This window comes from Stutzerimonas stutzeri (genome assembly GCF_002909485.1).
Classification (GTDB): Bacteria; Pseudomonadota; Gammaproteobacteria; order Pseudomonadales; family Pseudomonadaceae; genus Stutzerimonas; species Stutzerimonas stutzeri_AH.
Genome location: NZ_PPXG01000002.1, coordinates 675,745 through 762,318, shown reverse-complemented (window position 1 = coordinate 762,318; position 86,574 = coordinate 675,745). Strand labels below are relative to the sequence as shown.

93 protein-coding genes and 2 tRNA genes (1 of these 95 only partly in view) are annotated in these 86,574 nt (G+C 60.1%); 47 read left to right on the top strand and 48 right to left on the bottom strand.

Translation table 11 applies throughout. From position 1 onward, the window contains the following. The first annotated feature begins 833 nt into the window (after positions 1–833). The gene (locus tag CXK91_RS07415) at positions 834–1,454 is read left to right on the top strand and encodes a LysE family translocator (protein WP_103455520.1); all 621 of its coding nucleotides are present in this window, start codon (positions 834–836) and stop codon (positions 1,452–1,454) included. A gap of 82 nt (positions 1,455–1,536) precedes the next feature. Next, positions 1,537–1,845, top strand: coding sequence for a hypothetical protein (locus CXK91_RS07410; protein WP_103455519.1), 309 nt, complete (start codon positions 1,537–1,539; stop codon positions 1,843–1,845). Between the two features lie 285 nt (positions 1,846–2,130). Here CXK91_RS07410 and CXK91_RS07405 read toward each other — a convergent pair whose 3' ends face one another. Further along, positions 2,131–3,174, bottom strand: coding sequence for an IS110 family transposase (locus CXK91_RS07405; RefSeq protein WP_103455518.1), 1,044 nt, complete (start codon positions 3,172–3,174; stop codon positions 2,131–2,133). A gap of 173 nt (positions 3,175–3,347) precedes the next feature. On the opposite strand from CXK91_RS07405, the gene CXK91_RS22570 reads away from it, so the two are divergent. Further along, on the top strand, positions 3,348–4,004 hold the full coding sequence (locus tag CXK91_RS22570; RefSeq protein WP_146048121.1) for a hypothetical protein: 657 nt from the start codon (positions 3,348–3,350) through the stop codon (positions 4,002–4,004). Positions 4,005–4,264: 260 nt separating this feature from the next. On the opposite strand, the gene CXK91_RS07400 is transcribed toward CXK91_RS22570, so the two are convergent. Further along, positions 4,265–5,308: an IS110 family transposase gene (locus tag CXK91_RS07400; RefSeq protein ID WP_103455517.1), complete on the bottom strand. Its 1,044-nt coding sequence runs from the start codon at positions 5,306–5,308 to the stop codon at positions 4,265–4,267. A gap of 153 nt (positions 5,309–5,461) precedes the next feature. Between CXK91_RS07400 and CXK91_RS22565 the strand changes: the two genes are divergently transcribed. Together CXK91_RS22565 and CXK91_RS07390 are read left to right on the top strand one after the other, a co-directional pair. Next, a complete protein-coding gene (locus CXK91_RS22565) occupies positions 5,462–6,046 on the top strand; it encodes a hypothetical protein (protein ID WP_146048120.1) in 585 nt (194 codons plus the stop codon). A 391-nt stretch (positions 6,047–6,437) separates the two neighbouring features. Next, positions 6,438–6,830, top strand: coding sequence for a VOC family protein (locus CXK91_RS07390; protein WP_103455515.1), 393 nt, complete (start codon positions 6,438–6,440; stop codon positions 6,828–6,830). Positions 6,831–7,191: 361 nt separating this feature from the next. Here CXK91_RS07390 and CXK91_RS07380 read toward each other — a convergent pair. The 4 genes from CXK91_RS07380 to dapA all read right to left on the bottom strand — a co-directional run bounded on the left by CXK91_RS07380 (position 7,192) and on the right by dapA (position 10,365). Next, positions 7,192–7,281 (bottom strand) — tRNA-Ser (locus CXK91_RS07380). A gap of 124 nt (positions 7,282–7,405) precedes the next feature. Further along, the gene (locus tag CXK91_RS07375) at positions 7,406–8,275 is read right to left on the bottom strand and encodes a phosphoribosylaminoimidazolesuccinocarboxamide synthase (protein ID WP_103455514.1); all 870 of its coding nucleotides are present in this window, start codon (positions 8,273–8,275) and stop codon (positions 7,406–7,408) included. Positions 8,276–8,369: 94 nt separating this feature from the next. Next, positions 8,370–9,470 (bottom strand): outer membrane protein assembly factor BamC, encoded by a 1,101-nt coding sequence (gene bamC / locus CXK91_RS07370; protein ID WP_103455513.1) that lies wholly within the window; start codon positions 9,468–9,470, stop codon positions 8,370–8,372. A 16-nt stretch (positions 9,471–9,486) separates the two neighbouring features. Beyond that, complete coding sequence (gene dapA, locus CXK91_RS07365) at positions 9,487–10,365, bottom strand: 4-hydroxy-tetrahydrodipicolinate synthase (protein ID WP_103455512.1); 879 nt, start codon at positions 10,363–10,365, stop codon at positions 9,487–9,489. A 227-nt stretch (positions 10,366–10,592) separates the two neighbouring features. On the opposite strand from dapA, the gene CXK91_RS07360 reads away from it, so the two are divergent. Both CXK91_RS07360 and CXK91_RS07355 read left to right on the top strand, forming a co-directional pair. After that, a complete protein-coding gene (locus CXK91_RS07360; protein WP_103455511.1) occupies positions 10,593–11,153 on the top strand; it encodes a glycine cleavage system protein R in 561 nt (186 codons plus the stop codon). A gap of 20 nt (positions 11,154–11,173) precedes the next feature. Continuing rightward, positions 11,174–11,647 carry a peroxiredoxin gene (locus CXK91_RS07355; protein ID WP_103455510.1) on the top strand — a complete coding sequence of 158 codons (474 nt, stop codon included), beginning with the start codon at positions 11,174–11,176 and terminating at the stop codon, positions 11,645–11,647. Between the two features lie 33 nt (positions 11,648–11,680). On the opposite strand, the gene CXK91_RS07350 is transcribed toward CXK91_RS07355, so the two are convergent. Together CXK91_RS07350 and CXK91_RS07345 are read right to left on the bottom strand one after the other, a co-directional pair. Further along, positions 11,681–12,757 (bottom strand): AI-2E family transporter, encoded by a 1,077-nt coding sequence (locus tag CXK91_RS07350; protein WP_003280327.1) that lies wholly within the window; start codon positions 12,755–12,757, stop codon positions 11,681–11,683. A gap of 21 nt (positions 12,758–12,778) precedes the next feature. Continuing rightward, positions 12,779–13,030, bottom strand: a complete 252-nt coding sequence (locus CXK91_RS07345; RefSeq protein ID WP_103455509.1) for a sulfurtransferase TusA family protein — start codon at positions 13,028–13,030, stop codon at positions 12,779–12,781. Positions 13,031–13,140: 110 nt separating this feature from the next. Here CXK91_RS07345 and CXK91_RS07340 point away from each other — a divergent pair, with 110 nt between their 5' ends. Next, positions 13,141–14,574, top strand: coding sequence for a M48 family metalloprotease (locus CXK91_RS07340; protein ID WP_103455508.1), 1,434 nt, complete (start codon positions 13,141–13,143; stop codon positions 14,572–14,574). Positions 14,575–14,615: 41 nt separating this feature from the next. On the opposite strand, the gene nadA is transcribed toward CXK91_RS07340, so the two are convergent. From nadA to aspS, 17 genes are all read right to left on the bottom strand, one after another. Continuing rightward, positions 14,616–15,674, bottom strand: a complete 1,059-nt coding sequence (nadA, locus tag CXK91_RS07335; RefSeq protein WP_103455507.1) for a quinolinate synthase NadA — start codon at positions 15,672–15,674, stop codon at positions 14,616–14,618. A 242-nt stretch (positions 15,675–15,916) separates the two neighbouring features. Next, entirely contained in the window at positions 15,917–17,413 is a 1,497-nt protein-coding gene (locus CXK91_RS07330) for an acetyl-CoA hydrolase/transferase family protein (protein WP_103455506.1), read from the bottom strand. Between the two features lie 204 nt (positions 17,414–17,617). Further along, positions 17,618–17,693 (bottom strand) — tRNA-Lys (locus CXK91_RS07325). 107 nt (positions 17,694–17,800) lie between these two features. Further along, entirely contained in the window at positions 17,801–18,475 is a 675-nt protein-coding gene (queC, locus tag CXK91_RS07320; RefSeq protein ID WP_103455505.1) for a 7-cyano-7-deazaguanine synthase QueC, read from the bottom strand. Between the two features lie 63 nt (positions 18,476–18,538). Then, positions 18,539–19,180, bottom strand: coding sequence for a 7-carboxy-7-deazaguanine synthase QueE (queE, locus tag CXK91_RS07315; protein WP_181003928.1), 642 nt, complete (start codon positions 19,178–19,180; stop codon positions 18,539–18,541). A gap of 120 nt (positions 19,181–19,300) precedes the next feature. Next, positions 19,301–20,116, bottom strand: coding sequence for a tol-pal system protein YbgF (ybgF, locus tag CXK91_RS07310; protein ID WP_103455503.1), 816 nt, complete (start codon positions 20,114–20,116; stop codon positions 19,301–19,303). A gap of 6 nt (positions 20,117–20,122) precedes the next feature. Then, positions 20,123–20,626: a peptidoglycan-associated lipoprotein Pal gene (gene pal / locus CXK91_RS07305; protein ID WP_003280313.1), complete on the bottom strand. Its 504-nt coding sequence runs from the start codon at positions 20,624–20,626 to the stop codon at positions 20,123–20,125. A 48-nt stretch (positions 20,627–20,674) separates the two neighbouring features. Further along, positions 20,675–21,976, bottom strand: coding sequence for a Tol-Pal system beta propeller repeat protein TolB (gene tolB, locus CXK91_RS07300; RefSeq protein WP_103455502.1), 1,302 nt, complete (start codon positions 21,974–21,976; stop codon positions 20,675–20,677). Beyond that, positions 21,973–22,971, bottom strand: coding sequence for a cell envelope integrity protein TolA (gene tolA, locus CXK91_RS07295; RefSeq protein ID WP_103455501.1), 999 nt, complete (start codon positions 22,969–22,971; stop codon positions 21,973–21,975). The genes tolB and tolA overlap by 4 nt, the downstream gene beginning before the upstream one ends. Then, positions 22,971–23,411 carry a protein TolR gene (tolR, locus tag CXK91_RS07290; RefSeq protein WP_103455500.1) on the bottom strand — a complete coding sequence of 147 codons (441 nt, stop codon included), beginning with the start codon at positions 23,409–23,411 and terminating at the stop codon, positions 22,971–22,973. Before tolR ends, tolA begins: the two co-directional genes overlap by 1 nt. 11 nt (positions 23,412–23,422) lie before the next feature. Beyond that, a complete protein-coding gene (gene tolQ, locus CXK91_RS07285) occupies positions 23,423–24,115 on the bottom strand; it encodes a protein TolQ (protein WP_103455499.1) in 693 nt (230 codons plus the stop codon). Positions 24,116–24,117: 2 nt separating this feature from the next. Then, positions 24,118–24,561, bottom strand: a complete 444-nt coding sequence (ybgC, locus tag CXK91_RS07280) for a tol-pal system-associated acyl-CoA thioesterase (RefSeq protein ID WP_103455498.1) — start codon at positions 24,559–24,561, stop codon at positions 24,118–24,120. A gap of 51 nt (positions 24,562–24,612) precedes the next feature. After that, a complete protein-coding gene (gene ruvB / locus CXK91_RS07275; protein ID WP_103455497.1) occupies positions 24,613–25,665 on the bottom strand; it encodes a Holliday junction branch migration DNA helicase RuvB in 1,053 nt (350 codons plus the stop codon). A 3-nt stretch (positions 25,666–25,668) separates the two neighbouring features. After that, positions 25,669–26,274: a Holliday junction branch migration protein RuvA gene (gene ruvA, locus CXK91_RS07270; protein WP_103455496.1), complete on the bottom strand. Its 606-nt coding sequence runs from the start codon at positions 26,272–26,274 to the stop codon at positions 25,669–25,671. 77 nt (positions 26,275–26,351) lie between these two features. Beyond that, positions 26,352–26,876: a crossover junction endodeoxyribonuclease RuvC gene (ruvC, locus tag CXK91_RS07265; protein WP_103455495.1), complete on the bottom strand. Its 525-nt coding sequence runs from the start codon at positions 26,874–26,876 to the stop codon at positions 26,352–26,354. 149 nt (positions 26,877–27,025) lie between these two features. Further along, entirely contained in the window at positions 27,026–27,775 is a 750-nt protein-coding gene (locus CXK91_RS07260; protein ID WP_103455494.1) for a YebC/PmpR family DNA-binding transcriptional regulator, read from the bottom strand. Positions 27,776–27,928: 153 nt separating this feature from the next. After that, a complete protein-coding gene (gene aspS, locus CXK91_RS07255; protein WP_103455493.1) occupies positions 27,929–29,704 on the bottom strand; it encodes an aspartate--tRNA ligase in 1,776 nt (591 codons plus the stop codon). A 348-nt stretch (positions 29,705–30,052) separates the two neighbouring features. Between aspS and CXK91_RS07250 the strand changes: the two genes are divergently transcribed. Together CXK91_RS07250 and CXK91_RS22980 are read left to right on the top strand one after the other, a co-directional pair. Further along, the gene (locus CXK91_RS07250; protein WP_103455492.1) at positions 30,053–30,523 is read left to right on the top strand and encodes a Dps family protein; all 471 of its coding nucleotides are present in this window, start codon (positions 30,053–30,055) and stop codon (positions 30,521–30,523) included. A 272-nt stretch (positions 30,524–30,795) separates the two neighbouring features. After that, complete coding sequence (locus CXK91_RS22980; RefSeq protein ID WP_103455491.1) at positions 30,796–31,407, top strand: cold-shock protein; 612 nt, start codon at positions 30,796–30,798, stop codon at positions 31,405–31,407. 49 nt (positions 31,408–31,456) lie between these two features. Here the strand turns inward: CXK91_RS22980 and CXK91_RS07240 are convergent, their stop codons facing one another. Both CXK91_RS07240 and CXK91_RS07235 read right to left on the bottom strand, forming a co-directional pair. Then, entirely contained in the window at positions 31,457–31,663 is a 207-nt protein-coding gene (locus tag CXK91_RS07240) for a SlyX family protein (protein ID WP_103455490.1), read from the bottom strand. Positions 31,664–31,665: 2 nt separating this feature from the next. Continuing rightward, positions 31,666–32,088 carry an HIT family protein gene (locus CXK91_RS07235; protein WP_103455489.1) on the bottom strand — a complete coding sequence of 141 codons (423 nt, stop codon included), beginning with the start codon at positions 32,086–32,088 and terminating at the stop codon, positions 31,666–31,668. 423 nt (positions 32,089–32,511) lie between these two features. On the opposite strand from CXK91_RS07235, the gene CXK91_RS07230 reads away from it, so the two are divergent. The 4 genes from CXK91_RS07230 to CXK91_RS07215 all read left to right on the top strand — a co-directional run bounded on the left by CXK91_RS07230 (position 32,512) and on the right by CXK91_RS07215 (position 37,147). After that, complete coding sequence (locus tag CXK91_RS07230; RefSeq protein WP_103455488.1) at positions 32,512–33,753, top strand: OprD family porin; 1,242 nt, start codon at positions 32,512–32,514, stop codon at positions 33,751–33,753. A gap of 160 nt (positions 33,754–33,913) precedes the next feature. After that, positions 33,914–35,629, top strand: coding sequence for a proline--tRNA ligase (locus CXK91_RS07225; protein WP_103455487.1), 1,716 nt, complete (start codon positions 33,914–33,916; stop codon positions 35,627–35,629). Between the two features lie 9 nt (positions 35,630–35,638). Beyond that, on the top strand, positions 35,639–36,568 hold the full coding sequence (locus CXK91_RS07220; protein WP_103455486.1) for a hypothetical protein: 930 nt from the start codon (positions 35,639–35,641) through the stop codon (positions 36,566–36,568). Positions 36,569–36,574: 6 nt separating this feature from the next. Beyond that, a complete protein-coding gene (locus CXK91_RS07215; protein ID WP_103455485.1) occupies positions 36,575–37,147 on the top strand; it encodes a lytic transglycosylase domain-containing protein in 573 nt (190 codons plus the stop codon). 14 nt (positions 37,148–37,161) lie between these two features. Here the strand turns inward: CXK91_RS07215 and CXK91_RS07210 are convergent, their stop codons facing one another. After that, a complete protein-coding gene (locus tag CXK91_RS07210; protein ID WP_103455484.1) occupies positions 37,162–37,620 on the bottom strand; it encodes a TlpA family protein disulfide reductase in 459 nt (152 codons plus the stop codon). Positions 37,621–37,846: 226 nt separating this feature from the next. Between CXK91_RS07210 and CXK91_RS07205 the strand changes: the two genes are divergently transcribed. Further along, complete coding sequence (locus CXK91_RS07205; RefSeq protein ID WP_103455483.1) at positions 37,847–38,239, top strand: hypothetical protein; 393 nt, start codon at positions 37,847–37,849, stop codon at positions 38,237–38,239. 1 nt (position 38,240) lies between these two features. On the opposite strand, the gene CXK91_RS23045 is transcribed toward CXK91_RS07205, so the two are convergent. Both CXK91_RS23045 and CXK91_RS07195 read right to left on the bottom strand, forming a co-directional pair. After that, on the bottom strand, positions 38,241–38,438 hold the full coding sequence (locus CXK91_RS23045; protein WP_103455545.1) for a hypothetical protein: 198 nt from the start codon (positions 38,436–38,438) through the stop codon (positions 38,241–38,243). A gap of 149 nt (positions 38,439–38,587) precedes the next feature. After that, positions 38,588–39,820 (bottom strand): virulence factor BrkB family protein, encoded by a 1,233-nt coding sequence (locus CXK91_RS07195; RefSeq protein ID WP_103455482.1) that lies wholly within the window; start codon positions 39,818–39,820, stop codon positions 38,588–38,590. Positions 39,821–39,985: 165 nt separating this feature from the next. On the opposite strand from CXK91_RS07195, the gene arsC reads away from it, so the two are divergent. From arsC to CXK91_RS07180, 3 genes are read left to right on the top strand one after another with little or no spacing between them, the layout of a single operon-like run. Next, entirely contained in the window at positions 39,986–40,339 is a 354-nt protein-coding gene (gene arsC / locus CXK91_RS07190) for an arsenate reductase (glutaredoxin) (RefSeq protein ID WP_103455481.1), read from the top strand. Beyond that, positions 40,336–40,941, top strand: a complete 606-nt coding sequence (gene wrbA, locus CXK91_RS07185; protein WP_103455480.1) for an NAD(P)H:quinone oxidoreductase — start codon at positions 40,336–40,338, stop codon at positions 40,939–40,941. Before arsC ends, wrbA begins: the two co-directional genes overlap by 4 nt. Then, positions 40,934–41,344: a DUF2069 domain-containing protein gene (locus CXK91_RS07180; protein ID WP_103455479.1), complete on the top strand. Its 411-nt coding sequence runs from the start codon at positions 40,934–40,936 to the stop codon at positions 41,342–41,344. Before wrbA ends, CXK91_RS07180 begins: the two co-directional genes overlap by 8 nt. A 31-nt stretch (positions 41,345–41,375) precedes the next feature. Here the strand turns inward: CXK91_RS07180 and hda are convergent, their stop codons facing one another. From hda to CXK91_RS07165, 3 genes are read right to left on the bottom strand one after another with little or no spacing between them, the layout of a single operon-like run. Then, a complete protein-coding gene (gene hda, locus CXK91_RS07175; protein ID WP_103455478.1) occupies positions 41,376–42,080 on the bottom strand; it encodes a DnaA regulatory inactivator Hda in 705 nt (234 codons plus the stop codon). Further along, positions 42,077–43,174 carry an AI-2E family transporter gene (locus CXK91_RS07170; RefSeq protein WP_181003924.1) on the bottom strand — a complete coding sequence of 366 codons (1,098 nt, stop codon included), beginning with the start codon at positions 43,172–43,174 and terminating at the stop codon, positions 42,077–42,079. The genes hda and CXK91_RS07170 overlap by 4 nt, the downstream gene beginning before the upstream one ends. A 58-nt stretch (positions 43,175–43,232) precedes the next feature. Then, complete coding sequence (locus tag CXK91_RS07165; protein WP_103455543.1) at positions 43,233–44,291, bottom strand: DUF2066 domain-containing protein; 1,059 nt, start codon at positions 44,289–44,291, stop codon at positions 43,233–43,235. Between the two features lie 385 nt (positions 44,292–44,676). Here CXK91_RS07165 and purM point away from each other — a divergent pair, with 385 nt between their 5' ends. The 5 genes from purM to dapC are packed head-to-tail and all read left to right on the top strand — an operon-like array spanning position 44,677 to position 49,069. Next, a complete protein-coding gene (purM, locus tag CXK91_RS07160; protein ID WP_103455477.1) occupies positions 44,677–45,735 on the top strand; it encodes a phosphoribosylformylglycinamidine cyclo-ligase in 1,059 nt (352 codons plus the stop codon). Then, the gene (gene purN, locus CXK91_RS07155) at positions 45,735–46,382 is read left to right on the top strand and encodes a phosphoribosylglycinamide formyltransferase (RefSeq protein ID WP_103455476.1); all 648 of its coding nucleotides are present in this window, start codon (positions 45,735–45,737) and stop codon (positions 46,380–46,382) included. Before purM ends, purN begins: the two co-directional genes overlap by 1 nt. A gap of 8 nt (positions 46,383–46,390) precedes the next feature. Next, complete coding sequence (locus tag CXK91_RS07150) at positions 46,391–47,101, top strand: DUF3108 domain-containing protein (protein ID WP_103455475.1); 711 nt, start codon at positions 46,391–46,393, stop codon at positions 47,099–47,101. A gap of 55 nt (positions 47,102–47,156) precedes the next feature. Beyond that, entirely contained in the window at positions 47,157–47,822 is a 666-nt protein-coding gene (locus CXK91_RS07145) for a COG3650 family protein (protein ID WP_103455474.1), read from the top strand. Positions 47,823–47,872: 50 nt separating this feature from the next. Then, positions 47,873–49,069 carry a succinyldiaminopimelate transaminase gene (gene dapC, locus CXK91_RS07140; RefSeq protein WP_103455473.1) on the top strand — a complete coding sequence of 399 codons (1,197 nt, stop codon included), beginning with the start codon at positions 47,873–47,875 and terminating at the stop codon, positions 49,067–49,069. Positions 49,070–49,108: 39 nt separating this feature from the next. Here the strand turns inward: dapC and CXK91_RS22690 are convergent, their stop codons facing one another. Together CXK91_RS22690 and CXK91_RS07135 are read right to left on the bottom strand one after the other, a co-directional pair. After that, positions 49,109–49,270: a hypothetical protein gene (locus CXK91_RS22690; protein WP_181003923.1), complete on the bottom strand. Its 162-nt coding sequence runs from the start codon at positions 49,268–49,270 to the stop codon at positions 49,109–49,111. Between the two features lie 12 nt (positions 49,271–49,282). Next, entirely contained in the window at positions 49,283–49,528 is a 246-nt protein-coding gene (locus tag CXK91_RS07135) for a hypothetical protein (RefSeq protein ID WP_103455472.1), read from the bottom strand. Positions 49,529–49,655: 127 nt separating this feature from the next. Between CXK91_RS07135 and CXK91_RS07130 the strand changes: the two genes are divergently transcribed. The 5 genes from CXK91_RS07130 to CXK91_RS07110 all read left to right on the top strand — a co-directional run bounded on the left by CXK91_RS07130 (position 49,656) and on the right by CXK91_RS07110 (position 53,245). Next, positions 49,656–49,991: a thioredoxin family protein gene (locus CXK91_RS07130; protein WP_103455471.1), complete on the top strand. Its 336-nt coding sequence runs from the start codon at positions 49,656–49,658 to the stop codon at positions 49,989–49,991. A gap of 121 nt (positions 49,992–50,112) precedes the next feature. Continuing rightward, positions 50,113–50,484 (top strand): ArsC family reductase, encoded by a 372-nt coding sequence (locus tag CXK91_RS07125; RefSeq protein ID WP_103455470.1) that lies wholly within the window; start codon positions 50,113–50,115, stop codon positions 50,482–50,484. A 42-nt stretch (positions 50,485–50,526) separates the two neighbouring features. Beyond that, positions 50,527–51,561 (top strand): 2,3,4,5-tetrahydropyridine-2,6-dicarboxylate N-succinyltransferase, encoded by a 1,035-nt coding sequence (gene dapD / locus CXK91_RS07120; protein ID WP_103455469.1) that lies wholly within the window; start codon positions 50,527–50,529, stop codon positions 51,559–51,561. A 74-nt stretch (positions 51,562–51,635) separates the two neighbouring features. Further along, positions 51,636–52,841, top strand: coding sequence for an aminotransferase class V-fold PLP-dependent enzyme (locus CXK91_RS07115; protein ID WP_103455468.1), 1,206 nt, complete (start codon positions 51,636–51,638; stop codon positions 52,839–52,841). Continuing rightward, positions 52,838–53,245, top strand: a complete 408-nt coding sequence (locus CXK91_RS07110) for a SufE family protein (RefSeq protein WP_103455467.1) — start codon at positions 52,838–52,840, stop codon at positions 53,243–53,245. The genes CXK91_RS07115 and CXK91_RS07110 overlap by 4 nt, the downstream gene beginning before the upstream one ends. Before the next feature lie 79 nt (positions 53,246–53,324). Here CXK91_RS07110 and CXK91_RS07105 read toward each other — a convergent pair whose 3' ends face one another. The 3 genes from CXK91_RS07105 to CXK91_RS07095 all read right to left on the bottom strand — a co-directional run bounded on the left by CXK91_RS07105 (position 53,325) and on the right by CXK91_RS07095 (position 56,272). Next, positions 53,325–54,446, bottom strand: a complete 1,122-nt coding sequence (locus tag CXK91_RS07105; RefSeq protein WP_103455466.1) for a beta-ketoacyl-ACP synthase III — start codon at positions 54,444–54,446, stop codon at positions 53,325–53,327. Positions 54,447–54,701: 255 nt separating this feature from the next. Next, positions 54,702–55,625 carry a c-type cytochrome gene (locus CXK91_RS07100; protein ID WP_103455465.1) on the bottom strand — a complete coding sequence of 308 codons (924 nt, stop codon included), beginning with the start codon at positions 55,623–55,625 and terminating at the stop codon, positions 54,702–54,704. Then, positions 55,622–56,272 carry a c-type cytochrome gene (locus tag CXK91_RS07095; RefSeq protein WP_103455464.1) on the bottom strand — a complete coding sequence of 217 codons (651 nt, stop codon included), beginning with the start codon at positions 56,270–56,272 and terminating at the stop codon, positions 55,622–55,624. Before CXK91_RS07095 ends, CXK91_RS07100 begins: the two co-directional genes overlap by 4 nt. Before the next feature lie 261 nt (positions 56,273–56,533). On the opposite strand from CXK91_RS07095, the gene CXK91_RS07090 reads away from it, so the two are divergent. Next, on the top strand, positions 56,534–57,067 hold the full coding sequence (locus tag CXK91_RS07090) for a hypothetical protein (protein ID WP_103455463.1): 534 nt from the start codon (positions 56,534–56,536) through the stop codon (positions 57,065–57,067). 19 nt (positions 57,068–57,086) lie between these two features. Here the strand turns inward: CXK91_RS07090 and CXK91_RS07085 are convergent, their stop codons facing one another. After that, a complete protein-coding gene (locus tag CXK91_RS07085) occupies positions 57,087–57,314 on the bottom strand; it encodes a DUF3820 family protein (RefSeq protein WP_003280237.1) in 228 nt (75 codons plus the stop codon). Positions 57,315–57,577: 263 nt separating this feature from the next. Here CXK91_RS07085 and CXK91_RS07080 point away from each other — a divergent pair, with 263 nt between their 5' ends. Next, complete coding sequence (locus tag CXK91_RS07080; RefSeq protein ID WP_103455462.1) at positions 57,578–58,138, top strand: ankyrin repeat domain-containing protein; 561 nt, start codon at positions 57,578–57,580, stop codon at positions 58,136–58,138. 75 nt (positions 58,139–58,213) lie between these two features. Here the strand turns inward: CXK91_RS07080 and CXK91_RS07075 are convergent, their stop codons facing one another. Both CXK91_RS07075 and ybaK read right to left on the bottom strand, forming a co-directional pair. Next, on the bottom strand, positions 58,214–59,275 hold the full coding sequence (locus tag CXK91_RS07075; protein ID WP_103455461.1) for a diguanylate cyclase: 1,062 nt from the start codon (positions 59,273–59,275) through the stop codon (positions 58,214–58,216). Positions 59,276–59,400: 125 nt separating this feature from the next. Next, the gene (ybaK, locus tag CXK91_RS07070) at positions 59,401–59,871 is read right to left on the bottom strand and encodes a Cys-tRNA(Pro) deacylase (RefSeq protein WP_103455460.1); all 471 of its coding nucleotides are present in this window, start codon (positions 59,869–59,871) and stop codon (positions 59,401–59,403) included. A gap of 72 nt (positions 59,872–59,943) precedes the next feature. Between ybaK and glpD the strand changes: the two genes are divergently transcribed. After that, the gene (gene glpD / locus CXK91_RS07065; protein WP_103455459.1) at positions 59,944–61,488 is read left to right on the top strand and encodes a glycerol-3-phosphate dehydrogenase; all 1,545 of its coding nucleotides are present in this window, start codon (positions 59,944–59,946) and stop codon (positions 61,486–61,488) included. Positions 61,489–61,537: 49 nt separating this feature from the next. On the opposite strand, the gene metE is transcribed toward glpD, so the two are convergent. Then, a complete protein-coding gene (gene metE, locus CXK91_RS07060) occupies positions 61,538–63,847 on the bottom strand; it encodes a 5-methyltetrahydropteroyltriglutamate--homocysteine S-methyltransferase (RefSeq protein ID WP_103455458.1) in 2,310 nt (769 codons plus the stop codon). A 162-nt stretch (positions 63,848–64,009) separates the two neighbouring features. On the opposite strand from metE, the gene CXK91_RS07055 reads away from it, so the two are divergent. Beyond that, positions 64,010–64,600, top strand: a complete 591-nt coding sequence (locus CXK91_RS07055) for an exopolysaccharide biosynthesis protein (protein WP_103455457.1) — start codon at positions 64,010–64,012, stop codon at positions 64,598–64,600. Positions 64,601–64,753: 153 nt separating this feature from the next. Then, the gene (metR, locus tag CXK91_RS07050; protein ID WP_003299093.1) at positions 64,754–65,680 is read left to right on the top strand and encodes a transcriptional regulator MetR; all 927 of its coding nucleotides are present in this window, start codon (positions 64,754–64,756) and stop codon (positions 65,678–65,680) included. 7 nt (positions 65,681–65,687) lie between these two features. Here the strand turns inward: metR and CXK91_RS07045 are convergent, their stop codons facing one another. The 3 genes from CXK91_RS07045 to CXK91_RS07035 all read right to left on the bottom strand — a co-directional run bounded on the left by CXK91_RS07045 (position 65,688) and on the right by CXK91_RS07035 (position 67,931). Further along, positions 65,688–66,662: an SDR family oxidoreductase gene (locus CXK91_RS07045; protein ID WP_103455456.1), complete on the bottom strand. Its 975-nt coding sequence runs from the start codon at positions 66,660–66,662 to the stop codon at positions 65,688–65,690. A gap of 102 nt (positions 66,663–66,764) precedes the next feature. Further along, positions 66,765–67,220 carry a VOC family protein gene (locus CXK91_RS07040; protein ID WP_103455455.1) on the bottom strand — a complete coding sequence of 152 codons (456 nt, stop codon included), beginning with the start codon at positions 67,218–67,220 and terminating at the stop codon, positions 66,765–66,767. 75 nt (positions 67,221–67,295) lie between these two features. Further along, complete coding sequence (locus tag CXK91_RS07035) at positions 67,296–67,931, bottom strand: LysE family translocator (protein WP_103455542.1); 636 nt, start codon at positions 67,929–67,931, stop codon at positions 67,296–67,298. 247 nt (positions 67,932–68,178) lie between these two features. On the opposite strand from CXK91_RS07035, the gene CXK91_RS07030 reads away from it, so the two are divergent. The 11 genes from CXK91_RS07030 to CXK91_RS06980 all read left to right on the top strand — a co-directional run bounded on the left by CXK91_RS07030 (position 68,179) and on the right by CXK91_RS06980 (position 78,705). Beyond that, complete coding sequence (locus CXK91_RS07030; RefSeq protein WP_103455454.1) at positions 68,179–68,829, top strand: helix-turn-helix transcriptional regulator; 651 nt, start codon at positions 68,179–68,181, stop codon at positions 68,827–68,829. Continuing rightward, a complete protein-coding gene (gene csgE, locus CXK91_RS07025) occupies positions 68,826–69,209 on the top strand; it encodes a curli production assembly/transport protein CsgE (protein ID WP_103455453.1) in 384 nt (127 codons plus the stop codon). Before CXK91_RS07030 ends, csgE begins: the two co-directional genes overlap by 4 nt. Next, positions 69,206–69,622: a curli assembly protein CsgF gene (locus tag CXK91_RS07020; RefSeq protein WP_103455452.1), complete on the top strand. Its 417-nt coding sequence runs from the start codon at positions 69,206–69,208 to the stop codon at positions 69,620–69,622. Before csgE ends, CXK91_RS07020 begins: the two co-directional genes overlap by 4 nt. 20 nt (positions 69,623–69,642) lie before the next feature. Then, on the top strand, positions 69,643–70,473 hold the full coding sequence (locus CXK91_RS07015) for a CsgG/HfaB family protein (RefSeq protein WP_036990855.1): 831 nt from the start codon (positions 69,643–69,645) through the stop codon (positions 70,471–70,473). Positions 70,474–70,738: 265 nt separating this feature from the next. Beyond that, positions 70,739–71,230, top strand: coding sequence for a curli production assembly protein CsgB (locus CXK91_RS07010; protein ID WP_103455451.1), 492 nt, complete (start codon positions 70,739–70,741; stop codon positions 71,228–71,230). A gap of 47 nt (positions 71,231–71,277) precedes the next feature. After that, a complete protein-coding gene (locus CXK91_RS07005) occupies positions 71,278–72,564 on the top strand; it encodes a hypothetical protein (protein WP_103455450.1) in 1,287 nt (428 codons plus the stop codon). Positions 72,565–72,945: 381 nt separating this feature from the next. Further along, positions 72,946–73,761: an outer membrane protein OmpK gene (locus CXK91_RS07000; RefSeq protein ID WP_103455449.1), complete on the top strand. Its 816-nt coding sequence runs from the start codon at positions 72,946–72,948 to the stop codon at positions 73,759–73,761. 253 nt (positions 73,762–74,014) lie between these two features. Continuing rightward, the gene (locus tag CXK91_RS06995; protein ID WP_103455448.1) at positions 74,015–74,689 is read left to right on the top strand and encodes a TetR/AcrR family transcriptional regulator; all 675 of its coding nucleotides are present in this window, start codon (positions 74,015–74,017) and stop codon (positions 74,687–74,689) included. Positions 74,690–74,695: 6 nt separating this feature from the next. Then, a complete protein-coding gene (locus CXK91_RS06990) occupies positions 74,696–75,652 on the top strand; it encodes a LysR family transcriptional regulator (RefSeq protein ID WP_103455447.1) in 957 nt (318 codons plus the stop codon). 56 nt (positions 75,653–75,708) lie between these two features. Then, positions 75,709–76,212, top strand: a complete 504-nt coding sequence (locus CXK91_RS06985; RefSeq protein WP_103455446.1) for an ATP-dependent zinc protease — start codon at positions 75,709–75,711, stop codon at positions 76,210–76,212. Between the two features lie 504 nt (positions 76,213–76,716). After that, complete coding sequence (locus CXK91_RS06980; protein WP_103455445.1) at positions 76,717–78,705, top strand: TonB-dependent receptor domain-containing protein; 1,989 nt, start codon at positions 76,717–76,719, stop codon at positions 78,703–78,705. A 60-nt stretch (positions 78,706–78,765) separates the two neighbouring features. Here the strand turns inward: CXK91_RS06980 and CXK91_RS06975 are convergent, their stop codons facing one another. After that, complete coding sequence (locus tag CXK91_RS06975) at positions 78,766–79,707, bottom strand: class I SAM-dependent methyltransferase (protein ID WP_103455444.1); 942 nt, start codon at positions 79,705–79,707, stop codon at positions 78,766–78,768. Positions 79,708–79,769: 62 nt separating this feature from the next. Next, a complete protein-coding gene (locus CXK91_RS06970) occupies positions 79,770–80,780 on the bottom strand; it encodes a zinc-dependent alcohol dehydrogenase family protein (protein WP_103455443.1) in 1,011 nt (336 codons plus the stop codon). 253 nt (positions 80,781–81,033) lie between these two features. On the opposite strand from CXK91_RS06970, the gene CXK91_RS06965 reads away from it, so the two are divergent. Beyond that, positions 81,034–82,569, top strand: a complete 1,536-nt coding sequence (locus tag CXK91_RS06965; RefSeq protein ID WP_103455442.1) for a phosphate ABC transporter substrate-binding protein — start codon at positions 81,034–81,036, stop codon at positions 82,567–82,569. Between the two features lie 14 nt (positions 82,570–82,583). Here CXK91_RS06965 and CXK91_RS06960 read toward each other — a convergent pair whose 3' ends face one another. Continuing rightward, positions 82,584–84,515, bottom strand: a complete 1,932-nt coding sequence (locus tag CXK91_RS06960) for a sigma-54-dependent Fis family transcriptional regulator (RefSeq protein WP_103455441.1) — start codon at positions 84,513–84,515, stop codon at positions 82,584–82,586. Positions 84,516–84,910: 395 nt separating this feature from the next. Between CXK91_RS06960 and CXK91_RS06955 the strand changes: the two genes are divergently transcribed. Then, positions 84,911–85,414, top strand: coding sequence for a gluconate 2-dehydrogenase subunit 3 family protein (locus tag CXK91_RS06955; protein ID WP_103455440.1), 504 nt, complete (start codon positions 84,911–84,913; stop codon positions 85,412–85,414). A 48-nt stretch (positions 85,415–85,462) separates the two neighbouring features. Then, positions 85,463–86,574, top strand: the 5' portion of a protein-coding gene (locus CXK91_RS06950) for a GMC family oxidoreductase (protein WP_103455439.1). 466 nt of this gene lie beyond the right edge of the window; 1,112 of the gene's 1,578 nt are visible here — the first part of the coding sequence; the start codon lies at positions 85,463–85,465; the stop codon falls past the right edge of the window.

Genomic DNA, 86,574 nt, shown 5'->3' with positions numbered 1-86,574 from the left:
GAGGTGCTCGCGGCGGCTAAAAACACAGAAATAAGCGGGTGATCTGAGCGTTTTTGATCGATTTGCCGCTTTTAAAATCGGCAGGGGCTGAAGTCAGCCAGAAATACACAACTACTTCAGACCATCCTTAGAGGCCCGCTACATGGAAGTAACTGTCGAGATTCTAAAGAACAGGATGGTTCTGACTGTAAACGGAAAAACCATTACCGTTGAGCCGACTACACCGTTTACTACCACCCGACTCCTGGTTGGCACATTCATGCCAGCGGTTGAATGTTTGAAAGAAGGCCTGTCAAAGGTGGGCGCCACTGGCATCTTCAAAGGGAAACCTAAGCTCCTTATCCTTCCAATGGCTATGGCTGAAAATGGGTTATCTGAAGTAGAGGAACGGTGCCTGCTTGAAGTTGGCCACTCTGCAGGAGCAGGCAAAGTCGAAGTACGTTGCTCTTAGATTGCGCGAAAAGTAGCGAAATTGAGGAGACGCAGTGAGAGTCGAACTCGTTTTTCAGGCTCGCAGTGACTGACTGTCTTCGGCTTTGCAAGGCCTGCGGCATGTGCGTGCCAGCTTTGTTCCGCTCTGGACCGCATTGATTTCGACACTTTATCGACACGACAAGGGTAGGAAGGTGCTCAAGGTCGCACGCGGTGCAACCTATGCATTGGGTACGGTTTAAGGCCTCTCGAAGTTGGTGTATAAACATCCTGCCTCCCTGAGAAGGCCGGAACTAGGGCCTCGGAAGAGAATCGAACGGAATTTTATACACCAAGCCCGTTCGGCGTCTTATACACCAATTGGTGTCTAATTATAGTTAGTTCTTAAAGGAGAAGCAGACGTGACATTAATGACCATCATGTTATTCGTACCAGCATGCTTTGCTTTGAACATGGCACCTGGTCCCAATAACCTTCTTTCGATGGCGAACGCAAAGCGTTACGGCATCAGGGCTGCCTGCTATGCAGGTATTGGTCGACTGATAGCATTTGTAGGTATGATCACTCTTGCTGCTACAGGGCTGGCAACAGTACTGTATACGTCCGAAAAGTTATTTCTCGCAATAAAGGTCGTCGGAGGACTCTATCTACTTTGGCTGGCCTTCCAGTTATGGATTGCAGATCCAACTGACGGAGGCGACGAAGCGCTGGGTGGAAAAAGCCTATTTCAATTGGCGAGACAAGAGTTTTTCCTGGCGGCAGGAAACCCTAAGGCTATTTTGATTTTTACAGCCTTCTTGCCTCAGTTTGTTGATCCAACAGGTTCTGTTGGATACCAGTTCGTGATTTTAGGTGGGCTATTTATAATGCTTGAGTGGGTCGCAATAGCCGGGTATGCATTTTTTGGTAAAGCATTGCGCCATTGGTTCTCCCGTCCATCTAAACGTCGCCTGTTCAATAGGGTTTGCGCTGGACTACTTGGTAGTGCTGGGGTTGGGCTTCTAATGGCTCGTCGCGAATGAACTAACAAAACGATTTAATTCGCTCCCTGCGGTCGCCGGACGCTCGTTCCTCGCGCCGTTTATCGTGAGCGTTAGGCACTTCATGAAAAACATCCAAGTCTTCGATGGGGCCAGGAACGCTGTATATGACATTTCCTCGGCCACAGACGATGAATTCGATTTGATATTCCCAGCGGGCGAAGATGTAGCATTTATCGATGAGGTTTATGAGCGTCAGAATGCCAGTGAGTTGAATTCGGCTTTTGAGCGCATATGGGCTCGCCGCATCCCCAAGAAAGAAGCGCTGGATATTCATGGCTTGTTGTTTTACGAGCTAGAAGAAAAGAAGCAGTTTTATCCCACACGTCGCGACGAGGAGGCACAGAACCCAGATGGCACACATCTACGCTAAGAATCGTGCCGTGAAGCGCCTAACAAGGCGTATATGGACTCTCCCCACAAGCAGTGAGGAATAGCTTTTTCGATCCTGTCGTCAGCGCGGTTGCATTCGTATATCCGGCCTGTTCTGGGCATTGCCCTGGCCAGCCTGTAGTTCGCGCAGCGGGGGCCAAGCGTTCAAGCGATCGCGAAGATCATGATTGTTATCGGCCTTGTTCCGCTGCAGGACTCGCCTGTTCCGACAGTCTCGCTTCTCACCACAACCACTAGAAACACCCTTTCTGATTTACCCCCGCCATCAGGCGGGTTTTGTGCTGCGCCAGTTACCGCTGAACCGTCGTTCATGGCACCAAACCGCCCAGCAGATCCTCACCAGTTTGTTTGCCAGCGCTACCGCGGCCTTGTTGTGGCCGATGCGTTCGGCGGTTTGCAGCGCCCAACTTTGCAACTGGGTCAGGCGCTCCGGTGTTCGCGCCTTGCAGCGCTTGGCTGCCAGTAGCGCCGCTCGTGCACCATGAATCAGCAAGGTGCGCACGTAGACGTTGCCCTTACAGCTGATTCGTCCTAGGCGTCGCCGCTCGCCACTGCTGTATTCGCTGGGCGTCATGCCCAGCCAGACGCTTAGGTGTCGGCCACTGGCGAAGCGCTCGGGCTTGCCGACTGCAGTTTTAAAGGCACTTGCGGTTAGCAGGCCGATGCCACTGACTTCGTCGAGCTTACGGACTATCTCATCATCGGCATGCCAGCGTGCCAGTTGTTCTTCGCACTCGCGCATCGACTGTTCATAGAGGTTGATCTCGGCCAGCACCACCTGCAGCGCTCCGCGCAGTGCACGCACTTCAGGCCGCTCGATCAGTTCGCACGCTTGGCGCAGAAATGGCTTGATGCCGTTCGGTGTTTCAACCCCAGCCTCACGCAGGATGCCGCGCAACAGGTTGATGCGTTGCACGCGGGACTTCTTCCAACCCTCGCGCAACTTATGCAGCTGTTGGACTTGCTGCTGTTGCACACTTTTGACTGGCACCGGGCGAATATCCTGGCAGCGTGCCGCTTCCAGAATGGCGTCGCAGTCGTTGCGATCGGTCTTGTTGCGCCGCCGATACGGGCGCACGTATCGAGGGTGTAAGAGCACGACGCGATGGCCTTTTTCCTGCATAACACGGCCCCAATGGTGAGCCGTGCCACAGGCTTCCATCACCCACTCGACAGGTTCGATCTGCTCCTGTACATATCGCGCAAATGCCCCGGAATCGAGCCGCTTGCGCCGATCCACTCGGCCGACCTGGACACTCTCGGCAACCTGGTAAACGGACTTGGCCAAATCAACCGCTATGCGTTTCATCGCGTCTCTCCCAGCGAACAGTCACCACGGTGTTATAGAAGAAACGTGGTGCGGGGAGAGTCAGAAGAAACGTGGTGCGGGGAGAGTCCATTACAGCCCTCAAATCGTTCGCTTCGCTCACTGGGACCGGCTAAAGCCGGCCCTTTAGCTTGATCGTTATGCCTAGGTGCAACATGGAAGAAAAGCTGAGCACGCTAGAAGAAATTAGCAAAGAATTTGAAACTATTGGGCAAGAGCTCTTTGAGGCATGCAAAGGCCAGCTTTTCCCTGCTGACGCTATTCTTCTTGCAAGCTGCAATAGAGCGCTGCAAGTGCTGCACGGTTTTACACTAATCGTAAATAATGGTGGCTATTCTTGCGGCGTAGCTTTACTTCGCCTACAACTTGACTCTGTTCTTCGCCTATACGGAATCACAATAACTAAAGACCCTCATGACACTGCAAACAAAATAATATCCGGTGAAAAACTATCAAAAATAAAAGACAAAACTGGAGAGAAACTTTCTGATGGCTATCTTGTCAGCCTTCTGGCAAAGCAAAATCCCTGGTTAAAACACGTTTACTCGCTTTGCTCTGGGTATATCCATCTATCGGATGCTAGCTTTCATCATTTATTAAAAAAATCCGAACCAGTTCCAGAGTCAAACGAAAGAGGTTTTTACATAGGCTCTGATGAATCTGAAATTGAGATGAAACAAAGAATAGAACTAATACAGGCATTCATTGTTGCCACAAAGGGTATTCAAGAAATCACCACCCAATGGACAGCAAGCAGAGATCAGTTTGGTTTAGCTAAGAATCTTAAAAAGAAGTACACACAAATAGCATAACAGCCTATATGGACTCTCCCCACAAGCAGTGAGGAATAGCTTTTTTCGATCCTGTCGTCAGCGCGGTTGCATTCGTATATCCGGCCTGTTCTGGGCATTGCCCTGGCCATCCTGTAGTTCGCGCAGCGGGGGCCAAGCGTTCAAGCGATCGCGAAGATCATCATTGTTATCGGCCTTGTTCCGCTGCAGGACTCGCCTGTTCCGACAGTCTCGCTTCTCACCACAACCACTAGAAACACCTTTCTGATTTACCCCCGCCATCAGGCGGGCTTTGTGCTGCGCCAGTTACCGCTGAACCGTCGTTCATGGCACCAAACCGCCCAGCAGATCCTCACCAGTTTGTTTGCCAGCGCCACCGCGGCCTTGTTGTGGCCGATGCGTTCGGCGGTTTGCAGCGCCCAACTTTGCAACTGGGTCAGGCGCTCCGGTGTTCGCGCCTTGCAGCGCTTGGCTGCCAGTAGCGCCGCTCGTGCACCATGAATCAGCAAGGTGCGCACGTAGACGTTGCCCTTACAGCTGATTCGTCCTAGGCGTCGCCGCTCGCCACTGCTGTATTCGCTGGGCGTCATGCCCAGCCAGGCGCTTAGGTGTCGGCCACTGGCGAAGCGCTCGGGCTTGCCGACTGCAGTTTTCAAGGCACTGGCAGTCAGCAGGCCGATGCCGCTGACTTCGTCGAGCTTGTGCACGATCTCATCGTCAGCATGCCAGCGTGCGAGTTGTTCTTCGCACTCGCGCATCGACTGTTCATAGAGGTTGATCTCGGCCAGCACCACCTGCAGCGCTCCGCGCAGTGCACGCACTTCAGGCCGTTCGATCAGTTCGCACGCTTGGCGCAGAAACGGCTTGATGCCGTTCGGTGCTTCAACCCCAGCCTCACGCAGGATGCCGCGCAACAGGTTGATGCGTTGCACGCGGGTCTTCTTCCAGCCCTCACGCAGCTTGTGGAGTTGTTGCACTTGCTGCTGTTGCACACTTTTGACCGGCACCGGGCGAATATCCTGGCAGCGCGCTGTTTCCAGAATGGCGTCGCAGTCGTTGCGATCGGTCTTGTTGCGCCGCCGATACGGGCGCACGTATCGAGGGTGTAAGAGCACGACGCGATGGCCTTTTTCCTGCATAACACGGCCCCAATGGTGAGCCGTGCCACAGGCTTCCATCACCCACTCGACAGGTTCGATCTGCTCCTGTACATATCGCGCAAATGCCCCGGAATCGAGCCGCTTGCGCCGATCCACTCGGCCGACCTGGACACTCTCGGCAACCTGGTAAACGGACTTGGCCAAATCAACCGCTATGCGTTTCATCGCGTCTCTCCCAGCGAACAGTCACCACGGTGTTATAGAAGAAACGTGGTGCGGGGAGAGTCCATTACAGCCTTCAAACCGTTCGCTGCGCTCACTGGGACGGGCTAAAGCCCGCCCCTTAACCAAACGTTAGAGAATCCTCAGAGGGACCACATGAATACAGCTAAATCGATATTTGTCCTATCAATAGCAATCTTACTTAACGGATGCAGTAGCAACGTCTCAAAAACGGACGCAAGCCCATCAATATCAATTCAAACACCAATAGCCGGTTCAGAAAAATTAACTTTCATAAAATCAAGCACTTCTGAAAAATGCGATTTCAGAAGCGCTGACATTAAAATAGATTGCTATAGCAGCGGAAACATTAACGTCGTTGACGTGCGTTATTTAAACCTCGGCGGCCCTAGCAATCCAGCCGAAGACATTACAGCCGCCCTTCGTCACAAGCTGCACAATGAAAACACACCAGACCTGATAAATAAAATAATTACTGAAAAAGAGCTTCTGCCACAGAAAAATGGATTTTACTTCAACTTTGAAAATGGTGGGCAAACCTGCCATATCCAGTCATTTTCCGCATGGGATCAAGAACTTAAACTTAGATTGCTGGGCGTAGTACTAGTATATGAATGTCCTGAAAAAGATCAGAGCATGCTTAACCTTTATATAATAAAACAGCTAGCTGCTCTTGAGCTATACAATAAAAACATAGACAAAGAAACAGTAAAAAAATAATGGCCTCTTGCATGTCTAGAATTGAATTTCTCTAACAAATGCATATGGACTCTCCCCACAAGCAGTGAGGAATAGCTTTTTCGATCCTGTCGTCAGCGCGGTTGCATTCGTATATCCGGCCTGTTCTGGGCACTGCCCGGGCCATTCTGTAGTTCGCGCAGCGGGGGCCAAGCAATCACGAAGATCATGATCACCACAACCACTAGAACCATCACTTAATTTTTCCACCCCGCCGTTAGGCGGGATTCTTGCGCTTTGCCAGTCGCCACTGAGCCGTCGCTCGTAGCACCACACCGCCCAGCAGATCCTTAGCAGCTTGTTCGCCAGCGTCATAGCGTTGCCGCGCGGCTAAACTCACGCATTGATAGCAAAACTGATATCGAGGTGTCTGATGGCCACAGCCACACCCTTTCTTATGTTCCAAGGTGATGCGCAAGCCGCGCTGGATCTGTATTTAGCAACGTTTCCGGACGCTAGTGCTCTGCGAGCTGAGCGGTACGTCGAAGGAGAGCTAGGGCCGGAGGGCGGCATCAAAATCGCGGTGTTCATCCTTTGCGGACAAGAGTTCATGTGCTCCGACAGCCCAGTCAAACATGACTTCTCATTCACACCGGCAAGCTCCACCTTCGTGCAGCTCGATACCGTCGAGGATTTGGAGCAGGTATTTGCTGCTCTTTCCGAGGGCGGCCAGGTGCTTATGCCATTGGACAACTATGGCTTTAGTCAGCGGTTCGGTTGGCTAAACGACCGTTTTGGCGTGTCCTGGCAGCTGAACGTTGCCTAGCAAGCGCGTCAACGACATTGGTTATCCACTGTCGCTCCGATGCCGCGGCTTGCTATCAACCTGACTGAGACATCACGACACGGCCATGACGGTATCGGCATCACCCTGCGCGCAGGGCAATCGCGCATTTACCGCGGCATATCCTCGCCAGTCGCTTCGTGGTGAACGGCGGCGCCCTGTAGAGTAGCCATGCGCCTAGTGATGACGATGCGGCTATGCCCATCTTGCACCGGACCATCTGCGAGACGCAGTAGCCTTCGGGCCTGTACGCGACCTTCGACAATTCTTCGACAGTTGCCCAGCCTAGAAAAACAAAAGCCCCCGAAACTCTAGGAATTCCAGGGGCTTAGGCTATATGTAATGGCGGAGAGATAGGGATTTGAACCCTAGGTACCCGCGAGGGTACAACGGATTTCGAATCCGTCCCGTTCGGCCACTCCGGCATCTCTCCAGCGGCGCGCATCATAGCAGCTGGAGCAGGTTTGTCGAACCCCAACTGCGCAGATTTTTACCGTTTTTCAGCCTCTTGGCGTCTTCCACGAGCGGACTCCGGCGAATCCGCTTGCATGCGCTGATCAGGCGGTCAGGCGGGTAAGCGCCTCGCGGTACTTATCGGCGGTTTTCTGCGCGACATCTGCCGGAACGGCAGGCGCTGGAGGCTGCTTGTTCCAGCCGGTGGATTCCAGCCAATCGCGGACGAACTGCTTGTCGAAGCTTGGCGGGTTCTTGCCCTCTTCGTAGCTGTCGGCCGGCCAGAAACGGCTGGAGTCGGGCGTCAGCACTTCGTCCATCAGCGTCAGCGTGCCATCTTCATCGAGCCCGAACTCGAACTTGGTATCGGCGATGATGATCCCGCGGGTGGCCGCGTACTCGACCGCAGCGCTGTAGAGCGCAATGGAAACGTCACGCACCTGGGCGGCCAGCTCGCTACCGATGATGGCTTCGCACTGCTCGAACGAGATGTTCTCGTCGTGGTCGCCCACGGCAGCCTTGGTCGAAGGTGTGAAGATCGGCTGCGGCAGCTTGGCAGCTTCTTTCAAACCGGCCGGAAGCTGGATGCCGCAAACCGTGCCGCTTTTTTGGTATTCCTTCCAGCCGGAGCCGACGATGTAGCCACGTACAATCGCCTCCACTGCTACCGGCTTTAGACGCTTGGCGACCACGGCACGGCCTTCTACCAGCGGCAACTCGGCTGCTGGCACAACGTCTTCGACCTTGTCACCGGTGAAGTGGTTGGGGATCAGGCCGTTGAGCTTGTCGAACCAGAAGTTGGAGATGGCGGTGAGGATCTTGCCCTTCTCCGGAATTGGTTCGGCAAGAATCACATCGAAAGCTGAAAGGCGATCGGTGGCGACCATGAGCATGCGCTTGTCGTCGATCTCGTAGAGATCACGAACCTTGCCCGAATAGATTTTCTTCAGGCTGAGGGAGGTAGGAGTGGTCATACGAAAACTTCCGCGGTTGGCAGGTCAGCAGAAACGAAACAGGCGAAACCATGAGGTTTCGCCTATCCGTGTCGTGTTACAGGGCTGCTTTCGCTTAACCCAGGTTATCTTTGATCTGACTAAGCACTCTGCGTGCAACGTCCGCTGGTGCGACACTGTCGATGCTCTTGTCGAGCGTCACCTGAACGCCGTTGCCTACACGTGTCAGGCGTAGCTGGTAACGCTCGGCCCGCGCCTCGATCTCGTCCTTGTCAGGCGAACCACCGAACAGGCGGCTGAAGAAGCCTGGCTTGTCATCCGGGTCGTTGGCGCGCTCGCTGAGGTTCACGTAGTAAACACCGAGGCTGCGATCAAGATCGTCGACTCGCAGGTCTGCCGCCTGAAGCGCACGGCCAATGCTGGACCAGGCGCGGTCGAAGTCGCTGTCCAGCTGCAGCAGCGGGTTGCCGCTACCGTCTTCGGTCAGGTTTACACGGCTCGGGGCATCGAAGTCCCGCTCGGCCAGCAGCGATACGGAGCCGCCTTGACGGGCGCTACGGTTCAGGCTGACCTGCAGCTCGTCGAGCAGTACCCGGTCGAGCTCCTTGTTGGCTGGGGTTTCCGGCCAGGCAACGTCGGTGCTGCTACCGGCTGGGCGCTTGACGCTAACGACGAAGATCTCACTGGTGTTGCGCTGCACGCCGGGCTCGACACGAACACGTACACGCGTTTCGCCGTCCTGAATGCCCAGGTTGCGCACCAGCGCTTCGTCCAACTGAGAAGCGGTCTGCCAGGCAGTGGCGAACTCGCCAGTCTGGCGGCGTTCGTCAGCGATGCTGAAGCCCTTGTCGGTGAAGAACTGGCGCGCGGCGATCCATACCTGCGATGGCGCGTACTGCGCTACCAGCCAGCGGGAATCCCCTGACGACTGCACGCTGAAATTGCTGACGTCCGCTGCCACCTGCAGGCGCTGGGGACGTGGCACTTCGTATTTGCCGGTGCTGGTGCTGTCGGCAACCTGGCGCGGTACCGGCAGCAGTGGGTCGAGCGGGCGGGTCTCGCCATCGACTGCCACCTGCATCGGCGCGGTCTGCCGCGCCGAAAGGTAGTCGCTACCGCGGTCGCGGAAGTATCCATCGTCGCCCCACAGCCAGCCGCAGCCACTAGTTGCAGAGATCATCAGGGCAAGGGTCGAGAGTCCGGCCAGTCGCTTCATGCGTATTCCTTTGTTATTAAGCCAGTACGCCGGTTTGGCGCATTGCCTGGCGTAGCGGTTCCTGGAAGCTCTGACTCAGCCAGGTCAATGGCAGACGGATGCCATTACCCATCAGGCCCATCTCGTGCAATGCCCATTTGACCGGGATCGGATTGGCCTCCAGGAACAGAGCGCGATGCAATGGCATCAACCGCTCGTTGATAGCCCGGGCGGTGACGGCATCACCCGTCATTGCCGCGGCGCAGAGGTCGCTCATGGCGCGAGGCGCCACATTCGCCGTAACGGAAATGTTGCCCTTACCGCCCATCAGCATCAGCTCGACGGCTGTTGGGTCGTCGCCCGAATAAACGAGAAAATCCTTGCTGACACGATCCAGGACTTCCTGCCCGCGCTTGAGATCGCCCGTGGCCTCCTTGATACCGATGATGTTCGATATTTTGGAAAGTCGCTCAACGGTGTCCGGAAGCATGTCGCACACAGTTCGGCCTGGCACGTTGTAAAGGATCTGCGGGATCGCCACGGCCTCGGCGATGTGCTTGAAGTGCAGGTACAGCCCTTCCTGAGTCGGCTTGTTGTAGTACGGGGTTACCAGCAAGCAGGCATCTGCGCCAGCAGTCTTGGCATTCTCGGTCAGCTCGACGGCTTCACTGGTGGAGTTGGCGCCCGTGCCGGCGATCACCGGAATGCGGCCATTAACCTGATCGACAACACGCCGGATCACTTCGATGTGCTCGGCAACACTCAGCGTGGCCGACTCACCCGTAGTTCCGACAGCAACGATTGCATTGGTGCCTTCCTGCAAATGGAAGTCCACCAGTTTGCTCAGGCTGTCCCAGTCCAGACCGCCTTGCGCATCCATGGGCGTGACCAGCGCCACCATACTGCCCGCAATCATGCAACCACTCCTGCCGGAATAAATAAAAAGAGGCGTAATGGTACAAGGCTCCCCTGCGCTTTGCGAGTAGCGTGAAGCATGCCGCACGAAGCACCCAGCGCCTTGCTGGGAACACGAGACAAAGACCTCCATTGGGCAGCGCGCATTCCCTCTGACCTCGCTTTTCGCTACCCTTAGCCGTTTTCGGCTTGGCTGGCCGACCGATTCACCACCGCCAGGAATGCTGCATGTCCACCCCCCCTTTACCCCGCGAACAATTTCTCGTCATCAGCGCTCTGGGCTCCAACCCGATGGAGCTAACTAACGTGCTCTGCCGGGCCGCCAACGAGAATCGCTGCGCAGTGGTCAGCACGCGGCTGACGCGTCACGGCGAATGCAGTGCGCTGGTTCTGGAAGTCACTGGTAGCTGGGATGCTTTGGCCCGGATGGAAACCACCCTTCCGGGGCTATCGAAGAAGCACGCCTTCACCGCCAACGTAGTGCGCAGCGAAGCGTTGGAGACCCGCCCACAAGCGCTGCCCTACGTAGCCTATGTGAGTGCGGCTTTTCGCCCAGACATCCTCAATGAGCTGTGTCAATTCTTCATCGACCACCGCGTCGAGCTGGAGAGCCTTACCTGCGACACCTATCAGGCACCGCAAACCGGCGGGACCATGCTCAACGCCACATTGACCGTCACGCTTCCCGCCGGCACCCAGATCAGTTGGCTGCGCGACCAGTTCCTTGATTTTGCCGATGCGCTCAATCTCGATGCGCTGATCGAGCCATGGCGCCCGCAGAACCCTTAAGCCTAGCAACAGGAGTCAACATGGCCGTTGAAATCGACCGCCCCGTTCCGCCCTTCCAGGCCCAGGCCACGAGCGGCCAGCTGATCGATCTCGAATCGCTGGCTGGCAAGCAGGTGGTGCTGTACTTCTACCCGAAGGACAACACGCCCGGCTGCACGACCCAGGGGCAAGGGTTTCGCGATCATCACCCGGCGTTTCTGGCGGCGAACACACTGGTGTTCGGCATTTCCCGTGACAGCCTGAAGACCCACGAAAACTTCCGCACCAAACAGAGCTTTCCGTTCGAGCTGATAAGCGACAAGGACGAGCGACTCTGCCAACTGTTCGGCGTAATCAAGCTGAAGAAGCTCTACGGCAAGGAGTATCTCGGCGTGGAACGCAGCACTTTCCTCATCGACCGCAACGGCGTACTGCGGCAGGAGTGGCGCTCTGTAAAAGTGCCTGGCCATGTAGAAGCAGTGCTCCAAGCTGCCCAGGCGTTGAACGAAGCGTAAAAAAGGGCTGGCGCTCTGCCAGCCCTTCGCACCTCACTCGCTGGGGGGCACCACCACCGCAGCCGGCCCGCGCGGCCAAGCGTAGAGAACGGCCTTGAACAGCGTGGCCAGGGGGATTGCGAAGAAAACACCCCAGAAGCCCCAGAGACCGCCGAACAGCAGCACTGCGCAGATGATCGCAACCGGATGCAGATTCACCGCCTCGGAGAATAGCAACGGCACCAGCACGTTGCCGTCCAACGTCTGAATGATCGCGTAAGCCACCATCAGGTAGAAGAACTGATCGCCCAGCCCCCACTGGAATATCCCGATCAGCGCGATAGGTATGGTGACGACAGTGGCGCCGATATAGGGAACGACCACCGACACCCCCACCAGCATTGCCATCAGAGCCGCATAGTTGAGCCCCAGGGCGGCGAAGACCACATAGGACACCACCGCACAGATCAGGATCTCGATCACCTTGCCACGGATGTAATTGGCGATCTGCAGGTTCATTTCCTGCGATACCTGTGTGATCAAGCCCCGCTCACGCGGCAGGTAGCCCTTGATCCAGTCACTGATCTGCTGCCGATCCTTGAGGAAGAAGAACACCAGAATGGGCACCAGGACCAGGTAGATCATCAGCCCGATCAGTAACGGAAGACTGGATAACGACGAAGTTAGCACCAGCTGACCATACCGCCCGATTTCACCGCGCATGAAGTCGATGCCGCGTAGCACCTGCTCGTCGGTTACCAGCTGCGGATAGCGCTCTGGCAACAACAACAGCAGCGATTGCCACTCGACGAGCATGCGCGGCAACTCGTTGAACAGCGTCAGCACCTGCTGCCAAAGCAGCGGCACAATGAACAGCAGGCAAATCACAAGCACGCCGATGAACATCAGAAACACCAACCAGACCGCCAGCGAATGTGGCACTCGCAAGCGCTCCAGGGCAGCGACGAGCCCCTGCATCAGGAATGCCAGCACCAGACCGGCCAAGACCGGTGCGAGCATCTTGCCAAGGGTCAGCACAGCTGCAAATGCAAGAAACAGCAGAACCGCGAGAACTACCGCCTCCTCATCAGAGAAGTAACGCTGCATCCAACCGCGTAATACCTTGATCATGTAATTCCTCGAAGCAAATCGTCAGGCCTTGCGCAGCCAATAGCGATAGAGGCCGTTGTCGACCTCCTCATGCAACAGCGCATGGCCGGCCAGCTTGGCGAAACTGCGGAAATCCCTTTGCGAACCTGGATCGCTGGCAACGACCTTCAGTACCGCACCGCTGGCCAACCGATTGAGTTCCAGTTTGGCCTTGAGCAATGGCATCGGACAATCGAGCCCAACAGCATCCAGCTCGGCATCGCACTCAAGCGACTGCGGTCGTGCTTCAGTCATGGTTCGCCTCCACAGAAAAGCCTCGCAGCATACCTAGCACAGCGGGGCTCTGGCCAGCTGGCCAAGGTCAAGGCTACAGTAGCCGTTCTCACTTCAATGAGCCTGTCTGGATGAAACTGCTGCGCCCTGCCCTCCTCACGCTCACCTGCCTGCTCGTCCAACCAGTAGTGTTGGCGAACGATCTGCCTTCACTCGGCGATGCCAGTTCCGGCATAGTCTCGCCGGAACAGGAACATCAACTGGGTCGCGCATGGCTCAGCCTGCTGCGTGGACAGGTCAGACAGCTCTCCGACCCGCAACTAAAAGACTATGTTGAGAGCAGCGTCTACCGCCTTGCCGAGACAAGCCAGCTGCAGGATCGCCGCTTAGAATTCGTTCTGCTGGACAGCCCGCAACTGAACGCCTTTGCCGCCCCCGGGGGGATAATCGGCGTCAATGGCGGCCTGTTCATTCATGCGCAAACCGAAGCCGAATACGCCTCGGTGATGGCGCACGAACTGGCGCACCTGTCGCAGCGCCACTTCGCCCGCGGCCTTGAAGCGCAGCAGCGCATGCAGCTGCCGATGATGGCCGCCATGCTGGCAGGCGTTGTGGCCGCAGCGGCCGGCGCAGGGGACGCGGGCATCGCCGCCATCGTTTCTACTCAAGCGGCGGCGATTCAGGCCCAGCGCCGATTTTCCCGACAGAACGAACAGGAAGCTGACCGTATCGGCATCGTAAACCTGGAACGGGCCGGGTTCGATCCTCGCGCAATGCCGTCAATGTTTGGTCGCCTGATGCGGCAGTATCGTTATGACCAGAAGCCGCCCGAGTTTCTCCTGACTCACCCGGTCAGCGAATCGCGCATCGCCGACACCACGAACCGAGCAGAGCAGTACCCGAAGGGTGGTGCGCAGGACAGCCTGCGTTACCAGTTGATGCGTGCTCGCACGCAGCTGAAGTTTGAAAGCACTCCAGGAGTTGGAGCCAAGCGTTTTCGAGCGATGCTCAGCGACAACCCTGAGATGGATGCGGCCCGCTATGGCCTGGCGCTCGCACAGATCAAGGCTGGGCAACTCGAAGACGCGCGCAGCACGCTCACCCCCCTACTGGCCAAGGCGCCGGACGACCTCACCTATAACCTTGCGCAGATCGAGCTGGACATCACCTCCAACCGCCTGCAACAGGCACAGACACGCGTGCAGCGGCTGCTGCAGTTGTACCCGGGCAACTACCCAGTGCGCCAGATGCACATCGACCTGCTGATGGAGCAGGGAGAAACGCAGCAGGCCGAGCGCGAACTCGACAGGCTCGTCGACCAGCGCCGGCGGGATCCCGATATCTGGTATCAGGTAGCAGAGGTCCGCGGACTGAGCGGCAATATTGTCGGGCTGCATCAGGCGCGGGCGGAATACTTCGCGCTAGTGGGCGATTACGACCAGGGTATTGAGCAGCTGAACCTGGCCAAACGCCGCGCCAGCAACTTCCAGATATCCGCACGGATCGACGCACGCCAAAAACAACTGATCGATGAGAAGCGCATGGTCGACGAAATGCTGCGATGAATCAGCAATGGCGCTGAAGGCTCAGCGCCCTTGCAGCAACCTCAGGCGTTGCCTGCCTGTTTCAGCCGTGCGGCCTGAGTGAAATCGAGCATCCGCTTGAGTGGCTTGACCGCCCGCGGAATGATCGCTGGATCGACGAAGATCTCGTTGCTTCCCGCGCGCAGGCACTCCAGCGTCCTCTCCAGGGTGTTCATCGCCATCCAGGGGCAATGCGCACAGCTGCGACAGCTCGCGCCCTGGCCGGCGGTTGGCGCTTCGATGAAGGTTTTATCCGGACAAAGCTGCTGCATCTTGTAGAAGATGCCGCGATCGGTCGCGACGATGAAGGTCTGTTGCGGCAACGTCTGCGCGGCTTTGATGAGCTGGCTGGTGGACCCTACAGCATCGGCGAGCTCGACCACAGCCTGCGGGGACTCCGGATGCACAAGAATGGCTGCATCGGGATATAAGGCCTTCATGTCCGCCAGCTGCTTGGACTTGAACTCTTCATGAACGATACAGGCGCCATCCCAAAGCAGAATGTCTGCGCCGGTTTCCCGCTGCACGTAGTCGCCAAGATGCTTGTCCGGCGCCCAGATGATCTTCTCGCCGTTATCCATCAGGCTTTCGACGATCTCAAGCGCACAACTGGATGTCACCACCCAATCAGCCCGCGCCTTCACCGCAGCCGAGGTATTGGCATAGACCACCACGGTGCGCTCCGGATGCTGATCGCAGAAAGCCGAGAACTCTTCGACCGGGCAGCCCAGATCGAGTGAGCAGGTGGCCTCGAGCGTCGGCATCAGCACACGCTTTTCGGGGTTGAGAATTTTCGCTGTTTCTCCCATGAACTTGACGCCCGCGACCAGCACGGTCTGCGCCGGATGCTCATTGCCGAAGCGCGCCATCTCCAGGGAGTCGGAAACACAGCCACCGGTTTCTTCCGCCAACGCCTGAATTACCGGATCAGTGTAGTAATGCGCCACCAGCACCGCATTCTGGCGCTTCAACTCGGCGGCTATCTCACCGCGCAACTGCACTTCCTGCTCAGGCGTGAGCGGCTTGGGCTGCTTGGCCGCCAGGTGAGCCTGCACAAGAATGCGTTCGGGTATCTGCGTCATGGACGGGTCCTGCCAGCACGGGATTGCACGAAGCGCCGAGTATAACGGCATGAACCGAAAATTCGGGCTCGTCGATAGATACGGAGGGCGCAGGATTCAGACTTGCGTCCTGCCATTCAAGGGGCAGGAATACTAGCCGAAGCGTCTGTAAAAGGGAAAGCAGACGGAATTGCTCGGGTAGCGCAGAGCATTGCACCCTACGAAATGAAAACCGCCGGCATCAGCCGGCGGTTTCTTCTGGATTACTCGCCCTTGAGCATGTGCCCACGTTCTTCCAGATTGATGTGCCACTGCATGGCTTCGCCCAGCAGGTGTGGCGTCTGACCGCCCTTCTTGCAGGCGTCATCGAAATACTTGTTCAGCACGTCACGATAGGACGGGTGCACGCAGTTGTCGATGATGACACGCGCACGCTCCCGCGGCGCCAGACCACGCAGGTCAGCCAGACCTTGTTCGGTCACCAGAATTTCGACGTCATGCTCGGTGTGGTCAACGTGCGCAACCATTGGGACGACGCTGGAGATGTTGCCACCCTTGGCGATCGACTTGGTCACGAAGATGGCCATGTGGGCGTTACGTGCGAAGTCGCCCGAACCGCCAATGCCGTTCATCATCTTGGTGCCACCCACGTGAGTGGAGTTGACGTTGCCATAGATGTCGAACTCGAGCGCGGTGTTGATGCCGATGATGCCCAGACGACGCACCAGCTCTGGATGGTTGGAAATTTCCTGAGGACGCAGGATCAGCTTGTCCTTGTACTTTTCCAGATTGCCGAACACGCGGTCATTGCAACGCTCGGACAGCGTGATGGAGCAACCGGAAGCAAAGGTCATCTTGCCAGCGTCGATCAGCTCAAAGGTGCAGTCCTGCAGTACTTCGGAGTACATGACCAGGTCTTCGAACGGCGAGTCGATCAGACCACACATCACGGCGTTGGCGATGTTGCCGATCCCAACCTGCATCGGGCCGAGATTCTTCGCCATACGACCAGCATCGACTTCGCTCTTGAAGAACTCAACCAGATGGTTGGCGATGGCCTGGGTATCTGCGTCCGGCGGGGTAACCGTGGAGTAGGAATCCGGCTGATCGGTGATGACGATAGCAGCGATCTTGGCGGGATCGACCGGGATCGAGGTAGCACCGAGACGGTCATCGACCTTGGTCAGCGGAATCGGACCGCGGTTCGGACGCTCGCCTGGGAAGTAGATGTCGTGCAGACCTTCCAGGTTCAGGTTGTGCGCCAGATTCAGCTCGATGATCACCTGGTCGGCAAACATCACCAAGTTGGCAGAGTTGCCCACGGATGTGGTCGGAACAATGTGGCCCTGCTCGGTGATGCACAGCGCCTCAATGATGGTGACGTCAGGGCGCTTGATCTGATGGTTGCGCATCTGCTCGACGGTGTGCGACAGGTGCTGGTCGATGAACATGACCTCACCTGCGTTAATCGCCTTGCGCAGTACCGGATCGGCCTGGAACGGCATGCGACGGGCCAGCAGCCCCGCTGAAGCCATCTTGCCATCGAGATCGTTACCCAGGCTGGCACCAGTAACCAGACTGATCTGCAGCTTCTCGTCCTTGGCGCGGTCGATCAGCGCGAGGGGCACGGCCTTGGCTTCGCCCGCACGGGTGAAACCGCTCATGCCAACGGTCATGCCGTCGCGGATAAGGGAAGCGGCCTCTTGGGCGCTCATTACCTTGCTCTGCAGAGAGGACAAGCGGATGCGATCAGAATACATTTGAGCCTCGAACCAACGGACAATCAGGAAGTCCGCAGTCTATTACGTTTAAAAACCCTTGAGCCACCTACTAAGGTCGTAGAGAAAAACGCCGCTTATGGCCGAACGTAGCACCCAGGCGAGCGCCGTTGCCAATATGCAGGCATAAAAAAAGCCGGAGACCTTCAAGGTCGTCCGACTTCTCGTACTCCCGAAGGAGAAAAATGGTGGGTCGTGTAGGATTCGAACCTACGACCAATTGGTTAAAAGCCAACTGCTCTACCAACTGAGCTAACGACCCAATGCGGGGCGCATGATACTGATTTGATTGATGAAAACAAACTTTTTTTTAAAAAAGATTCAATCAATACAGTGTGGCGTCAGCCCGAGATCAAGCGCGACGGCAATCTAGAAATAGCGCGTCGGGTCAGCCAAGCCAGCTTCGGCAAAACCGGCAGCGCGCAGTCGGCAACTGTCGCATTTACCACATGCCCGACCATCCGCATCAGCCTGATAGCAGGAAACTGTCATCGCATAGTCCACTCCCAAACGAACCCCCTCCTGGACGATCTGCGCCTTGCTCAGCTCTTGCAGCGGAGCCCGAATACGGAACCCCAGCCCTTCCACACCAGCCTTGGTAGCCAGATTGGCCATGCGCTCGAACGCCGCAACGAACTCCGGCCGACAATCTGGATAGCCGGAATAGTCGACCGCATTGACACCGATGAAGATGTCGCGCGCGCCGAGCACTTCCGCCCAGCCAAGCGCCAGCGAGAGAAAGACTGTGTTGCGTGCAGGAACGTAGGTGACAGGAATGCCCTCACTTGGCACCTCAGGCACATCGATGCTTTCATCGGTCAGCGCCGAGCCGCCGATGCCGTTTAGGTTGAGCCCAATCACCTTGTGCTCGACCACACCCAACTGTTTCGCTACCCGTTCGGCGGCCTGCAGCTCGGCCCGATGACGCTGCCCATAGTCGAAACTCATCGTGTAGCAGGCGTAACCCTGATCACGGGCCATGGCCACGACGGTAGCCGAATCGAGTCCGCCGGACAGCAGGATGACTGCCTTCTTATCGTTCATTTCGCGATACCTTCAAAGCGGGTTGTCCCAGCCAGCATGAAGCTGGCCACCGGAGCTACGATCTCAATGGCCGGGGGCGTCGTTCCAGATGATCTTGTGCAGCTGCAACTGCAACCGCACAGGCAGATTGTCAGCAACGATCCAATCCGAAAGCGCACGAACATCAACCTGGCCGTGACTGGGCGAGAAGAGCACTTCACCGGCGCGCCTATCCAGCCCATATTCGATCAGCTTAGTGACGGCCCAGTCGTAGTCCTGGCGGGAACAGATGACGAACTTCACCTGATCGTTAGGCGTGAGATAGGCGATGTTCTCGTAGCGATTGCGTGCAACCTCGGCAGAGCCCGGCGTTTTCAGGTCTACCACTCGACTGACGCGCTCATCCACCGCAGAAATATCGAGCGCACCACTGGTCTCCAGTGAAACCTCGTACCCTGCATCACAAAGGCGCTCCAGCAATGGCACGCAGTTAGGCTGCGCCAAAGGCTCTCCACCGGTTACGCAGACGTAGCGGGGATTGTAGGACGCGACACGCGCAACGATCGCATCGAGAGTCATCAGCTCTCCACCGCTGAACGCATAGGCGGTATCACAATATTGACAGCGCAGGGGACAGCCGGTCAGGCGAACGAACACAGTGGGCAGCCCACTGGTTCGCGTTTCCCCCTGCAGCGAGTAAAAAATCTCGGTAATTCGCAGAGTCATATCAGCCACGGGCGTGACGGCTAAACAGGCCATCCGCCTCCGTTGCGGGAAATAGGGGCGGCGATTCTAACGAAAAAACCCGCACAACGGGCGGGTTTCGTTCGTATCGCCAGCGTGATATCAGCGATTGAGTTGCCGCTGAGCCAACTGTGCAGCCGATGTATTCGGGTACTGGGCAATGACCTGACGCAAAATGCCCTGAGCCTTGTCCCGGTTACCCAGACGAATTTCGACATCAGCCAGCTTGTAGAGCGAATCCGGCACCTTATTGTGCTGCGGATAAGCCTGGCTGACCCGAGCGAAGGCCTGGCCGGCGCCTTGCAAATCGCCCTTGGCCAGATTGACCTCGCCCAGCCAGTACTGCGCATTGCCCGCGTACTGACTGTCAGGGTATTTGCGCAGAAAGGCCGCAAAAGCCTGGCTGGCCTTATCGAAGTCTTTCGCCTTGATCAGGTCAAAAGCAGCATCGTAGTAGAGCTTTTCCTGCTCAGGATCGCTCGACCCACTTTGCGACTGGCCTTGGCTGGCGCTAGCAGTGCCCGAACTTCCAGCCGTGGAGGCCGTATTACCCGAGGGCAAGGACTGATTGGCGGTAGAGGTGGACCCACTCGACAGGCGCCGATCAATATCCTTGTAACGTTCCAGCCCCTCTTGTTGCAGGCGCTGGATCTGATTCTGTTGTTCCTCAAGCATGCCGCGCAATTGCGCGATCTCTTCCTGCATCTGCTGTAGCTGCATGAAGAGCATGCCCTGCGCCGAAGATGGAGCAGTAGCTCCACCTCCAGCATAGGCACCGTCACCGCTCGGCGCGGCCGTGGAGTAGCCAGAGTTGCCGCTAGCGGCGCCCTGTTCGTAATCCACAACCGGCACTTGAGCCACCGCCATAAGCGGCAGACCGAGCACTGTAAAAGTCAGAGCGTGGCGGTACTTGCGCATATCGAATTACTTACGCAGTTCGACGCGACGGTTCTGAGCCCAGGACTGCTCGTCGTTACCCATGGCAACCGGACGCTCTTCGCCGTAGGAAACCAGCTCCAGCTGGGCCGGGGAAACGCCCTGCAGTACGAGGTAACGCTGAACGGCCTTGGAACGGCGCTCGCCCAGAGCCATGTTGTACTCGCGGGTACCACGCTCGTCGGTGTGGCCTTCCAGAACGACGCGAGCGCCGTTGCCTTTCAGGTCCTTGGCGTGAACGTCCAGAGCGCGCATGGCTTCCGGCTTCAGGTCGGAGCTGTCGTACTCGAAGTAGAAGGTAGTGATGGCGCGCAGAGCAGCTTCTTCGCTCATGCTGCTATCGACGGAACCGGAATCAGCACCGTAACCAGCGTTCGGATCGATCGCGCCCGAACCTTCACCCGAATCGTCGCCGCCCTTGGAGGAACAACCGACAGCAACAGCCATGGCCAGAGCCAGAGCGGTGAACTTACCGAATTTCAGCATTTCCATGTGTAACAACCCCAGGTGTGTTTTTGGTTAAAAAGCGTTGATACCGCATCAGTTCAGGTAAGGGGACCAGGACGGCTCTCGGACTTCTCCTTGAGCTGTTGGAAGCGGGAGCCTAACGCGTCCATTGATGGACACGAGCATCAAGACTCCCCGGCCCTGCTGGCGGGTGGCGTAGATTAGCATGGTGCCATTAGGCGCAACAGTGGGTGACTCATCCAGACTGGTATCCGAAAGTATCCGCAGGTTGCCCCGCTGCAGGTCCTGGGCAGCAACCTTGAAGTTGGTGTAGCCGTCCTGGCGGTGGATCATGACAAGAGTCTTCTCATCAGCCGACAGTTTAGGGTTCGCATTGTAGTTTCCGACGAACGTTACGCGCTCGGCCGAATTGCTGCCTATCCGCTGCTTGTAAACCTGCGGTTTGCCGGCACGGTCGGAGGTGAAGTAGATGGTCTGGCCGTCAGCACCCCAGAAGGGTTCGGTGTCGATCGCATAGTGGTTGGTCAGACGCTGCAACTGCCGCGAGCCTAGATCCATCACGTAGATCTCCGGGTTGCCGTCCTTCGAAAGCACGAACGCCAGCCGATTGCCGTCCGGCGAAAATGCCGGCGCACCGTTCAGGCCTTCGAAATTGGTGATCTGCTCGCGTCGACCGGTATCGACATGCTGCATGAAAATACGCGGACGCTTCTGCTCGAACGACACGTAGGCGATTCGGCGGCCATCAGGCGAGTAGCGCGGAGAAAGAATAGGCTCACGCGACTGCAGCAACGTCACCGCACGCGCACCATCGTAGTCGGAGCGTTGCAGCGTGTAGCGGGTGTTCGCGCCACCCAACCGCTCGACGGTCACATACAGCAGACGGGTGGAAAATGCGCCCTTGATGCCAGTGAGCTTTTCAAACGACTGGTCAGCGGCGTGGTGAGCCATGTCACGCAGCTGGTCCGGTGCACCGCCAACCGTTCCAGTCATGACCTGCTGCTCGGTGGCTACATTGAACACCTCGTAGCGTACCTGCAGCCGACCACCAGCCGGCTCGATATTCCCTACCATCACATACTGGGTACCCAGAGCTTTCCAGTCACGGTAGATGATCTCACTACCACGGGTAGGCATGCTGATCATGTTCTGCCGAGGTATGGGCTGGAACGTGCCCGAGTTACGCAGGTCGTTTCCAATGATCTCAGCCATGTCCTCCGGCAGCACGGTGCCGCCCTGCCAGCCGAACGGGACGACGGCGATCGGAATCGCGCGATCGGCACCACTGGTGACGACAATATTTTTCTCCTGCGCTACTGCGATTCCCGCAAGACAGCAGAGCAGGACAAGTAGACCTCGAAGGGAGTTGATCACAACGCAAGATCCTCAGGCGTGAATGTCATTTTGAATGATCGGTAAGGTTGAAAATCCTGCGGGCTCAGGCCCTGCATTTCAGTCAACCGACCGATGTTCTTTACTGCGGCGACCGCAGAATTATCGAATGGCGCATCACCGCTCGACCTGTACACGCTGACATTGGCGATTGTGCCATCCGGAAGCATGTTTACCTGAAGCTGAACAGTCATGTTATTACGCGCCGATGGTGGTCGACTCCAGCCTTCCGCCGCACGCAGCCGAATCAGATCGTCGAAGTCGCCAGCGACCTGATCGCCATGGCTATCGGCCAATGCCTGCTGACGCTCGGTGGTATCGGACAGTAGCTCGGCCAGCGCCTGCGCCTTCTTGTCCTCTGCCGCTTTGCGCGCTGCATCTGCTGCCGCTTTCTTCTTCGCCTCTTCAGCCGCCTTCTTCTTGGCTGCCTCGGCTGCAGCCTTCTTCTTGGCCTCTTCAGCTGCCTTGCGCTTTGCCTCTTCGGCGGCCTTTTTCTTAGCTTCCTCCGCAGCCTTTTTCTTGGTCAGCTCCTCAGCCGACTTCTTTTTCGCGATTTCGGCCTGCTTCTGCTGCTCGAGCTTCTTGGCCTCCTCGGCCTTTTTTGCCGCTGCAGCTTTGTCGGCTGCTGCTTTCGCCGCATCGGCCTTTCGAGCCTCTTCAGCCTTCTTTTGTTCCGCAGCCACAGCCGCAGCCTGTTTTTGCTGCTCGACCTTACGCTGCTCCATCTGCTCGGTTTCGAACTGTTTGGCAGCTGTCTTCTTCGCCTCACCGGCAATCTTCTGATTGGTCTGAGTGGTGGCCTGGCTCTGAGACTTCAGCTGGTACAGAGTAGCCTGCACGATCGGCTTGGACGGCGGCAGCTCGGGCGTCTTGGAAAAGCTGACGAAAAGCATGCCGAAGACCAGAACATGCAAGCCGACGGCGAGCACGGTCGGCCAGAAGTAGCTCTGCGAAGGTGACGGGTCACGCTGCTGCATCAAGGAGCCTCGGTGATCAGGCCAACGTTACCTACGCCCGCTTCCTGCAAGCCACCCATGGCCGCCATGACCGAGCCGTAATCCACAGCGCGGTCGCCGCGGATGAATACCTGGGTATCCGGACGCTGACGCATGATGGCGACCACAGCCTGAGTCATGTCCTCCAGCGCGACGGCCTCGTTGCCCTTGCTTTCAGTGTCGACCTCGCTACCCACATTCCAGTAATACGTCTTGTCGGCCTTGATGGAGATGGTCAACACCTGCTTGTCGTTATCTTGCGGCAAGGCCTCACTGCTGACCTTCGGCAGATCGACCTTGACCCCCTGATTGAGCATCGGCGCCGTAACCATGAAGATGACCAGCAATACCAGCATCACGTCGATGTATGGCACCACGTTCATCTCGGCGACGGGCTTGCGTCTTTTGCGGATTCTGGCCATGGCCGTGGGCCTCAGTCTTCGGTGGTGTGGACTTTGCGATGCAGGATTGCCTGGAACTCATCGGCAAAGGTGTAGTAACGCCCGATAAGCATCTCGCCACGAGCAGCGAAGCGGTTGTAGGCGATCACCGCAGGAATCGCAGCGAATAGGCCAATCGCCGTGGCAATCAACGCCTCGGCGATACCAGGCGCCACGGTCGCCAACGTCGCCTGCTGCACCTGAGCCAGGCCACGGAACGAATTCATGATCCCCCAGACCGTACCGAACAGACCGATATAGGGGCTGGTGGAGCCGACGGTGGCGAGGAATGGCAAGCTCTGCTCCAGCTTTTCCTCTTCACGGGAAATCGCCACGCGCATTGCACGGTTGACGCCATCCATTACCGCATCCGGATCGACGCCCTGCTGCTGACGCAGACGGGAGAACTCCTTGAAGCCGGCACGGAAGATCTGCTCTACACCAGAATCTGGGTCAGGGTTGCTACCTGCCTGGCGATAGAGCTTGGACAGATCTACGCCTGACCAGAAGCGCTCCTCGAAGGTATCGAGCGATCGCTTTGCGGCACGCAGCATGTTGCCGCGCTGAAAAATCAGAATCCATGAGGCTACCGAGGCGCCGACAAGGATCAGCATGACCAGCTGAACCACGAAGCTGGCATTGCTGATCAGGCTCCACATGGACATATGATCGACGTTGGCTTCCACGCTTACTCTCCTGCAGGGGATAGACCCAAGCCCGCGAATGCGCTGCGCAGCGCCTCGGGAATGGCTCGGGGTTTCAAACTTTCGGCACGTACGCAGGCCACCAGCACCTGCCCCTCACAAAGCAAAACATCATCTACCGCACGGCGAACCTGTTGACGGAAACGCAGGCTGGCACGATTGAGCTCGATCACCTCGGCACTCACCAACAACTCATCATCCAAACGTGCTGGGGCGCGGTAGCGCGCCTCAACCGAATGCACGACGAACAGCAAGTCCTCACCGGCCAATTGCGACTGAGCGAATCCCAGGCTCCGCAACCGCTCGGTACGAGCTCGCTCCATGAATTTGAGGTAATTGACGTAGTAGACAATGCCGCCCGCATCGGTGTCCTCGTAATAGACTCGACAGCGGTGGGTGAAGATTTCAGCTCCGGCTTGCGCGCGCATACTAGTGCTCAGCCCTGTAAATGCCAATCGGGTTAGAGAACATTATTTTCTTCAAACTGTGTCGCCATCGAACAAGTCAGGGGTCGGTGCATCGCTCATTCGTTTGGGCAGGTTGAGGCCGAAGTGCAGATAGGCATGGCGCGTCACTACCCGACCGCGCGGCGTGCGCATTATGTAGCCCTGTTGGATCAGGTACGGCTCGAGCACGTCCTCGATGGTATGACGCTCTTCGCTGATCGCAGCGGCAAGGCTGTCGATGCCAACCGGCCCACCGTCGAATTTCTCGATCAGCGTGAGCAGCAAGCGCCGATCCTGATGGTCGAAACCACGCTCATCGACATCGAGCATGTTCAGCGCGAGGTCGGCAATCTGCCGCGTAATCTCGCCGCGACCACGCACTTCGGCGAAGTCACGCACGCGGCGCAGCAGGCGATTGGCTATTCGTGGCGTTCCTCGTGCCCTTCGAGCAATCTCGAAAGCCCCCTCGGGCTCGGTCGGAAGCCCCAGGATGCTCGCTGAACGGCGGACGATAGTGGCCAGATCTTCAGTGGAGTAAAACTCCAGTCGCTGGACGATGCCGAATCGATCGCGCAGCGGATTGGTCAGCATGCCGGCACGAGTAGTGGCACCCACAAGGGTGAACGGTGGCAGGTCCAACTTGATCGAGCGAGCCGCAGGCCCCTCCCCGATCATGATATCCAGCTGGAAATCTTCCATTGCCGGATATAGCACTTCCTCGACAATAGGCGAAAGACGATGAATCTCGTCGACGAACAGCACGTCGCCGGACTCCAGATTGGTCAACAAGGCAGCAAGATCGCCAGGCCGTTCAAGAACAGGCCCCGATGTGCTCTTGATCGACACGCCCATTTCTTCGGCGATGATGTTCGCCAGCGTGGTCTTGCCCAGACCGGGCGGGCCGAAAATAAGCGTATGGTCCAGCGCTTCCTGGCGCCCCTTGGCAGCGCGAATGAAAAGATCCATCTGCTCGCGTACGACCGGCTGACCGATGTAATCAGCCAGCGTTAAGGGACGAATGGCACGGTCCAGTTGCTCGTCACGATCACGAGTGCCCGCGGTGACGATACGATCCGCTTCGATCATGGCTTACACCATGCCCTTGAGGGCGCGACGGATCATTTCTTCACTGCTCAAATCATCTTCCTGTATGGCGGACACCGCACGGCTGGCTTCCTGCGGCTTGAAGCCCAAGGAGATCAACGCGCTGACCGCATCATTCTCGGCGCTTGTGACTGCCATTTTGCTCCCGGGTTCAACCACGAAGGTCGCGATTGCAGGCATGCTTTCCCAAGCTTTGAAGCGATCTTTCAACTCCACTAGAAGCCGCTCGGCGGTCTTCTTGCCAACCCCCGGTATACGCACCAGCACCGATGTGTCCTGCGCCTGCACGCAACGCACCAGCTCATCGACTTCCAACCCGGACATCAATGCAAGCGCCAGCTTGGGACCAACACCGTTCAGGCGAATGAGCTCGCGAAACAGCTCGCGCTCGCGCTTCTCGGCAAAGCCATAAAGAAGCTGCGCGTCTTCGCGCACGACCAGATGAGTGTGCAGTGTGACCGGCTCGCCAAGGGCAGGCAGGCGATAGAGTGTCGTCATCGGCACCTCGACCTCATAGCCGATGCCGTTAACGTCGAGAATCAGATGTGGCGGTTGTTTCTCCGCCAGCGTGCCACGCAAACGTCCGATCAATCCTGTTTCCTCCGACTCCACAGCCAAGGCTGCGGCCAATCGCATTAACATGCCACTTAAAAGAATGCTGGCAATTTCTACAGCCGTAACCGCCCGCCTCGCCGCTTGGCACCGGCCAAGCCGTGAGGGATCAGGCTTTGCCGATGGTGCGCATGACATAGTGCAATGGCCAGCGCGTCTGAAGCATCGATCTGCGGTTTTTCCAGGAGTTTGAGCAGATGCATGACCATCATCTGCACCTGCTGCTTGTCCGCCCCACCTGTCCCGGCGATGGCCTGCTTGACCTGCGTTGCGGTGTACTCGGCGATCTGCAGGCCCGCCTCGGCTCCAGCAACGATGGCTGCGCCCCGGGCCTGACCTAGCTTGAGCGCAGAGTCGGCGTTACGCGCCATGAACACCTGCTCGATGCCCATGGTCACCGGACCATAGGTCTGGATGACCTCGCTCACGCCACTGAACACCGCACGCAGGCGGTCAGGCAGGTCCCCGGTACCTGTACGGATACAACCGGACGCCACATATTCACAACCGCGGCCGGTATCGCGAACGACACCGTAACCGGTAATTCGAGAGCCGGGATCGATACCCAAAATGAGCGTCATGCGTACCGTCGTGCTGGCTATTTATCCAGTGGCGAGTATACGGAGACGCTGCCTGGTGCGCCACCAACAGGATCACGCCAACCCACACCCATAAAAAAGCCGAGAGCCCATCAAAGCGGCTCCCGGCTGCACATGCCGCAATGCTTGGCTTAATTCAGCTGCTGCATGATCTCGTCAGAAATCTCCGCGTTGTGGTAGACGTTCTGCACATCGTCCAGATCTTCCAGCGCATCGATCAAGCGCAGGACCTTCTGCGCCGTCTCGACATCGGCGATAGGCGCCATGATCGAGGGAATCATTGCCACTTCCGCTTCATCACCCTTGAAGCCAGCCTGCGTCAACGCTTCATTGACCGAGAGGAAATCCGCGAAGCTGGTGTAAACCTCCACCGAACCATCTTCCTGGCTGGCCACATCGTCCGCGCCAGCTTCAAGCGCCGCTTCCATCAGCGCGTCCTCATCGACCCCAGGCGCATAGCTGATCTGCCCCTTACGATCGAACATATAGGCAACCGAGCCGTCAGTACCGAGGTTACCGCCGTTCTTGCTGAACGCGTGGCGCACTTCGGCTGCGGTGCGATTACGATTATCAGTCATGGCCTCGATGATGATTGCCACGCCGCTCGGTGCGTAGCCCTCATAGCTGAGCTCGGTCATGTTATCGGCTTCACTGGAGCCTGCGCCCCGCGCGATAGCACGATCGATCACGTCGCGCGACATATTGGCCGTCAATGCCTTGTCCACTGCCAGGCGCAGACGCGGGTTATCTGCGGGCACGCCACCGCCATGCTTGGCCGCCACGGTCAGCTCACGGATCAATTTGGTGAAGATCTTGCCCCGCTTGGCGTCCTGACGCTCCTTGCGATGCTTGATGTTGGCCCATTTGGAATGACCAGCCATAACTCACTCCATTCTTCGACTGAATCAGAAATCTCGATAACCGCCCCCACCTGCAACTACACATCAGGACGGGAGACAACTATCGCCATAACGCCTGCACGGCTCCGCACCGCAAGACGAAGAAGCCTGGCAGAACCAGGCTTCGGATAGCACTTACTCCGCCTTGGGTTGCTCACGCAGGCGGATATGCAGGTCACGCAGTGCCTTGCTGTCCACCGCACCCGGTGCCTGGGTCATCACGTCCGCAGCGCTCTGGGTTTTCGGGAAGGCGATCACTTCGCGAATCGACTGCGCACCGGTCATCAGCATCACCAGGCGATCGAGGCCAAAGGCCAGACCGCCGTGCGGCGGAGCACCGAATTTAAGCGCATCGAGAAGGAAGCCGAACTTCTCTTCCTGCTCGGCCTCATCGATTCCGAGAATGCGGAACACGGTCTGCTGCATTTCCTTACGGTGGATACGGATCGAGCCACCACCGAGTTCGGTGCCGTTGAGCACCATGTCGTAAGCGCGGGACAGAGCCCCAGCCGGATTGGCCTCCAACTCCTGCGGTGAACATTTTGGCGCAGTGAACGGATGGTGCAATGCGCTCAGAGAGCCGTCGTCGTTCTCTTCGAACATCGGGAAATCAACCACCCACAGCGGCGCCCAGTCACAAGTCAGCAGCTTGAGGTCGTGACCGATCTTGATGCGCAGCGCGCCCAACGCCTCGGAAACGATCTTCGACTTGTCGGCACCAAAGAAGACAATGTCGCCATCGACTGCACCGACGCGATCAAGGATCACGTTGAGATTATCTTCCGGGATGAACTTGACGATCGGCGACTGCAAGCCCTCGACGCCCTTGGCGCGCTCGTTGACCTTGATATAGGCCAGACCCTTCGCGCCGTAGATACCAACGAACTTGGTGTAGTCGTCGATCTGGCTGCGCGGCATGCTCGCGGCACCCGGAACACGCAGCGCGGCGACGCGCCCCTTAGGGTCGTTGGCCGGGCCCGAGAACACCTTGAATTCGACGGCGTCGAGCTGATCAGCCACGTCCACCAGCTCAAGCGGGATGCGCAGGTCAGGCTTGTCAGAGCCATAACGGCGCATCGCTTCGTCGAACGGCATGTGCGGGAAGTCACCGAATTCCAGATCCAGCACTTCCTTGAACAGCTTGCGGATCATGCCTTCGGTGATACCGATGATGTCTGCTTCGTCGAGGAAGCTGGTTTCGATATCGATCTGAGTGAACTCAGGCTGGCGATCAGCGCGCAGGTCTTCGTCGCGGAAGCACTTGGCGATCTGGTAGTAGCGGTCGAAGCCGGCAACCATCAGCAGCTGTTTGAACAGCTGCGGCGATTGCGGCAGCGCAAAGAAGTTGCCGGCGTGGGTACGGCTGGGCACCAGATAGTCACGCGCACCTTCAGGCGTAGGGCGACCCAGAATCGGGGTTTCCACATCCAGAAAGCCGTTTTCATCCAGGTAGCGGCGAATGCTGGCGGTGATGCGCGAGCGCAGCTTGAGCTTTTCTGCCATTTCCGGACGGCGCAGATCAATGAAGCGGTAGCGCAGTCGCGTCTCTTCGCCTACATCGCTGTACTCATTGAGCGGGAACGGCGGCGTCTCCGCTTCGTTCAATACTTCCAGTTCGTAGCCCAGTACTTCGATGGCGCCGGAAGCAATGTTCGGGTTGACCGCACCGGCTGGGCGCAGGCGCACCTTTCCGGTGATCTTCACTACATATTCACTGCGCACCTTGTCGGCTGTCGCGAAGGTTTCTGCGCGATCCGGATCGAAGACCACCTGAGCCAGGCCCTCACGATCACGCACGTCGAGGAAGATCACCCCGCCATGGTCACGACGGCGATGTACCCAGCCGCAAAGAGTGATTTCCTGGCCGTCCAGGCTTTCGTTCAGTTGGCCGCAATAGTGGCTGCGCATCATGGTGGAGTTCGCTTCTCGTATCTTGAATTCGATGGGGCGCTAGAGCCAGGACAGGCTGACAGCACCGTAGCTGCTCTGCGCAAGCGGCATGTACCGCACGCGATACCGCATATGACGCCAGGCGCTGCAGCACGCGCAGGGGTCGCCGGGCATAAGCGCGGGATTATATCTCCATAATCACCGCGGCGCAGCCGTTGCCCTGAGCGATTCGAAATCCAGTAAGGCAATGGAACCCCGACCCGACAGCGCCTTCCAACCGGTGAGGATCCAGTCAGAAACGCATCGATTCACAACACCGCGCATTTTTCTGGCATAACTAACGACTGAATCATCCACCAGGAGAAAAACATGGAAATCAACATTGGTATCGCTGAACAGGACCGGGCAGCCATCGCCGAGGGTCTGTCTCGCCTGCTTGCCGACACCTACACCCTGTACCTGAAAACCCACAATTTCCACTGGAACGTCACCGGCCCGATGTTCAACACGCTGCACACCATGTTCGAAACCCAGTACACCGAACTGGCCATCGCTGTAGATGACATCGCCGAGCGCATCCGCACCTTGGGCTTCCCGGCGCCGGGCACCTACGCCGCCTACGCCCGCCTGAGTTCGATCAAGGAAGAAGAAGGTGTTCCTTCGGCCGAAGAAATGATCAAGCTACTGGTGGAAGGTCAGGAAGCCGTCGTTCGTACCGCTCGCGGTATTTTCCCGCTGCTGGATAAGGTCAGTGACGAGCCGACCGCTGACCTGCTGACCCAGCGCATGCAGATCCACGAAAAGACTGCCTGGATGCTGCGCAGCCTGCTTTCGGCTTGAGGCTTTTCTGAACAGGGCGCCCTTGCGCGCCCTGCTCAACATCGACAATCCGCGCAGCAGAGCCGGCCTCCACTGTTTCCTTTACCGCTGCCAAGCCGGTGGAACGGAACGCTCATTTGAGCGCCCCACTCCTTTCCTGTTAAATACGCCGCGCTGCAGCCCAGACCCACGCGGTTCATCGAACAGTGTTCAGCCCTGACCGACGAACGTTTTCCACGGGCACCCTGGCCTGCGCTTCTTCTGTCGTGTTATCAACCGTGAGTCATACAACAATGCTTAAGATTGTCCATGTATTGGCGGGCATCGTTGCCCTGCTGCTGTCATTCGTTCCCAGCCTTCAAGGCGCTATGCCTTTACTCCTGCAGCCCGAAGCGTTGTGCCTGCTAATGCTCGGCTTGCTTAACGTTCAATTCGCCCCCTCAGCCCAACTGAGCGACAGCCGAACTCGCCCAGTAATCGCAGGGGCATCTGCACTGCTCCTGATTTCTATCGCACTGCAGGCTGTCGTCCTGCTTGCAGCGGTCCCGCAGATTGCAGGCCAGCCTGCTACGCTGGCCAGTCTGCTGCTTGCCCTCGTTGCCGTCCTGCTCCACCTGGCGACGCCTCGGAGCCGCAGCAAACAGCCAAAAGCTGCGCGCACGAGCACCACTACCACCCCACCCGCAGCAGGCCGCGAGGCAGGCACGGTGAAGTGGTTCAACACATCCAAGGGATTCGGCTTCATCTCAAGGGACAGCGGGGATGATGTGTTCGTACACTTTCGCGCGATCCGGGGCGAGGGCCATCGCATTCTGGTCGAAGGCCAGCGCGTGGAGTTCACCATCATGATGCGCGACAAGGGCCTGCAGGCTGAAGACGTAGTACCGACCGATTCAGGTCGATAAGCCTGTCGAAGCGGGCCACGACCGAAAGTCATGGCCCGTGTCGAACACATCAATAATGCGGCGGCGGAGCCTCTTCCTCGCCAGCATCAAAGGTGACTTGCATTTCCTCCTGTCGCCTAGCCAGAGCCGCCACCTGAAGCTGCAACCGATCCATGATCCGCTGTTGCTCGACGAGCACGTCGTTCAAGGCCTGAATCGTGTCATCCTGAAATGCCAGGCGCGCCTCCAGATCTGTCACCCGTGACTCCAGATCCATAGTCATTCTCCGAAACGAAAGTGATCGGCCAGCACCAGCCTGAGCTTATCCTTTAAGGCCGTTACCTGCTCTTCGCTATAGGGCTTCGCCGGGTGCTTACCCCATACCGGAGCCGGCCATGCAGCATCATCGCGACGCCTTGCAATTACATGCATATGCAACTGCCCGACCATGTTGCCGAGCGTCGCGACGTTCATCTTGTCCGCGCCAAACGTGTCCTTCACTGTCTCAGCCAACGAGGTGGTTTCCCGCCATAGGGCCTGTTGGTCGGCGGCATCGAGCTGGAACAGCTCGCTCACCTCGTCGCGGCGCGGCACCAATATGAACCACGGGTACTGCGCGTCATTCATCAACAGCAGCCGACAGAGAGGGAAGTCGCCAAGCAGCAACGTATCCTGCTCCAGGCGCGAATCGAGAACGAACATAGAACTTCTCCCTAAAACAGCTCAGCTGATTGTGCAAAGAAAAAATAATACCCCATGCAGCGGCAGCAACAAGCCGCTATAAGGTGCACGAAGATCGAGCCAGTATGCGATGCAGACGCCTCGTTTCAGTGCACGGATCCATGCATAGAGTGCCCTTTAAGCCTGTAAAAGCCGCTAAGGCATTTTGAGTACGATTCTTGCTAATCCGGAGAATGGAACGTCGTCGCGGCTTCAAAACGCCGCAATCGGTGTCACGCTGCTTGCTCTAGCGCCGTACTAGAGCTAAACAGTAAATTCTCTGGATGGCTTTTTGCGAGAGCAGCCATAATTGGCTAAAGCCTGATGCAGGACTAAGAAGTTGCACCCTTTCCGCCCAACAGCGGATAGGTAAGCACCGTTTTTAAACCAAAGGAGCAATCACAAATGAAAGTGATGAAGTGGAGCGTAATCGCCCTAGCCGTATCGGCGGGCACCTCCCAGATGGCGCTGGCCAGCCAGCAATCGGAGTCCAAGGGCTTCGTCGAGGACGCGAGCCTTGATCTGTTGCTGCGCAACACTTACTACAACCGTGATTACAAGGATGGCGCCGACGACGTACGGAGCTGGGGCCAAGGCTTCATCACTACCTTCGAGTCCGGCTTCACCCAGGGCACCATCGGAGTAGGCGTCGACGCCTATGGCCTGCTGGGTGTCCGTCTCGATGGAGGTCAGGGCTATAGCTACACCGCCATGTTCGAGCGTGACTCCAACAACGAGCCGGAGCGCGACCTTTCCCAGGCCGGCGCAGCAATCAAAGCCCGGTTCTCCAACACCGTGATCAAGTACGGCAACCAGATGCCGATGATGCCGGTACTCGCATATGACGATTCTCGCCTGCTGCCAGAGTCATTTACCGGCACCTTGATCACCAGCAATGAGATCGAAGGCCTTGAGCTGAATGCTGGCCGCTTCACCGCAGATAGCTCCATGCCATCCTCCAGCCGCGATGACGTAGGCTTGAAGAGCATTGATGTTGTCGGCGGCACCTATGCATTCAACGAGAACCTGAGCACGTCGCTCTACTACGCTGACAACGAAGACGTGGCCAAGAAGAAGTACGCCAACGTTAACTACGTCATGCCATTCGGCGGCGACCAGTCGCTCGCGTTCGACTTCAACATCTACGACAACAAGTACGATAAAGAAACGTTCGGCGAAACCGAAGACACTACCATCTGGAGTCTCGCGGCCAAGTACTCGACTGGCGCGCATGCCTTTATCCTCGCCCATCAGCGCGTCACCGGTGACGGTGACTATCGCTACGATATCGGAGACGGCGGCAGCTCCATCTGGGTAGCTAACTCCTATTATTCCGACTTTAACTCCAAGGACGAACGCTCCTGGCAGGCCAGCTATGAGCTCGACTTCGGCGGATACGGCGTTCCAGGCCTGTTCTGGAAAACCGCCTATGTCTACGGCGACAACGTAGATACCCCTACCGGCGAAGGCAAGGAGCGCGAGTTCTTCAACCAGGTCCAGTACGTCGTACAGAGCGGCCCGGCGAAAGATCTGTCGCTGAAGCTGCGTAACTCGATCTACCGCTCCAACAGCGACATGCGTGAATACTACAGCCCGGACCTGAACGAGATCCGCGCATTCATCGAATACCCGCTGAGCATCCTGTAACCCAGGCACTCGGAACATTCGATGCAAAAAGGAGCCCGGCGAAAGCCGGGCTCTTCGTTTCTGCTCCCAGCCAAGCGGTGCTGTCGATCCTGTACGCCGCACCACGCGCGCCGTACAATGCCGAGCCAAATTCCAGCCTCTGCAAGGACATAACGGCCACATGCGCACCAGTCAGTTCCTGCTCTCGACCCTCAAAGAAACCCCATCCGATGCAGTTGTCATCAGCCACCAGTTGATGCTGCGTGCCGGGATGATCCGCAAGCTGGCGTCCGGTCTTTATACCTGGCTCCCGATGGGGCTACGTGCGCTGCGTAAAGCCGAAGCCATCGTTCGCGAGGAGATGAACAAGGCAGGTGCCCTGGAAGTACTGATGCCCGCCATCCAGCCGGCAGAGTTGTGGCAGGAATCCGGCCGCTGGGAACAGTATGGCCCCGAGCTACTGCGCCTGAAGGATCGCCACAACCGTGAATTCTGCGTTGGGCCGACCCACGAGGAAGTCATCACCGATCTGGCGCGTAACGAGCTTCACAGCTACAAACAGTTGCCGATCAACTTCTACCAGATCCAAACCAAATTCCGTGATGAGATCCGTCCGCGCTTTGGCCTCATGCGTGGCCGCGAATTCCTGATGAAGGATGCCTATTCCTTTCACCTGTCTCAGGAATCGCTGCAGGAAACCTACGACCGCATGCACCTGGCGTATTGCAACATCTTTACCCGCCTGGGCCTGAACTTCCGTCCCGTGCAAGCCGATACCGGCTCTATTGGCGGCACCGGTTCCCACGAGTTTCACGTGCTGGCCGAGTCCGGCGAAGACGATATCGCCTTCAGCGACACATCCGATTACGCCGCCAATATCGAAAAGGCAGAGGCGATTCCGCGCGAAACCGAACGAGCGGCGGCCAGCCTGGAGCTGCGCCTGGTTGACACACCGGACGCCAAGACGATCATCGAGCTCGTTGAACAGTTCGGTCTGGCCATCGAAAAAACCGTGAAAACGTTGGTGGTTCATGGCGTTGAAAAGGGCCAACTGATAGCCCTGATCGTGCGCGGCGACCACGAGCTCAACGAAATCAAAGCGGCCAATCTTGAGCAGGTTGCCAGTCCGCTGGTGTTTGCCTCGGAAGCGGAAATTCGAGCTGCAATCGGTGCCGGCCCCGGCTCGCTGGGCCCGCTGAACCTGCCAATCCCTTGCGTGATCGATCGCTCGGTGGCGGTGATGAGTGATTTCGGCGCCGGGGCCAATATCGATCACAAACATTACTTTGGCTTGAACTGGGAGCGTGATCTACCCATGCCGCAGGTTGCCGACCTGCGCAACGTGATGGCCGGCGATCCGAGCCCGGACGGCCAGGGCAGCCTGGTCATCAAGCGGGGCATCGAGGTCGGACACATTTTCCAGCTGGGCACCAAATACAGCGAGGCCATGAACTGCCAGGTGATGGGCGAGAACGGCAAACCTGCCACCCTTATCATGGGCTGCTATGGCATCGGCGTATCCCGCGTGGTTGCCGCGGCGATCGAGCAGAACTATGACGACCGCGGCATTCTGTGGCCAGACGCATTGGCACCCTTCCAGATCGCGCTGGTACCGATGAAGTATGAAGCCGAAGCGGTTCGCGAAGCGACCGACCGGCTGTATGAAGAGCTCACCGCGGCCGGCTACGAAGTGCTGCTCGACGATCGTGACAAAAAGACTAGTCCGGGCGTCAAATTCGCCGATATGGAGTTGGTCGGCATTCCGCACAGAATCGTTATCAGCGATCGTGGATTGGCCGATGGCACCCTGGAATACAAGCACCGCCGCGACGCCCAGCCTCAGCCGGTCGCGGCTGCTGAGATACTGTCTTTCATCAACTCGCGTGCTAATCGCTGACCGGAAACCATGCTCAACCGACATATTGTCGTTTCAACCAGTGCCGCACTTTGTGCGGCGCTGCTCCTCGGCGGCTGCGCCAACCACTTGCCGCAACGCAGCGAGCATGAGGCGCGCACCGAACGCAAACTGCTTGACCATAGCCTGCGCATCGAACTTGGCGAGCCTCAGGTGCTTGAACTGCCACAGCGCCGCATCCGCGTACAGGAACAGAAGAGCTTCGAGGTTACCGACTTCGAAGTCACACGTCGTTACGACCGCTACACCCCCTACCAACCCTGGCGCGAGCTGTACGAGATTCCCATGGGCGTCGTCGCAGTGGTCGCTGGTGTCGGCGCCAACGTGCTCAACGTGGTGATGCTCGGCAATATTCCCGAGAGTGCAACGCGGGGCTGGATCAGCTACGGATTCGCGGGCATCAATCCGTTCATGAACGTCGAATCCAACGGGCGATCGCAACAGAACCTGGCCAGCCTCAACGAGCAGCGCCGTGATGCGCGACTTGAGTACAGCAGCCTACCCTGGGCTGAACGCCCAGTGATGGTCATTGCCGGCCCGCACACCCATGAGCTTTCCACAGACCGTCATGGGGTGCTCCGGCTGAATCTGCTGGACGGCCCCTTCGCCGACCAGGACATTGCCCAAGTCGGCAAGCTGCAGTTGTCGGTCGAAGATCCTCAGGACGGCACTCGGGCCGACGCTACGCTGCTGGTCAGCCACAAGCTGCGCGGCAAGTTACAGGAGGCCCATGACCTGATCTTCGACGACCTCGAGGGTGACGATGTAGCGCAATGGGTGCATCGTGTCCGTCGCCTGTCCGAACTGGGCCTGGAAGAAGAAGCCAGCGAGCTCGAGCAGAGCCTGATCGAACTAACGCGTAACGATCCTGAGCTTCAGCAGGAGTTTTTGCAAAGCCTGATCGACAGCGGCGGCAACTGACGTCCGATGAAGGCGCGTGATCTTCTTCTAGCAATGCTGCTGGTCAGCACGATTCCAGCAGCAGCGAACATCCGCCAGGCTCCCGAACCTGAACTCCGGGACCTGATGCAGCGCACCGTTGCCGAAGCGGACAGTTTTCAAGACCGCTTCGATGCCGAGGTGTGGCTGGTAGACATGTCCGCACGACTCAAGCGCTACATTCCCGACGCAGGAGAAAGGCTATCGCTGCTCAGGTTAGTACATGGTGAGGCCAGCAAGGCAGGCCTGAAGCCGGAACTGGTATTGGCGCTTATCCATGCCGAAAGCCATTTCGACCGCTTCGCCATTTCCACTGTTGGCGCTCAAGGCATGATGCAGGTCATGCCGTTCTGGAAGGCCGAACTAGGCCGACCGCAGGACAACCTCACCGACAATGCCACCAATCTTCGCTATGGCTGCACGATTCTCAGCTACTACCTGAAGAAGGAAAATGGCGACATCAACAGAGCGTTGGCGCGTTACAACGGTAGCCTCGGCAAGAACCGCTACCCGGCCAAAGTAATCGGTTTCTGGCAGGATTTTTGGTACGTCAAACCGTAAACCTGCGCCCTGCGTTACTCGCCCCTTAGCCGGGAGAGATGAGCAAGTATTCCCTCGGCTGTTTGCTCGCCTACCAATCGCTCCCGCACAGCGCCCTTCTCGTCCACTAGGTAGGAAACCGGAAGCACCTCGCTACGCGGAAGCTGCAGGCGCTCGGCAGGATCATCGCTGAGCACGCGGAAGCGAATCCCCAGCGCTTCGGACGCCTGAATGAGTTCTTCGCCGCGCAATTCGTCGAAGTTCACACCGAACACTTCCAAATCCTGCCGCGATTCCGCCAGGGCATTTAGCTCAGGTATCTCGGTGCGACAGGGGCCGCACCATTCGGCCCAATAATTGATCAATAACCACCTGCCCTGCAGATGGGACGACGTGATTTCGCGTCCATGCTGATCTACGCCCCAGCCCTTTTCACAGGCAGAAAGAAAAAGACAGGCGAAAACAATTAGTGATGATGCAAGCCATTTGGTCATGATCGTTAATCTCCCACACGTGCGGCAGCAGCATACCGCTTCCCTTTCGCAAGGGCACGAACGGCAACGGCCGTATCCTGACGAAGTTGCCGACGGCGCCAAGTAACCGTCGCGTTTTTACCGTTCTGCGAGTCCGGTCACGTGCTGCGGCGTTCAAGTGCACAGTTTTGCCGTAGCGGCACTGCCTATAATTCCGCACCAACCAACGCAAGCCAGTAGCGAAGCCATGTCTCAACTCCACGACAAATTGATCGGTACCGTACCTGCGCGCATCGTCGAGCAAGCCGCCATCGCACTCACGACCTACGACGGTCGCGTCGCTGAATTCAATGTTGCAAGTTGGCTGCAGCTGCAGGGGCGCGCGGGACTGTCAGTGTCGCTTGTCGCCAAGTACCGCGATGGGCAACAACAGCGGGAAGCGGCTATCGATCACGGACGAACCGACGGTGCCGGCAAGATTCTGCTGTCTGGGGTCGCTCGACTGCCAGTCCGCCACAAGATCGAAGATCTCCAGGTGCACCTGCGCGCCGCCGCACCAGTGACAGCGATTACAGTCGAAGAACTATTCGTACATCCGGTCGAGCCTGTTGCCACAGAGCAGCAAACAGCCCAGGCCTGAGTCAGCCACTAACCGTCTTCGGCTTTGCCGGCACAGCCTGCAGAACGGCTCGAGGGGCATCCTCCCGCACGCCTGATCGATCCACCAGCGATTCTGGCCACTGCACAAATTGCAGGCCTGTCAGGCGATTCAATGCCTCAAGCGCAGCATCCGGCGCTCGCTGGTGCAAATATAGAATGGTGCTGCGCTTGCCGTTCATCACGCCGTCCTTCTCAACCACCCAAGCCATAGCCAGAAGCGTGCCATTAAAGAATTCCGCCTAGCACACCCGCATACGTTCGCGTTTCAGCCACTCGCGCCACTGAAACAGCTCTTAAAACCATGGTCCGCAGCAGCGCAATCACTCCGTTACTGACGTTTTTTGTCATCGCTCGCTTGCAGCCAGTCCGCCAGGCTTCCACCGAACAGATTGGCTTGCTCCTGCTGCAATAACTCAAGGGAACGTCGCAGCGTCGGATACCAAGGCTCATCGAGCTGCTCCGGCAGCGCCACCCGCGCTGAAAGCGGCCAGGGATTGCAGCGCAGCAGCTGATCCAGGCTGTAGTGGTTTAGATCACGACAAAGCACCCAGCCACCGCCGCCAGTTCGGCAGACAAGTTGCTCCTGTTCGAAAAAGCCGAGGATGTCGTCCCACTCATCTTCTGGCAATCGCAGGCCTACCTTGTGTAGATCACGCAAATGGAGCTCTCGCCCCCCCTGCTGGCGTTGGTGCAAGTTGCGCAACAGCATCAGCATGACCAACAGGCGCGGTAGCGGGCGGCGGCGCCACTGCTGCGACGACGACAGGCCGCAGACCAGCTCGGCACCGAACAGCACGATCATCCACGACAGATAGACCCACAACAGAAACAGCGGAACAGCAGCGAAAGCGCCGTAAATCAGCTGGTAGCTGGGGAAATAACTGACATAAAGACCAAACAGCTGCTTCGCTGTCTCGAACAGCACAGCGGTAAACACTCCCCCGACCAAGGCATGCCGCAGCGGAACCCGCGTGTTGGGCACCGCTGCATATATGAGCGTGAAAGCCGCCACACTCAGCAGCAGCGGCATGAGTTTTATCAGCGTGCCGACACCAATGAGCGCATACGGCCCTGAAATCAGCGAAAGCGACGCAATGTAGGTGCTAGTGGCAAAGCCTGCCCCGAGCAGCAGCGGGCCCAAACTGAGAATCGCCCAATACAGCAGAAAGCTGGACACGCCTCTTCGCGGCTGTCGTACACGCCAAATGGTATTGAACGCTTTCTCAATGGTCAGCAGCATCATCAATGCGGTGGCCATGAGAAAACCTACGCCAAACCAGGTGAGCTGCCGGGCCTGTGTAGTGAATGCGAGCAAGTACTCCTGGATGGTCGCTCCGGTGGAGGGGATGAAGTTGTTAAAGATGTAGAACTGAATCTGCTCGCCAACGCCCTTGAAGGCGGGTATCGCCGAAAGCATGGCGAAGGTGACGGTCATCATCGGCACCACGGCGAACAGCGTGGTATAGGTCAAAGCCGCCGCGCTATGTGGCCCCCGATCAGTCAGGAAACGCCTGACCAGAAATCGGCCGAACTCCAGCATGTTGTCGATGCGCTGTTGCATCCCTTCTCCTTAAAGGGCCGTCGTAAAAGCTTGACGCGACAGCCTTTGCGATCATAAGACCCGAACAGGCGGGTACGCCTGCGCCAAGTCATCCAAGCAGCGCATTCGGCAGGCGACTCGTTGAAGGTTAGAATGGCTACCTCAACCGGCGAGACGCAACTACAAATGACCGAACTCACGCTGTACCACAACCCACGTTGCTCCAAATCGCGCGGTGCGCTGGAGCTGCTGGAAGCTCGAGGTCTTGCACCTGAAATCGTGCACTATCTGGAAACCCCATCTACCGCAGCCGAGCTCTGCGCCTTGCTGGACAAACTGCAACTCAGCGCTCGACAACTGCTGCGCACCGGTGAGGATGAATACAAAACCCTCAATCTGGCCAATCCGGAGCTGAGCGAAGCTGAGCTTATCGACGCGATGGTCGAACACCCTCGGCTCATCGAGCGCCCGATCCTAGTCTCAGGTAACAAAGCAGTCGTAGGTCGCCCGCCCGAGAAGGTGCTGGAGATACTGCCGTGACCGAGCCCTATATCCTCGTGCTGTATTACAGCCGCCACGGCGCCACCGCAGAGATGGCTAAACAAATCGCCCGCGGTGTGGAAATGACCGGCATGGAAGCGCGCCTTCGCACCGTACCCGCCGTTTCCACAGAATGCGAAGCGGTCGCTCCGTCCATTCCCGACGCCGGTGCCTTATATGCGACCCTCGAAGACCTGAAGAATTGCACCGGTCTAGCCCTTGGCAGCCCGACTCGCTTCGGCAACATGGCGGCGCCACTGAAGTACTTCCTTGACGGCACCAGCAGCCTTTGGCTCACCGGCGAACTGGTCGGCAAGCCCGCAGGCGTGTTCACCTCGACCTCCAGCCTGCATGGCGGCCAGGAAAGCACGCTGCTATCGATGCTTTTACCGCTGCTGCATCACGGAATGCTGGTACTCGGCCTGCCCTACAGCGAGAACGCCTTGCTGGAAACCCGTGGCGGCGGCACGCCATACGGCCCCAGCCATCATGCAGGCGCGGACGGCAAGCGCTCGCTGGACGAGCACGAAATCGCCCTGTGCCGCGCCTTTGGGCAACGCCTGGCCAGTACGGCGCAGCAACTGGAGGCGCCTCGTGGCTAAAAAGCGCAAGCCGCTGCCATCCCTCGAATGGCTAAAACCCCGAGTCAAGCTCAGCCGTGCGATCAGCCTCGCCAGCTTCTTCGGCCTGGCCGTGCTATTGGCCGTCTGGAATCTGGTATTTGCCGATTTGCACGGTGCACGCATCTGGGTCGTGCTCAGCATCCAGCTTGTTCCGCTGCTGTTGGTCGCACCGGGCATTGTCACTGGCAGCCCGCGGGCGCACGCCTGGACATGCTTCATCGTTAACCTTTACTTCATTCAAGGGGTGCTTGCAGCCATCGACCCCGCTCGGATGATCTATGGACTGATGGAGGCGGCGATCAGTCTGACGCTATTCATTGCAGCACTGCTCTACACTCGCTGGTGCTATCAGTATGAGCGCAAGGCGGCAGGTGAAAGCTGACGGAACACTCTAGGGCTGGTTGCAACCTACGCTACCAGCCAAGTGTTTCCTTGAGGAAAGGAATGGTCAGCTTGCGCTGCGCCTGCAGCGAAGCCTGATCCAACTGGTCGAGCAGCTCGAAGAGCGCATTCATACTGCGCGAGCCGCGTGTCAGGATGAAGCGACCCACATCGTCCGGCAGATTCAGCCCACGGCGCGAGGCACGCAGCTGGAGGGCGCGTAGCTTGTCCTCATCGGACAGCTGCTGCAGCTGAAATACCAGCGCCAGGCTTAACCGCGACTTGAGATCGGGAAGCTCTATTGCCAACTCCCGCGGTGATGCGTCCGCTGCCAGCAGCAACCGCCGCCCGGCATCGCGCAGGCGATTGAACAGATGGAACAGTGCTTCTTCCCAAACAGCATCGCCGGCTATTGCTTCAAGGTCGTCTACGCACACGAGTTCGCTTTGCTCGAGGTTATCCAGCAAAGCCGGGCCGTACTCGGCAACCTCGGCAAGCGGCAGATAGACCGCCAGCTCCCCACGCTCTTCTACTCGCAGGCAAGCAGCCTGCAACAGGTGGCTACGACCGACGCCTGCCTGCCCCCATAGATAGATAAGCTCATCGGACCAGCCTGCAGCAGGCGAGCACAGCCGTTCGACATAGCCGAGCGCCGCGGCGTTTGCGCCCGGGTAGAAGTTGGCGAAGGTGGCATCGTCGCGCAGACGGACGCCAAGGGGAAGCTGGATGGGTTTCATGGCTGACTGGGTGGTTCGGCCGGTGCACCGGCGGGCTCGGCGTAAAGGTCCGAGAGTTTATAGAGATCGTGCGCGTGACGCAGCAGAACCATGATCACTGCCGCCACCGGCAGTGCCAGCAGTACGCCAGTGAAGCCAAACAGCTGACCGCCAGCAAGCACAGCGAAAATCACCGCTACCGGATGCAGTCCAATGCGATCCCCAACCAGCAGCGGCGTCAGCAGCATGCCCTCGAGCATCTGCCCTACCGTGAAGACGGCTGCCACACCCAGCAGCGGATAAGGCGCCAGCCCGAACTGGAACAGCGCAGCTATCACTGCAGCGCCGATGCCGACCACGAACCCCATGTAAGGCACGATGCTGGCGAGGCCGGCCAGCACGCCGATCAACAGCCCCAACTCGAGCCCCAGCAAGGACAGCCCGGAAGCATAAATAATAGCCAGCGCCAGCATGACCAGTAACTGGCCACGCAGGAAAGCGCCGATCACCTCATGGCATTCGTTTATCAGGCGCACCACCATGCCTTCACGTCGGCGTGGCAACAGGCTACGCAACTTGAGCATGATCAAATCCCAGTCGCGCATCAGATAGAAGCTCACCACAGGTATCAGTAGCAAATTGCCGACCCAGACCAGCAATGCAAGACCGGAAGCCGTGGCGCGGCTCAGCAGCATTCCAAGAACGTCGGTAGTGCTACCCAAGTGTGCCGCGAACGCACCCTTCAGCTGATCGAGACGCCAGAAGTTCTCCTGCAGTCCGAACTGAGCCTGCACCCATGGCAGAGCCTGATGCTGCAGCCAATCCAGGGCCAGAGGCGCGAGCTGGTAAAGCCGCACCAGCTGCTTGCCCAGCATCGGCACCAAGACCACAAACATCACCAACAACAGCAGACTGAACAGAGTGAATACCGCGACGACACCCCAGGTACGCGAGAGCCCCCAGCGCTCCAGCCGATCGACAAGCGGATCGCCCAAGTACGCCAGCAGAATTCCGATCAGAAAAGGCGTGAGTATCGGCGTCAGCAGGTACACCAGCCAGGCACACAACAGCAGCCCTGCTAGCCAGAGCCAGCGGTTCGAATTATTCATGGTCATATCGATGCTTTCCTTGCAGGGCAGTCGCCGGAGGAACTAGATAAGAAACTGCACGCCATCACCAGCTGTAACGCAGCACCGTGCCGGTACCGGGCGTTGCGGGAGCATCGGCAGGCTCTTCCGCCGTCCCGTCTTCGGACAAAGGCTGCCGGGCATCCAGCGGCGGCTCATCCTCGCTGACTTCCTGCAAACGCGCCAGCGACAGCTGCGCCCGAAGCTGCTCGGGACTGGCGTTGACCCGGTAGACAAGACGATCGCTTTCAACCCGGAGCAAACTGCCACCAAATGGTTCGAGCAATCGATCCAGCTCAGCAAAGCGCGCAACATCGGCGCCGATGATTTCCAGAGTAATGTCCGAAGCGGCACCCGGCGCAACCACATAGCGAGGCGCCAGGTACTGACTGACCGCCAGCATCACTGCATCGGCCAGTGCTTCTGAATCCTTGGCCTTGACCTTGCCATCGTGCTGCTCGCCCTCAATCCAGACTTTCCATTGTGCCTGCCAACCGGAATCGGCTTCGCTCGCGTGTACCGCCAACAGTACGTCGGCGTCGTAGCGTTCGGAGGCATCGCTCAGTGTTCGGCGATCGCTCGCGCTAAACGCTTCCGGCGTCGCCGACAGTTGCTCGGAGAGATCTGCCAGCGGCAGGCGTAGCGGAAGTCCACGGTGCTGAGCAGCGGCACGTAATGGCGCCGCACTGTCCTGCCCATCGCCGACCAATTGCGTCCCCTCGACCCGCTCGTTCAACCACCACCCAAGCACCGTGGGTCTGTTCGCACCCCACAGAGAAACGCCGGCGCGACGCAGGCTGCGCTCTGTCGTGCCCGGATCGAATTCGACCACGATGTGCTCGCCTTCATAGCCATACTTGCTTATCAGTTGCTGCGGATCTTCGCGCAGCGCCGCAACAGCTTTGCTTTTGCCAACTTCAGCATCGCCGGTCAGACGCAGGAGCAGCGTGTCGAACGCTCGCTGCAACGCGGCAGCACGCTCTTCAGCCTGCTGACTGGAAACAGGCTCGTGCACCTGATACAGGCCTTTGAGAAGCTCCGCCTGGCTGGGCGATGCTGCACCCAGTGCGAGGCACAGAACGAGTAAGCGGTAGATAGAGCGCATGATCGATTCTCGCAGGCCACCGGATACCGGAGGCATGTGTGAGGGGGATTTGGTCGCTACACCTTAAACAGCCGGCCTGGACGCAGCAACTGCCTGTCTCACACTTGGCAAGGCAGAAGCTGATCCTCGCCGCCGCCCATCACTGCGGTCGGGATGGCCGCTATGCGGCAAGCCTGATAAAATCGCGCGCTTTCCGCAGACCGGTTCCGGCGCTTGTCCGAGCCCGGCATTCAGAACCTATGCAAAAGCGACGCAGGGCGATGCAACTCCGGCGATTCGCGAGCGATGCCGGTGGCACTACTACCCGATGGCAGTCGTTTTCACAGGCCCTGGATGCAGCACCCGACCGGTCGACAACCGCACTCCTTTCACAGGTCCGGATTCTATGAGCAAGCAACCCTCCCTCAGCTACAAGGACGCAGGCGTCGATATCGATGCAGGCGAAGCGCTGGTCGAACGCATCAAAAGCGTGGCCAAGCGCACCGCCCGACCTGAGGTAATGGGCGGCCTGGGCGGCTTCGGCGCCCTGTGCGAAATTCCGGCTGGCTACAAGCAGCCGGTACTGGTTTCCGGCACTGACGGCGTCGGCACCAAGCTGCGCCTGGCGCTGAACCTGAACAAGCACGACAGCATCGGCCAGGATCTGGTCGCTATGTGCGTCAACGACCTGGTGGTCTGTGGCGCCGAGCCGTTGTTCTTCCTCGACTACTACGCTACCGGCAAGCTCAACGTCGACGTTGCCGCTACCGTGGTTACCGGAATTGGCGCTGGTTGCGAACTGGCCGGCTGCTCCCTGGTCGGCGGCGAAACCGCCGAGATGCCGGGCATGTACGAAGGTGAAGATTACGACCTCGCCGGCTTCTGCGTCGGTGTAGTGGAAAAGGCTGAGATCATCGACGGCTCCAAGGTCGCCGCTGGTGACGCGCTGATCGCGCTGCCCTCATCCGGTCCGCACTCCAATGGCTACTCGCTGATCCGCAAGATCATCGAAGTCGCCGGTGCAGATATCGAAACTATCCAGGTCGACGGCAAACCGCTCACCGAGCTGCTGATGGCACCGACACGCATCTACGTCAAACCGCTGCTCAAGCTGATCAAGGACACCGGCGCGGTCAAGGCCATGGCCCACATCACCGGCGGCGGTCTGCTCGACAACATCCCACGTGTACTGCCGCAAGATGCCCAGGCGATCATTGATGTAGCCAGCTGGAATCGCCCAGCGGTGTTCGACTGGCTTCAGGAGCAGGGCAACGTTGACGAGCATGAGATGCACCGCGTACTCAACTGCGGCGTCGGCATGGTCATCTGTATCGCACAAGATCAAGTGGAATTGGTCCTCTCCAATCTACGTGCGTCCGGCGAGGAGCCCTGGGTGATCGGCGAGATTTCCAGCGCAGCGGAAGGTGCCGAACGCGTCGTGCTGAACAACCTGAAACAGCACTGATGACCGCGACCTGCGATGTGGTGGTATTGATTTCGGGGTCCGGCAGCAACCTGCAGGCCCTGATCGACAGCCAGGCCGAAGGCAATCCAGCATGCATTCGTGCCGTAATTGCCAACCGCGCCGATGCGTTCGGGCTGACCCGGGCGCAGAGCGCAGGCATTCCCACTGCCGTGCTCAACCACAAGGCATTCGATGGGCGCGAGTCCTTCGATGCAGCACTGATGGAAGTGATCGATGGATATGCGCCGGACCTGGTGATTCTGGCCGGTTTCATGCGCATCCTCACACCGGCTTTCGTCCGCCACTATCACGGTCGTTTGCTGAACATCCATCCATCGCTACTACCCAAATACAAGGGACTCGATACCCATCGGCGCGCCCTCGAAGCCGGCGACAGCGAGCACGGTTGCAGTGTGCATTTCGTGACCGAGGAACTGGACGGCGGCCCGGTGGCAATCCAGGCCGCACTGATGGTTGCTCCTGGCGAGAACGTCGAATCACTGACAGCTCGGGTCCATGCCGCAGAACACCAGATTTATCCACTGGCCATGCGCTGGTTTGCTGAAGGGCGCTTGCACCTCACCGAACAAGGCGCGATGCTGGATGGCGCCACCCTGCCGGTCTCCGGCTATCAGATTAGAATCTAGGAGATAACATGCGTCGCGCCTTGCTGCTCGCTCTAGCCGTGCTGGCCCTGCCGGTCCATGCACTGGAGCTCAAGCCTTTCTCCGCACGCTACACCGCCGACTGGAAACAGGTGCCTGTCAGCGGCACAGCCCAGCGCAGCCTGGAACAGCTGGACGACACCAACTGGCGCTTGGATTTCGAAGCATCCATGCTGGTCGCCAGCCTTAACGAACGCAGCACGTTCCGCACCGAAGGCGACACCTTCCTGCCGCTGAGCTATCGCCTCAAACGTAGCGGCCTGGGCAAGGGCAAGCGTGTCGAACATCGCTTTGACTGGGACAGCAAGCAGGTCGAAGGCTCTGACCGTGGCGATCCGGTGAAATTGCCGCTGCATCGTGGTTTGCTGGACAAGTCGACCTATCAGCTGGCTCTCCAGCATGAAGTAGCAGCCGGCAAGAAGAGCATGAGCTATCAGGTAGTCGATGGTGACGAGATCGAAACCTACGATTTCCGCGTACTGGGTGAAGAGACGGTTAGTACCAAGGCCGGCCGAGTCGACGCGATCAAGGTGGAGCGCGTGCGTGATCCGACTCAGAGCAAGCGCGAGACCATCCTCTGGTTCGCCAAGGATTGGGACTACCTGCTGGTCCGTCTGCACCAGATAGAAACGGACGGCAAGGAGTACCAGATCATGCTTGAAGAGGGCAGCGTCGGTGGCAAGGCCGTCAAAGGCAACTGAGTCATAACGGCAGCCCTTGGGGCTGCCGTCTTTCCTCCATCCTCCGAGTTCACCGATGGCTCCTTCACGTCCTATCCTGATCGCGCTGCTCCTGTCCCTTACGGGTTGCCAGACATTCTTCGCCGATCGCACCCCACCACAAGCGGCAACCGAACGCCTACAAGGAGAGATTCAGCGGGTCGACGGAAAGCTGCAGTTCCAGAGCTGCCAAGGCCAGCGGACGCTAAACTTGCTAGACAAGAACACCGGCCTGGAGGATGACGCGCGGGCGCTGATGGCTGGCGACCAGGACCGGCTATTCGCCGATCTGCGTGGCACGCTCAGCCAGACGAGGCCCGACGGCACCGGCCAGCTCGCACTGAGCCGGCTCTATCGCCTGCAACGCGAGGGCCACGGCTGTGACGAGGAGAACTTCAAGCAGCTGATTCTTCGTGCCAGCGGTCATGAGCCAGGCTGGATGTTGACCGTGACCACGCGTGGCATGCTGCTCGTGCGTCAGGGGGAGTCACCAATCGCCCTGCCCTATCTGGAAGAGCAGCTGCCTGGCGGCCAGCTCAGCTTCACCAGCGAAGCCAATGAACAGCGTCTTGATCTCTGGGTCGCGCCGCAGCGATGCGTCGACAGCGCCAGCGGCACGGTCAGCCACCTGACCGCCGAACTCCGTCTCGACGACCAGACCTTACGTGGCTGCGCCTACTACGGTGGCGCACGCAACGACTGATCTCACGAATGCGGGGCGTTCGCCGCGCTCATCCTGAAAGAACTGCACCCATGAACAACGCCCTGAACCTGCTGCACCCTTACCCCTTCGAAAAATTGCGTGGTCTGCTCGCCGGCGCCCAGCCGCCCAGCGATAAGCGGGCCATCGCCCTGTCGATCGGCGAGCCAAAGCACCGCTCGCCGGACTTCGTCGCCCAGACGCTGGCCGACAACCTCGATCAGCTGGCGGTCTATCCCACCACCCTTGGTATTCCTGCCCTGCGCGAAGCCGTTGCGCGCTGGTGCGCGCGGCGTTTCGGCCTTGCTGCCGAAGCGCTGGACCCGGCGCGACATGTGCTGCCGGTGAACGGCACGCGCGAAGCCCTGTTCGCCTTCACCCAGGCGATGGTGGATCGCGAAGCGGACGGCCTGGTGGTCAGCCCTAATCCGTTCTATCAGATTTACGAAGGTGCAGCGCTGCTCGCCGGCGCTACGCCACACTACTTGCCATGCCTGGAGCAGAACGGCTTCAACCCCGATTTCGATGCGGTGCCCGCGGATGTCTGGCAGCGCTGCCAGATCCTCTTTCTCTGCTCGCCAGGCAATCCGACCGGCGCATTGGTGCCTCTGCAGACGCTCGAGAAGCTGATCGCTCTGGCAGACGAGCACGACTTCGTCATCGCGGCGGACGAGTGCTACAGCGAGCTGTACTTCGATGAGGCCAATCCGCCTGCAGGCCTGCTCACTGCTTGCGCTGAGCTTGGCCGCAACGACTACAAGCGCTGCGTGGTTTTCCACAGCCTGTCGAAACGCTCCAACCTGCCTGGGCTGCGATCGGGCTTCGTGGCAGGTGATGCCGATATCCTCAAGGCCTTCCTGCTCTACCGCACTTACCATGGCTGCGCCATGCCCGTACAAACCCAACTGGCGAGCATTGCCGCTTGGAACGATGAGATACACGTGCGCGCCAACCGCGAACTGTATCGCGCCAAGTTCGATGCCGTGCTGGAAATACTCGCGCCTGTGATGGACGTGCAACGCCCGGACGGTGGTTTCTATCTATGGCCCAAAACACCGTTGGACGACCAGAAATTCACCCGAGAACTGTTCGCCCGCGAGCATGTGACCGTAGTGCCCGGGTCGTACCTGTCACGTGAAATCGACGGCGTATCGCCTGGCGCCGGCCGCGTTCGCATGGCGCTGGTCGCACCGCTGGCTGAATGCATCGAAGCGGCACAGCGCATTCGTCATTTTATCCAGACACTCTGACGGTACGCCGGACGGCCTCGACGTCCGGCGTGCCCTGCCTCAGGCCACGCCGGGCGGGATCGAATCCTTGCCGTAATCGCGCAGCTTTTCCAGATTCTCCGGCTTCATATGCTCCGGTACGTCCGCGCTCGGATGTTCGCCGTGGGGAGCCGGATGCGCCTCGGCCTGTGCGTCCTCAGCACGCTTTTCGTCGTCGCTCATAGCTGCCTCCTGTCAGATGGCATGTTCTTCCCAGATCAGCTGCCCTTCGTCGCTGACCTCTATAACCTTAGTCAATGCTGCTTCGGCAATCGCGTCGGCTTCCGACGCCAGGTCATACCGACGACCATCGGCAATCTTGAACACATGTACATGTTCATCACTGTCGCGTCGCTTGATGGCGATCACCGCCTCGAACGCATCCTCGGCAGGCACCGCCGAAGAAATCGCCTCGAAATTCTCAAAATGCTTGCGTGCCATTACTTGTCACCTCACCGTTGCGATTGTCATCAGTTGACAACAGCATCGACGTAAAAGGTCGTAGCGCCTGGCTGAACCGGCGGCCCGGCGGCAGGCTCGAATGCTTAACAGAACCAGGAGAACTTCCATGCACATGACTGAACAGTATGCGCAAACCGAACCGAGCCGGGCCGCAGTCGACGCTCTTGCGGGTCCGGTTTTGCTGGAGTTCGGCACAGCCTGGTGCGGCCATTGCCGGGCTGCTCAGCCATTCATCGGCAAAGCCCTGGCCGACCGCACGGGCATTAGTCATCTGAAGATCGAGGATGGCCCAGGTCGGCCGTTGGGGCGCTCCTTCCGCATAAAGCTCTGGCCAACGCTGATCCTGCTTGAGAACGGCCAGGAGCTTGCGCGGGTCGTGCGTCCGGAAAACGAACATGCAATAACCCAGGTACTGGGCGATGCGGGAAAAAGCGGCCTCTGACGAAGGTCGAGCATGCAGCCACTCTCCCCCAACCAGCTTAACCAGTCCCGTCCTCCATAGGTCGGCGAGGCGTGGCATAATCCGCCGTCCAGTTTCGCAGGAGTCTTTGGAGAGTCGTTCTATGCCCGAATCAGATCAGCAGTTGCGCCTATACGGAATCAAAGCCTGCGACACGATGAAAAAGGCCCGTACCTGGCTCGACGAGCACGGGCTGAGCTACGACTTCCACGACTACAAGAGCGTCGGCATAGACCGCGCCCACCTCGAAGCGTGGTGCATTGAACACGGCTGGCAGACCATTCTCAACCGTGCAGGCACCACCTTCCGCAAGCTGGACGACGCTGCAAAGGCCGATCTTGACCAGGCCCGGGCCATCGAGCTGATGTTGGCCCAACCGTCGATGATTAAACGCCCTGTACTCGACCTGGGCGATAGAACCCTGATTGGCTTCAAGCCCGATCTTTACGCTGCCGCATTGGCAGCGCCGAACTGATAGCCGCCCAACAGACGGCGCGGCCAACAAAAGGATGATCCTATGTCTGCAACCCTATTCAGCCTCGCCTTTGGCGTCGGCACCCAGAACCGCCAAGGCGACTGGCTGGAAGTCTTCTACGCGCAACCGCTGCTGCAACCCGCTGGCGAACTGGTAGCCGCTGTCGCACCGCTGCTCGGCTACACCGGTGGCAATCAGGCGATCAGCATCACTACCACGCAAGCTGCGCAGCTTGCCGATGCCCTGAAGCCGCTCGATGCAACCCAGTACGCCCTGCTGACCCGGCTAGCCGAAAGCCAGCGCCCGCTGGTTGCCACGCTACTAGCCGAAGATGCGGCGCTGACCTCGACTCCCGAGGCTTATCTCAAGCTGCACCTGCTCTCCCATCGCCTGGCCAAGCCGCATGGTCTGAACCTGACCGGCATCTTCCCGCTGTTGCCCAATGTCGCGTGGACCAATCAGGGCGCGGTCGATCTCGGCGAACTGGCCGAGCGTCAACTGGAAGCGCGCCTGAAGGGCGACCTGCTGGAAGTCTTCTCGGTGGACAAGTTCCCGAAGATGACCGACTACGTGGTCCCAGCCGGCGTGCGTATCGCCGACAGCGCCCGCATACGCCTCGGCGCCTATGTGGGTGAAGGCACCACAGTAATGCATGAAGGCTTCATCAACTTCAATGCCGGTACCGCTGGCCCGGGCATGATCGAAGGTCGCGTCTCGGCCGGCGTATTCGTCGGCAAGGGGTCGGACCTCGGCGGCGGCTGTTCCACCATGGGCACCCTGTCCGGCGGCGGCAACATCGTCATTTCCGTTGGCGAAGGCTGCCTGATCGGCGCGAATGCCGGCATCGGCATTCCGCTGGGCGACCGCAATACCGTGGAATCCGGCCTGTACATCACCGCAGGCACCAAGGTCAGCCTGCTCGATGAAAACAATCAGCTGGTGAAAGTGGTGAAGGCTCGCGAAATGGCTGGTCAGAGCGACCTCCTGTTCCGTCGCAATTCACAGACCGGCGCGGTGGAGTGCAAGACCCACAAGTCGGCCATCGAGCTGAATGAGGCGCTGCACGCGCATAACTGAGCAGGAGCAGCGGCAAGCTGCGAGCCATGAGCGCCTGCCTTGCCGCATCCCCTGCAGCTGGAGGTTAGCCGCTTATGGCCCTGTTTTCTCCCTGGCGCGCCGACTTCCCCGCCCTCTCGGTGCTCGAAGCGCAAGGCCAGACATATCTCGACAGCGCCGCCACAGCTCAAAAGCCGCAGGCGCTGATTGACGCCCTCAGCGGCTACTACACCTGCGGTGCCGCCAATGTGCACCGCGCCCAGCACCAGCCCGCCGAACGCGCCACTCGCGCTTACGAAGATGCCCGCATCAAAGTGGCCAAATGGCTGAATGCGGCCTGCCCTACCGAAATCGTCTTCACTCGTGGCGCTACCGAAGCGCTGAATCTGCTTGCCTACGGCCTGGAACATCTCATCGAAGCTGGTGACGAGATCGTCATCAGCGCCCTTGAACACCATGCCAATCTGCTGCCCTGGCAGCAGCTGGCCATACGTCGCGGTGCCAAGCTGCAAGTGCTGCCCATCGATGCCGCCGGCCACATCGACCTCACGATTGCGGCGCAAATGATCGGGCCGCGCACTCGCCTGATGGCGGTGAGCCAATTGTCCAATGTGCTGGGTAGCTGGCAGCCACTCGACGACCTGCTGCGGCTGGCCAGGGCTCAAGGCGCACTAACCATCGTCGACGGAGCCCAGGGCGTTGTGCATGGCCGTCACGACATGGCCACGCTGGGCTGCGACTTTTACGTGCTATCCAGCCACAAGCTCTACGGCCCTGATGGCGTCGGCGCGCTGTACGGTCGTGGGGAATCTCTGCTGAAGCTGCGCCACTGGCAGTTCGGCGGCGAGATGGTACGCATCGCCGACTACCAACATGCCGAATTCCATGCCGCGCCCCTGGGCTTCGAGGCGGGCACACCGCCGATCTCCGGCGTCATCGGTCTCGGCGCCACGCTGGACTATCTGGCTGGACTCGATGCTGCCGCGGTCGACCGCCACGAACAGACACTGCACGCTCAGCTGCTCGCCGGGCTTGCCGCGAGGAACGGCGTCCGCCTGCTCGGCTCACCGCAGGTTGCGCTGGCCAGCTTCGTTGTCGAAGGCGTACATCATTCCGACCTGGGGCACCTTCTCACCGAGCAGGGCATCGCGGTGCGCAGCGGCACTCACTGCGCCATGCCGCTGATGAAGCACCTCGGTCTGGATGGCGCAACACGCGTCTCTCTCGGGCTGTACAACAACAGTGACGACCTCGAGCGCTTCTTCACCGCCTTGGACCAGGCCCTGGAGCTGTTGCGATGAGCGATCTCTCGCAGTCCGCTTGCGACGCCCTGGATGCCTTCACCCAGGCCGCCGGCTGGGAGCAACGCGCGCGCTTGCTGATGCAATGGGGAGAGCGCCTGGAGCCGCTGCACGACGATGAGCGCAGCGAAACCAATCTGGTGTCGGGCTGCGACAGTCGCGTGTGGCTGGTCGGCCAACAGCAGGACGGCTGCTGGCACTTCCGTGCCGCCAGTGATGCCCGACTCATCCGCGGCCTGTTGGCCGTGCTGCTGGCGAGGGTCAATGGTCTGAGTGCGGGAGAACTGGAAGGTGTGGATATGGCCGACTGGTTCAGCCGCCTTGGCCTCTCGCGGCAATTGTCGCCTTCGCGCAGCAACGGCATGAACGCGGTGCTACGGCGAATGCGTGAGCTGACCGGCTGATCCGGACCTTTCTCGCTGCCCGGGGCCGTCATGGTGGGCTAGAGCCCACCCTACGAGCACCCTCCGGCCAGCGCCAAGATCAACGCTTGCGCAGGATCACGCTACCGATCGAATAGCCTGCGCCAAACGAGCTGAGCACGCCGAGACTTCCGCTTGGCAGATCATCCTGATGTTTGTGGAAGGCGATCACCGAACCGGCAGAACTGGTATTGGCGTAGGTATCTAGAATCACCGGCGCCTCTTCCTCAGTGGCGTCGCGGCCCAGCAGACGGCGCACGATCAGGTGGTTCATATTCAGATTGGCCTGGTGCAACCAGAAACGCTTTACCGACTCCACCGAGATGTCGTTCTCAGCCAGGTGCTCACCGATCAGCTCCGCCACCATCGGGCAGACTTCCTTGAACACCTTGCGCCCTTCCTGGATGAACAGCTTGTCCGGGTCGTTCATATGCTCTTCGGCGGCACGATTGAGAAAGCCGAAGTTGTTGCGGATGTTGTTGGAGAACTCGGTCACCAGCTTGGTGCTGATCACGTCCCACTGCTGCGCCGAAGTCGCCAGATCCTCGCGTTCGATGATCACCGCCGTGCAGGCATCTCCGAAGATGAAATGACTGTCGCGGTCGCGGAAATTCATGTGCCCGGTGCAGATCTCCGGATTGACCATCAGGATCGCGCGAGCCTGGCCCAGCTTGATGCTGTTGACCGCATTCTGGATGCCAAATGTAGCGGACGAGCAGGCCACGTTCATGTCAAAACCGAAGCCCTTGATGCCCAGGGCAGCCTGCACCTCGATGGCAATGGCAGGGTATGCACGTTGCAGGTTGGAGCAGGCGACGATGACGCCGTCGATGTCGGCTGCGGTCCGTCCGGCGCGGGCCAGCGCTTCTTCAGCGGCCTTGACCGACATCTCGCAGAGGATCGACCACTCGTCATTGCTGCGCTCGGGAATCCGCGGAACCATGCGCTCGGGATCAAGGATGCCAGCCTTGTCCGTGACGTAGCGGCTTTTGATACCGGAAGCTTTTTCGATGAAAGCAGAGCTGGACTCGGGCAGCGGCTGGATCTGCCCAGCTTCGATGGCCTCGGCATTCTCGCTGTTGAAACGATGAACGTAGGTATTGAAAGACTCCACCAGCTCATCGTTGGTGATACTGCTGGCAGGGGTATAAAGGCCGGTACCGCTGATGACGACGTTATGCACAGTCGTTCCTCTCGAATTTAGCTTGATCGTTCTGACGTTGGGACGGTGTAGCAACGGGGCTTGGCCAGTCACGATCATTCCAGCGTCTTCTTATGGCCACTATTGTGCATGAAAAGCTGAAAGAATCCGTAACATTGAGCCGATTACAAGCCTGTAATTAAGTCATTCAGCTCTGCGCCAAGTGACTATATAGTCGGAAAATGAAGAGGGCGCCCAATGGCGCCCTCTTCTGTTCACAAAGATGTTCGAGAGTTCTTATTTAGTCCCTTGGCCAAGTACGACGCCATCAACCGTCTGTCCGTAGAGGTTCACGCCATCGTTGGCGTGGTAGCGGACTCGTGTCTTTTCCACCGAGCCTTCCACTAATCGCGGGTCCTGGGGCCGCTCGTGGCTGTTCATGTATGCCGCGACGTGCCAGGCGTCCTCATCACTGAGCGAGCCACCCTTGCCCAGCGGCATGCTCTCTTTGATGAACGCTGCAGCGGTATTTATCCGATGCATACCGGCGCCCCAGTTGAACGACTCCTTGCCCCATAACGGTGGGAAGACATAGCCTCCAGCGGCCTTCTGGCCTTCGCCGTTATCACCATGGCAGATCGCGCACTGCTCGACGTACACCTGCTTGCCCTTCGCAAGATCGAAACCAGCCTTGGGCTGCGGCACTTCGGGATAGGCCCGCCCTGGCAATTCCTGGGCAATTGGCGCACCGGTCGACAACCAATAGGAATAGGCCGTCAGTGCGTTGATGACATGGCTATCGGCTGCCGGCGGCTTGCCATTCATGCTGAACTGGAAGCAGCCCTGCACCCGCTCTGCGTAGCTGTTGACCTTGTCGTTCTTCTTCCGATAGGCCGGATACATCGGATAAGCGCCCCACAACGGCGCGGAATTCGCCTTGCGACCCTGCTCGATGTGGCAATTGGTGCAATTCATGCCGTTGCCGACGTATTCGGCTGCGTATTTCTGGGTATCGACGAAAATCGCCCGACCCTGTTGGACGAGTTCGCCGTAGGCATTGGCTGGTAGATCGCCTTCCTTCGGCGGCTGGAAGTACTGCTCGCCAGCGCTTTTGGCGCTCTGCTGTGACAGTTGCGACTGGTCGTCCATCTTGATATCGGCGGCATACAACGAGCCACTGAGCGTCATGGCCAACACGCTGAGCATCCGGTGCGTTCTCATTGGCTGACCTCCGTGTGCACCAGGTTCGCGAAATACTCGGATACCGCTTGAATCTCGGCATCTGTCATCGAACGGGCGATATGGCCCATCAGATCATTCGGATCGTTCTTGCGCGCACCCTGGCGCCAGGCATTGAGCTGTCCGCTGAGATATTGTGCTGACTGTCCAGCCAACGGCGGGAAGCCCTCGCCCACACCCACGCCGCCGGGGCCATGGCACGCCACGCATTCTGGAACGTTGCGCTCCCATGCGCCGCGCAAGGCCAGCGCAGCGCCGACGCCTTCGGCTTTCTCTGCACGGCCAATCATGGCGTACGACTGCGTCGGCATATCTTCCAGGGTCGCGGAAACAGCCTGAATTTCTTCGTCGCTGAGCGCAGCGGCAATCGGCTGCATGATCGGATTGGCTCTGGTACCCGAGCGGAAGTCGGCGAGTTGCTTGCGGGTGTAACCAGCGCTGATCCCAGCCAAGCGTGGAAAACCTGCTGCAGCCATCCCCATCGCATCCGCACCATGGCATGTACCACACGCCATGGCGGCGGGATTGGCGCCCCCTTGTGCATAGATCTTTTGCCCATCGGCAGCCTGTGCCTGCATCGTCAACAACAACGCAGTCACACCGGCCAGGGGCCAGCGAGTAAATTTCATGAAAGGCCTCATCAGCTGTTGTAGTTATGCTGTCGCCCACCGGCATCGTTTACCTCGACGCTCTGTTATTTGTGCGGCAGCTTGTCGCACACAGACGCTAACACAGCGCGGCGGCCATCCTCCAGAAACAGAATAAGCTTAGAACTGCTTTGCATATGCCTAACGAAGCGGTCTGTTCGCGGCGCCAGCACGCGCGCACGCGCACGCGCACGAAGCAATCAGCTTGGTTATCCTTGTGCGCTCACTACCGCAGGACAGCCCATGAAAGATCAACTTGCCGAACTCATCACCCTCATCAGCTCGGGCTGCATGACTGATGAGGAAATTGAACGTGTTGCCGATGAGGCCGCCCAAGCCTACGCCGATCCGCAAGTCTTTCTATTGGCCAATCCGGACATCAACTACGACGACAGCTTTCCCATCCCTCTTGGCGAGTGGGTTGTGATCGGCAGCCTGCCGGAGACGGTCCTGTTTCAGGCGGACGATTACCAGACGCTGTTCAACGAGATCGTCGCGTCATTCGGCGACAGCGTTACCTTCGTCCTGAAGCCCAAGCAGCTCGCCAAGACCGAGCCACTCACGGCGCTGAACCGCATTCAGGTGCAGCTGAGCAGCCTCTATCCGGAGAAAGGCGGCTATGTGCTGGTGAACCTCAGCGAACCGCTGGACGACGAATTGCAGGCAGTGCTGGTTTATACCTGCGATGTGCCGCGGCTGATGGAGCTGGCGGTGGAGGTAGGCATCTACGCCGCGCCAGCACTGGACGCGCTGCGCGAGCAAACCGAGCAGCCGTGACGGCAGGCTTCGTCGGCGATCAGCCCCGCGACGCGTTGCGCCGACGTAATGGTTCAAGCAAAGCCGAAAGCCCGTTGTGGTCGATCTCGTGCATCAGCTCCAGCAGCTGGCCGAGGCTGCCGGGAGGAAATCCCACGCGGGCAAACCAGTTGAGGTAATTACCGGGCAGGTCGGCTATCAACCGGCCCTTGTACTTACCGTAAGGCATCGTCTGGGTCACCAGGCGTTCGAGATCTTCGGGCTTCATCGCAATTGGCATCGGCATGTCAGGCCGCCGAATACTGCCACAACCGTCCGGATTGGTGCGCGCAAAGTGGCGGTCATGACCTGGATGTCGCCCAAGAAGAAAATCCAGATCCTACATACGTTCTGATTGGTATCTCGGGCGTATCTCAGCACGGCATACAGCGCCCCTATCCGCGGTATAGAAAGGCTTGGTTGGCTTATCTTTTCGTCGGCCAACACAATTGGCGCTCGATACGGTGAACAGCCTGCCAACGGAGAATCGCGATGCAAGCGCTCAAGCAAACAGAGGAACTGGATGAGGCCACCCTGGCTTTCGCCGAGCAGGTATTCGACAGTGCACGCAACGGCGACAGTGCTCGTCTTGACGAACTGCTGGGCCAAGGCATGCCTGCGAACCTGCGCAACCACGCCGGCGACAGCCTCCTGATGCTTGCCAGCTACCACGGCCATCTCGAAGCCAGCCACCTGCTATTGCAGCACGGCGCCGATCCGCAACTGCGTAACCGCCGCGGTCATACACCGCTTGCCGGTGCGGCGTTCAAAGGCGACCTGGCGATGATCAGATTGCTGCTCGAACACGGCACCGATGTCGAAAGCCCATGCGAGGATGGCAAGACCGCGCTGATGATGGCCGCAATGTTCAACCGCACCGCCATCGTCGAGTACCTGATGGCTCAGGGTGCCGATCCGCAGGTTCAGGATGCCAGCGGCGCAACCGCGCAGGCTGCCGCGCGCATGATGGGTGCTACCGATACCGAGGCTCTGCTACAGCGCAGCATCGCGGTGTCCAAGGCAGCACAGGGAACAGTAAACGGCCCAGCCTGATCCCCCCCTGAGCGTCAGGAGCCAACGCTGCAGATATCGCTGTCCGTGCCAGGTAAACCGCCCGCGACGCTGGCTTCAACGACCAGTGAGCGGCTGGGCCGGCGCGATCCGATTGCGGCCAAGGCGTTTGGCTTCGTATAGCGCCTGATCGGCCACATGCAGCCAGGCGTGTACATTATCCATCCGTGGGTCGGACTCAGCGATGCCGATACTCAGGCTGGCCCTCAGTCTGGGCGCCAACGGGAAGTCCAGCTCGGCAATCTCAGCGCGGAGGCGCTCGAGAACCTCCCAAGCGTCCTTGGCGCGAGCGCCGGGCAGCACGACGCAGAACTCGTCGCCGCCATAACGTCCAGCCATGTCACCGGCGCGCAGGTTGCGGTGAATGCATCGCCCTACCTGCCGGAGCAGTTCATCACCCACAGCCCGCCCGTGCCGATCATTGGCAAGCTTGAAGTTATCCAGATCGATCAATGCCAGGCTGGCAACGCCGCCAGTAGCTTTGCAATGGGAGAACTCCAGCTGCAACAGCTCGTTCCAATACCCACGATTGAACAGGCCCGTCAGGCTGTCGGTGCGGCTCAGACTGCGCAATGCACGTTGGGTATTGCCAAGCCGATCAGCCAGACGATAGAGCACCATCCCGGTAGTAACCGGATGGACGACGAGCATTGGCAAGCATGCGTAGAGTTGCAACTCGCTGGTTTGCGGCGCAAAGCCGAAGCCCAGTAGCGACACCGAAACGATCCCACCCAAGAGCTGCGCCAGCAGCCCCTTGAGGACTAGACGCACCCCACCGTTTGCGCTGTTGTTCATCGCCAGCATCGAAAACAGCACTGCCGACGGAAGCATGTTGAACTCCATCGTGGCGATCCAGAACCCGCCCATCAGGGAGTCGAACAGTATGTGGCGCCTCTCGCTGAGCACAGCAGAGCGAACCCTTCGGGACAGGCTCAGCGCTATCAGTGGCCAGACGAAACAGAACCCGACCAGCAACCCCCACACCCAAGCTGGCGTATCGCGCTCCCATAGCACCGCCGCTACGCAGAAGAAACCCACCGCCAGCCCGATCACACGCGGATAAAAAGCACGCAGCGCGAATGAAGAACCTGGCTTGGGAACAACCGCTGAAAGATTCAAGAGCGCTCTCGCTTGGCCACCGGGACAACTGGAATATAGCCCGTCGCCATCACGGCCAGCGAAGAAATCTAATTGGCGCTGATACACGCCACGCGAATCCCCCGGACAAAGCCTGCGTGCCCCGTTCAGCCGCGTCCAATTGCAGCGAACACTGCCTGGGTATGCTCGGCCAGTACCGCCGGCGCCAGCTCCACCTCCAGCCCGCGACGCCCCGCGCTCACATAGATGGTCGGCTGCGCCTGCGCGGAGCTGTCGATAAAGGTGCGCAGGCGCTTCTTCTGCCCCAGCGGACTGATGCCACCGACCAGGTAGCCGGTGGCACGCTGTGCAACCATCGGATCGGCCATCTCGACCTTCTTCACCCCGGCCGCATGGGCCAGCGCCTTGAGATCGAGGGTGCCGGCGACGGGCACCACGGCAACCAATAGCTCGTTCTTCTCGCTACAGGCGAGCAGCGTCTTGAACACCCGTGCGGGCTCCAGCCCGAGCTTTTCCGCCGCCTCAAGGCCGTAGGAGGCGGATTTCGGGTCGTGCTCGTAGCTGTGTACGGCGTGTTCGGCGCGTGCTTTTTTCAACAGATCGATGGCGGGTGTCATGGCTTTGTAGTGCTATTGGTTGATGAATGGCGTTAACGTAACGCGACGAAGAATCGGTAGTTAAAAGCGCCCATGAATCATCCTCTTCTTGCACCGCTCGCGGAAGTCTACGACCTGGCCGTGGTGGGCGGCGGTATCAATGGCGCAGGTATTGCCGCCGATGCAGCCGGTCGCGGCCTATCGGTGTTTCTCTGCGAACAGGGCGACCTGGCCGAACACACCTCCTCCGCCAGCAGCAAGCTGGTGCACGGCGGGCTGCGCTATCTCGAACATTACGAGCTGCGCCTGGTTCGCGAAGCGCTGGCCGAGCGCGAAGTGTTGCTGGCCAAGGCGCCGCACATCATCACCCCGCTGCGCTTCGTGCTGCCCTACCGCCCACATCTGCGCCCGTCGTGGATGATTCGCACCGGCCTGTTTCTTTACGATCACCTCGGCAAACGCGAAAAGCTCGGTGGTTCGCGCAGCTTGCGTTTCGGTGCCGACAGCCCGCTGAAAGACGAAATCACCCACGGCTTCGAATATTCCGATTGCTGGGTCGACGACGCGCGGCTGGTGGTACTCAATGCCATGGCCGCACGCGAGCTGGGCGCACATATCCACACCCGCACTCGCTGCGTCAGCGCGCGCAGCAGCAAGGCGCTCTGGCACCTGCATCTTGAACGTAAGGATGGCAGCCGGTTTTCGATCCGCGCACGCGCGCTGGTCAACGCCGCCGGTCCGTGGGTGGCCTCGTTCATCGAAGAGCAACTCCGGCAGACGTCCCCGCACGGCATGCGCCTGATCCAGGGCAGCCATATCGTCGTGCCGAAACTCTACGAGGGCGATCACGCCTACATCCTGCAGAACGAGGATCGGCGCATCGTGTTCATCACGCCGTATCTCGGCCACTTCAGCCTGATCGGCACCACCGACCATGAGTACCACGGCGACCCGGCGCGGGTGCAAATCACCGACGAAGAAATCGACTACCTGCTGGCCATCGTCAACGCGCACTTCAAGCATCAACTGAGCCGCACCGACATCCGCTACAGCTATGCCGGGGTCAGGCCGCTTTGCGATGACGAGTCCGACCAGCCCTCGGCGATCACCCGCGACTACACGCTGACGCTCAGCGATAGCGCCGGTGAGGGGCCGTTGCTCTCGGTGTTCGGCGGCAAGCTGACCACCTACCGCAAGCTCGCCGAAGCGGCGCTGGCCCAGGTGGCGCCGCTGTTCCCCGAAATGAAAGCGCCTTGGACCCAAGACGCGGCGCTGCCTGGCGGCGAACATCTGGACGAACCATCAGCCCTGGCCCATGCGCTCTGCGCCAGCTACCCGTGGTTGCCCGGCCCCATTGCCCGACGCTGGGGGCGGACCTACGGCAGCCGCAGCTGGCTGCTGCTCAAGGGCACCGATTCACTGCAGGACCTTGGCGAGTGTTTTGGCGCCGGCCTGCATGCGCGGGAAGTGGACTACCTGATGGTGGAGGAATGGGCGCAGACGACAGAAGACATCCTCTGGCGCCGCACCAAGCTCGGGCTGTTCATGCAGCCCGCAGAGGTGGCGCTGCTACAGCGTTATCTGGACAGCCGAACAGCCGAGCGCCTGACCCACTTCGACCACGTAGCCCAGGGCTGAGGGGCCACGGCGCAGCCTTCCGCAATGGAGCGCCGCGCCAGCGCCTAAGTCAGGCCACCTTGGCGTTGCGCGAGGCACGCAACTGACGGGCAGCCGCCACCATGTTCACCAGCGCCGCTTCGGTCTCCGGCCAGGCGCGGGTCTTCAGCCCGCAATCCGGGTTCACCCAGAGCCGCTCGGCAGGGATGCACTCGGCGGCCTTCTCCAGCAGCTGCACCATTTCTGCGGTGCCCGGCACGCGTGGCGAGTGGATGTCGTAGACCCCCGGGCCGATGTCATTGGGATAGTCGAAGGCGCGGAAGGCTTCGAGCAGCTCCATCTGCGAGCGCGAGGTCTCGATGGTGATGACATCGGCATCCATCGCCGCGATGGACTCGATGACGTCGTTGAACTCGCTGTAGCACATGTGCGTGTGGATCTGCGTCTCGTCACGCACGCCACTGGCACACAGACGGAACGCCTCGACCGCCCAGTCCAGATAGTGCTGCCACTGCGCGCGACGCAACGGCAAGCCCTCGCGGAACGCCGCCTCGTCGATCTGGATGATGCGGATGCCGGCGGCTTCCAGATCGCAGACCTCATCGCGGATCGCCAGCGCCAGCTGCCGCGCCTGCACCTCACGCGACACGTCTTCGCGAGCGAAGGACCACATAAGCATGGTCACCGGGCCGGTGAGCATGCCCTTCATCACCCGGTCGGTCTGCTGCTGGGCGTAGCGAATCCAGTCGACGGTCATCGGCTGCGGGCGGCTGAGGTCGCCGTAGATCACCGCCGGTTTCACGCAACGCGAGCCATAACTCTGTACCCAGCCGAACCGGGTAAAGGCATAGCCATCGAGCTGCTCGGCGAAGTACTCGACCATGTCGTTGCGCTCCGCTTCACCATGCACCAGCACATCCAGACCGATCTGCTCCTGCACCGCCACCGCATGACGGATCTCGGCCTGCATCGCCTCGGTGTAATCGCCAAGCGACAGCCGGCCCTGCTTGTAGGCCTGCCGCGCCAGGCGGATCGCCGGCGTCTGCGGGAACGAGCCGATGGTCGTAGTCGGGAACGCCGGCAGGTCGAGCCGCGCGCGCTGCTGTTCGATTCGCGCGGCGAACATCGACGTGCGCTGGCTGTCCTGCGGCTGGATGGCACTCAGGCGTGCCTGGACCTGCGGCTTGTGGATGCGTGGCGAGTGCTGACGTGCCGCCTGCACCGCACGGCTGCGCGCCAGCTCGACCGCGACATCCTCGTTCGTCGGCTCGTTGATGGCTCGGGCCAGGGTCGCCACTTCGGCGCATTTCTGCACGGCAAAGGCCAGCCAGCCTTTCAGCTCATGGTCGAGTCGATCTTCCCGCTCGAGGTCCACCGGGCTGTGCAGCAGGGAGCAGGATGGCGCCAGCCAGAGCCGGTCACCCAAACGCTCAGCGGCATGCCGTGCCACTTCCAGCGCCTTGTCCAGATCGCAGCGCCAGACGTTGCGCCCATTGACGAGCCCCAGTGACAGCACCTTGTAGGTCGGCAACCAGTCGAGAATCAGCGGATACTGCTCCGGCGCACGCACCAGATCGATATGCAGACCGTCCACCGGAAGCGCAGCGGCCAGGCTGAGGTTGTCCTCCAGTCCGCTAAAGTAGGTCGCGACCAGCTTCTTCAGCGGGGCGCGCTGAAGCAGGTTGTAGGCACGCTCGAAGGCGTTCTTCCAGTCCTGCGGCAGGTCGAGGGCAAGGATCGGCTCGTCAATCTGCACCCACTCGACGCCCTGCGCCGCCAGCCGGTCGAGCACCTCACCGTAAACCGGCAGAAGCCGTTCGAGCAGATCGAGCTTGTCGAAACGCTCGGCACCCTCGCCCTTGAGCTTGCCCAGCCAAAGATAGGTCAGTGGGCCGACCAGCACAGGCTTGATCGCGTGACCCAGCGCCTGCGCCTCCTCGACTTCCTCGAACAATTGCGACCAGGACAGCTGGAACTGCTGGTCAACGGTGAACTCCGGCACCAGGTAGTGATAGTTGGTATCGAACCACTTGGTCATTTCTTGGGCCTGGCCGCCACCGCAGCAGCTGTTGGTCACGCCCCGGGCCATGGCGAACAGCGTGTCCAGCGTCGGCTGGCCATCGGCCGGGCGGAAGCGCTGCGGCACTACGCCGAACATCAACGAGTGACTGAGGACGTGGTCGTACCAGGCGAAGTCGCCCACCGGCAGCAACTGGATGCCGGCGTCAGCCTGGGCTTGCCAGTGCTGCGCGCGCAGCTGGCGGCCAACCTGACGCAGCCCCTGCTCGTCCTGCTCGCCCTTCCAGTACGCCTCCAGGGCTTTCTTCAGTTCGCGGTCCGCACCAATGCGTGGAAAACCGAGGTTGTGCGCTACAGCCATTTCTCACTCCAAATGTCGTTCTGCATGAATGAGTGGATTGTCCGCCCCCGACCCACTTGAAACAAACTCACTTAATTACATTTCAAATATAGAAATATTCATGTTGGAGAATTTCGGGTCGCCAGCCCTCTAAAGAAAACCTCTTTTCGCAGGGCGCCATTCATGAATCCAGACCAGCCTCCGCAGAATCTCGAAAGCCTGCTGCAGCGCCTGGAGCAGGCCGGAGAAGCCGATCAGCCGGTGACCATCGAGTGCATGCTGCAAGCCACCGATGAACGCAGCTTCGGCGCGCTGCTGCTGGTGCCTGGGCTGCTGGTACTGTCGCCGCTATCCGGAATTCCCGGACTGCCCAGCGTGTTTGCGGTGATGGTTTCGCTGATTGCAGCTCAGTTGCTGATCGGACGGAAGCGCTTCTGGTTGCCTAAATGGCTGCTCAGGCGTAGCGCCTCGCGTAGCAAGTACGACAAGGCCATGGCTTTTCTGCACCACATTTCCGGGTTCGTCGACCGCTTGCTCAAGCGACGACTGACCTTCCTTACCAATGGCCTGGCGAATCGCTTGAATGCCGTGCTGTGCCTGGCGATCGCTGCCACCATGCCACCGCTGGAACTGATTCCATTTGGCAACTCCACTGCCGGTGCGGCGTTGAGCGTGCTCGGGCTGGGCATGATGGCCCGTGATGGGGCGATGATTATCGCCGCGCTGCTGTTTTTCTTCGGCCTTGCCTATATGGTTTCCCGGCTCTGGCTTTGAGAGCCCTTGTCGAACCCATAGCGGCGACTCGACAGCATTCGAGTGCTAGGACACACTTGCGGCGGATGAGCTTCGCTCATCTGCATATCCATTCCGGGACGCCTGCCTGTTGGCCACGGCCGCAATCAGTCCCGCCTCGCAAGGTAGTTCGGCATGCTGGAAATTCGTCACCTGAAGACGCTTCATGCACTTCGGGAAACCGACAGTCTCGTCGAAGCCGCCGAACGCCTGCATCTGACGCAGTCGGCGCTTTCTCATCAGTTCAAGGAGTTGGAAGAACGCCTCGGCCTGCAGCTCTTCGTGCGCAAGACCCGCCCGGTGCGTTTCACCAGCGCCGGCTTGCGCCTGCTACAGCTGGCAGACCTGATGTTGCCGCAGCTGCGGGGTGCCGAGCGGGATCTCGCGCGCCTTGCCGGCGGCACGGCCGGGCGCCTGCACATGGCCATCGAGTGCCACAGCTGCTTCCAGTGGTTGATGCCAACGATCGACCAGTTCCGCGATGCCTGGCCTGAAGTCGAGCTGGATCTGGCCTCGGGCTTTTCCTTCGCCCCGCTGCCGGCCTTGGCGCGCGGTGATCTCGATCTGGTAGTCACCTCCGATCCGCTGGAGCTGCCGGGTATCACCTATGTGCCGCTGTTCACCTACGAGGCGCTGCTGGCGGTGGCGAACCAGCACGCACTGGCCGCGCGGCCGTACATCCGCCCGGAGGACCTGGCCAGCGAAACGCTGATCACCTACCCCATCGAGCGCGACCGTCTGGATATCTTCACCCGCTTCCTCGAACCGGCGGATATCGAACCCGCGCAGGTGCGCACTTCTGAACTCACGGTGATGATGATGCAACTGGTGGCATCGGGGCGCGGCGTCTGCTCGCTGCCGAACTGGGCGCTGCACGAATACAGCTCGCGCGGCTACGTCACCGCCAAACGCCTGGGCGACAAGGGTCTGTTTGCCACGCTCTATGCTGGCATCCGTGCCGACATGCTCGATTCGCCCTTCATGCGCGACTTCCTGCTGACCGCCAAGGACACCTCCTTCGCCACGCTGGAAGGCGTCAGTGCCGCGCCGAAGGTGCGCTGACAGCGGATCAGCGCCGCCGCGCCAGGCACACTCCAAGGCCGATCAATCCGGCTGCGACGCCGCCGAGCAACAGCCAGCACTTGTCATCATCCGGCGACGAGCGCCAGCCGCCATCGATGCGCCGCTGGCCCAGCGGCGGATGAAAGAGGTTGCCTGACGAAGGCGCCACTCGCTGCGCGCGGCCAAGTGCGAAACCGGTCAGCAGTCCATTGATACGATCGAAGCCCGGGGTGAGGAAGTGCGCCAGGCGCAGCACTGTGGCAGTCGCCCCGACCGACGTGGTGTGACGCGGATGCAGGGCCAGACTGACCATGGCGTCGGCCACCTGACGCGGATCGAGCAGCGGTGGTGGCGGCTGCAACGAGCGCCCGGCGTAGTTGCCGCCGTCGCGAAAGCCGGGGGTATCGACGATGCCGGGATACACATCGCAGATGTGAATCCCCGGCCAGGCGCCCAGTTCGCCGCGCAGCGCCTGGGACAAACCACGCAGGCCGAACTTGCTGGCCGAATAGGCCGCCGCGAACGGCTGCGCTACCCAGCTGCCAACCGACAGCGTATTGATCAGCACACCACTCTGCTGCTGCTTGAAGTACGGCAGCACCACATGGGCGCCGCGCAGATAGCCGAGCAGATCGGTCTGCACCACCTGTTCATGGGCATCCAGTGGCGTCTCGTCGAACGCCCCGACCGCGCCGATCCCGGCGTTGTTGATCCACACATCGATGCGCCCCTGACCAAACTCCGCCGCGGCGCTGGCCAGCGCTTCGACCTCGTCGCTATGGGTGACGTCGGTGGCTACCACTAGGACTTCGCCACCGAGCGCCCGGCACTCATCGGCGGTTTCCGCCAACGCCTCGGCGTCGCGTGCTGCGAGCACCAGTCGCGCGCCCTGGCGGGCAAACGCCTGGGCCGCGGCGCGACCGATACCGCTGGATGCGCCGGTCAGCACCACCAGGGCACCGTAGAGTTTTCCATAGGCCATCGTCGTTCCTCCGCAGTCTACTGTCGTAGTTAAGCTGACAGCGGCGTCACGCCGAACATTCCCCCCGATGGTCGGCGCGCTACCCGGCACGCAAAGCCGTACTCACGCCTGGGCGACGCTACCCGCCGCTTCGTCCGCCCAGGGATCGTACGTACCAAAGCTCCACAGATGCCCTTCAGGGTCTCGGCAGGTGAAACCACGCCCACCGTAGTCCTCGTCCTTGAGTTCGACGACGACCTGCGCCCCGGCCGCCTTGGCCTGGGCGTAGAGCGCATCGGCACTGTTGACGATCACATAGATGCCCTGGGTCGACGCGCCACCGATCTCGTCGGGCTGGCGCAGCTGACGGCCGTATTCGGAATCCACCACCGGCCCGACCATCAGCATGCCGTTGCCGAATGCGAGCTGTGCGTGGGTGATGCCGACCTGTACGTCGCGGTACAGGCGCTGGCACTCGAAACCAAAGGCGTGGCACAACCAGTCGATGGCCTTGTCCACGTCGCGATAGCGCAGACAGGGAATCAGGCTGGCCGAGGTGTTCTTGCTCTGCTGAGACATACACAGCTCCCATCATGGGCTGCCGAAGGGCTGCCCTTCTCTCATGAGAGCCGCGCAGGGGCGATCAATTCCCTTTCAGAGGCGTTCGCTCAAGCCCAGGCGAATACCCAGCGCGATGAGCATCGAGCCCAGCGCCCGGTCCAGCCACTGGCTTATGGCCGGATTGGCGCGCAGCGCCTGGGTGGCGCGAGCAGCCAGCAGCACCACAATGCACTCGATGATGATCGCCACCACGACCACCAGCACGCCGAGAACCAGCAGCTGCAGCGGTACGGAGCCATGCTCGGGGCGGACGAACTGAGGCAGGAAAGCCATGAAGAAAATCGCCGCCTTGGGATTCAGCAGATCGACCAGCACGCCCTGGCGATAGGCTTTCCAGGCGGACGCTCGCGGCGCCGCCTTGAGGGCCAGCACGGTTCCGCCGCCGGCCGAGCGCAGTGCCTGATAGCCGAGATGAAGCAGATAGGCAGCACCGACGTACTTGACCACCGTAAACGCCAGCGCCGAAGTGGCGAGGATGGCCGAGATGCCCAGCGCGGCGAACGCCACGTGCACCAGCGCTCCGCTGCATACGCCACAGGCGGAAATGATGCCGATGCGACGACCGCCACTCAGGGTGCGCGAAATCACGTAGAGCAGATCCGGCCCAGGCGACAGGTTCAGCGCCAGCGCCGCCGAGAAAAACACCAGCCAGAAAAGCGGATCAGCCATGACGATTTCCATCCACATTGGCCGCAGTTACGGCCGTTCCATTGAGAAAAGCGGACTTTAGGAGCAATGCCAGAACACTGCCAGAAAATTCTCTCGCACCCTATTCGTCGGTAAGCTGACACTAATTTATGTTTTTGACTTTTTTTTGTCGCATAGCTGAACTATTTTCAAGTGCGCACCGTAACGTGACATCAGACGAGTACAAGAAATCAAGGACTCCTATCACCATTCAGCAAAGGACATGCGAATGAAAGATCAAGCCGTGTCGGCCTATCAGCCCGCCCAACCTCGCGTAATGCTGCTCTCTGCCAGCAGGCTGCTTCACAGCACGCTACGCCAGCATCTGCACGATGGCCCCGACTGCACCCTCGTCCACATGATCGCACCGCGTCCCGAACAGGCTGATGCGGCGTTGATCCTGCTTGATGTGGCCAGCTTTGACCGTGACGCCTGCGTGCATCTGCTCCGGCAATTCGGCGATGCCCCCATGGCGCTGATCAATGCACAACCGGATCAGGCAAGACGGCTAGTCGAAACGCACCCCTGGATCCGCGGCGTGTTCTACCGCGCAACCCCGCGCAACATCTTCGTACGCGGCGTCCAGGCGATGCTTGCCGGCGGCGACTGGCTGCCCCGGCAGTTGATGGAAGCGCTGCTGTGTCGCTACCGCCAGCTCAGCAACGCGCATCAGGTAATCGACGAGCTGACCCTGCGCGAAAAACAGATTCTGGCGCTCGCTGGCCAGGGCCTGTCCAACGCAGCCATTGGCGAAAAGCTGCACCTGAGCATCCATACCATCAAAAGCCATGTGCACAACGCCCTGCGCAAGCTCGGCGCCAGCAACCGCGCACAGGGTGCGTCGCTGGTGCTGGCCCACGTCGGCGAGGCGGTGTCGTGACACGCACCGCCGCACTGCTTCTGCTGCTGTTAGGCCTGTCTGCTCACGCCGACGAAGCCGAACTGCAGGGTTTCATCACCAACAACACGATCTCCCGCTCCGGTCACGAATTCTACGTGCGCTTCTGCGAACGTCTGAACGACATCAGCGGTCTGGACTTCAACCTCGCCATCAAGGAAAGGCCCTCAGCCCGCTGGGGGGTTCTGGTGTGGGTGGAACACGAGAACCAGACGCTGTATCGCCGGTTCCTGCAGCCCAACGTGGCGGACATGAAGGAGCCGGCCTACGAGGCGGCCGATTTCGTGGTGCAGGAAATCAACCGGCGCAAGATCGAAGCGCTGTTCGAAGACAACATTGACATGGCCAAGGACGAGTTATGAAACAGCTCACCCGCAAGACTCTCGGCGCGCTGCTCGGCGGCATGCTGCTAAGCGCCGGCGCCAGCGCCACCGAACTGGTGTACACGCCGGTCAACCCCTCCTTCGGCGGCAGCCCGCTAAACGGCGCCTGGCTGTTGGGTAACGCCCAGGCGCAGAACAAGAAGAAGGACCCCGACGCGCTGGACCGCTCATCGTTGCTGGGCAATCAGTCCGCGCTGGATCGGTTCACCAGCCAGCTGGAGTCGCGCGTGCTGGGCGACCTGCTCAACGGTGTGAAGGATGGCAAGACCGGCATGGTTACCACCGACGACTTTATCGTGCGCGTCTACAACGGCGATGCCGGCATGCTGATCGTGGAAATTAAAGACCGCCTCACCGGCGAAATATCCGAAATCATCGTCGGACAGAACTGACCCCAGGAGAAACAAAGGCCATGAGAAGCCTATTCGTAGCCATAGGGATGATGGCTGTACTTCAAGGTTGCGCCGTACGCGAGCCCATGTCTGCCGACCAACACCCGCCAACCCTGACCCCACGTACTTCGACCTATCAGGACCTGCTGGCGCTGCCGCGCCCGAAAGGCCCGTTGGTGGCTGCGGTGTACGGCTTCCGCGACCAGACTGGCCAGTACAAGCCTACCCCGGCCAGCTCGTTCTCCACCGCGGTGACCCAGGGCGCAGCGAGCATGCTGGTCGATGCCATGCAAGCCAGCGGCTGGTTCGTGGTGCTCGAGCGAGAAGGTCTGCAGAACGTACTGACCGAACGCAAAATCATCCGCGCATCGCAGGCCAAGCCGGATGTCGCACCGAACATCCAGTCCGAGCTGCCATCACTACTGGCAGCGAACATCATCATGGAAGGCGCCATCGTCGCCTACGAAACCAACGTGCGCAGCGGCGGCCAGGGTGCGCGTTACCTCGGTATCGGGCTTTCCCAGGAATACCGCGTCGATCAGGTCACGGTGAACCTGCGAGCCATCGACGTGCGCAGCGGCAGAGTGCTGTCGAACGTGATGACCACCAAGACGATTTTCTCCGTCGGCCGCAGCGCCAACGTCTACAAGTTCATCGAGTTCAAGGAACTGCTCGAAGCCGAGGCGGGTTACACCACCAACGAGCCAGCGCAGCTCTGCGTGCTTTCCGCGATCGAGGCCGCCGTTGCGCACCTTATCGCCCAAGGTGTCGATCGACGCCTTTGGCAGACCGCCGAAGGCCACGGCAGCGAGCATCCGGAACTGAGCAAGTATTTGAGCAAACTGAACTGAGGCGCCTCGTCGGCGCGATGCCGACGAGAGTTTACCTTCTACGAAAACCCGTCTCGATGACCTGTTTGCGGCACGCCCCATGGCGATGCCGTAGGCGGGTCCATGCACGCAAATGCGCCAACGATGTTCTGCAGATCGCCGACGAACAACGCCTGTCACTACCCATCACGCACCAGATCACCGCACTTTCAATCATTGGATGGATGGTCGCCGACCCGATTCAGGGCAAATATGGCGACATCTGAGCCCATCAGGACAGGACGCCATGACCCGCTCGCAACGGATTGCGCATGACCTGCTTTTACCAGCCGTTCTGCTGCTGGCCTCTTACAGCCATGCAGACTTCGCCACCCCGACCGATCTCGCGCCCAACGAACTTTCCTTCGCCAGCGGCGGTTCCCCCAGCCTCCCCCATTCCGGCGCCCAAGGCGCGCTCGCGGTCGTTCAGCAATCCGGCCAGGACATGGCCGGGCGCATCGTACAAAGCGGTGCGGAACTCGAGGCGTACATCATTCAGAGCGGCTACGCCAACAGCGCCTCCATCGAGCAGATCGGCCTGGGAAACGCGGCGCTGATCAGCCAGGACGGCTTCGGCAACGACGCCCATATCGAACAGCTCGGCTCGGACAACCGCGCCGCCATCGCACAACAGGGCGCAAGCAATCGCGCCCTCATCGAACAGACCGGCAGCGGGCATAACAGCAATGTAAGCCAGAGCGGCCAAGGTCTGACGGTAGTGGTTCGCCAGTACCGCTAATCCCAGGGAAATACCGCTGTACTTAAAACATCCATGGAGTGACAAAAATGTTTAAGTTCAAACCTCTTGTAGCAGCCCTTCTGACCGTCGCCACTGCCCAGGCTTTTGCCGCCGAAAACACCTCGGAGCAAAACCAGCTCGGCATCAACAACGTCGCAGAAGTGCTGCAAAGCGGCGGATCGGGCAACCTGGCCACCCAGGGCCAGAGCGGCTTCGGCAATAACGCGATGATTGAGCAGAACAGCGCCTACGATACGACCGCCAAGCAAAGCCAGGCCGGTAATTTCAACGTCGCCAATTCCCAGCAGAATGCCGCTGTGATGACCGGCTCGACGCAGAACCAGCGCGGCTGGGGCAACGATGCTCTGGTAGAACAGACCGGCACCTACAAAACCGGTGCCACGCAGAACCAGAACGGTATCAAGAACGTCGCCGAGACCTTCCAGACTGCCGCGACGATGACCAACGCCACCACCAGCCAGACCGGCAAAGACAACTACGGTCTTGTCACCCAATCCGCCAGCTACGCCAGCCAGGCCACGCTTACGCAGAACGGCGATCTGAACAACGGCAGCATCACGCAGGCCGCCAGCATGATCGACCGCGCGACAATCGATCAGCAGGGCACCGACAACGACGCTCATGTCATGCAACTCGCCAGCAGCGGTTCGATTGCCGAAATCGAGCAGATCGGCTGGCGCAACGATGCCATGGTTTCGCAGACCGGCCTGCAGCACGAGGCCTACGTCATGTCCGACGGCAGCAACAACACCGTCGACGTGAACCAGAGCGGGAATGCGCAAAACGCATTCGTCCTGCAGAACGGCACCGGCAACGACTCCAGCATCGTGCAGACCAATGGCTGGTTCGGTGGCAACAACACCGCTACCACCGAGCAGTTCGGCAACAGCAACGAAGCCGATGTGTACCAGGACGGCCGCAACCAGACCGCCAAAACCATCCAGGAAGGGAGCTACAACGTTGCGTCCGTTGACCAGACGGGCCGCGGCAACGATCTGCACTTCCACCAGGACGGAATCGGCAATGAACTCAACGCCGTACAGAACGGCACCGACAATGAAATCGTCGGGGTCAGCTATGGCTGGAACAACAGCAGCGATATCGAACAGAACGGCCGCGACAACCTGGCGACCGTCCGCCAGGAAGGCACCCTGAACGACGTCGTGCTGAGCCAGAGTGGCGCCGACCACCTGATTAAGGTGACCCAGCACGGCTTCGGCAACGAGGCCATCACCACCCAGGCCGGCTACGGCAACTCCGCGTACATCACTCAGAATGGAACGCACAACAGCGCCCTCGTCACCCAGCACTGATCAATCCACGCCCCAAGACTGCCGGCCCAGTGCCGGCAGTTGCGCTTCACCGCCCGCGCTAACGCTGCCCTGTCCATCTGTCCGCGACATCGCGCCTTACGCACCGTTTCGGTGGCGAGCCTGGCAATCGGCCATCTGCTGCGCCCCAAACTGAAGCAAGCTGACGCATCGGTCAGATCATGCAGGCGCAATTGTTCACCGCCGCGGTCTTTAGATCGTCATCAACTCGGCCATTACCAAAAAATAACTCATTTATAATCAGCAGGTTAACTTAACACTACAGCCGCATACACGTATTGGCTCGCCGCTTGCTTAGGGACCAAAGCCTGACCGCTTGGACAACTTACAAGCCCACTCAAAGCCAACACGGAGTACACATCAATGAAGCGCAGCCTGACCACCGCAGCCCTCGCGGCCGGGTTCATCCTCAGCAGTCAAGCCATGGCCAGCCCGATGCTCTGGCAGAACAACAGCCTGACCTATCTGTATGGCAAGGATTACAAGGTGGATGCCGGCGAAATCCAGCAGACCATCACCTTCGAACATGCCAGCGGCTGGACCTGGGGGGACATGTTCCTGTTCGTCGACAACAAGTGGTACAACGGCATTTCCGGCAGCGACGGCCACACCTACTACGGTGAGTTCAGCCCGCGCCTATCGCTGGGCAAGATCACCGGTACCGACCTCTCCTTCGGCCCGATCAAGGACGTGCTGATCTCCGCCACCTACGAGCGCGGTGAGAGCCAGGACGACGGTACGCCGAACCAGAACTACCTGCTCGGCCCGGCCGTGGACCTCGCCATCCCGGGCTTCGACCGCTTCGCCCTGAATACCTATTACCGCAAGCCTGACGGCACCACCGGCAAGCCGAGCGGCCAGTGGCAGATCACCCCGACCTGGGCCATGACCTTCCCGGTAGGCAAATCGGACATCCTCTTCGACGGCTATATCGACTGGGTCGTCAACGACAAGAAGAACAGCAACACCGAACTGAAGAAGAACTTCCACTTCAACCCGCAGATCAAGTACGACCTCGGCAAGGCGCTGGACTACACGCCCGGCAAGCTCTACGTCGGTATCGAGTACGACTACTGGTCGAACAAGTACGGCATCGAGGACGGCGGTTTCGTCAGCGAGAACTTCGTCGGCCCGACCGACCAGAACACCTTCAGCGCCATCGTCAAAGCGCATTTCTGACGCGCTCGCCGCCCGAATGCCCGGGCGGCGCTTGCCCTGCAAGAACGGCTGTTGGTCCTGGCAAGCGCAACGGCTGCTCATGCAACAAAACTCGTGCAGAATCAGCCCGACTTGGTTCACCACCTCTTCCTCTGGGGTTCGTGGCCTGAACCGTAGGGCGGGCTTCAGCCCGCCGAAACCGATGACGGCCTCCAATGCTGGGCTAACGCTCATAACTGAAGGCCGGCCGCCAGCGCGCTCACGGATAGGGACCATGGACAAGAACAACGCACCGCAGCCGCTTTACACCGCTCAGGGCAAGCCCGCTGGCCGCATTCGCCAGAAGAACGAGGAGTCCATACTCGCCGCAGCCGCCGAAGAGTTCGCCCGGTACGGTTTCAAGGGCACCAGCATGAACGCCATCGCCACCCGCGCAAAGCTGCCCAAGGCCAACGTGCACTACTACTTCAACAGCAAGCTGGGGCTATATGTCGAGGTCATGCGGCACATTCTCGAGCTTTGGGACACTGCCTTCGACGACCTCACCGTAGACGACGACCCCGCCACCGCCCTGGCCGAGTACATCCGCATCAAGATGGAATTCTCCCGACGCCATCCGCAGGCCTCGAAGATCTTCGCCATGGAGGTCATCAGCGGCTGCGAATGCCTGTCCGAACACTTCAATCAGGATTATCGCAGCTGGTTTCGCGGCCGCGCCGCCGTGTTCGACGCCTGGATCGCCGCCGGCAGGATGGACCCGGTAGACCCGATGCACCTGATCTTCATGATCTGGAGCAGTACCCAGCACTACGCCGATTTCTCCGATCAGATCCGCCGCATCAACGGCAAGCGCATGACCCGTGCAGACTTCGCCCACGCCAGCGACAACCTGATCGCCATCATCCTCAAGGGCTGCGGGCTAACGCCGCCGCCAGTTGCGCAACGCTGACCGATCATGGCCCGCAAGCTGCGCATTCATTCGCCGGCGATCCATTACTTCGACATGGTGCGCCGCTGCCAGTCGATCCGCGAAGCCTCGCGGCGGCTAAACGTCGCCTCCTCTGCGGTGAACCGGCAGATCCTCAAGCTTGAAGACGAGATCGGCACACCGCTGTTCGAACGCCTGCCCGGTGGGCTGCGACTGACCGCTGCCGGCGAGATCTTCGCCCGCCATGTCATCGTCGTACTTCAGGACGCCGAGCGTGTGCGCTCTGAACTGGATGCGCTGCAAGGCCTGCGCACCGGCCATGTGGAAATTGCCACCGTTTCTGGCGTCACCACCGATTTATTGCCCGGCGTGCTGGAGCAACTGCGAGAGCGCTACCCACGGGTCACTGTGGGCGTCACCAGCCTCGGCTCGCAGGCAATTCCCGAGTCGGTAATCAGCGGTCAGGCGGACATCGGCCTGGCTTTCGCGCTGCCACGTACCGCCGACCTGCAGCAACTGGGCGTCGGGCATTTCCGCCTGGGGGCCATCGTCAACCCGGAACATCCGCTGGCCACGCGATGCGACGTCAGCTTCGCCACCTGCGCCGAATATCCCTTGATCCTCGCCAAGAGCGATCTGTCCATTCATCACCTGCTGGCACCGCTGCTGGCGCGTACCCGTCCGCGACACAAGGCGCCACTGGAGACCAGCTCGGTCGAGCTGGCCCTGCAGATGGCCAAACGCGGTGCCGGCGTCGCGTTCCAGACCCGCATCGGCATTGAGGCCGAACTGGCCAGCGGCACCCTGATGCACGTTCCGCTTAACGACAGTGGCGCGGTATTCAGCGATCTCGGCGTCTATGTGCGCAGTTCGCGTTACCTGCCTGTGGCCGTCGATGCCTTCGTCCGGGCGCTCAGCGAAGAAATCGCCATACGGGAGGCCGCGCAGAATGGCGTCGCGAGCAGCGCAACGAAAACAAGCTGAACGTCCGCCGCAGCTGTCGCTCTATTTAGCGAACCCAACGCTCAGGAGCACCCCTGATGTCATCCCGCCTGCTTGCCGTGCCCGCCGCACTGTTTCTTTCGCTGGCGACTTTTTCCTGCACTGCCGCCGAAGGCACTCCGCTGGGCTGGGTCGAGCGCGGCCTGATTCTTCCAGAGCGCGTCACGGTCAAGTTCAAGCTCGACACCGGCGCCCTGACCTCCTCCATGCATGCCGAGGACGTCGAGTATTTCGAGCGGGACGGTGACAAGTGGGTCCGTTTCGATCTGGACCTCAAGGACGTGGAGCGCGACAAGTTGGTCAAGTCGCGTATCGAACGCAAACTCAAGCGGGAGCTAACCGTTCGCGGCGCCGGCGGCAAGGAAGACAGGCCGGTCGTGCTGATGAAGGTCTGCATCGGCGATCGCTTGCTCGAAGAACAGTTCTCCCTCAGAGACCGAGACGAAATGAACTACCCCGTACTACTTGGCCGGCGAGCACTGGAAAAGCTCGGGCCGGTAGACTCGGCGCGCACCTTCACCATCGAGCCCAGCTGTTCCTGAGTTCGCCAAGGGCCGCGCCAACCGCCAGCGCGGCCGCCCCCCATCTTGCGACACCCTCACTTCCGCGATGTGAGCCCGTCGCACAGCGTTCCGAACACTGCACTTCACCGCATCGGCGACCCCCTCACCCTTTGCGCACGCCGTGTATGAGCGTGGCCGCATACCGCTGAATTCTCGCAATCAACGCTGCGATCACGTCATATCGAACGCTCACAACAAACAGGAATTATTACCATTTGTAATAGATTCCTGTCTTGCCTACCATACGGCCGCTTCGACTAACGCTGCACCTTCGTGACGGATGGTCGAGCGCGGTCATGTGCGGGCCCGGATTGCAGAATCTTGGCTACAGGGTGAATGAGGCGAGCATCTGCCCCCGGCCGCACCGTACATGGGACGCCGACGCGCATCCATCTGCCGCCATAACAAGCAGGACCTGAACCTGCAGCCGCACGCCTGATGAGACTTACATCCCGCATCGATCAAACCGCAATGGAGCCTGCAATGCCCTCTGTAAGAACCATCAGTCGTCCCCGTCACCTGACACTCACGCTGCTCGGCGCACTCGTCCCGATGCTCGCCACCGCCAACGAGCCGATCACGTTGCAGAACGAAGTCATCACCGCCACCCAGACCGCCCATAGCGAGCTCAGCGCGCCGGCCAGTGTATCGGTCGTCACCCGCAAAGACCTCGACAAGCTGCCGGTGTACAACCTGGCCGATGCGGTGAAATACCTGCCCGGCGTGTACATCAGCCCGTCTTCGACCTACGGCCGCAAGGAGATCAAGCTGCGCGGCATGGATTCGGACTACACGCTGCTGCTGGTCAATGGCCGCCGCATCAACTCGCGTGAAGCCCTTGTCTCCAACTACGCCAATGACTTCGACCTGTCATCGATTCCGATGGCTGCCATCGATCGCATCGAGGTGATCCGTGGCCCGATGTCCTCGCTGTATGGCGCCGACGCCATTGGCGGCGTGGTCAACGTGATCCTGCGCACACCGACCTCCGACACCAGGGCCGGTATCGCCTACGGCTACGAGCACCCGACCGAGGGCGATTCAGGTGACAGCCACAAGACCAGCGGCTACATCAGCGGCGCGCTGATCGACGACAAGCTGCTTGGCAACCTGATCGTCGAAGGCACCGATCAGGCTGCCTGGGGTTCGGACCAGACGACATCGCCTCTGATTGATGCGGCCGAAAAACGCCAGAACGCCAGCGCCTACGGCAGCCTGAGCTGGCTGCTCGACGAACGCCAGAGCATCGACCTCGACCTGAGCTATCGTGAGGACGACCGCAAGGGCACCTGGAGCAACTCGGGCTTCGCCTTTCCGACCAACGTTCAGGAGATGGAACGCAGCGCGTTCGGGCTGACGCACAGCGGCAGCTGGGACGGCTTCAACTCGCGAGTCCGCTACTACTACGAAGACGTCGATCTGATGGATGACTCCGAGGTCATGACCAACCTGCGCGGCGGACGCTTCAGCGACGTCAATCAGACCAACCATACGGTCGACGGTCAGATCACCGCGTTCCTCGGCGACCACCTGCTGACACTGGGTAGCGAACTGCGTCGTACCGAGCTAAGCCATAGCAACAACCTCGGCTCGGAGATCAAGATCGATCAGCAGGCGCTCTACCTGCAGGATCAGTTCTCGCTGGGCCAGCTGGATATCACCCTAGGCGCACGCCTGGATGACCATGAAAGCTACGGCAGTGAGTTCAGCCCGCGGGCCTACGGCGTGTACAACCTCAGCGACAGCTGGGTGATAAAGGGCGGCGTCGGCAAATCGTTCAAGGCGCCGAGCATTGCCCAGTCCGATCCCACCTATGTGGAAATCGCCTGCCGCGGCTACTGCGTGACGGTGGGCAACGACAATCTCAAGCCGGAAACCGCGGCCAGCTACGAGCTCGGCACGTTCTACCAGGACGACCGCCTGCAGGCTGGCATCATGTTCTTCCAGACCGGCATCGAAGACATGATCAGCACCGAAACGACGCGGCTGATTCGCGTAAACGGCCAGATCGTTGCCCAAGACCCGGTGCTGACCACCTACAACCAACCTCACGTGCGGATCAAGGGCTACGAGCTGCAGGGCAACTATCTGCTGAGCGATAGCATCGGCCTGCGCGCCAACTACACCTACTCCGACGCCAGGGACCGCGATACCGACGAGGCGATCCGCAATTCGCCGCAGCACATCGCCAACCTCGGTGCTGACTGGCAGGCGCTGCCGAAGCTCGGTCTGAACCTGGACTACCAGTACACCGGCAGCCAGTACGTGTACGACGTAGCGCGCTCCGGGACCTTCGAGACCGGTGCATTCCATACCTTGAATCTTGGCGCCCGCTACCAGGCCACCAAGCAACTGACACTCAACGGCGGGCTCAACAACCTGACCAACGAGAAACGCGACGAAGTAGCCCAAGCGGTCGACAACATACTCATGGGCCGCACGCTGTTCGTGGGTTTGGCCTACGACATCTGACGCCCTGCCCGGCGGCGAGAGCCGTCGGACCTGCTCTGGCTTCAGGAGAGTCGCCGATAACTAATCTGCTGCGACGAACAGCAACGCCTTGAGCCCGCTCTCGGGGCTGATATCGGGAAACTCCGGCGGGTTTTCCAGGCGTTGCTCGAAGCGCAGCTGCGGCGCCTCGGCAGCCATGCCCTGGATCAGGAAGTCCGCGCCGATATCCGGGTCATTCACGCACGCCAGCACCTGGCCGCCGGCATTCAGCAGTTCCGGCAGCTTGCGCAGGATCTTCTGGTAATCGCGGGTCAGGGCGAAGCTGCCCTTCTGGAAGGATGGCGGGTCGATGATGATCAGATCGTAAGGCCCGAGCTTGCGCACCTTGCCCCAGGACTTGAACAGTTCGTGGCCGAGAAAGCTCACCCTGCTGAGATCGTGACCATTGAGGCGATGGTTCTCCCGCCCACGGGTCAGCGCAGCACTGGCCATGTCCAGATTCACCACATGCTCGGCGCCACCAGCGATCGCCGCGACCGAGAAGCCGCAGGTGTAGGCAAACAGATTTAGCACCCGCTTGCCCTGCGCATTTTCCTGCACCCAACGGCGGCCATAACGCATGTCGAGAAACAGGCCGTTGTTCTGCTTGCGCCCGAGATCGAGCTTGTAGTGCAGGCCGTTCTCGCTGATCAGCCACTCGGCGGGCACATCGCCCAGCAACGCCTCGGTCGGCGCGTCCGGCAGATAGCGATGCTGCAGCAGCAAGCGCTGCGCCTGGCTCTGCTGCCAGGCCGGGGATTCGGTCAGCGCCATGAGCATCTGCCCTAGCGCCGCCCGTTCCGCCTCGCCGGGATCACGGAACAGCGCCACCAGCACGACACCCTGCAGCCAGTCGACGGTGAGTTGTTCGAGCCCCGGATAGCAGCGGCCGCGGCCGTGAAACAACCGCCGCGTCTCGTCGGGCACGTTGGCCAGCGCGTCGAGCAGGTGATCTTGCAGGGTGGAGAGGTGTTCGGGCGTCATGGGCGGGCATCGTCGGCAGCGTGGCCGCGCATTCTAAACGCAGCCGCCGCCGACGCCAGGCTTCAGATATCCAGGCAGATCTTGCCGAAGTGCTGGTTGGTTTCCTGGTAGCGGAACGCCTCGACGATATCGTCCACGGCGAAGTGCTTGTCGATCACCGGGCGGATGCCGTTGGCGTCGATGGCGCGGATCATCTCCTGCTGCTGCGCGCGGCTGCCCACCAGCACACCCTGCAGAAGCAACTGGCGCACCAGCGCCGGCACCAGCGGCAGCTCGCCCACCACGCCAGTGAGGATGCCGATGACAGCGATATGCCCGCCGATGCGCGCCGCGACCATCGATTGCTCCAGCGTTGCCGGCCCACCGACTTCGATCACGTGATCGACCCCGCGGCCATCGGTGAGCTGACGCACCGTTTCACCCCAGGCCGGCGTGCTGCGGTAGTTGATCAGGTGATCGGCGCCCATCTCGCGCAGGCGCTCCAACTTGGCATCGCTGGACGAGGTGGCGATGACCGTGGCGCCGGCCATCTTGGCGAACTGCAGGGCAAAGATGGAAACGCCGCCGGTGCCCTGGATCAGCACGCTGTCGCCGGGCTTGAGCTTGCCGTCGGCCATCAGCGCACGCCAGGCGGTGAGGCCGGCGGTGGTCAAGGTCGACGCCTCAGCATGGCTGTAGCCCTTGGGTGCATGGGTGAACGAGGTGGCGCGAGCGGTGACCATTTCCCGTGCGTAACCATCGACGCCATCGCCCGGCACCGTGGCGAAACCTTCGATCAGCGGCTCACCGGCCAGCCAGTCGGGAAAGAAGGTGCTGACCACCGCGTCGCCAACGGCGAACTCAGTAACGCCCGGCCCCACCGCCACCACTTCACCAGCGCCATCAGCCATGGGAATGCGTGGCTCGCTCGGGCCCCACATGCCGCTCACTACCGCGAAGTCGTGATAGTTGAGCGAGTTCGCGCGCAGGCGCACGGTGATCTCGCCGGCGCCGGGCGTGGCGGCCTCGCTGGTGCCGACGACGACCCGGTCGTAGCCGCCACCGGGCTGTACGAATATGGCTTTATGGCTCATGGAATTCTCCTCTGCTAATGGAATGACCTGCATGGGAGCGGACGGCAACGACATCGTTCGACCTGCCAAAGCCTGCTGCGCATCGCTGCACGAGCGCCGCTCGAATGCGCCACAGCATAGCCAATCCACCATCGACGTGGCTGCCGCGAACTTACGTCCTTTAGTACCGTCGAAAGCGCGTCCGCCAATACCTACGGCTCGCTTGCAAACTGCCGTACACGATGATCCAGTGCCGTCCCGGAACCGCAATCTCATGCTCGAGCTTCGCCATCGCCCCCAACAGCTGACTACTCCTCCACGCCTGCGCACAGCCATCGCCGTAGCCCTGCTGACCATCACCGCGCCTGCCCTGGCCGCACCATCGGACAGCGAAATGGCTGCCCGCGACGCCGAGAACAAGCGCCTGACCGCTGAGCTCATGGCCAAGCCGAACGAGCTGACGCAGCCGCTGGAGAGCAAGTACAACCACGTCATCACCTATGGCCAGTCGCTGGCATCGGCGGCCGAAGGCTGGCCGGCGCTGTCCGTCACGCCGCGTTACGACAACCTGATGCTCGGCGATTCGCCGCGATCGGCTGCCTTCAGCGGTGCAACCTTCAAACCGGTCGGTGATGCCGCGTTCACACCACTGCGCGCCGTGGTGCAGCAGAAGAGCGATGCGGCGGTGCTGCTCGATACGGAAAAGGTCGCCAAACTCGACCCGAAGGCGCAGGAGGAAGGTGAATCTGTGGAAGTCGGCGCGCTGAACATGGCGCGGCGGCTGTATCTGCATCACCTAGGCCGCGACACCGACCCTGATCACCTGCTCGTCGCCAGCAATGCCTCAACCTCAGGCCGCTCCGTCGCACAGCTGTCGAAAAGCGGCGGCACCAACGAGTATCGCCGTGTGACCCAGGCGGTCGACCAGGCCAAGGCACTGGCCGACGCGCAGCAGGCCAGTTACAGCATCAGCGCGTTCTTCTGGCTGCAAGGCGAATTCGACTATTCCCACACCAACGGCGGCAAGAACGACAAGGATTACTACAAGGCCAAATTGCGCCAGCTGCGCGACGACCTCTACGCCGACACCGCCAAGGCCATCGCCGGACAGGAAAAAATGCCCGCCTTCTTCAGTTACCAGACCGATGCCAAGTCCTCGGTCAAGGACGGCTCGCTGGCCATCGGCATGGCGCAGTGGGAACTGGCCCAGGAAGAACCCGGCTGGTACCTGGTCGGCCCGGTCTACCCATACACCGACAAGGGCGTGCACCTGTCGGCGAACGGCTATCGCTGGTTCGGCCAGATGCTCGGCAAGGTCTACCACCACGTCGTCGTCGAGCGTAAAGGCTGGACCCCACTCGCGCCTCGCCAGGCCACAGTCGACGGCCGCGATGTGCTGGTCGATTTCCATGTACCGCACCCACCGCTGGCGTTCGACCAGCCCTACCTCGGCCACCAGGCCAGTGATGTGAAAGACAAGGGCTTCGTGCTGCGTGACGACCAGGGTGAAGTGCCCATCGATGCCGTCGAAATTGCCGCCGATACCATCGTGCGCCTGCGCGCCGGTCGCGACCTCAGCGGCCAGCCGCGCGTCAGCTACGCCAGCCACCAGGTCGGCGGCGCCGGCCAGCTACGTGACAGCGACCCCATGCGCGCCGATGCCACCTACGAATACCTCCCCGACCTCATGCCCGCCGAAGCCAACATCAAGGCACTGGTGCACCAGCCCTACCCGCTGCACAACTGGAGCATCGCGTTCGATATCGCCGCTGAAAAAGGCACGCCGGCCGAACAACCGACTAGCGAGTAGCACCCAGGCGCCGGTCACACCGGCGCTTCGATACCCAGCACGCGCATGCGGCGATACATCGTCGGTCGCGACACGCCAAGTTCGCGCGCGGCGGCGCTGACGTTCCAGCGATGACGGCGCAGCGTCTCGCGCAGTGCTGTCGCCGACTCGGGTTCGGCCGCGGTCGCCGATTGACGACAGCGCGCCAGAATCGGTGGCAGGCATTCGTCCGGCAGATCCTGCACGGTGATCTCGTCACCCTCACAGGTCGCCAGCGCGTACTGCAATACGTTGCGCAGCTCGCGGATGTTGCCCGGCCAGGGATAGGCCAGCAGCGCACTCATGGCATCGCCACGCAGGTGCGGATTGCCCGGCCGGCCCTCGGCGAGTTCGGCGAACACCCGCTCGATGAGAAAGCCCTTGTCGGCTCGCTCGCGTAGCGGCGGCAGCTTCAGCGACGCGCCGTTCAGGCGGTAGAACAGGTCCTCGCGAAACGCCCCACTCTCGACCATCTGCCGCAGGTCGCGGTGGCTGGCGGCCACCACGCGGATATCCACCTTCACCGGTTTCTCGGCACCCAGCGGCATCACTTCCTGCTCGGCCAGCACCCGTAACAGCCGGGTCTGCAAATGCAGCGGCATATCGCCGATCTCATCGAGGAACAGCGTGCCGCCGTCGGCCTGCTGGATCAGCCCGCGCATGCCCTTGCTGCGCGCGCCAGTAAAGGTGCCGGGGGCGTAGCCGAACAGCTCGCTCTCGATCAGCGATTCGGGCATCGCGCCGCAGTTGATCGCCACGAAAGGTTTGCTGCGCCGGCAGCCGCTCTCATGCAGAGCCTTGGCCAGGCGTTCCTTGCCGGTCCCGGTCTCGCCATTGAGCAGCACGTTCAGCGGCTCGCTGCACAGGCGCCTGGCGCGCGCGAGCATCTTGCGCATCACCGGGTCGTCGTCGGCCAGCGCATCAAGCGCGGAATGGCCCCCGGGCGCGCTGCGTTCGACCGGTTCCGGCACCCGGCGACGCGGCTCCATCAAGGCGGCGAAGAACAGCTGGTGACGATGGGTGCGAAAGGCGCGAACCTGGTCGTGACTGGCGTAGGGAATGCTCAGCACATCGCTCAGTTCGCAATCGAACAATTGGTCGATCCGCGCCTGCGCCAGGGAGCCAAAGGGCCCCGGCATCAATAGCCCGTGCTCGGCCAGCAGGCCGCGGGCGGCGGTATTGCCAGCGAGCAACTCGCCATCGTCACCCAGCGCCAGCAGGTAGCGGCGGTTGATCAGGACGAACTCGCGGGAACCGTCGAAACAGAGGATTGGCCGCTCGCGGTAGACGCGCATGAAATAGGCATCCTCGATCATCCGCGCGTACTGCTTGACCAGCTGCAGGGCGAAGGTCTGGGAATCCTTGGTCGGCGGTGAATGCAGCGCGGAGATATCCAGCACCGCCAGCAACTGCCCGTGCGGGTTGAACATGGGCACCGCGGTACAGGTGAGGTTGGTGTGCCAGACGCTGAAGTGATCGTGCTGGTGACAGGTGAGCGCCTGCTGCTCCTTGATGCAGGTGCCGACTGCGCAGGTGCCGGCGTGGTCTTCGCCCCAGTCCGAACCGAGGAACAGACCGGTCTTGCGATGCGCCTTTTCGTCTGCCGGGTCGCCGAGAAACTGCACGGCGATGCCGCGGTTGTCGGTCAGCAGGATCACGTAGCCCAGCTCGGCGATCTGCCGGTAGAGCTGCTCGACGCCAGCGCGGGCGACATTGATCAGCTCGTCGGCCTGATCCTGATGCTCGCGCAGCACCTGCCGCGGGACGAATCGGGCTTCGGCAGGTCGCGCCGGATCAAGGCCGTAGTCGTGCACACAGCGGTGCCAGGAGCGCGCGATGATCGGATCACGATCACCAGGCAGGTGCGGCGCATTGGCTAGCGATAGCACCGCGTCGATATGGCTGACCGGACCGGATAGCAGACTCATGCCTCCTCCTCGAAGCGCTCGCGCCAGACCGACGCGGGCCACTCCAGCGAAACGCTTTATTGTTTTGCAATAAACGAAGGATAAACCATAGAACCGCACAGACCAGCCTGAACTTTAGAAGCACTTTGTCTGTTCATATTATTGTCGCCGTACTGTAAAGGGCTTTACAGCGCTTTACAGGTGTAACGTTAAAATCGCTTTACACATTAACCAAAACAGCACCATCAAGTTACCTAAAAACCATATGCATCAATTACTTATCCAAAGCTAAAGCCCTGAATAAAAGTTGGCATGACAACTGCTCCTACTGTTTTGCGGAACAAACTCTTCGCATAACAAGATCGCCAGCATTCCGATCATCCACGGAACTGCCGGTAATAATCAGGAGCTATGTCATGCACGATTCAGCTCGCCCGCAGGGCACGCTAAACCGGCGACGCTTTCTTTCCATTTCCGGCCAGTCCTTGCTGGCACTCAGCCTGTCGCAACTGATCCCGGTGAACCTGCTCGCCGAGGAACGCCTGCCAGACCTGCCCGATGGCCTGTTACGCATGGGCCGCGACGTCTTTCCCCACGCCTTCATCAGCGACCACCACTACGTGCAGCCCTTGCTCGGCCTGGTGGATGAACAGCCAGCCCTGGTCGCTCGCGGCCTGGACGAACTGCAGCAGCAGGCGCGCCAGGTCCATGGTTCGCCATTCGAACAGCTCGACGAGGCCGAGCGCGTGGCCCTGCTGACCGACATCGAAAACACCCCCTTCTTCAAGGCCGTGCGCAGCAGCTTGATGTTCGGCCTGTACGACAACAAGGCGCTGTTCCCGCTGTTCGGCTACGAGGGTTCGTCCTGGGAGTACGGCGGCTACGTCAACCGCGGCTTCAACGACCTGAACTGGCTCTGAGCACCCCGTGCACGCGGGATAACAACAAGAACAAGATGAGGAATACCCATGGCAACTTTTGCCCAGGATGACGATGACGTCGTGGTGATCATCGGCTCCGGTGCCGGCGGCGGGACGCTCGCCAACGCGCTGGCCAAACAGAAGATTCGCAGCGTGGTGCTGGAAGCCGGCAAGCGCCACACGCTGGAGGACATCGAGAATGACGAGTGGACGATGTTCAAGAAGATCTCCTGGCTCGACAAACGCCAGGCCGCCGGTGGCTGGCACCTGACCGAGAACAACCCGACCCTGCCCGCCTGGATCGTCAAGGGCGTCGGCGGCAGCACGGTGCACTGGGCCGGCATCGCCCTGCGCTTCCGTGACTTCGAATTCAAGATGCAGAGCATCAATGGCGACATCGCCGGCGCCAACCTGCTCGACTGGCCGGTGACGCTGGACGAGATGGCGCCCTGGTACGAGAAGGCCGAGAAGCACATGGGTGTGACCGGGCCGAGCACCGGCATGGCCTATCACCCGTGGCACAACTCCTTCAAGGTGCTGGCCACCGGCGCCAAGCGGGTCGGCTACAAGGAGATCCTCTCCGGGCCGATGGCGATCAACACCGAGCCCTACGACGACCGCGCCGCCTGCCAACAGCTCGGCTTCTGCATGCAGGGCTGCAAGATGGGCGCTAAGTGGTCGACGCTCTACACCGACATTCCCCGCGCCGAAGCCAGCGGTTATTGCGAGGTGCGCCCGCAGTCGATGGTGCTGCGCATCGAGCATGACGCCAAGGGCCGCGCCAATGCCGTGGTCTACGCCGATGCCAGCGGCACCATCCAGCGGCAGAAGGCCTGGGTGGTCTGCGTGGCCGGCAACTCCATCGAGTCTCCGCGGCTGTTGCTCAACTCCGCGTCGGCGATGTTCCCAGACGGGCTGGCCAACTCCTCCGGCCAGGTCGGGCGCAACTACATGACCCACACCACCGCCGGCATTTTCGCGGTGATGCCCAAGCCGGTGAACATGCACCGCGGCACCACCTGCGCCGGGGTGATCTCCGACGAGTCCTACAACGATCCATCGCGCGGTTTCGTCGGCGGTTACCGCCTGGAAATCCTCGCCCTCGGCCTGCCCTTCCTCTCCGCATTCCTCGACCCCACACCCAAAGGCTGGGGCAAGCA

What these genes read in the sequence shown, in the direction of transcription:
- CXK91_RS07250 (WP_103455492.1), top strand. Translation starts at nt 30,053, where the DNA reads ATGGAAATCAACATTGGTATCGCTGAACAGGACCGGGCAGCCATCGCC.
- tolA (WP_103455501.1), bottom strand. Translation starts at nt 22,971, where the DNA reads ATGCAGCAGCGTGACCCGTCACCTTCGCAGAGCTACTTCTGGCCGACC.
- CXK91_RS06965 (WP_103455442.1), top strand. Translation starts at nt 81,034, where the DNA reads ATGCTCGAGCTTCGCCATCGCCCCCAACAGCTGACTACTCCTCCACGC.
- arsC (WP_103455481.1), top strand. Translation starts at nt 39,986, where the DNA reads ATGACCGAACTCACGCTGTACCACAACCCACGTTGCTCCAAATCGCGC.
- CXK91_RS07085 (WP_003280237.1), bottom strand. Translation starts at nt 57,314, where the DNA reads ATGAAGCCCGAAGATCTCGAACGCCTGGTGACCCAGACGATGCCTTAC.
- hda (WP_103455478.1), bottom strand. Translation starts at nt 42,080, where the DNA reads ATGAAACCCATCCAGCTTCCCCTTGGCGTCCGTCTGCGCGACGATGCC.
- metE (WP_103455458.1), bottom strand. Translation starts at nt 63,847, where the DNA reads ATGGCTGTAGCGCACAACCTCGGTTTTCCACGCATTGGTGCGGACCGC.
- CXK91_RS07015 (WP_036990855.1), top strand. Translation starts at nt 69,643, where the DNA reads ATGAGAAGCCTATTCGTAGCCATAGGGATGATGGCTGTACTTCAAGGT.
- CXK91_RS07000 (WP_103455449.1), top strand. Translation starts at nt 72,946, where the DNA reads ATGAAGCGCAGCCTGACCACCGCAGCCCTCGCGGCCGGGTTCATCCTC.
- CXK91_RS07390 (WP_103455515.1), top strand. Translation starts at nt 6,438, where the DNA reads ATGGCCACAGCCACACCCTTTCTTATGTTCCAAGGTGATGCGCAAGCC.
- CXK91_RS07010 (WP_103455451.1), top strand. Translation starts at nt 70,739, where the DNA reads ATGACCCGCTCGCAACGGATTGCGCATGACCTGCTTTTACCAGCCGTT.
- CXK91_RS07260 (WP_103455494.1), bottom strand. Translation starts at nt 27,775, where the DNA reads ATGGCTGGTCATTCCAAATGGGCCAACATCAAGCATCGCAAGGAGCGT.
- CXK91_RS07205 (WP_103455483.1), top strand. Translation starts at nt 37,847, where the DNA reads ATGTCTCAACTCCACGACAAATTGATCGGTACCGTACCTGCGCGCATC.
- CXK91_RS07330 (WP_103455506.1), bottom strand. Translation starts at nt 17,413, where the DNA reads ATGTATTCTGATCGCATCCGCTTGTCCTCTCTGCAGAGCAAGGTAATG.
- ruvC (WP_103455495.1), bottom strand. Translation starts at nt 26,876, where the DNA reads ATGACGCTCATTTTGGGTATCGATCCCGGCTCTCGAATTACCGGTTAC.
- bamC (WP_103455513.1), bottom strand. Translation starts at nt 9,470, where the DNA reads ATGAAGCGACTGGCCGGACTCTCGACCCTTGCCCTGATGATCTCTGCA.
- CXK91_RS07055 (WP_103455457.1), top strand. Translation starts at nt 64,010, where the DNA reads ATGAATCCAGACCAGCCTCCGCAGAATCTCGAAAGCCTGCTGCAGCGC.
- CXK91_RS07100 (WP_103455465.1), bottom strand. Translation starts at nt 55,625, where the DNA reads ATGAGAACGCACCGGATGCTCAGCGTGTTGGCCATGACGCTCAGTGGC.
- CXK91_RS07400 (WP_103455517.1), bottom strand. Translation starts at nt 5,308, where the DNA reads ATGAAACGCATAGCGGTTGATTTGGCCAAGTCCGTTTACCAGGTTGCC.
- CXK91_RS06960 (WP_103455441.1), bottom strand. Translation starts at nt 84,515, where the DNA reads ATGAGTCTGCTATCCGGTCCGGTCAGCCATATCGACGCGGTGCTATCG.
- CXK91_RS06990 (WP_103455447.1), top strand. Translation starts at nt 74,696, where the DNA reads ATGGCCCGCAAGCTGCGCATTCATTCGCCGGCGATCCATTACTTCGAC.
- CXK91_RS07405 (WP_103455518.1), bottom strand. Translation starts at nt 3,174, where the DNA reads ATGAAACGCATAGCGGTTGATTTGGCCAAGTCCGTTTACCAGGTTGCC.
- ybaK (WP_103455460.1), bottom strand. Translation starts at nt 59,871, where the DNA reads ATGACACCCGCCATCGATCTGTTGAAAAAAGCACGCGCCGAACACGCC.
- CXK91_RS22570 (WP_146048121.1), top strand. Translation starts at nt 3,348, where the DNA reads ATGGAAGAAAAGCTGAGCACGCTAGAAGAAATTAGCAAAGAATTTGAA.
- glpD (WP_103455459.1), top strand. Translation starts at nt 59,944, where the DNA reads ATGAATCATCCTCTTCTTGCACCGCTCGCGGAAGTCTACGACCTGGCC.
- ruvB (WP_103455497.1), bottom strand. Translation starts at nt 25,665, where the DNA reads ATGATCGAAGCGGATCGTATCGTCACCGCGGGCACTCGTGATCGTGAC.
- tolR (WP_103455500.1), bottom strand. Translation starts at nt 23,411, where the DNA reads ATGGCCAGAATCCGCAAAAGACGCAAGCCCGTCGCCGAGATGAACGTG.
- aspS (WP_103455493.1), bottom strand. Translation starts at nt 29,704, where the DNA reads ATGATGCGCAGCCACTATTGCGGCCAACTGAACGAAAGCCTGGACGGC.
- CXK91_RS06985 (WP_103455446.1), top strand. Translation starts at nt 75,709, where the DNA reads ATGTCATCCCGCCTGCTTGCCGTGCCCGCCGCACTGTTTCTTTCGCTG.
- queC (WP_103455505.1), bottom strand. Translation starts at nt 18,475, where the DNA reads ATGAACGATAAGAAGGCAGTCATCCTGCTGTCCGGCGGACTCGATTCG.
- CXK91_RS06955 (WP_103455440.1), top strand. Translation starts at nt 84,911, where the DNA reads ATGCACGATTCAGCTCGCCCGCAGGGCACGCTAAACCGGCGACGCTTT.
- CXK91_RS07150 (WP_103455475.1), top strand. Translation starts at nt 46,391, where the DNA reads ATGCGTCGCGCCTTGCTGCTCGCTCTAGCCGTGCTGGCCCTGCCGGTC.
- pal (WP_003280313.1), bottom strand. Translation starts at nt 20,626, where the DNA reads ATGGAAATGCTGAAATTCGGTAAGTTCACCGCTCTGGCTCTGGCCATG.
- dapD (WP_103455469.1), top strand. Translation starts at nt 50,527, where the DNA reads ATGTCTGCAACCCTATTCAGCCTCGCCTTTGGCGTCGGCACCCAGAAC.
- CXK91_RS07215 (WP_103455485.1), top strand. Translation starts at nt 36,575, where the DNA reads ATGAAGGCGCGTGATCTTCTTCTAGCAATGCTGCTGGTCAGCACGATT.
- CXK91_RS07375 (WP_103455514.1), bottom strand. Translation starts at nt 8,275, where the DNA reads ATGACCACTCCTACCTCCCTCAGCCTGAAGAAAATCTATTCGGGCAAG.
- CXK91_RS22690 (WP_181003923.1), bottom strand. Translation starts at nt 49,270, where the DNA reads ATGAGCGACGACGAAAAGCGTGCTGAGGACGCACAGGCCGAGGCGCAT.
- CXK91_RS06980 (WP_103455445.1), top strand. Translation starts at nt 76,717, where the DNA reads ATGCCCTCTGTAAGAACCATCAGTCGTCCCCGTCACCTGACACTCACG.
- purM (WP_103455477.1), top strand. Translation starts at nt 44,677, where the DNA reads ATGAGCAAGCAACCCTCCCTCAGCTACAAGGACGCAGGCGTCGATATC.
- CXK91_RS06975 (WP_103455444.1), bottom strand. Translation starts at nt 79,707, where the DNA reads ATGACGCCCGAACACCTCTCCACCCTGCAAGATCACCTGCTCGACGCG.
- CXK91_RS07195 (WP_103455482.1), bottom strand. Translation starts at nt 39,820, where the DNA reads ATGCAACAGCGCATCGACAACATGCTGGAGTTCGGCCGATTTCTGGTC.
- CXK91_RS07080 (WP_103455462.1), top strand. Translation starts at nt 57,578, where the DNA reads ATGCAAGCGCTCAAGCAAACAGAGGAACTGGATGAGGCCACCCTGGCT.
- CXK91_RS07035 (WP_103455542.1), bottom strand. Translation starts at nt 67,931, where the DNA reads ATGGCTGATCCGCTTTTCTGGCTGGTGTTTTTCTCGGCGGCGCTGGCG.
- CXK91_RS22980 (WP_103455491.1), top strand. Translation starts at nt 30,796, where the DNA reads ATGCTTAAGATTGTCCATGTATTGGCGGGCATCGTTGCCCTGCTGCTG.
- CXK91_RS07170 (WP_181003924.1), bottom strand. Translation starts at nt 43,174, where the DNA reads ATGACCATGAATAATTCGAACCGCTGGCTCTGGCTAGCAGGGCTGCTG.
- CXK91_RS07350 (WP_003280327.1), bottom strand. Translation starts at nt 12,757, where the DNA reads ATGATCAAGGTATTACGCGGTTGGATGCAGCGTTACTTCTCTGATGAG.
- CXK91_RS22565 (WP_146048120.1), top strand. Translation starts at nt 5,462, where the DNA reads ATGAATACAGCTAAATCGATATTTGTCCTATCAATAGCAATCTTACTT.
- CXK91_RS07005 (WP_103455450.1), top strand. Translation starts at nt 71,278, where the DNA reads ATGTTTAAGTTCAAACCTCTTGTAGCAGCCCTTCTGACCGTCGCCACT.
- CXK91_RS07040 (WP_103455455.1), bottom strand. Translation starts at nt 67,220, where the DNA reads ATGTCTCAGCAGAGCAAGAACACCTCGGCCAGCCTGATTCCCTGTCTG.
- CXK91_RS07095 (WP_103455464.1), bottom strand. Translation starts at nt 56,272, where the DNA reads ATGAAATTTACTCGCTGGCCCCTGGCCGGTGTGACTGCGTTGTTGTTG.
- CXK91_RS07230 (WP_103455488.1), top strand. Translation starts at nt 32,512, where the DNA reads ATGAAAGTGATGAAGTGGAGCGTAATCGCCCTAGCCGTATCGGCGGGC.
- CXK91_RS06970 (WP_103455443.1), bottom strand. Translation starts at nt 80,780, where the DNA reads ATGAGCCATAAAGCCATATTCGTACAGCCCGGTGGCGGCTACGACCGG.
- CXK91_RS23045 (WP_103455545.1), bottom strand. Translation starts at nt 38,438, where the DNA reads ATGAACGGCAAGCGCAGCACCATTCTATATTTGCACCAGCGAGCGCCG.
- CXK91_RS07225 (WP_103455487.1), top strand. Translation starts at nt 33,914, where the DNA reads ATGCGCACCAGTCAGTTCCTGCTCTCGACCCTCAAAGAAACCCCATCC.
- CXK91_RS07090 (WP_103455463.1), top strand. Translation starts at nt 56,534, where the DNA reads ATGAAAGATCAACTTGCCGAACTCATCACCCTCATCAGCTCGGGCTGC.
- CXK91_RS07355 (WP_103455510.1), top strand. Translation starts at nt 11,174, where the DNA reads ATGGCCGTTGAAATCGACCGCCCCGTTCCGCCCTTCCAGGCCCAGGCC.
- CXK91_RS07045 (WP_103455456.1), bottom strand. Translation starts at nt 66,662, where the DNA reads ATGGCCTATGGAAAACTCTACGGTGCCCTGGTGGTGCTGACCGGCGCA.
- CXK91_RS07135 (WP_103455472.1), bottom strand. Translation starts at nt 49,528, where the DNA reads ATGGCACGCAAGCATTTTGAGAATTTCGAGGCGATTTCTTCGGCGGTG.
- CXK91_RS07020 (WP_103455452.1), top strand. Translation starts at nt 69,206, where the DNA reads ATGAAACAGCTCACCCGCAAGACTCTCGGCGCGCTGCTCGGCGGCATG.
- CXK91_RS07030 (WP_103455454.1), top strand. Translation starts at nt 68,179, where the DNA reads ATGAAAGATCAAGCCGTGTCGGCCTATCAGCCCGCCCAACCTCGCGTA.
- ybgF (WP_103455503.1), bottom strand. Translation starts at nt 20,116, where the DNA reads ATGCGCAAGTACCGCCACGCTCTGACTTTTACAGTGCTCGGTCTGCCG.
- CXK91_RS07345 (WP_103455509.1), bottom strand. Translation starts at nt 13,030, where the DNA reads ATGACTGAAGCACGACCGCAGTCGCTTGAGTGCGATGCCGAGCTGGAT.
- CXK91_RS07235 (WP_103455489.1), bottom strand. Translation starts at nt 32,088, where the DNA reads ATGTTCGTTCTCGATTCGCGCCTGGAGCAGGATACGTTGCTGCTTGGC.
- CXK91_RS06995 (WP_103455448.1), top strand. Translation starts at nt 74,015, where the DNA reads ATGGACAAGAACAACGCACCGCAGCCGCTTTACACCGCTCAGGGCAAG.
- dapC (WP_103455473.1), top strand. Translation starts at nt 47,873, where the DNA reads ATGAACAACGCCCTGAACCTGCTGCACCCTTACCCCTTCGAAAAATTG.
- CXK91_RS07220 (WP_103455486.1), top strand. Translation starts at nt 35,639, where the DNA reads ATGCTCAACCGACATATTGTCGTTTCAACCAGTGCCGCACTTTGTGCG.
- CXK91_RS07210 (WP_103455484.1), bottom strand. Translation starts at nt 37,620, where the DNA reads ATGACCAAATGGCTTGCATCATCACTAATTGTTTTCGCCTGTCTTTTT.
- queE (WP_181003928.1), bottom strand. Translation starts at nt 19,180, where the DNA reads ATGACTCTGCGAATTACCGAGATTTTTTACTCGCTGCAGGGGGAAACG.
- CXK91_RS07340 (WP_103455508.1), top strand. Translation starts at nt 13,141, where the DNA reads ATGAAACTGCTGCGCCCTGCCCTCCTCACGCTCACCTGCCTGCTCGTC.
- nadA (WP_103455507.1), bottom strand. Translation starts at nt 15,674, where the DNA reads ATGACGCAGATACCCGAACGCATTCTTGTGCAGGCTCACCTGGCGGCC.
- CXK91_RS07125 (WP_103455470.1), top strand. Translation starts at nt 50,113, where the DNA reads ATGCCCGAATCAGATCAGCAGTTGCGCCTATACGGAATCAAAGCCTGC.
- CXK91_RS07240 (WP_103455490.1), bottom strand. Translation starts at nt 31,663, where the DNA reads ATGGATCTGGAGTCACGGGTGACAGATCTGGAGGCGCGCCTGGCATTT.
- CXK91_RS07410 (WP_103455519.1), top strand. Translation starts at nt 1,537, where the DNA reads ATGAAAAACATCCAAGTCTTCGATGGGGCCAGGAACGCTGTATATGAC.
- CXK91_RS07115 (WP_103455468.1), top strand. Translation starts at nt 51,636, where the DNA reads ATGGCCCTGTTTTCTCCCTGGCGCGCCGACTTCCCCGCCCTCTCGGTG.
- CXK91_RS07145 (WP_103455474.1), top strand. Translation starts at nt 47,157, where the DNA reads ATGGCTCCTTCACGTCCTATCCTGATCGCGCTGCTCCTGTCCCTTACG.
- ybgC (WP_103455498.1), bottom strand. Translation starts at nt 24,561, where the DNA reads ATGCGCGCGCAAGCCGGAGCTGAAATCTTCACCCACCGCTGTCGAGTC.
- metR (WP_003299093.1), top strand. Translation starts at nt 64,754, where the DNA reads ATGCTGGAAATTCGTCACCTGAAGACGCTTCATGCACTTCGGGAAACC.
- CXK91_RS07165 (WP_103455543.1), bottom strand. Translation starts at nt 44,291, where the DNA reads ATGCGCTCTATCTACCGCTTACTCGTTCTGTGCCTCGCACTGGGTGCA.
- dapA (WP_103455512.1), bottom strand. Translation starts at nt 10,365, where the DNA reads ATGATTGCGGGCAGTATGGTGGCGCTGGTCACGCCCATGGATGCGCAA.
- purN (WP_103455476.1), top strand. Translation starts at nt 45,735, where the DNA reads ATGACCGCGACCTGCGATGTGGTGGTATTGATTTCGGGGTCCGGCAGC.
- CXK91_RS07110 (WP_103455467.1), top strand. Translation starts at nt 52,838, where the DNA reads ATGAGCGATCTCTCGCAGTCCGCTTGCGACGCCCTGGATGCCTTCACC.
- CXK91_RS07130 (WP_103455471.1), top strand. Translation starts at nt 49,656, where the DNA reads ATGCACATGACTGAACAGTATGCGCAAACCGAACCGAGCCGGGCCGCA.
- CXK91_RS07360 (WP_103455511.1), top strand. Translation starts at nt 10,593, where the DNA reads ATGTCCACCCCCCCTTTACCCCGCGAACAATTTCTCGTCATCAGCGCT.